The 115343-nt window shown below is 38.1% G+C and carries 103 protein-coding genes, 2 tRNA genes, 1 other RNA gene, 2 pseudogenes and 4 other annotated features (1 of these 112 only partly in view); of the genes and pseudogenes, 94 read left to right on the top strand and 14 right to left on the bottom strand.

From position 1 onward, the window contains the following. The 9 genes from MKY30_RS17310 to uvrC all read left to right on the top strand — a co-directional run. Positions 1-1449, top strand: the 3' portion of a protein-coding gene (locus MKY30_RS17310) for an endonuclease MutS2 (RefSeq protein ID WP_156985418.1). It extends 897 nt beyond the left edge of the window; 1449 of the gene's 2346 nt are visible here — the last part of the coding sequence; the start codon falls outside the window, past its left edge; it ends in the stop codon at positions 1447-1449. A 119-nt stretch (positions 1450-1568) separates the two neighbouring features. Then, positions 1569-1979: a DUF350 domain-containing protein gene (locus tag MKY30_RS17315; RefSeq protein WP_147207954.1), complete on the top strand. Its 411-nt coding sequence runs from the start codon at positions 1569-1571 to the stop codon at positions 1977-1979. Positions 1980-2150: 171 nt separating this feature from the next. Beyond that, entirely contained in the window at positions 2151-3854 is a 1704-nt protein-coding gene (locus MKY30_RS17320) for a long-chain-fatty-acid--CoA ligase (RefSeq protein WP_339286057.1), read from the top strand. 148 nt (positions 3855-4002) lie between these two features. Further along, a complete protein-coding gene (locus tag MKY30_RS17325; RefSeq protein ID WP_339286058.1) occupies positions 4003-4587 on the top strand; it encodes a TetR/AcrR family transcriptional regulator in 585 nt (194 codons plus the stop codon). 29 nt (positions 4588-4616) lie between these two features. Then, positions 4617-5390, top strand: coding sequence for an enoyl-CoA hydratase (locus tag MKY30_RS17330; RefSeq protein ID WP_147207951.1), 774 nt, complete (start codon positions 4617-4619; stop codon positions 5388-5390). 27 nt (positions 5391-5417) lie between these two features. Then, a complete protein-coding gene (locus tag MKY30_RS17335; protein WP_339286061.1) occupies positions 5418-6191 on the top strand; it encodes an electron transfer flavoprotein subunit beta/FixA family protein in 774 nt (257 codons plus the stop codon). 224 nt (positions 6192-6415) lie between these two features. Then, the gene (locus MKY30_RS17340; RefSeq protein ID WP_147207949.1) at positions 6416-7390 is read left to right on the top strand and encodes an electron transfer flavoprotein subunit alpha/FixB family protein; all 975 of its coding nucleotides are present in this window, start codon (positions 6416-6418) and stop codon (positions 7388-7390) included. A 183-nt stretch (positions 7391-7573) separates the two neighbouring features. Continuing rightward, positions 7574-7888, top strand: a complete 315-nt coding sequence (gene trxA, locus MKY30_RS17345) for a thioredoxin (protein WP_147207948.1) — start codon at positions 7574-7576, stop codon at positions 7886-7888. Between the two features lie 141 nt (positions 7889-8029). After that, positions 8030-9838, top strand: coding sequence for an excinuclease ABC subunit UvrC (gene uvrC / locus MKY30_RS17350; RefSeq protein WP_147207947.1), 1809 nt, complete (start codon positions 8030-8032; stop codon positions 9836-9838). Between the two features lie 81 nt (positions 9839-9919). Here the strand turns inward: uvrC and MKY30_RS17355 are convergent, their stop codons facing one another. After that, positions 9920-10363: a DUF2507 domain-containing protein gene (locus MKY30_RS17355; RefSeq protein WP_339286064.1), complete on the bottom strand. Its 444-nt coding sequence runs from the start codon at positions 10361-10363 to the stop codon at positions 9920-9922. Between the two features lie 491 nt (positions 10364-10854). Here MKY30_RS17355 and MKY30_RS17360 point away from each other — a divergent pair, with 491 nt between their 5' ends. The 4 genes from MKY30_RS17360 (at position 10855) to MKY30_RS17375 (ending at position 14619) form a co-directional block, all read left to right on the top strand. Continuing rightward, positions 10855-11475 (top strand): succinate dehydrogenase cytochrome b558 subunit, encoded by a 621-nt coding sequence (locus MKY30_RS17360; protein WP_147207945.1) that lies wholly within the window; start codon positions 10855-10857, stop codon positions 11473-11475. Between the two features lie 35 nt (positions 11476-11510). Then, entirely contained in the window at positions 11511-13262 is a 1752-nt protein-coding gene (sdhA, locus tag MKY30_RS17365) for a succinate dehydrogenase flavoprotein subunit (protein ID WP_339286066.1), read from the top strand. Positions 13263-13277: 15 nt separating this feature from the next. Next, on the top strand, positions 13278-14042 hold the full coding sequence (gene sdhB / locus MKY30_RS17370; protein ID WP_147207943.1) for a succinate dehydrogenase iron-sulfur subunit: 765 nt from the start codon (positions 13278-13280) through the stop codon (positions 14040-14042). Positions 14043-14178: 136 nt separating this feature from the next. Next, positions 14179-14619, top strand: a complete 441-nt coding sequence (locus MKY30_RS17375; RefSeq protein ID WP_147207942.1) for an acyl-CoA thioesterase — start codon at positions 14179-14181, stop codon at positions 14617-14619. A gap of 484 nt (positions 14620-15103) precedes the next feature. Here the strand turns inward: MKY30_RS17375 and MKY30_RS17380 are convergent, their stop codons facing one another. Beyond that, positions 15104-15328 carry a helix-turn-helix domain-containing protein gene (locus MKY30_RS17380; protein WP_040981732.1) on the bottom strand — a complete coding sequence of 75 codons (225 nt, stop codon included), beginning with the start codon at positions 15326-15328 and terminating at the stop codon, positions 15104-15106. Positions 15329-15821: 493 nt separating this feature from the next. Here MKY30_RS17380 and MKY30_RS17385 point away from each other — a divergent pair, with 493 nt between their 5' ends. The 15 genes and pseudogenes from MKY30_RS17385 (at position 15822) to yihA (ending at position 30215) form a co-directional block, all read left to right on the top strand. Further along, positions 15822-16238: a MarR family winged helix-turn-helix transcriptional regulator gene (locus MKY30_RS17385; protein ID WP_186813517.1), complete on the top strand. Its 417-nt coding sequence runs from the start codon at positions 15822-15824 to the stop codon at positions 16236-16238. A gap of 25 nt (positions 16239-16263) precedes the next feature. Further along, a complete protein-coding gene (gene racE / locus MKY30_RS17390; RefSeq protein ID WP_339286068.1) occupies positions 16264-17079 on the top strand; it encodes a glutamate racemase in 816 nt (271 codons plus the stop codon). Positions 17080-17453: 374 nt separating this feature from the next. Beyond that, positions 17454-18512, top strand: coding sequence for a GerMN domain-containing protein (locus MKY30_RS17395; protein WP_156985413.1), 1059 nt, complete (start codon positions 17454-17456; stop codon positions 18510-18512). A gap of 183 nt (positions 18513-18695) precedes the next feature. Further along, positions 18696-19442 (top strand): ribonuclease PH, encoded by a 747-nt coding sequence (gene rph / locus MKY30_RS17400; protein ID WP_339286071.1) that lies wholly within the window; start codon positions 18696-18698, stop codon positions 19440-19442. Between the two features lie 21 nt (positions 19443-19463). Beyond that, positions 19464-20057 carry an XTP/dITP diphosphatase gene (locus MKY30_RS17405; protein WP_339286072.1) on the top strand — a complete coding sequence of 198 codons (594 nt, stop codon included), beginning with the start codon at positions 19464-19466 and terminating at the stop codon, positions 20055-20057. 24 nt (positions 20058-20081) lie between these two features. Then, a complete protein-coding gene (locus MKY30_RS17410; RefSeq protein WP_147207937.1) occupies positions 20082-20591 on the top strand; it encodes a metallophosphoesterase in 510 nt (169 codons plus the stop codon). Positions 20592-20828: 237 nt separating this feature from the next. Beyond that, positions 20829-20902 (top strand) — tRNA-Gly (locus MKY30_RS17415). 4 nt (positions 20903-20906) lie between these two features. Then, positions 20907-20980 (top strand) — tRNA-Arg (locus MKY30_RS17420). 573 nt (positions 20981-21553) lie between these two features. Next, entirely contained in the window at positions 21554-22528 is a 975-nt protein-coding gene (locus tag MKY30_RS17425) for a tetratricopeptide repeat protein (protein WP_339286074.1), read from the top strand. A gap of 119 nt (positions 22529-22647) precedes the next feature. Further along, entirely contained in the window at positions 22648-23934 is a 1287-nt protein-coding gene (gene tig / locus MKY30_RS17430) for a trigger factor (RefSeq protein ID WP_147207932.1), read from the top strand. A gap of 394 nt (positions 23935-24328) precedes the next feature. Next, a pseudogene (locus tag MKY30_RS17435) lies at positions 24329-24412 on the top strand (ClpX C4-type zinc finger protein); the annotation flags it as partial. Beyond that, complete coding sequence (gene clpX, locus MKY30_RS17440; protein WP_147207931.1) at positions 24412-25689, top strand: ATP-dependent protease ATP-binding subunit ClpX; 1278 nt, start codon at positions 24412-24414, stop codon at positions 25687-25689. The pseudogene MKY30_RS17435 and the gene clpX, both read left to right, overlap by 1 nt. Before the next feature lie 230 nt (positions 25690-25919). After that, a complete protein-coding gene (locus MKY30_RS17445; protein WP_339233414.1) occupies positions 25920-27125 on the top strand; it encodes an ISL3 family transposase in 1206 nt (401 codons plus the stop codon). 182 nt (positions 27126-27307) lie between these two features. Beyond that, entirely contained in the window at positions 27308-29632 is a 2325-nt protein-coding gene (gene lon / locus MKY30_RS17450) for an endopeptidase La (protein ID WP_339286077.1), read from the top strand. A gap of 1 nt (position 29633) precedes the next feature. After that, positions 29634-30215 carry a ribosome biogenesis GTP-binding protein YihA/YsxC gene (gene yihA / locus MKY30_RS17455; protein ID WP_156985405.1) on the top strand — a complete coding sequence of 194 codons (582 nt, stop codon included), beginning with the start codon at positions 29634-29636 and terminating at the stop codon, positions 30213-30215. Positions 30216-30277: 62 nt separating this feature from the next. Here the strand turns inward: yihA and MKY30_RS17460 are convergent, their stop codons facing one another. Then, positions 30278-30757, bottom strand: coding sequence for a LiaI-LiaF-like domain-containing protein (locus tag MKY30_RS17460; protein WP_147207928.1), 480 nt, complete (start codon positions 30755-30757; stop codon positions 30278-30280). A 312-nt stretch (positions 30758-31069) separates the two neighbouring features. Between MKY30_RS17460 and hemA the strand changes: the two genes are divergently transcribed. The 8 genes from hemA (at position 31070) to ysxE (ending at position 39561) form a co-directional block, all read left to right on the top strand. Continuing rightward, a complete protein-coding gene (hemA, locus tag MKY30_RS17465) occupies positions 31070-32443 on the top strand; it encodes a glutamyl-tRNA reductase (RefSeq protein WP_339286079.1) in 1374 nt (457 codons plus the stop codon). A gap of 121 nt (positions 32444-32564) precedes the next feature. Next, positions 32565-33491 (top strand): hydroxymethylbilane synthase, encoded by a 927-nt coding sequence (gene hemC, locus MKY30_RS17470; RefSeq protein ID WP_147207926.1) that lies wholly within the window; start codon positions 32565-32567, stop codon positions 33489-33491. 2 nt (positions 33492-33493) lie between these two features. After that, positions 33494-34261: a uroporphyrinogen-III synthase gene (locus tag MKY30_RS17475; protein WP_339286081.1), complete on the top strand. Its 768-nt coding sequence runs from the start codon at positions 33494-33496 to the stop codon at positions 34259-34261. Continuing rightward, entirely contained in the window at positions 34254-35237 is a 984-nt protein-coding gene (gene hemB / locus MKY30_RS17480) for a porphobilinogen synthase (protein WP_339286083.1), read from the top strand. Before MKY30_RS17475 ends, hemB begins: the two co-directional genes overlap by 8 nt. Before the next feature lie 12 nt (positions 35238-35249). After that, complete coding sequence (gene hemL, locus MKY30_RS17485) at positions 35250-36536, top strand: glutamate-1-semialdehyde 2,1-aminomutase (RefSeq protein ID WP_339286085.1); 1287 nt, start codon at positions 35250-35252, stop codon at positions 36534-36536. Positions 36537-36750: 214 nt separating this feature from the next. After that, positions 36751-37008 (top strand): PDZ domain-containing protein, encoded by a 258-nt coding sequence (locus MKY30_RS17490; protein ID WP_281289809.1) that lies wholly within the window; start codon positions 36751-36753, stop codon positions 37006-37008. A gap of 236 nt (positions 37009-37244) precedes the next feature. Then, entirely contained in the window at positions 37245-38399 is a 1155-nt protein-coding gene (gene spoVID / locus MKY30_RS17495) for a stage VI sporulation protein D (RefSeq protein WP_147207921.1), read from the top strand. 163 nt (positions 38400-38562) lie between these two features. After that, on the top strand, positions 38563-39561 hold the full coding sequence (gene ysxE, locus MKY30_RS17500; protein ID WP_147207920.1) for a spore coat protein YsxE: 999 nt from the start codon (positions 38563-38565) through the stop codon (positions 39559-39561). On the opposite strand, the gene MKY30_RS17505 is transcribed toward ysxE, so the two are convergent. Further along, a complete protein-coding gene (locus MKY30_RS17505) occupies positions 39558-39746 on the bottom strand; it encodes a hypothetical protein (RefSeq protein ID WP_147207919.1) in 189 nt (62 codons plus the stop codon). The two genes, ysxE and MKY30_RS17505, sit on opposite strands and share 4 nt — an antisense overlap. A gap of 232 nt (positions 39747-39978) precedes the next feature. Continuing rightward, positions 39979-40223 (top strand) — a binding site (T-box leader). 51 nt (positions 40224-40274) lie between these two features. Between MKY30_RS17505 and MKY30_RS17510 the strand changes: the two genes are divergently transcribed. After that, complete coding sequence (locus MKY30_RS17510; RefSeq protein WP_341084942.1) at positions 40275-42920, top strand: valine--tRNA ligase; 2646 nt, start codon at positions 40275-40277, stop codon at positions 42918-42920. A gap of 26 nt (positions 42921-42946) precedes the next feature. On the opposite strand, the gene MKY30_RS17515 is transcribed toward MKY30_RS17510, so the two are convergent. Next, a complete protein-coding gene (locus tag MKY30_RS17515) occupies positions 42947-43801 on the bottom strand; it encodes an ATP-grasp domain-containing protein (RefSeq protein WP_341084944.1) in 855 nt (284 codons plus the stop codon). Then, positions 43798-44694, bottom strand: coding sequence for a RimK family alpha-L-glutamate ligase (locus MKY30_RS17520; protein ID WP_156985399.1), 897 nt, complete (start codon positions 44692-44694; stop codon positions 43798-43800). Before MKY30_RS17520 ends, MKY30_RS17515 begins: the two co-directional genes overlap by 4 nt. A 267-nt stretch (positions 44695-44961) precedes the next feature. Here MKY30_RS17520 and MKY30_RS17525 point away from each other — a divergent pair, with 267 nt between their 5' ends. The 10 genes and pseudogenes from MKY30_RS17525 (at position 44962) to minD (ending at position 53923) form a co-directional block, all read left to right on the top strand. Beyond that, the gene (locus MKY30_RS17525; protein ID WP_198048572.1) at positions 44962-46218 is read left to right on the top strand and encodes a glutamate ligase domain-containing protein; all 1257 of its coding nucleotides are present in this window, start codon (positions 44962-44964) and stop codon (positions 46216-46218) included. A 129-nt stretch (positions 46219-46347) separates the two neighbouring features. Then, positions 46348-47214 (top strand): SPOR domain-containing protein, encoded by an 867-nt coding sequence (locus tag MKY30_RS17530; protein ID WP_341084945.1) that lies wholly within the window; start codon positions 46348-46350, stop codon positions 47212-47214. A gap of 265 nt (positions 47215-47479) precedes the next feature. Continuing rightward, a complete protein-coding gene (locus MKY30_RS24195) occupies positions 47480-47596 on the top strand; it encodes a helix-turn-helix domain-containing protein (protein WP_445667723.1) in 117 nt (38 codons plus the stop codon). 120 nt (positions 47597-47716) lie between these two features. Continuing rightward, positions 47717-48709: pseudogene (gene tnpB, locus MKY30_RS17535) on the top strand (IS200/IS605 family element RNA-guided endonuclease TnpB). 279 nt (positions 48710-48988) lie between these two features. After that, positions 48989-49675 (top strand): RadC family protein, encoded by a 687-nt coding sequence (gene radC, locus MKY30_RS17540; protein ID WP_147207913.1) that lies wholly within the window; start codon positions 48989-48991, stop codon positions 49673-49675. Between the two features lie 207 nt (positions 49676-49882). Beyond that, entirely contained in the window at positions 49883-50920 is a 1038-nt protein-coding gene (locus tag MKY30_RS17545) for a rod shape-determining protein (RefSeq protein ID WP_147207912.1), read from the top strand. Positions 50921-50935: 15 nt separating this feature from the next. After that, positions 50936-51814, top strand: coding sequence for a rod shape-determining protein MreC (gene mreC, locus MKY30_RS17550; protein ID WP_147207911.1), 879 nt, complete (start codon positions 50936-50938; stop codon positions 51812-51814). Continuing rightward, positions 51811-52335 carry a rod shape-determining protein MreD gene (gene mreD / locus MKY30_RS17555; RefSeq protein ID WP_147207910.1) on the top strand — a complete coding sequence of 175 codons (525 nt, stop codon included), beginning with the start codon at positions 51811-51813 and terminating at the stop codon, positions 52333-52335. The genes mreC and mreD overlap by 4 nt, the downstream gene beginning before the upstream one ends. 114 nt (positions 52336-52449) lie before the next feature. Further along, on the top strand, positions 52450-53136 hold the full coding sequence (minC, locus tag MKY30_RS17560) for a septum site-determining protein MinC (protein ID WP_341084949.1): 687 nt from the start codon (positions 52450-52452) through the stop codon (positions 53134-53136). Continuing rightward, the gene (minD, locus tag MKY30_RS17565) at positions 53129-53923 is read left to right on the top strand and encodes a septum site-determining protein MinD (RefSeq protein ID WP_147207908.1); all 795 of its coding nucleotides are present in this window, start codon (positions 53129-53131) and stop codon (positions 53921-53923) included. Before minC ends, minD begins: the two co-directional genes overlap by 8 nt. A 52-nt stretch (positions 53924-53975) precedes the next feature. Here minD and MKY30_RS17570 read toward each other — a convergent pair whose 3' ends face one another. Then, positions 53976-54842, bottom strand: a complete 867-nt coding sequence (locus MKY30_RS17570; protein WP_307725827.1) for a M50 family metallopeptidase — start codon at positions 54840-54842, stop codon at positions 53976-53978. Next, positions 54826-55608 carry a M23 family metallopeptidase gene (locus tag MKY30_RS17575; protein WP_147207907.1) on the bottom strand — a complete coding sequence of 261 codons (783 nt, stop codon included), beginning with the start codon at positions 55606-55608 and terminating at the stop codon, positions 54826-54828. Before MKY30_RS17575 ends, MKY30_RS17570 begins: the two co-directional genes overlap by 17 nt. A gap of 554 nt (positions 55609-56162) precedes the next feature. On the opposite strand from MKY30_RS17575, the gene MKY30_RS17580 reads away from it, so the two are divergent. The 7 genes from MKY30_RS17580 to pheA all read left to right on the top strand — a co-directional run bounded on the left by MKY30_RS17580 (position 56163) and on the right by pheA (position 61451). After that, positions 56163-57242: a serine hydrolase domain-containing protein gene (locus tag MKY30_RS17580; protein ID WP_339286101.1), complete on the top strand. Its 1080-nt coding sequence runs from the start codon at positions 56163-56165 to the stop codon at positions 57240-57242. Between the two features lie 121 nt (positions 57243-57363). Next, positions 57364-57438: a sequence feature (ribosomal protein L21 leader region), on the top strand. A gap of 15 nt (positions 57439-57453) precedes the next feature. Further along, on the top strand, positions 57454-57762 hold the full coding sequence (rplU, locus tag MKY30_RS17585) for a 50S ribosomal protein L21 (RefSeq protein WP_147207905.1): 309 nt from the start codon (positions 57454-57456) through the stop codon (positions 57760-57762). A 17-nt stretch (positions 57763-57779) separates the two neighbouring features. Beyond that, positions 57780-58109 (top strand): ribosomal-processing cysteine protease Prp, encoded by a 330-nt coding sequence (locus MKY30_RS17590; protein ID WP_147207904.1) that lies wholly within the window; start codon positions 57780-57782, stop codon positions 58107-58109. Between the two features lie 14 nt (positions 58110-58123). Continuing rightward, complete coding sequence (rpmA, locus tag MKY30_RS17595; RefSeq protein WP_147207903.1) at positions 58124-58414, top strand: 50S ribosomal protein L27; 291 nt, start codon at positions 58124-58126, stop codon at positions 58412-58414. A 155-nt stretch (positions 58415-58569) separates the two neighbouring features. Then, the gene (locus tag MKY30_RS17600) at positions 58570-59103 is read left to right on the top strand and encodes a Spo0B domain-containing protein (RefSeq protein ID WP_147207902.1); all 534 of its coding nucleotides are present in this window, start codon (positions 58570-58572) and stop codon (positions 59101-59103) included. Positions 59104-59105: 2 nt separating this feature from the next. Then, positions 59106-60386, top strand: a complete 1281-nt coding sequence (gene obgE / locus MKY30_RS17605; protein ID WP_339286104.1) for a GTPase ObgE — start codon at positions 59106-59108, stop codon at positions 60384-60386. 216 nt (positions 60387-60602) lie between these two features. Continuing rightward, positions 60603-61451, top strand: a complete 849-nt coding sequence (gene pheA / locus MKY30_RS17610) for a prephenate dehydratase (protein ID WP_147207900.1) — start codon at positions 60603-60605, stop codon at positions 61449-61451. Between the two features lie 104 nt (positions 61452-61555). Here pheA and MKY30_RS17615 read toward each other — a convergent pair whose 3' ends face one another. After that, complete coding sequence (locus tag MKY30_RS17615) at positions 61556-63178, bottom strand: BCCT family transporter (RefSeq protein ID WP_147207899.1); 1623 nt, start codon at positions 63176-63178, stop codon at positions 61556-61558. A 524-nt stretch (positions 63179-63702) separates the two neighbouring features. On the opposite strand from MKY30_RS17615, the gene safA reads away from it, so the two are divergent. The 9 genes from safA to yajC all read left to right on the top strand — a co-directional run bounded on the left by safA (position 63703) and on the right by yajC (position 70710). Continuing rightward, positions 63703-64896 (top strand): SafA/ExsA family spore coat assembly protein, encoded by a 1194-nt coding sequence (safA, locus tag MKY30_RS17620; RefSeq protein ID WP_339286105.1) that lies wholly within the window; start codon positions 63703-63705, stop codon positions 64894-64896. Between the two features lie 68 nt (positions 64897-64964). After that, positions 64965-65459, top strand: coding sequence for a YhcN/YlaJ family sporulation lipoprotein (locus MKY30_RS17625; RefSeq protein WP_198048570.1), 495 nt, complete (start codon positions 64965-64967; stop codon positions 65457-65459). A gap of 84 nt (positions 65460-65543) precedes the next feature. Continuing rightward, on the top strand, positions 65544-66275 hold the full coding sequence (locus MKY30_RS17630; protein WP_156985393.1) for a YebC/PmpR family DNA-binding transcriptional regulator: 732 nt from the start codon (positions 65544-65546) through the stop codon (positions 66273-66275). A gap of 59 nt (positions 66276-66334) precedes the next feature. After that, complete coding sequence (gene ruvA, locus MKY30_RS17635) at positions 66335-66943, top strand: Holliday junction branch migration protein RuvA (RefSeq protein ID WP_339286108.1); 609 nt, start codon at positions 66335-66337, stop codon at positions 66941-66943. A gap of 15 nt (positions 66944-66958) precedes the next feature. Further along, positions 66959-67966, top strand: a complete 1008-nt coding sequence (gene ruvB, locus MKY30_RS17640) for a Holliday junction branch migration DNA helicase RuvB (protein WP_147207895.1) — start codon at positions 66959-66961, stop codon at positions 67964-67966. Further along, positions 67966-68157 (top strand): DUF2905 domain-containing protein, encoded by a 192-nt coding sequence (locus MKY30_RS17645; RefSeq protein ID WP_147207894.1) that lies wholly within the window; start codon positions 67966-67968, stop codon positions 68155-68157. Before ruvB ends, MKY30_RS17645 begins: the two co-directional genes overlap by 1 nt. Before the next feature lie 40 nt (positions 68158-68197). Then, positions 68198-69226 (top strand): tRNA preQ1(34) S-adenosylmethionine ribosyltransferase-isomerase QueA, encoded by a 1029-nt coding sequence (queA, locus tag MKY30_RS17650; RefSeq protein WP_339286110.1) that lies wholly within the window; start codon positions 68198-68200, stop codon positions 69224-69226. A gap of 58 nt (positions 69227-69284) precedes the next feature. Beyond that, on the top strand, positions 69285-70424 hold the full coding sequence (gene tgt / locus MKY30_RS17655; RefSeq protein ID WP_339286112.1) for a tRNA guanosine(34) transglycosylase Tgt: 1140 nt from the start codon (positions 69285-69287) through the stop codon (positions 70422-70424). Between the two features lie 16 nt (positions 70425-70440). Then, positions 70441-70710 carry a preprotein translocase subunit YajC gene (gene yajC / locus MKY30_RS17660; RefSeq protein ID WP_246144997.1) on the top strand — a complete coding sequence of 90 codons (270 nt, stop codon included), beginning with the start codon at positions 70441-70443 and terminating at the stop codon, positions 70708-70710. Between the two features lie 65 nt (positions 70711-70775). Here the strand turns inward: yajC and MKY30_RS17665 are convergent, their stop codons facing one another. Together MKY30_RS17665 and spoVB are read right to left on the bottom strand one after the other, a co-directional pair. Continuing rightward, entirely contained in the window at positions 70776-71159 is a 384-nt protein-coding gene (locus MKY30_RS17665; protein ID WP_147207891.1) for a TIGR04086 family membrane protein, read from the bottom strand. 171 nt (positions 71160-71330) lie between these two features. Beyond that, on the bottom strand, positions 71331-72881 hold the full coding sequence (spoVB, locus tag MKY30_RS17670) for a stage V sporulation protein B (RefSeq protein ID WP_147207890.1): 1551 nt from the start codon (positions 72879-72881) through the stop codon (positions 71331-71333). A 231-nt stretch (positions 72882-73112) separates the two neighbouring features. On the opposite strand from spoVB, the gene MKY30_RS17675 reads away from it, so the two are divergent. From MKY30_RS17675 to ssrS, 12 genes are all read left to right on the top strand, one after another. Next, positions 73113-73412, top strand: a complete 300-nt coding sequence (locus tag MKY30_RS17675) for a post-transcriptional regulator (protein ID WP_147207889.1) — start codon at positions 73113-73115, stop codon at positions 73410-73412. Positions 73413-73455: 43 nt separating this feature from the next. Next, complete coding sequence (gene secDF / locus MKY30_RS17680; protein WP_147207888.1) at positions 73456-75708, top strand: protein translocase subunit SecDF; 2253 nt, start codon at positions 73456-73458, stop codon at positions 75706-75708. 207 nt (positions 75709-75915) lie between these two features. Beyond that, complete coding sequence (locus MKY30_RS17685; RefSeq protein WP_147207887.1) at positions 75916-76278, top strand: LapA family protein; 363 nt, start codon at positions 75916-75918, stop codon at positions 76276-76278. Between the two features lie 89 nt (positions 76279-76367). Further along, on the top strand, positions 76368-78683 hold the full coding sequence (gene recJ, locus MKY30_RS17690) for a single-stranded-DNA-specific exonuclease RecJ (RefSeq protein WP_339286116.1): 2316 nt from the start codon (positions 76368-76370) through the stop codon (positions 78681-78683). Continuing rightward, entirely contained in the window at positions 78673-79185 is a 513-nt protein-coding gene (locus MKY30_RS17695; protein WP_156985386.1) for an adenine phosphoribosyltransferase, read from the top strand. The genes recJ and MKY30_RS17695 overlap by 11 nt, the downstream gene beginning before the upstream one ends. 409 nt (positions 79186-79594) lie before the next feature. Then, complete coding sequence (locus MKY30_RS17700) at positions 79595-81790, top strand: RelA/SpoT family protein (RefSeq protein WP_147207884.1); 2196 nt, start codon at positions 79595-79597, stop codon at positions 81788-81790. A gap of 14 nt (positions 81791-81804) precedes the next feature. After that, positions 81805-82251, top strand: a complete 447-nt coding sequence (gene dtd, locus MKY30_RS17705) for a D-aminoacyl-tRNA deacylase (RefSeq protein ID WP_341084961.1) — start codon at positions 81805-81807, stop codon at positions 82249-82251. An 86-nt stretch (positions 82252-82337) separates the two neighbouring features. Beyond that, complete coding sequence (locus MKY30_RS17710) at positions 82338-82511, top strand: hypothetical protein (RefSeq protein ID WP_186813508.1); 174 nt, start codon at positions 82338-82340, stop codon at positions 82509-82511. A 152-nt stretch (positions 82512-82663) separates the two neighbouring features. Then, positions 82664-82885 (top strand) — a binding site (T-box leader). Positions 82886-83023: 138 nt separating this feature from the next. Continuing rightward, the gene (gene hisS / locus MKY30_RS17715; RefSeq protein WP_156985383.1) at positions 83024-84307 is read left to right on the top strand and encodes a histidine--tRNA ligase; all 1284 of its coding nucleotides are present in this window, start codon (positions 83024-83026) and stop codon (positions 84305-84307) included. Positions 84308-84310: 3 nt separating this feature from the next. Further along, complete coding sequence (gene aspS, locus MKY30_RS17720) at positions 84311-86089, top strand: aspartate--tRNA ligase (RefSeq protein WP_156985382.1); 1779 nt, start codon at positions 84311-84313, stop codon at positions 86087-86089. Positions 86090-86674: 585 nt separating this feature from the next. Further along, positions 86675-88045 (top strand): NADP-specific glutamate dehydrogenase, encoded by a 1371-nt coding sequence (gene gdhA, locus MKY30_RS17725; RefSeq protein WP_339286120.1) that lies wholly within the window; start codon positions 86675-86677, stop codon positions 88043-88045. A gap of 68 nt (positions 88046-88113) precedes the next feature. Next, a non-coding RNA gene (gene ssrS / locus MKY30_RS17730) (6S RNA) lies at positions 88114-88296 on the top strand. A 90-nt stretch (positions 88297-88386) separates the two neighbouring features. Here the strand turns inward: ssrS and MKY30_RS17735 are convergent. Both MKY30_RS17735 and MKY30_RS17740 read right to left on the bottom strand, forming a co-directional pair. Further along, the gene (locus tag MKY30_RS17735; protein ID WP_341084964.1) at positions 88387-89058 is read right to left on the bottom strand and encodes an RsfA family transcriptional regulator; all 672 of its coding nucleotides are present in this window, start codon (positions 89056-89058) and stop codon (positions 88387-88389) included. 218 nt (positions 89059-89276) lie between these two features. Continuing rightward, a complete protein-coding gene (locus MKY30_RS17740) occupies positions 89277-90551 on the bottom strand; it encodes a replication-associated recombination protein A (protein ID WP_147207878.1) in 1275 nt (424 codons plus the stop codon). Positions 90552-90896: 345 nt separating this feature from the next. Between MKY30_RS17740 and cymR the strand changes: the two genes are divergently transcribed. The 17 genes from cymR (at position 90897) to mtnN (ending at position 107982) form a co-directional block, all read left to right on the top strand. Further along, entirely contained in the window at positions 90897-91322 is a 426-nt protein-coding gene (gene cymR, locus MKY30_RS17745; protein ID WP_077603136.1) for a cysteine metabolism transcriptional regulator CymR, read from the top strand. 22 nt (positions 91323-91344) lie between these two features. After that, complete coding sequence (locus MKY30_RS17750) at positions 91345-92487, top strand: cysteine desulfurase family protein (RefSeq protein WP_341084967.1); 1143 nt, start codon at positions 91345-91347, stop codon at positions 92485-92487. 13 nt (positions 92488-92500) lie between these two features. Continuing rightward, positions 92501-93613 (top strand): tRNA 2-thiouridine(34) synthase MnmA, encoded by a 1113-nt coding sequence (gene mnmA, locus MKY30_RS17755; RefSeq protein WP_147207876.1) that lies wholly within the window; start codon positions 92501-92503, stop codon positions 93611-93613. A 15-nt stretch (positions 93614-93628) separates the two neighbouring features. Further along, the gene (locus MKY30_RS17760; protein WP_147207875.1) at positions 93629-94300 is read left to right on the top strand and encodes a tetratricopeptide repeat protein; all 672 of its coding nucleotides are present in this window, start codon (positions 93629-93631) and stop codon (positions 94298-94300) included. Positions 94301-94312: 12 nt separating this feature from the next. Next, a complete protein-coding gene (gene recD2 / locus MKY30_RS17765) occupies positions 94313-96649 on the top strand; it encodes an SF1B family DNA helicase RecD2 (RefSeq protein WP_156985379.1) in 2337 nt (778 codons plus the stop codon). 64 nt (positions 96650-96713) lie between these two features. Beyond that, positions 96714-96902 (top strand): hypothetical protein, encoded by a 189-nt coding sequence (locus MKY30_RS17770; protein WP_077603131.1) that lies wholly within the window; start codon positions 96714-96716, stop codon positions 96900-96902. Between the two features lie 46 nt (positions 96903-96948). Then, complete coding sequence (locus tag MKY30_RS17775; RefSeq protein ID WP_339286134.1) at positions 96949-98013, top strand: AI-2E family transporter; 1065 nt, start codon at positions 96949-96951, stop codon at positions 98011-98013. A 143-nt stretch (positions 98014-98156) separates the two neighbouring features. Continuing rightward, positions 98157-98362: a binding site (T-box leader), on the top strand. A gap of 461 nt (positions 98363-98823) precedes the next feature. Beyond that, positions 98824-101466, top strand: a complete 2643-nt coding sequence (gene alaS / locus MKY30_RS17780) for an alanine--tRNA ligase (protein WP_341084969.1) — start codon at positions 98824-98826, stop codon at positions 101464-101466. A 94-nt stretch (positions 101467-101560) separates the two neighbouring features. Further along, positions 101561-101830, top strand: coding sequence for an IreB family regulatory phosphoprotein (locus MKY30_RS17785; protein WP_077603128.1), 270 nt, complete (start codon positions 101561-101563; stop codon positions 101828-101830). Continuing rightward, positions 101827-102252 (top strand): Holliday junction resolvase RuvX, encoded by a 426-nt coding sequence (gene ruvX, locus MKY30_RS17790; RefSeq protein WP_147207871.1) that lies wholly within the window; start codon positions 101827-101829, stop codon positions 102250-102252. Before MKY30_RS17785 ends, ruvX begins: the two co-directional genes overlap by 4 nt. Next, a complete protein-coding gene (locus MKY30_RS17795; protein ID WP_077603126.1) occupies positions 102252-102527 on the top strand; it encodes a DUF1292 domain-containing protein in 276 nt (91 codons plus the stop codon). The genes ruvX and MKY30_RS17795 overlap by 1 nt, the downstream gene beginning before the upstream one ends. 252 nt (positions 102528-102779) lie before the next feature. Beyond that, positions 102780-103898, top strand: coding sequence for an endolytic transglycosylase MltG (gene mltG / locus MKY30_RS17800; RefSeq protein WP_147208067.1), 1119 nt, complete (start codon positions 102780-102782; stop codon positions 103896-103898). Between the two features lie 234 nt (positions 103899-104132). Beyond that, positions 104133-104771, top strand: coding sequence for an O-methyltransferase (locus MKY30_RS17805; RefSeq protein ID WP_147207870.1), 639 nt, complete (start codon positions 104133-104135; stop codon positions 104769-104771). Between the two features lie 21 nt (positions 104772-104792). Continuing rightward, a complete protein-coding gene (udk, locus tag MKY30_RS17810; RefSeq protein WP_147207869.1) occupies positions 104793-105431 on the top strand; it encodes a uridine kinase in 639 nt (212 codons plus the stop codon). A 209-nt stretch (positions 105432-105640) separates the two neighbouring features. After that, positions 105641-106117, top strand: coding sequence for a transcription elongation factor GreA (gene greA, locus MKY30_RS17815; RefSeq protein WP_077603122.1), 477 nt, complete (start codon positions 105641-105643; stop codon positions 106115-106117). Between the two features lie 446 nt (positions 106118-106563). Further along, positions 106564-107280: a YrrS family protein gene (locus MKY30_RS17820; protein WP_339286141.1), complete on the top strand. Its 717-nt coding sequence runs from the start codon at positions 106564-106566 to the stop codon at positions 107278-107280. A 12-nt stretch (positions 107281-107292) separates the two neighbouring features. Continuing rightward, positions 107293-107982: a 5'-methylthioadenosine/S-adenosylhomocysteine nucleosidase gene (gene mtnN, locus MKY30_RS17825; protein WP_341084974.1), complete on the top strand. Its 690-nt coding sequence runs from the start codon at positions 107293-107295 to the stop codon at positions 107980-107982. A 101-nt stretch (positions 107983-108083) separates the two neighbouring features. Here mtnN and MKY30_RS17830 read toward each other — a convergent pair whose 3' ends face one another. Beyond that, a complete protein-coding gene (locus MKY30_RS17830; RefSeq protein WP_341084975.1) occupies positions 108084-108977 on the bottom strand; it encodes a LysR family transcriptional regulator in 894 nt (297 codons plus the stop codon). A 120-nt stretch (positions 108978-109097) separates the two neighbouring features. On the opposite strand from MKY30_RS17830, the gene gltB reads away from it, so the two are divergent. Together gltB and MKY30_RS17840 are read left to right on the top strand one after the other, a co-directional pair. Beyond that, the gene (gene gltB, locus MKY30_RS17835) at positions 109098-113672 is read left to right on the top strand and encodes a glutamate synthase large subunit (protein WP_341084976.1); all 4575 of its coding nucleotides are present in this window, start codon (positions 109098-109100) and stop codon (positions 113670-113672) included. Beyond that, on the top strand, positions 113665-115161 hold the full coding sequence (locus MKY30_RS17840) for a glutamate synthase subunit beta (RefSeq protein WP_147207864.1): 1497 nt from the start codon (positions 113665-113667) through the stop codon (positions 115159-115161). Before gltB ends, MKY30_RS17840 begins: the two co-directional genes overlap by 8 nt. The last annotated feature ends 182 nt before the right edge of the window (positions 115162-115343 follow it).

Below are 115343 nucleotides of genomic sequence, written 5' to 3' on the forward strand. Positions count from 1 at the left end.
ATGCAACAGGCAAGACATCCATATATCCCGGAAGATCAGGTTGTTGCTAATGATATTGAAATGGGAGAAGACTTCCAGGCTATTGTTATTACTGGACCAAACACAGGCGGAAAAACAGTAACATTAAAAATGATTGGTCTCTGTACATTGATGGCTCAATCAGGGTTGCAGGTGCCGGCGCTGGATGGCTGTGAAATGCCGGTATTTGATGAGGTTTTTGCTGATATTGGTGATGAACAGTCCATTGAACAGAACTTAAGTACTTTTTCATCACATATGACTAATATTGTAGAAATTATGAAACATGTAACAGATCAGTCACTTGTTTTATTTGATGAATTGGGTTCAGGTACAGATCCTCAAGAAGGGGCTGCTTTAGCGATGTCCATTCTTGATGAAGTTCTTTCAAAGAATGCAAGTGTCATTGCTACAACGCACTACCCGGAGTTAAAAGCTTATGGATTCAACCGGAAACAAGTTGTCAATGCTTCCGTTGAGTTTAATATAGAAACCTTAAGACCTACCTATCGATTACTAATAGGAGTTCCGGGGCGCAGTAATGCATTTGAGATTTCAAAACGGCTCGGCCTTGATGAGACAATGATTAATCATGCCAAGCAGCTGATTGGAGTAGATTCACATCAGGTGGAAAATATGATTGCTTCTTTAGAACAATCCCATACAGAGGCTGAAAGAGATTATGAAAAAGCCCATGAGCTCCTTGAAGAGAGCGAAAAACTTCATGCTGAACTGAAGAAAGCAATGAGCAGGTGGGAAGATCGCAAACAACAAATTTATGAAAGAACAGAGGAAAAAGCAGAAAAAGCATTGCTTAAAGCGCGTCAAGAAGCAGAAGAAATTGTTCAGATGATGCGGAATATGAAAAACCAATCCGGAATGAAAGAGCATGAATGGATAGAAGCCAGAAAAATGCTTGATGAAGCAATGCCCAACCTGAGCAAAGAAAAACCAGCTGTATCTCTTGAAAAGAAGCAGGAAGAGAGCGAGTTAAAGCCAGGAGATGAAATTAAACTTCTTACGGTGAATCAGCTTGGCGAGGTTGTCAGTAAAGTTAATGATAAGGAATACATGGTACAGGTCGGCATTATGAAGGTAAAGGTGAAAAGATCTGATTTAGAGCTTGTTAAGAAGAAGAAAAAGAAACAGGCGGAACCAGTGGCTACTGTAAGAGGGAGTAATCAGCACGTAAAAACAGAATTAGACCTGCGCGGCGAGCGTTATGAGGACGCAATACACAAACTGGAAAAGTATGTTGACGATGTATTACTGGCTGGATATGCTCAGGCATCAATTATTCATGGCAAAGGAACCGGCGCATTACGAAAAGGGGTTCAGGAATTCGTTAAGCGGCATCCGCATATTAAAGGCTCCAGGTCAGGTGAAGCTGGAGAAGGCGGAAGCGGTGTTACGATAATTCGTTTTGAATAAGAGGTAATTTATTTAAATGTTAATGGACGTTGAAAAAAGGGATTAATCAATATATTATTGAGAATGGATAGCATACCATTACAATTGATCCCTTTTTTCCCAATGAAGGAGCGAAGAAAATGGAAGGCTTTTGGGAAAATATTTTAGTAATAACGGCAGCAAGATATAGTGTGTTTATCTTATCAACACTACTATTTTTAGCAATATTTGAGCTGGTGACTTCCTATAAAAACTGGGAGGAAATTAAAAATGGAAACATAGCCGTTGCTATGGCTACAGGCGGTAAACTATTTGGTATAGCAATGATTTTCAGATTTTCTATTGAACATAATGATCGATTATTAGTTTCTATGGGCTGGGGCGTATTTGGTTTTATCTTATTAATAGCCGGGTATCTGTTCTTTGAATTTTTAACCCCATTTATGAAAGTTGATGAAGAAATTGGTAATGGCAATAAGGCTGTCGGGTTTATCTCTATGGTTATTTCAGTAGGGTTAGCTTATGTTATTGGAGCCAGTATAGTAGGTTAGGAGTGGAAATTTTGGTATTTGAACGTTTAGCAAAGATATTAATGGCAGTAGGAATCATTTTTTTCGTGGTAGGAATTATCTACTTATTTCTCTAAAATTTAGATAATATTTTCAAAAATAGAAATTAATCGTTATAATAGGTATATACTATACTAAAGGAGGAGTGATTTAATGGTGGAGAAAAGACTTTGGCATGATCGTTATCCCGAAGATATACCGTTAACAATGGAGTATGATAAGTGTCCTCTGTATCAATATTTAATCGATGCCGCTCATCAGTACGGAGAAAAGAAAGCGCTTTATTTTATGGGGAAAGAAATAACATATAAAGAGCTTTATGAAGAATCGAAAAAAATAGCAAATTACCTGCAATCTATTGGTATTCGAAAAGGAGACAGGGTTGCTATTTTTTTACCGAATACACCTCAGGCTGTAATCAGTTACTATGGTATTTTAATGGCAGGAGCTATCGCTGTTCCCACGAACCCGCTTTATAAAGAAAGAGAACTAATCTTTCAAATGAATGATTCACAGGCCAGAGCAATTATTTGTTTAGATATATTATTTCCACGTGTGAATAGTGTTCGTAATCATACTCCATTAGAGCATGTCATTGTAACAGGTATCAAGGACTATCTTCCATTTCCCAAAAACGTGATCTATCCTTTTATACAGAAACGGGAATATAATATGGTTGTCAAAGTGGAACCTGGTAATGATACACATGTATGGAAGAAAATAATGGAACAATCCGTTGCTGACTATTTAGAATCATCCATTGATCCTATGGAAGATCTAGCTCTCCTGCAATATACCGGCGGAACAACAGGGAACCCAAAGGGAGTTATGCTGACTCATTATAATTTGAGCTCAAACGTACAGATGTGTGAAACCTGGCTTTCTGGAAGTGCAAAAAAAGACAAACAAGATTCAGTTGTTGGTATTCTTCCATTCTTTCACGTATATGGGATGACAGCAGTCATGAATTTTGCGATTAAAAAAGCAGCAAAAATTATTCTTATACCAAAATTTGATGCAGGTGATTTATTAAAGGTAATTGATAAACAAAAACCAAATCTTTTTCCAGGTGCTCCAACTATCTATATCGGTCTCTTAAACCACCCTGATATAGAGAAATATGATTTATCCTCTATCGAAGCATGTATTAGTGGTTCAGCTCCTTTACCTATTGAAATCCAGGAACGTTTTGAAAGAATTACCGGAGGAAAGCTGGTAGAAGGATATGGGTTGACTGAATCATCTCCTGTAACACATGCAAATTTTGTATATGCGGAACGTATTAATGGCAGTATCGGTGTTCCATGGCCGGATACGGATGCAAAAATTGTTCAAATGAGTAGTGACGGCTTAGAAGAGCTTCCAATGGGAGAAATAGGAGAAATTGCTGTGAAAGGTCCGCAAATCATGAAAGGATACTGGAATAATGAAGATGAGACAGCAAATAGCTTAAAGGATGGCTGGCTGTTAACCGGTGATCTGGGTTATGTGGATGAAAGAGGCTATTTTTATGTAGTCGATAGGAAGAAGGATATGATTATCGCCGGTGGCTTTAATATCTATCCAAGGGAAATTGAAGAAGTATTATATGAACATGAGGCTATTCAGGAAACTGTAGTGGCAGGAATACCAGATGCATACAGAGGTGAGACTGTAAAGGCATATATCGTCCTGAAAGAGGGCACAAGCTTAACGGAAGAAGAATTAAATGAGTATGCAAGAGAACATCTGGCAAGCTATAAAGTACCAAGAATTTATGAATTTCGTGATGAGTTACCGAAAACAGCAGTTGGAAAAATCTTAAGAAGAAAACTGGTAGACGAAGAGAAACAGAAACAAGAAGCACCATCTGTTTGAGCCTCGTGCTCTTTTTTTCTTTTTAGAGGATGTTTTAAAATCTGATAAGATAAACTAGTTTTTCATTGACATTAAACTGCAAGGATTGTATATTAAAAATATGAATGACTATTCACTCATTTTTTAATATACAATCAAGGAGAAAATTATGAATAACCAAAAGCCAAAATATCACCAAATTATTGAAGCTGCTGTGAAAGTAATTGCTGAGAATGGTTACCACGGATCACAAGTTTCAAAAATAGCCAAGGAAGCGAATGTTGCTGACGGTACAATTTATTTATATTTTAAAAATAAGGAGCATATTCTTGTATCACTATTTGAAGAAAAAATGGGAGAATTTATTGAACGGATAGCTAAAGCGATTGAAGGCAGTGAGTCCGCTTCAGATCAATTATATACATTGATTGAAATGCATTTCAGGCAGTTGTCTTCTGATTATTATTTAGCAATCGTAACACAGCTGGAGTTGAGGCAATCAAACATTTCTCTAAGACTGCAAATTAATCAAGTTCTGAAGCCTTATTTAAAAGTGATTGATGGTATTATCCAAAAAGGAATCGATCAGCATCAATTTAAAGAAGATCTTAATATGCCTTTAGTAAGGCAAATGATCTTCGGAACGCTAGATGAGATTGTGACAAATTGGGTTATGAAGGAACAGAAATATACTCTTGTTGACATGGTACCAGAAATCCACAGAATGCTGGCCAGTGCTTTAGCTTCTAAATAAGCGGTTAAAACAAAAAAGGAGTGGTAGTCTTGTCCATTATTGATTTAAAAACTGCAGAGAAGGTTGCTTATTTAACGATTAAAAGCCCTCCTGCAAATGCGTTATCTTCAAAAATTATTGCGAAGCTGGATGAGCTGTTAACACAGATTGAAAAAGGTGATGAAGCGAAAGTGATAGTCTTGCAGGGGGAAGGCAAGTTTTTCTCAGCAGGGGCAGATATTAAAGAATTCACCTCTCTTCAAGAAGCGTCTGAGTATGAAACTTTAGCAAAGAATGGCCAGGATATTTTTAGCAAGATAGAGCATTTTCCGCTTCCGGTCATTGCATCTATACATGGGGCCGCGTTAGGTGGAGGACTGGAACTTGCTATGGCTTGTCATATAAGGTATGCAACAGCTAATGCAAAAATAGGTCTCCCAGAAATGAATTTAGGGATTATTCCTGGATTTGCAGGAACGCAGCGGTTACCGCGTTATGTAGGAAATGCGAGAGCATACGAAATGATTTTAACTGGAGAACCCATTTCCGGAAAGCAGGCTGAGGAGTGGGGATTGGTTAACCGGACATTTGAAGAAGGAGAGCTTGAAGAAGCGGTTCGTAAATTAGCCGGAAAGATTGCTGCAAAAAGCAAGCCGGGAATTAACCGGATTATGAAGCTGATTCCGTATGCAAATACGAGCCAATTTAAAGAAGGAGTTAAAAAGGAAGCCAGTTTGTTTGGTGAGATTTTTGGCTCTGATGATGCTAAAGAAGGTGTAAGCGCTTTTATAGAAAAAAGAGCAGCTAATTTTCAAGATAAATAGATTCTAGTTTGTTAGGAGGAAAAAAGAATGAATATTTATGTATTATTAAAGAAAACATTTGATACAGAAGAAAAAATTACTGTTCAAGGTGGCAGAATTGAAGATGATGGTGCAGAATTTATCATTAATCCTTACGATGAATATGCAATAGAAGAAGCAATTGTACAAAGAGACGCCCATGACGGTGAAATAACTGTAGTTACTATTGGAGACGAAGATTCTGAAAAACAGCTCCGAACAGCACTTGCGATGGGAGCAGACAAAGCCGTTCTTATTAATACAGACGAAGATCTAGAAGATGGAGACCAATTTACTACTGCGAAAATTTTAGAGGCTTATTTTGAAGGTAAGGATGCTGATTTAATTTTAGCGGGAAATGTTGCTATTGATGAAGCAAGCGGTCAGGTTGGCCCAAGACTTGCAGAGCTTTTGGGCATACCTTATGTTACAACCATAACCAGTTTGTCCATAGATGGCGCTGCAGTATCGATTGAAAAGGATGTAGAGGGTGACGTGGAGGTTATTGAAACAAGTCTGCCTTTATTAGTTACGTGCCAGCAGGGTTTAAATGATCCACGCTATCCGTCTTTGCCGGGAATTATGAAAGCGAAGAAAAAACCACTTGAAGAATTGGAAATTGACGATTTAGACCTGGACGAAGATGATGTGGAAGCTAAAACAAAAACAATTGATATTTATCTGCCGCCGGAAAAAGAAGCCGGTAAGGTGTTAGAAGGAGAAATAGCGGATCAGGTGAAGGAGCTTGTGTCCTTGTTGAAAAATGACAAAAAAGTACTTTAACAGGATGTTCAAAAAGTCCAATAAAAATGACACTGCGAATTTCTACGTTGACGATTTTTTCCAATGGGACTGCGATTACTCGTCCCACCAAAAGCGTTACTCACGTATTTAAAAACATACGCTCCGTTTGGAAAAAGCTCGTCGCCTTGAACTTCTTGGTCCTTTTCATCGAACTTTTTGAACACGTAATTTAATGCAGCTGATAGTGAAAGGGGATAATAACAATGAGTGACAAGTTACTAGTGATTGGTGAAGTAAGAGATAATGATATAAGAAATGTTTCCTTCGAGGCAATTGCAGCAGCAAAACAAATTAGTGCTGATGCTGAAATCGTAGGAGTGCTGCTCAGTGACAATGATTTGACAAGCGCAGGTGAAGAATTTATTGCTCATGGAGCTGATAGTGTCATAACTGTCACACACGAAAATTTGAAAGAATATACATCAGAAGGATATGGACAGGCAATTTTAGAGATTATTGATGAGTTATCTCCAAACGGGATTGTTATGGGGCACACTTCAATTGGAAAGGATTTAACACCAAAAATTGCTAGCCGCTTATCTGCAGGACTAATCTCAGATGTTGTAGACATTGAAAAAGATGGAGACGATGCAGTTTATATCCGGCCAATTTATTCTGGAAAAGCATTTGAGAAAAAAGCATTTGAAGATGATTTCACATTTGTAACTATCCGGCCCAATAATATACCTGCACTTGAAAAGGATACATCAAGGTCCGGTGATGTAACAGCCAAGGATGTAGATATTAAAGATTTACGTACGATTGTTAAAGAAGTTGTACGTAAAGCATCTGAAGGTGTGGATCTTTCAGAAGCAAACGTGATAGTAGCAGGCGGACGCGGAGTAAAAAGTGCAGACGGATTTAAGCCGCTGTATGAGCTTGCGGAAGTGCTGGGCGGCGCTGTGGGGGCTTCCCGCGGAGCTTGTGATGCAGACTATTGTGATTATGCGCTGCAAATTGGGCAGACTGGAAAAGTAGTGACCCCTGATTTATATATTGCTGTAGGTATTTCTGGTGCTATTCAGCATTTAGCAGGAATGTCTAACTCAAAAGTAATTGTTGCTATTAATAAAGACCCTGAATCAAATATCTTTAATGTTGCTGATTATGGTATTGTAGGCGATTTATTTGAAGTGATTCCGCTGCTTATTGAAGAAATTAAAAAAGTAAAAGCATAATTAGCTGGACATTGCTATTTCAGTTCAAGAATGGATAAAGGCCTGTGAAAAGTAACGCACCACAGGCCTTTTAAAGCTTATTATATATATATGTCGAGCAAACTATTAGGAAGTATACTTATACGGTGATATACTCATACTAAGCTTATTATAAGCTGTATGATGTTTTAAGGAGGTAAAATAATGGCAATTAAAAATGTAACGGACCAAAACTTTACGGAAGAGACAGCAGAAGGTCTTGTTCTTGCAGATTTTTGGGCACCATGGTGCGGACCTTGTAAAATGATTGCTCCTGTTCTAGAAGAAATTGATGGAGAAATGGAAGAAAAAGTACAAATCGTCAAATTAGATGTTGATGAAAACCAGGAAACAGCAGGGAAATTTGGTGTGATGAGTATCCCGACACTTCTTTTATTTAAAGACGGTGAAGTTGTAGACCAAGTTATTGGTTTCCAACCTAAAGAGGCATTAACTGATTTAATTAATAAACATGCCTAATATAGTAAAGTCTTCGTTTTGCTGTCATAATAAAATATGATGGCAGAACAAAATCTTTTGTTATTTATTAGAAAAAAGAGAATCCCTTTGTCATCAAACAGATGAGAAGGGATTTTCTGATGCATAAAGGGCTGGTAATATATGAATAATGAAGCAATTGAAAAAAAACTGTCTATTCTTCCAATGCAGCCCGGCTGTTATCTGATGAAGGACAGGCATGGAACGATTATTTATGTAGGGAAATCTAAAAAACTTAGAAATCGTGTACGCTCCTATTTTCGTGGAGCAAATGACCGGAAAACACAGCGTTTAGTACAAGAGATTGCCGATTTTGAATATATGGTTACATCCTCAGAAATAGAAGCTCTTATTTTAGAAATGAATTTAATAAAAAAATATGATCCTAAATATAATGTAATGCTGAAGGATGATAAATCATATCCATATTTAAAAATTACATCAGAACGGCATCCGCGGTTAATTGTCACAAGACAGCTAAAAAAAGACAAAGGGAAATATTTTGGTCCTTACCCTAACGTTATAGCAGCAAGAGAAACAAAAAAGCTTCTTGACCGGATATATCCGCTTAGGAAGTGTAATAACCCTCCTGGGAGACCATGTCTTTATTATCATATGGGACAATGCTTAGCCTGCGGTAAAAATCCGCCTCCTAAAGAGGTTTATCAAGAAATCGTCCAAGAGATAACTTCCTTTTTACATGGCGGATTTAAAGATATTCGTAACCGTTTGACAAAAGAAATGACAGAAGCAAGCGAAGTATTAAATTTTGAAAGAGCAAAAGAACTTAGAGATACGATTCAATACATTGATGCGACCATGGAGCAGCAAAAAATGACTGCAAACGATCTGATAAACAGAGATGTTTTTGGATACAGTTATGATAAGGGCTGGATGTGTGTACAGGTCTTTTTTATTCGGCAAGGAAAATTAATTGAACGTGATGTCAGTGTATTTCCGTTTTACGATGATGCAGCAGAAACGATAATTAGCTTTATCGCAAGATTTTACTTACATGAAAATCATTTAAAACCAAAGCAGGTACTTGTTCCAATCGGTATCGATGATGAAATACTGGAAAAATTATTAGAAATAAATGTTCATACACCGCTTCGCGGGCGCAAAAAAGAAATGGTAGAATTAGCTTGTGAAAATGCAAAAATTGCTTTGAATGAAAAATTCCAATTAATTGAGCGTGATGAAGAAAGAACATTTCAAGCGGTAGAGGATTTAGGCAAATACTTAAATATAGAGATTCCACATCGGATTGAAGCGTTTGATAATTCTAATATTCAGGGGGCAGACCCTGTATCAGCGATGATTGTTTTCGAGGATGGAAAACCAAATAAAAAGGAATATCGGAAATACAAAATCAGAGATGTTAAAGGTCCGGATGATTATGATACAATGCGGGAAGTGATACGTCGCCGTTATTCGAGAGTGTTGCGCGAGGAACTTCCTTTGCCCGATTTAATTATTGTAGATGGCGGAAAAGGGCAGATGTCAGCAGCAACAGATGTATTAGAGAACGAGCTTGGTTTAAGTATTCCACTTGCCGGTCTTGCTAAAGATGACCGTCATAAAACAAGCGAATTGCTGTATGGTGATCCGCCTGAAGTGATCCCTTTACAGCGTCAGTCACAGGCATTTTATTTAGTACAGCGAATACAGGATGAGGTCCATCGCTTCGCAATTACTTTCCACAGACAATTAAGAGGAAAAGGATTGTTTCAATCAGAACTTGATCGTATTCCCGGTGTTGGCGAAAAGCGCCGTGTACTTCTATTAACGCATTTTAAATCGATAGAAGAAATAAAAAATGCGTCTTTAGAAGAGATGCGTAAAATAGGTATACCAAAAAATATTGCCACAGAAATTATCGGGCATTTAAAAGAACATGACAAAGAAAAAAACGATCGTGAAAAGGAATAATTTTCGCGATCGTTTTTTAAGCTGAATAATTTGTTATTCTGTTCCACAGGCGCATCTTTCAGTATAACTTTAAAAAAGATGTCAATCTTGTATATAAACTGTAAACTCAATTTGCTTCAGGCGGTGGTGTACAGATTCAAGGCATTCACAGTCCACACCTTCTAATTGTTGAAGCACTTCTGCTATTATTCCAGCTTCTAATCGAAAATCGGTTTCAATCTTTGAGTTTAGTTTAGTTACAATAGCATCGGACAAAAGATAAAATGTTTTTACTTTCTTCTTATCTTTTACGAGATCTAATGATCCCAAACCCATTTTTTCAAAAAATAAACTTAAATCTTCCAAACTGCTAAATTCGAATTTGCGAGCTAAATTCCTTCCTAAAAAATAAAGCAGTGTTTCTTTTTCTTCTCCAAACAGCTCTGGTAAGCCAATATAGCGTAAAATATCATATCCCGCACCATCGCTATGTAATTTTTCTAATTCATTTACATCTAATTTTTGATTACCGTCGTACTTTGGCACCACTTTCATCCTTTCCTACACGTCTCGTTCATGTTAAATGTCTAAGGTTATTATCTATTGCCGTCTATTAATTAGCAAGTATTGATACTAAAATTTTTAATATTTTCTGAGGATGTTTGATAGACTATCCTCTCCTGTAGTCACAAGTGAACTTAATTACCTCTATTATAATAACATTACCTGTGCTTTTTCTAAATCTTTTTCTAGGAATCATGTATCTTTCATTTCATTCCTGTATAAAAAATAGTATTTTTTCCTTTAGCAGCAGCGATATCATGATTATGTTTTTGTTATTAATGTTATTTCGATTAATAGTGCTTTGCTTTCTTTAAGAAGGTGGTTGGGAATTCTTGACGCTTTACCCTGTAAGAAGTACAATAATAGATGTTATTGGCTGTACTGTAAAAAATCATTTTTTTGCTTTCTTGTAAAGCGCTTTATTTTTTATAGTATACATATATTAAGGTATTAAGTTTTAAAGGGGGGTAAACATGGCAGAGCAGCGCGAGTTCTTCTTTAGAAGACTACATTCGCTACTGGGAGTTGTGCCGATTGGTATTTTCCTGGTACAACATCTTTTCATCAATCATCTTGCTGTGTATGGGGAAGAAGCGTTTAATGCGGCAGCTGGTATTATGCATCAATTACCATTTGTATTGGTATTGGAGACACTGGTAATCTATCTACCTATCTTGTTCCATGCAATTCTGGGTGTTTATATTGTTTTTACATCTAGATACAGCACACGCCGTTATGGTTTTTTCCGTAACTGGATGTTCGCATTACAGCGGTTTACTGGTATTGTACTTGTTATCTTCATTGCATGGCACGTATTTGAAACAAGAGTTCAGGTTGGTTTAGGAAATGTAGATGTAAACTATAGCCTTATGGAAGGCATTCTGTCCAGCACACCGATGTTTTGGTTCTATGTGGTCGGAGTACTTTCGGCTGTATTCCATTTCGCAAATGGATTATGGAGCTTCCTGGTAACATGGGGAATTACACAAACACCAAAATCACAGCGCATTTCCACGTATGTGTGTCTGATTGTATTCTTAGCAGTCGGTTATTTAGGTATAAGATCATTACTTGCATTCGCATATGGTATTTAAAAGGTAATGAAATGAAAGAAGGAGTGAGCTAACGAATGAGTAATCGAAAAGTTGCTGTTGTCGGCGGCGGTTTAGCCGGTTTAATGGCTACCATCAAAGCTGCTGAAGCAGGCGTCAGTGTAGACTTATTTTCTATTGTTCCAGTAAAACGCTCTCACTCTGTATGTGCACAAGGCGGTATAAATGGAGCTGTTAATACAAAAGGAGAAGGAGATTCTCCTGATCTGCATTTTGACGATACAGTTTATGGGGGAGATTTTCTCGCCAATCAACCGCAGGTAAAAGCAATGTGTGATGCTGCACCCGGTATTATACATATGTTTGACCGTATGGGAGTTATGTTTAACCGTACACCGGAAGGATTATTAGATTTCCGACGTTTTGGCGGTACTCAGATGCACCGTACTGCATATGCAGGAGCGACAACAGGGCAGCAATTATTATATGCATTAGATGAGCAGGTCCGCCGCTATGAGGTTGAAGGACTTGTAACTAAGTTTGAGGGCTGGGAATTCCTTGAAGCTGTTATTGACGATAACGGTGTTGGTAAAGGGATTGTGGCTCAAAATGTAAAAACACATGAAATTAAAGCATTTCGTTCAGATGCAACAATTTTTGCGACAGGAGGACCTGGAATCATCTTTGGTAAATCTACCAACTCTATGATTAATACAGGTTCTGCAGCAAGTAAGCTCTATTTGCAGGGGGCAAAATATGCAAATGGAGAATTTATTCAAATTCATCCGACAGCTATTCCCGGAGATGATAAACTGCGGTTAATGAGTGAATCAGCGCGTGGGGAAGGCGGGCGTGTCTGGACGTATAAAGATGGAGAGCCTTGGTACTTTTTAGAAGAGAAATATCCGGCATATGGAAATCTTGTGCCACGGGATATCGCAACCCGTGAAATTTTTGATGTCTGTGTAAATCAAAAACTGGGTATCAATGGAGAAAACATGGTTTATCTTGATTTATCTCATAAAGATGCGAAAGAGCTGGATATTAAGCTTGGAGGTATTATTGAGATTTATGAGAAATTTGTCGGGGAGGATCCTCGTAAGGTTCCAATGAAAATATTCCCTGCTGTTCACTATTCTATGGGCGGTTTATGGGTTGATGAAAAACAGATGACAAGTATCCCTGGAATTTTTGCTGCTGGCGAATGTGACTATTCTCAGCATGGTGGAAATCGTTTAGGCGCGAATTCTTTGTTATCTGCAATCTATGGCGGTATGGTGGCCGGACCTAATGCTATTGAATATATTGAAGGTTTGGATGAACATGTGGAGGAGCTTCCAGATGAACTCTATCAATCTCGTGAAGAAGCAGAACAGAATGATTTTGATAAGCTTATGAATATGCAGGGAACTGAAAATGCATATCAAATCCATAAAGAACTTGGAGAATGGATGACAGATAACGTAACAGTTGTTCGTGAAAATGAAAAACTGTTAAAAACAGATAAGAAAATTGTTGAATTGATGGAACGCTGGGAAAATATCAATATTAATGATACATCCCGCTGGAGCAATCAGGGAGTTATGTTTACCCGTCAATTAAAGCATATGCTTCAATTAGCGCGTGTGATTACAATTGGTGCATACAATCGTAATGAAAGCCGAGGAGCACATTATAAACCAGAGTTTCCAGAGCGTAATGATGAGGACTGGCTGAAAACAACCATTGCTGAATATGATGCCCAAAATAATGAGCCGGTATTTAGCTATGAAGAAGTGGATGTTTCCCTGATTCCACCTCGAAAACGAGATTATACAACCAAACATTAGAAAGGAGTAAATGAAATGGCTGAACAAAGTAAAGTTACCTTTATAATAACTAGACAAGACGGCCCGGATGCTGCTCCTTATGAGGAAACATTTGAGATTCCTTACAGGCAGAATATGAATGTTATTTCTGCTTTAATGGAAATCCGAAAAAATCCTGTAAATAGTAAAGGAGAGCAAACTACCCCGGTCATGTGGGATATGAACTGCTTAGAGGAGGTTTGTGGCGCCTGCTCCATGGTTATTAATGGAACGGCAAGACAGTCCTGTGCAGCATTGGTTGATCAGCTGGAGCAGCCAATCCGTTTAGAGCCAATGTCTACATTCCCGATTGTCCGTGATCTTATCGTAGACCGTGAACGCATGTTTGATGCATTAAAACAGGTGAAAGCATGGATTCCGATTGATGGAACGTACGATTTAGGACCTGGGCCAAGAATGCCGGAGAATAAACGTCAATGGGCATATGAATTATCTAAATGTATGACATGCGGCGTTTGCCTGGAAGCTTGTCCGAATGTAAATGACAGCTCGAATTTCATTGGCCCTGCTGCTATTTCGCAGGCACGTTTATTTAACGCTCATCCAACTGGAGAAATGAATGCCAGTGAGCGTCTAAACGGTTTAATGGAAGCTGGAGGAATTGACGGCTGTGGGAACTCTCAAAACTGTGTACAGGTTTGTCCAAAAGGTATCCCTTTGACAACTTCTATCGCAGCAATGAACCGCGCTACAAACATCCAGGCTTTCAAAAACTTCTTTGGAAGTGACACAGCACTTTAATACAAAATAAAGATTAACAACAATAGAAAACCCTAGCCATTCATCTGGTCAGGGTTTTTCTTAAACAAGCAATGAAAGCGCTTTGAAATATCGGTGGACGACGTGTATAAAATATATACAAGGGAGGTAATTATGTATGAGCCGTATCTCTTATATTGAAGATTTTACAACCTGGGAAGAAGGTTTTTCTTTTTATGTGCCGGTATCTGTCCGATTTTCTGAAACAGATATGTATGGTCATGTAAATAATGTTTCCCCATTTATTTATTTTGAAGAAGCACGTATCGCCTATTTAAACAACTTAGGATTTTTATCAAAGGATATGCGGCAGACTGACGGAGTAATTGTCGCTGATTTACAGTGTAATTACCTGAAGGAGCTTTATTTTGGAGACGATATTCAAGTTTATGTTAAAACAGCATCTGTTGGCACTACCTCTTTTGATATTCATTATAAAGTTGTAAAAAAAGAAGAAGTTGTTATGACAGCAAGGGGCAGGCTGGTTTATATTGATACTCAGAAGAAAGCTCCAAAGAAATTGTCGGATGAAATGAAGCAAAAGTTACTTTCAAGGTAGTCGTGCAGAATCATTGATTTATAAAGAAAAAGTCTGAGACAAAAGTGTTTTAATCTAGCGATTTCTGAACATAAATTGTGCGGATATCCATCTCAGAAATATACTTCGCTTTCTAAAGGAATCTACGTATATTTCCTGCGTTCCATTTGTATATCGTTTGATCTCAGGAATTAACATTTCTTTCTGTTTCAATTTTAGAAGACATCCCCGAGATGTCTTTTTTATAATAGGCAAAGTAAATAAAAAAGTCTGAGCTCCCCTTTCCAAAGCTCAGACTTAAACAGCACCTTCATATAGTTTCCATTCTTCCTGTAAGGAATGATGATAAAGAATACGTTTGAATGGTAAGCGCAGATGCCTCGAAATACCAGCAATAAACGTAAGCATTGTATTGAGTTCAAAACAAAATTTAAATAAAAGAAGAAATAAATGTATTTTTGACCTCGAACAATATCCTGTTTATCGCTCTCTCTTTTTCGTTTGATTACAGCTTTAATTCACCCATACGAAGCAATTCGACAACAGCCTGTGAACGGCCCTTTACCCCTAATTTTTGCATCGCGTTCGAAATGTGGTTTCTCACAGTTTTTTCTGAGATGAATAGCTCTTGGGCAATCTCTTTTGTTGTTTTATCTTGTACCAATAGTTCAAACACTTCTTTCTCGCGTTTGGTCAGTAGCTGCTTCGGTTTATACCCATTATCCTTCAAATGTTACCCCCTCCTTGCTTTATAGAACTGCATCATGAAGGGAAATTATTTAGTCGATATAGCTTATGAAGGCTGAAACAAAAGAGTGCGTACATTTTGAAAAGGACATTCAAAATTCTGGCTGGAATAACATATTTGGAAGAGAAGCCTTTTAAAATCTCCCACATCATGTGATAAGTGTAGAAGTCAATGTATCATGTGAAAATTTCATCAGCCTGCATTTTTACTTCTCGGAAAACAAGATATTTGAGATTTTACCCTAGCTAAGATTTCCTAATAAATTTTGAAATATTGCTTCAATGCAATAACATTTGAAGGCTTTTCCCTAAAAAAGTTTTCAAGAACCGTTTTTTAGTTTACTATGGATTACAAGCAGATGTTAAATGCCTCATAACAATCGCTACATAAATTATTGTTAAAAATTTTAGTGGATTTTTTAATTTTAGGGGGTACCATATTGGAAAAAAACCAAGAAGTAGAAGCAGTTAATAAAATGGAAAAAAAATTAAGATATATTTCTGGTATGATTAAACAAAACGGCCGGAAAATTTTACATCATTATCCGATTACCTCACCACAGTTTATTGCTTTACAATGGCTGCTGGAAGAAGGGGATCTGACAGTTGGTGAATTATCTAACCGTATTAGCCATGCATTTAGTACTACCACAGATTTAGTCGATCGTTTAGAGAAGAATGAACTGGTTGAGCGTGTTCGCGATACGAATGATCGTCGTGTTGTGCGAATTCATCTTCTGGAAAAAGGAAAGCACATTATTGAAGAAGTAATCCAAAAACGGCAAGAATACTTACGAGACGTTTTATCTCAATTCTCGGATGAGCAGAAAGAAACCTTAAATGAATTATTAAGCTTCCTGCATGATGAGATGAAACAGGTGAATGAAAAGTAGAGAAGGAAAAAAGGGAGAGAGAATTTTGAAACAGCCAATTGGTGTAATTGATTCTGGAGTGGGCGGGTTGACTGTCGTTCATGAATTAATGAGACAGCTTCCTAAAGAACCGCTTATTTACTTAGGAGATACAGCGAGATGCCCATATGGGCCAAGAACAGAAGAAGAAGTAAAACAATTTACTTGGGAAATGGTCCGCTTTTTACTTGGGAAAAATATAAAAATGCTCGTGATTGCCTGTAATACAGCAACGGCATTTACAATAAAGGACTTACAAAAGGAATTGGATATCCCTGTTATTGGCGTTATTAAGCCTGGTGCGAGGGCTGCAATTAAGTCAACTGAGAATAACTATATCGGGGTTATTGGAACAGAGGGAACTGTACGGAGCGGTGCATATAGCTACGCACTTCGTAAAATTAAATCCGATATTGAAGTTATTTCTTTAGCTTGCCCTTCATTTGTGCCGATGGTAGAAAAAGGGGTATTAGATGGACCAGAAGCCAAACAAGTAGTAGAAACTGCCTTAGCACCAATTTTAGAGCATGATAAGATGGATACACTAATTTTAGGCTGCACGCATTATCCTTTGTTAAAGGATACCATTCAGGAGGTTGTCGGTAAGAAGATTATCGTTATTTCTTCGAGTGAAGAGACAGCAAGGGAAACGAGTACAACATTGGACATTCATCAAATTGCAAATCATGATGACCACATGCCTCCGCACCAATTTTATGCCACTGGAGATTTGGATATTTTTATTGAAATTACCGAAAAAATATTTAAGGATAGTAATTTTGAAGTTCTTACGATTAAGCATGCTGACTTACAAAATATTTAGAGATAGAGCACCTGTACGATGGTTGAAAAGTTTATTTTCTCAGCATTGTACAAGTGTTTTTTATATGGATAAAAACTTTATGTAAGAAAGTAGCTTTGACCGATAAATTCGATTTAAACAATGCACAGGTTATGGATCATGTGGAAAGTTTGTTTTTTGTGTATCCACAATTATTCTTGTCTCATTTGAAAGAAATATAATCTGTTTAGGAGAAAATGGTCACCTGATCTTTTGATTAACTCAAACTAGGATTCAATACTCAAAAAGTCAATCTTTTAAATCAAGTTTTGTTTTAGAAACTATCGAATTCATGGTCTATTTCTAAAGGTGGGCTCGTATAAATAATAGTACAAACCATCTTGGGAGGTAGTTGCATGAGTAAAAAGTTAATCCAATTAATAGGAGCTTTTGGAATATTAGTCTTACTGGCAGGATGCTTTAATGGAGAGCAGTCATCAAAAGAGGTAGATCCTCCACAAAATGCAGAAGCAGTAAATGGTGAAGAGACAGTGGATGGGGAAGATGCTGCAGCTACCCCTGATGAAGTGGAGGATACTGTTTCAAGAGAGCTGTATTTAATTGATTCGAATGGTATGGTTGCTTCTCAGACTGTTGAACTTCCAGTTCCTGAAGCTAATCAAGTGGCACAGCAGGTTATTGAATATCTGGTTAAAGGCGGTCCAATAACACCAATGCTGCCGAACGGCTTCCAGGCCGTACTTCCAGAAGATACAGAAGTACTTGGTTTGGATCTACAGGAGGATGGAACGATTGTTGTTGACTTATCTGGAGAGTTTTCGGAATATGAAGCATCCTCTGAGCTTCCAATTATAGAAGCCGTTACGTATACCTTAACGCAATTTGATAATGTTCACAAAGTCAAGCTCCGGGTAGAAGGTGAGGACTTAGCAGAAATGCCTGTTAACGGTACGCCGCTCAATAATGGATATACACGGGCAAATGGAATTAATCTGATAAACAATGATACATTAGATTATTTCAGCAGCAATCCTGTCACTATGTTTTATCCAGTAGAAAAAGAAAATAACCGTTATTATGTTCCTGTAACACAATATGTAACGATGGATGATGAAAATGATTTAGCAGGTATTGTTAATGAACTGATAGAGGGCCCAGGTTATCAAAACAATGTTCTCAATGTATTTAATCCGGAAGCAGCATTAGCCGCAGAACCAGTTGTAGAAGAAGGAGTAGCTAATTTGATTTTCAATGAGGGCATCCTGATGGATCAGGAACAGCATATAATCTCTGATGAAGTAATGGAGACAATAGTGAGAACCTTGACATCTCAGCCGAATGTAGATGCAGTAAATGTCCAGGTTGAAAATGTGGATGAAGTATTCAATGAAAATGGAGAGCCGTATTCTGAACCGGTATCTGCACAATTTTTCACTCCAAGCGAAGAATTATAATGATATGAAAATATTGTACAGAGCACCTGAAGAGTGTGTTTAACCACTCTTTAGATGCTCTTTTTTTGTTTGCTGACAAAATCCTGTTATGAGATTGATTTTTCACTGCATCTTCCATCTTCCTCATGTTTCTTTTTTAGAAAATATGATAAGCTATGTAATGTGAAATAAGGAGGAAGACAAATGGGAAGACATGATAATAGAAAACAAAATGAACTGCGGTCCATTCAAATAACACCCGGTTATATTACGCATCCGGAAGGCTCTGTATTAATTGAGATGGGTCAGACAAAGGTTATTTGTAATGCGAGTATTGAAGATAGAGTGCCACCATTTATGAGAGGGCAGGGGAAAGGATGGATCACTGCAGAATATGCAATGCTGCCGCGGGCAACAGAACAGCGGAATATCCGTGAGTCTTCAAAAGGGAAAGTAAGCGGAAGAACGATGGAGATCCAGCGCCTGATTGGACGTGCATTACGTTCTGTCGTCGATCTTTCAAAAATTGGAGAACGGACAATTTGGATCGATTGCGATGTTATTCAAGCAGATGGAGGCACTAGAACGGCTTCTATCACGGGTGCATATGTAGCTATGGTAATTGCACTTCATCAGCTTGTAGAAAAGAAAGTACTTAAGGAACTTCCAGTAAGAGATTTCTTGGCTGCTATTTCTGTTGGTGTATTACCTGACGGACAAGAAGTACTCGATTTGAATTATCAGGAAGACAGTACAGCAAATGTAGATATGAATATTGTCATGACTGGACAAGGTGAATTTGTAGAGCTTCAGGGAACAGGAGAAGAAGCTACTTTCAGCGTGCAGCAATTACAAGCAATGCTGACCTTGGGCGAACAAGGTATCCAGGAGTTAATCAATCAGCAGAAACAAATACTTGGCTCTATCGCAGATTTAGTTAATCAAGAATAATTTCATTGGGGGATGGACACCATGAAGAAGGTTATTATTGCGACCAAAAATAAAGGGAAGGCAAAGGAATTTAAAGCATTTTTTGCCCCTTACAAAATAGAGGCTGTTTCCCTGCTTGATTTAGAAGAGGAAGTTCCTGATATTGAAGAAACAGGAGAAAGCTTCGTAGAAAATGCAGCTTTAAAAGCAGAAGAGATTTCAAGCCGATTTCAACAGCCGGTGCTTGCAGACGATTCGGGCCTGATAATCGATAGCCTGGAGGGAAGACCGGGTATTTATTCTGCGCGATATGCAGGGGAGCCGACAAATGATCGAGCAAATATAGATAAAGTTCTGGAGGAAATGAAACAGATACCTTTAGAAGAACGGAGTGCCCGCTTCGTATGTGTTTTGGCGATCGCCCGTCCTGATGAAGAGACAATATTTGTAACGGGTTATTGCGAAGGACATATTAAAACGGAACAGTGTGGAGAGAACGGTTTTGGCTATGATCCTATTTTTATACCAAAAGGATATACAGAAACAATGGCCCAGCTTGATCCATCTGAAAAAAATCAAATAAGCCACCGGAAACAGGCGATGAAGCAATTGGAAAAAAGAATACACTTGCTATAAATAAATATATTGAGGAGGGGTATGATGACAAGCGTTCTAATTACAAGTGACAGTCATGGGCTGACAAAAGAACTGGAAGAAATGAAGGAAAAACATACTGTGGACTTATACATCCATTGTGGGGATTCAGAGCTGGATTTTGATGCTGCTGAGTTAAGTCCTTTTTATAAAGTTGGCGGAAATTGTGATTTTGATTCGCTATACCCAGATCAGGAAGTACTGGACTTAAATGGTATTCGCTTCTTTGTAACTCATGGTCACCTCCATCAGGTAAAAGGAAATTTAACAAACCTGTCTTATGCAGCGGAAGAACATCGAGCAAATGTTGTATGCTTTGGACATACACATATTGCTGGTGCTGAAAAAATAGGGAATCAATTATTTATCAATCCAGGCAGCATCCGTATGCCCAGGAATCGTGTTGAAAAAACATATGCTATTCTAAGCTGGGAAAATACTGACCAAGTACAAGTCGACTTTTACACTTTAAAAGATGGAAAGGTAAAAGATATGACTTACCAAACTTCTTTGTAGAATCAGATTAGAAAAGCAGTTCATTCTTCTGTTGAAAAGAAGATATGAACTGCTTTTCTTCTTTAAATCAACGTTGTATCTAACGTGTTTTTCCTTTTGTATCAAGGGTTTTTAAGCTATATTATAAAGAATGAAAATAATGTTTAAAAATCTGTTGACAAAAACTTCTATCCAACATATAATATTACTTGTCCGTTAAAAACGGCATACATAAGAAATGCGAGAAATACAGTAGTTGCGGGTGTAGTTTAGTGGTAAAACCTCAGCCTTCCAAGCTGATGATGAGGGTTCGATTCCCTTCACCCGCTCCAGAATGTCCCAGTAGCTCAGCTGGATAGAGCAACAGCCTTCTAAGCTGTGGGTCGCAGGTTCGAATCCTGCCTGGGACGTAAATAAGATAAACGCTCAAACTCTTAATATATGAGGGATTGAGCGTTTTTTTGACGTACTTCCGAAAGAAGCCTCCCTCTTCAAGCGTGTGAAGGGTGTAGTCCAACGGTAAAGGGGAGATGAATTACGATTGGGCAATAGCCCAAAGATCTTTTCTTTTGACTTTTTTCTCAACATGATATAATCAGTCATATAAAATAAAAGGATTAATATTTCAATAAAATTAGACAGTAATAATCACTCCGTATTCTTGATGAGGTATGAATAAGTATAAACAAATCTATGAGCTGAATGCTTGAATCTCTTTTAGATTTCACAGAGTAAATCATTTATTATATGATTAATTATTGTTACTGACAGAAGCTTTCGATAGGATGAATAATTCTTATATCAATTTCAAAGAGAATGCATGGAGATTCCCGTAAAAGCGCGAAGTATTCTCAGGATAAATGCTGGAAGCTAAAATCTTTATTTCAGCTTATACAGTCCCAATAAACGGTTTAAATTTTACTGTATAAGGGAATAAAAGATTTGATGAACATTTTTTGGTAATCCAGAATAGAGGTGAACAAATGAAAGATAGTACAAAGGTAATCTTATTTCCAAACACAAAAAAGCAGCTGGAAGAAGAAGGACTAGATGCTTTAAGAAAAAAGAAATATAAAGAGGCACTCGAGAAATTAAATTGCCTCATTGAATATCATGAAGGAAGTCACGAAATATATATTGGTAAGTTAATGTGCCTGATGGAACTGGGAAGTTATAAAGAAGCTGAACGGCTCAGTGAAGAATTATTGGCAAATAAGGATGCACATTATTATCATTACTTCCATATTTACTTAACCATCCTCTTTCAAACAAGTCAGTATCAACACTTGATGGATTTGCTGGAGGTAGAATTTGAATACGATATGATTCCTGATATGCTTCAGGAGCCTTTTCAGCAGCTGTATGAAATGAGCGAGAACATGAAGATTGGAATTGATGAAGATAATAGCCCCGGTTTTATAGAAGAGCTTAAGGAAGCTGTAAACGGAAATGATTTTTTGAAACAATGGAACCTTATCGAACAGCTTCGGCGAATACATGCTGATCCAAAAGAAGACATTATTCAGCTGCTTGAAAACGAACAAGTTCATCCTGTTATAAAAACGGCACTATTAGAATGGTTCAGAGAAGCTGGTATAGAGAAGTCAGTTCATATACATAAGTTTGATACAAAGATGATGGTTCAGCCATCTAAACTGATTCAAATCTCTGAGGAGAACAGCTACATAGCTATAATGAGAGAATTAGAAAATCGGACGGTAGATAATCCTACTTTATTCAATTTACTTCAGCAGCTCATATACCGCTACTTTTATGTAACCTATCCATTCATACCTTCAGAAAATGATGTGGCTTCTATTACGGAGGCGATTCATACACTTGGGAACGATTATTTACAGGCAGATACCCGGCTGGAGGAGCTGGACACAGCTGCCCAATCATGGGTAGAATCTATAAAAATTTGTAATTCCCTTTATCTAAGTATTATTGAAGAGTAGTAAAATGCTTGAAACACATAAGATATATGTTATAATGAGGTGGTTGTAAATTAGGAAAAAACTATTGATCAAATGAATAATGAAATGCAATGATAGATTTGATTTTGGAGGGAATAATAATGACAACAAAATGGGAAAAACAAGAAGGCAACAAAGGTGTATTAACGTTTGAAGTTTCGTCTGAAGAATTTGACCAGGCGTTAGATCAAGCATTTAAAAAAGTATCAAAGGATGTACAAGTTCCAGGATTCCGTAAAGGGAAGATTCCCCGCGGTATTTTTGAAAAACGCTTTGGTGTAGAATCTCTATATCAAGATGCCGTAGATATTGTACTTCCAGGTGCTTATTCTAAAGCAGTTGATGAAGCTGAGATTTTCCCAATTGCACAACCATCTATTGATATTGACCAAATTGAAAAAGGACAGCCGCTTGTTTTCACTGCTGAAGTAGAAGTGAAACCGGAAGTGAAGCTTGGTGAATACAAAGGATTAGAAGTAGAAGAAAAATCTGTAGAAGTAACAGATGAAGATGTTGAGCAGGAAATTGAAAATCTTCGTGAACGTCATGCAGAATTAGTTGTGAAAGAAGATAGTGCAATTGAAAACGGTGATACAGCAGTAATTGATTTTGAAGGCTTTAAAGACGGAGAAGCTTTTGAAGGCGGACAAGGTGAAAATCATTCACTTGAAATTGGTTCAGGTCAATTTATCCCTGGATTTGAAGAGCAATTAATTGGCAAAAAAGCAGGCGATGAAACAGAAGTAAAAGTAACTTTCCCTGAAGAATACCATGCAGAAGATTTAGCTGGTCAAGAAGCAGTATTCAAAGTGAAAATTCATGAAGTAAAAGCAAAAGAATTGCCAGAGCTTGACGATGAATTTGCAAAAGATGTAGATGAAGATGTGGAAACACTTGATGAATTAAAAGCAAAAAAACGTGAAGAGCTCGAAACAAACAAAAAGCAGCAGGCTGAAAATGAAAAACGTGAAGAGCTGCTTCAACAAGCTTCAGACAATATTGAAGTAGAAGTTCCTGAAGCTATGGTAGATACAGAAGTAAATCAAATGGTTCGTGAATTCGAACAGCAGCTTCAAATGCAGGGTATGACTTTAGAAATGTACAGCCAATTTTCAGGGCAAGATGAGGATGCACTAAAAGAACAAATGCGTGCTGATGCCGAAAAACGCGTTAAAACAAATCTTACTTTAGAAGCAATTGCGGAAGCAGAAGATCTTAAAGCTTCTGAAGAAGATATTGATGCGGAACTTGAGAAGATGGGTTCTATGTATGGAGTTGAAAAAGAGCAGCTTGTTCAAATGCTTGGCGGTTCAACAGAAACGTTGGAAAATGATTTGAAAATGCGTGCGGCAATTGACTTCTTAGCAGAAAACAGCAAAACAAAATAAAGTGTTAAATAAAAAAAGAGGATACAAAAGACAAGGTGCGCCTAAATACGTGCCTTGTCTTTCCTGTTAATTAGGACGCAGTCGAAAAAACAATTTTTTTGTCAAAACTGCATTTTTCTTGCTTGGAAAAGCATACTATACAAATGGAATTGCAAATAGTTGACATTTAAAAGAATTGAGGCATACTGGAATGACAGACTTATCATACAATTGTTTATGGCAAATACAAAAAGTATATTATTTTGTATTTCTATATGTATCTGATATGATAAATTATAAAGCTGGCTGCTAATCTGTAACAGCACATCAAAGGCAATGGAATTGGTTATAGTCGAAAGGTAAGAAACGACAGCCCATGCCCTTTTGTGGGAAGAACCGATAAAAAGTTCAAAAGTTAGTAGCTGGCCCAGACGTTTATATATGTAATGAATGTGATGAGAAAGTCTTGGAGATTGTTGAGGAAGGCGGCGAAAAGTAATGTTTAAATTCAATGAAGAAAAAGGACAATTAAAATGTTCTTTTTGTGGCAAAAGTCAAGAGCAGGTGCGAAAACTGGTAGCTGGTCCTGGCGTTTATATATGTGATGAATGTATTGAACTGTGCACAGAAATTGTTGAGGAAGAGCTAGGTACAGAAGAAGGCATGGAAATGAATGAAATTCCAAAGCCGAAAGAAATTTGTGACACACTTGATGATTATGTAATTGGACAGGATAAGGCTAAAAGAAACCTTTCTGTTGCAGTATATAATCACTACAAACGTGTTAACTCAGGTATGAATAGCGGCGATGTGGAAATTTCCAAAAGTAATATTGCGATGATTGGGCCGACTGGTAGCGGTAAAACATTACTGGCTCAAACATTAGCAAGAATTATTAATGTACCTTTCGCGATGGCAGATGCAACATCATTAACAGAAGCTGGGTATGTAGGGGAAGATGTAGAAAATATTCTTCTTAAGCTGATTCAATCTGCAGACTATGATGTAGAAAAAGCAGAAAAAGGGATTATCTATATTGACGAAATTGATAAGGTAGCCAGAAAATCTGAAAATCCCTCTATTACCAGAGATGTTTCTGGGGAAGGTGTACAGCAGGCCCTTTTAAAAATTCTTGAAGGAACAGTAGCAAGTGTTCCACCTCAAGGCGGACGAAAACATCCGCATCAGGAATTTATTCAAATTGATACAACGAATATTCTATTTATCGTCGGTGGTGCATTTGACGGAATTGATCAGGTGATTAAACGCCGTATCGGTAAAAAGGTTATCGGTTTTGGTGCAAATGAAGAACAGGAAGAGTTAGATACAGCACAATTGCTGTCTAAAGTCCTTCCGGAGGATTTATTGCGCTATGGACTTATTCCAGAGTTTATCGGACGTATACCAGTAATCGGCAGTCTTACTCCGCTGGATGAGGATGCACTAATCGAAATTCTGACGAAGCCAAAGAATGCCTTGGTCAAGCAGTATCAAAAGTTATTTGAAATTGATAATGTAGAGCTTGAGTTTGAGCAGGATGCGCTGGAAGAGATTGCGAAGAAGGCTATTGAACGGAAAACAGGTGCACGTGGACTTCGTTCCATCATTGAAGGAATCATTGTAGATGTCATGTTTGATCTTCCTTCAAGAGAAGACGTAGAAAAGTGTGTGATTACAAAGGATACTGTTATTCAGGAAAATGGCACACCAAAACTTATTTTCCGTGATGGAACGATTCAGGAAGGAAATGAAAAGTTTCCAAAAGAAAGTGCATAAGCATAGTTAAATAAAAAATGCAGATTCTGAGGAGAATCTGCATTTTTTACTCTTTCTTATAGTAAAAAACTTTTCTTATTATTAAATTAGTGTAATAATCAGGCTCTATACTGAATGTGGTGGTGCCCTCCGTTCCATCGCCAGATGGAACGGAGACAAAAAAATACACTCTATTTCCTCTCTCTGGTAACCTTGAGTTGTCGAGACAAAAGGAATGGGAGAGGAAAAGAGTGCATCATCATTTTATCACAGAGTTGTTAGGAATTAAAGATACGCATGTAGATGTGTGGGATATCAGAGAAGAAGAAAGTTATTTTATTGCAGAATTATTCACGAAACAGCGTATGCAGAAATGTCCTTTTTGCCGTAAAAGAACCAAGCGGATACATGGCTATCGTTGGCAAAGCATTCAAGGACCAGCGTTTACAACCAAGGAAGTTCATCTTTCCCTGCGAAAACGACGTTATATTTGCACGTCGTGTCATCACACATTTTATGAGCGTCTACAAATGATTCATCGGTATCAACGTTGTATGGCGAGTGTGCAAACGACAGCGATGATGCATGCAGCGGTGAGTTCCTTTCGTACAGCGGCGCTAGTAACCGGAGTAACAGTGAATCGTGTCTTACGGTGGTTTGATCAGAAGGAGTTAACTACCAGCAAAGTGTTGCCGCGAGTCATTGCGATCGATGAGTTTAAAGGTGACGCGGATGGAGAGAGGTTTCAATTGAATGTGGTCGATGTGGAGAACCGAAGAATTATCGATATCTTGCCAAATCGAAAAGTGGAAACCATTGAAGCGTACTTAAAGTCCTGTGATACAGGTAAAGTAGAAATGGTAGTAATGGATTTATCTCAAGCGTTTAAACAAGCAATTCGAAAAGCACTGGGAAATCCTCTGATTATCGCTGACCGTTTTCACTTTATGCGTCAGGCCTATTGGGCTCTAGATGAGGTCCGCCGTGAAGTTCAAAAGGAGCTGCCCAAGAAAGATCGAATTCGAATGAAACGTTCCAAAAAACTTCTGTGGAAATCATGGACAACCTGTTCAGATGATCAGAAGAAGAAAGTCGAGCAATTATTAAGGATAGATCCCCGCTTAAAGGAAGCTTATGGTTTAAAGCATGAATTGGATACGTGGTTTAAGGAAAGTGATGCGCACAACGCAACTGCTGGATTAGAAGCGTGCCTGGAGAAGTTGAATGCATCCGCGTTAGAGGGATTTCATCGTGTCGCACGTACATTTAAAAGATGGCAACAAGAAATTCTGCATTCTTTTATGTATCCCTTTAATAATGGCTACATAGAAGGCGTTAATAATACGATTAAAGTATTAAAAAGATTATCTTATGGGATTAAACAGTTTGATCGAATGAGAAAGAAAATTCTATGGCAACAAGAGGTAAAGCTTGTCTTAAAGCAAGCTTATAAATAAAGAGGTGGAGGAATGATATTCCACCACCACATTTGACATAGAACCAATAATCATAGATACTTGTATAACTGTTTATACTAAAAGAAAGTATAACGGTGTTTACATTTAGATGATTTTTTTTTACACTGAGAAAGAGCCTTACAAAGAAAAATAAATAATAAAAGAACATAGGGGGTGAATGTATGACAGCAAACTATTTGAAGATGCCGCTGTTGCCTTTACGGGGATTAATCGTATTTCCGTCGATGGTGTTGCACCTTGATGTTGGCAGAGATAAGTCTATTGCTTCTTTAGAACAGGCTATGTTGGCTGATCAGTACATATTTTTAGCTTCACAAAAGAAAATGAATTCAGATGATCCTAATCCTGCAGATATATACAATGTTGGGACAGTGGCAAAGATTAAACAGATTACCAAGCTTCCAAATGGGACACAGAGAGTACTCGTTGAAGGGTTTTACCGGGCTGGAATTGTCCGTTACCTGGAGGAAGAAGAAAACTTTATCGTAGAGGTAGAGGAAAAGGAAGATATTGTAGGAAATGCATTTGAAACAGAAGCTTTAATGCGTACATTACTTGAGCAATTCCAGCAATACATAAAAGTTTCCCGTAAATTAACAGAAGAGACATTTGAAACAGTCGGCGATATTGATAATCCCGGCCGTTTAGCAGATATGATTACTTCACATCTTTCTTTGAAGCTAAATGATAAGCAGGAGATACTAGAAGCTTTTGATGTGATGGAGAGAATACATAAACTCTTAGATATTATTGCTGATGAGCGAAAAATTTTATCCATTGAGAAGAGAATCGGACAAAAGATTAAAACATCGATGGAAAAGACCCAAAAAGAATATTACTTAAGGGAGCAATTAAAAGTTATCCAGAAAGAACTGGGAGACCGTGACGGCAAATCTGGTGATTTAGAGCAGCTTCGGACAAAAATTGAACAATCCGATATGCCTGAAAACATTACCAGTGTTGCGATGAAAGAGCTCGGCCGGTATGAAAGAGTACCGCAATCATCCGCAGAAAGCTCTGTGATCCGAAACTATATTGAATGGCTTGTTGCTCTCCCGTGGCAAACTAAAACAAAAGATAATATTCAAATGAAAAAGGCTGAAAAGGTATTAAATGCTGACCACTATGGTTTAGAAAAAGTGAAGGAACGAATTTTAGAATATTTGGCGGTTCAAAAGCTTACCAACACAATAAAAGGACCTATTCTTTGTTTAGTTGGTCCTCCAGGAGTCGGGAAGACCTCTTTAGCAAAATCAATCGCTAATGCCATTGACCGGAATTTTGTTCGCATTTCTTTAGGCGGAGTTCGGGATGAAGCAGAAATACGCGGCCATCGCCGCACCTATATTGGAGCAATGCCGGGAAGAATTATGCAAGGAATGAGGCGGGCTGCAACGGTCAATCCAGTATTTTTATTAGATGAAATTGAGAAAATGTCAAATGATTTTCGTGGTGACCCATCTTCGGCAATGCTGGAGGTTCTGGATCCGGAGCAAAATCATAACTTCAGTGATCACTATATTGAAGAAACCTATGATTTATCCAATGTATTGTTTATTGCTACAGCAAATAATATAAACAGTATTCCAGAACCGTTGCTTGACCGGATGGAATTAATATCTATCCCGGGCTATACAGAGGTTGAAAAGCTGCATATCGCAAAACGCCATCTCCTGCCGAAACAAATTAAAGAAAACGGACTGACAAAGAGTAAAATTCAAATTCGTGAGTCTGCTATCATGAAATTAATCCGTAGATATACCAGGGAAGCCGGTGTCCGCGGTCTGGAAAGACAGCTTGCGACGTTATGCCGTAAAGCAGCAAAAGAACTCGTCTCAGATGAAAGTAAGGATCGGATTATTGTAACCGAACGTATTGTTGAAGAATATTTAGGCAAGCCAGTATATCGATATGGATTGATTGAAGAAGAAAACCAAATTGGTGCTGCAACGGGGCTTGCATATACAACAGCCGGTGGAGATATTTTATCGATTGAAGTGACACACTATCCAGGGAAAGGTAATTTAAAGCTTACGGGTAAACTTGGAGGCGTTATGCAGGAATCTGCTCAGGCTGCTTTCAGTTATGTAAGGTCTCGTGCAGAACAGTTGAATATTGATTCCGACTTCTATGAAAAATATGATATTCATATCCATGTTCCTGCCGGAGCGACACCGAAAGATGGTCCTTCAGCGGGAATCACCATTGCAACAGCACTTGTATCCTCGCTGACAGGACGTGCTATCCGGAGAGAGGTAGGAATGACTGGTGAAATCACACTTCGGGGGCGCGTTTTGCCTATTGGCGGACTAAAAGAAAAAGCATTAAGTGCGCACAGGGCGGGGCTGAGAACGATTATTTTACCTGAGGATAATGAAAAGGATATAGAAAATATTCCGGAAAGTGTTCGCGAAGGGCTGGAATTTATACCAGTGAAACACTTAGATGAAGTATTAGAAATTGCATTGGTAAAGGAGGAAGAGTAATATGAAGGTTAATCAAGCAGAGATCGTTATCAGTGCAGTCAGTGAGAAACAATATCCACAGGAGCAGTATCCAGAATTTGCACTTGCAGGGCGATCCAATGTTGGGAAGTCTTCCTTAATTAACCGGCTAATTAACCGAAAAAATTTAGCAAGAACTTCTTCCAAACCCGGCAAAACACAAACATTAAATTTCTATCTGATTAATGAGTCCATTTATTTTGTAGATGTTCCAGGCTATGGTTACGCACAGGTGTCCAAGAAGGAACGTGCAAAATGGGGCGGCATGATGGAAGAATATTTTAAAAACAGAGAAACGCTCCGGGCGGTTATTCTGATTACAGATTTGCGCCATGAGCCGACAGAGGATGATATTCAGATGTATGATTATCTGAAATATTTTGGGCTCCCTGTTATCGTAATTGGAACAAAGCTGGATAAAATTCCAAAGACAAGACGGTATAAACATATTAAACGTTCCAAAAAAGTTCTTGAGATGGATCCAGAGGATATTTTTATTCCGTTTTCAGCAGAAACATCAGAAGGCAAAGATGACGTTTGGAGCGCTATCAGATCTTTTATGTAAATGGATAATGGATAAAAATAAAGGATACGGTTATCAGAAGCAAAAGCTTCTGGCCGTATCCTTTATTTACGTTTCAGCATAATAATACCTAATAGAATAAGCAGAACTGGCCAAAAGCGTTCTAATAATAAAATGATGGGCTCTAGCCAGCTTGTATAAATAGAAAGCTGTTCAGCAAAAAGAAACAGCAAACCTGTCAGGATAAAGAAAACACCTGAGAAAAAGCCTTTTTTCGTTTTAGTATAACGAATGATAAAGGCGAGTCCGATAATAATTAAATAAACAGACCAATCGTCTACCCAAAAAGAATAATGCTTTATCCCGTGCAGATGAATTCCAACCCCGAATAATAATGTACCTATAAATAAATTCTGATATGTTCTGGTTGTATAGCTGTGAATAATAACACCAAGGCCAATTACGATTAATAAAGATTGCCATGAATAAAAGTCAACAAAAAATGGAATCCGAAGTTCCCGGAGCAGAAGAAAAATACCCACTCCAATACATAAATAAGCAAGCAATGAATGCTTTCTTTTCATTAAGAAGTTCCCCCTTGTTTCTTGTCTTGCTGTACTCTATAAAAATTCTAATTAACCAGCATGTAAATAAAGCGTGTCCCTTGCTATAAAAAGCCAGTTATGTTACATTACAGTCGGAATGAGTTGTTGTAACGGACGTTTTTTACTTGGACTGAATCGTGTTATCCTACATATCATTAACTTACATACATAGAAATTGTTTCAGATTCTGTTCACATTTTAGCACGAAAAGCATTTCATTACATGTTATAATGATTATTAGATAATAATAGTAAAAAGTATGAATCATTTTATCATAGTGGGGGTAGTACTGTGCATATTTTAAAGGTTGGTTTTAATTACAAAACAACCCCTGTAGAAATTAGGGAAAAGTTCACATTTAATGAAGAAAAATTAGCAGAAGCAATGATTGCATTAAAGGATCAGAAAAGTATTCTTGAAGATGTAATTGTTTCAACATGCAATCGGACAGAAGTGTATGCAGTTGTCGACCAGCTTCATACCGGAAGATATTATATTAAGCAATTTTTAGCAGATTGGTTTAAGGAGGAAAAAGAAACATTTTCAACTTATCTGCAAATTACAGAGGATGACGGTGCAATTGAGCATTTATTCCGGGTGACAACCGGACTTGATTCCATGGTGCTTGGAGAAACACAGATTCTTGGTCAGTTGAAACAGGCCTTTTCAAAAGGACAGCTGGCAAATACAACAGGTACTATTTTTAATGAGTTGTTCAAACAAGCCATTACATTCGGTAAACGAATGCATAAAGAGACCGGTATTGGCGAACACGCTGTATCAATCAGTTATGCTGCAGTTGAATTAGCAAAAGAAAAATTCGGAGACTTGAGTGATAAGCATGTTGCTATTTTAGGAGCAGGGAAAATGGGCGAACTGGCGGCAAAAAACATTCAAAGTGCCGGTGTAAAAGAAATCACTGTTATTAATCGGACAAAGGAAAAAGCAGCGTTAATGGCTGAAAAATTTCAGGGTAATGCAGCAGAAATGAATGAACTGCCCTCTGTTTTAGAAGCTGCTGATATATTAATCAGTTCTACCGGCTCAGAGTCTGTCGTTTTATCAAAAGAAGATATTGAAAAAGCACAAAAGAAACGCCAGGAAAATCCATTATTCTTAGTTGATATTGCTGTTCCAAGGGATATTGATCCGGAGGTTGCCGAGATGGCTGATGTTGCTTTATATGATATTGATCACCTGCAGCATATAGTAGATGATCACTTGGAATCCAGAAAAGCAGCAGCAGTGCAAATCGAATTATCCCTTGAAGAAGAAATTGTTCAATTTAAAGAATGGATGAAAACACTGGGTGTTATACCAGTTATATCAGCACTCAGACAAAAAGCATTATCTATTCAATCTGAAACAATGAAAAGTATAGAGCGGAAAATTCCAAGCTTAACTGAGCGTGAGAAAAAAGTACTTAATAAGCACACGAAAAGTATTATTAATCAGCTGCTGAAAGAGCCAATTACGCAAGCAAAAGAGCTGGCCGGTACAGAACAGGCAAACGAGGCTTTACAGTTGTTTGTTGATATTTTTGGAATAGAGAATGAAGTAAAAGAGGAACTTGAGAAACAAATAAAGAAAAATGATACATTAAACAAATTTACTCAAGAGGACATTGCCTCTTTTCCAGTAGTTGAACGGGTACCTACTGCTTAATTGGACGGAACTCTGCCATTTTACATCATTCACATCCAACCAGAAGGTAATTTAATCACTTTCTGGTTGCTTTTTATTGTAGAAGAATTGCCAAACTGCAAAGAATCGAGGAGGATACATCGTGCGAAAAATAATTGTTGGTTCCAGAAAAAGTAATTTAGCAATTACACAAACAAAGTGGGTTATTGATCAGCTGAAAAAAGCTGGTGTGGAAAATGAATTCGAGATTAAAAAAATTGTTACAAAGGGAGATCAAATCCTTGATGTTACATTATCAAAGGTTGGCGGAAAAGGACTTTTCGTGAAAGAAATTGAAAAAGCAATGTTTGACAAAGAGATAGATTTTGCGGTCCATAGTATGAAGGATATGCCTTCTGCTCTCCCGGAAGGTTTAGAAATTTCCTCTATTCCCATCAGAGAAGATCATCGTGATGCTTATATCGCAAAAGATAATGTGAAATTAGCAGACCTAAAAAAAGGCTCTATCGTCGGGACAAGCAGTTTACGCAGAGGTGCACAAATTCTTGCGGCCAGACCTGATTTAGAAATCAAGTGGATCCGAGGAAATGTGGAAACGCGTATTCGTAAATTAAATGAAGAGGACTATGACGCTATTATTTTGGCTGTATCCGGTTTGAAGCGTGTTGGTTTAAGTGAGAGTCTGATTACAGAATACCTAGATCCAGAAATATGTGTACCTGCTGTAGGGCAGGGAGCACTGGCTATTGAAAGCCGCGCAGATGACTTGGAATTACAAGAAATTGTCCTAAAAATTCATGATGAATATACAGCAAAGACAGTATTAGCTGAACGTACTTTCTTACATTTATTAGAAGGCGGCTGTCAAGTACCTATCGGCGGGTATGCTTATTTAGATGGTGAAGAAATTGTATTAACTGCTTTAGTGGGGACACCAGATGGAAAAACAGTCCTGAAAGAGGTTGTCCGCGGAAATGACTCTGTCCAGGTTGGTAAGCAGGCAGCAGAGTTATTAATTGAACAGGGAGCCAAAGATATTGTGGAGCGGGTCAAAGAGGAGATGGAATAATCATGGAGAAGCCGCTTCATGGGGAGCGCATATTAATTACGAGAGAAGAGACAAAAGCTGCTGAAATGGCAAAAAAAGTCATAAAGTTAGGCGGAAGTCCTGTTATCACTCCAATGATTGAAATAAAGTTTTTGAAGAACCTTGGGGATATTTCTATAATGAAGCGGCTTTCCAGCTTTAGCTGGGTATTTATAACAAGCGCAAACGGTGTGGACGGTTTTTTTCAATTGCTCCGTAAACAAAATATAAAACTTCCGGAAGAAGTGAAGATAGGGATTGTCGGAAAGAAAACAGAAGAGGCATTGCATACGTATGGCTATGAAGCTTCTTTTATTCCGGCAACTTATGATGCGCTGGCGATGGCAGAGGAGTTTCTTGCGTTCTACACATCAGATAAACCGGTGCTGTTGATTCGAGGTAATTTATCCCGGCCTACGCTTCCGGAAAAACTGGAAGAAGAACAGATTACTTATGAAGTTCTGGAAGTATATGAGACAACATACTGTATAGAATCGAAACGGAAGCTGAATCAGGAGCTTCCAACAGTCAGCTATATAACATTTACAAGCCCATCAACAGTAGAAGCGTTTGTTCAATTAGCAGAGTATATTCCAAATACGGCAACGTATATTTGCATTGGTAAAACAACGGAGGAAAAGGCAAAACAATTAGGGATTCCTGATGTGTATACTTCAACTCCGTATACAACAGATGCTATGTTAGACTTAATTGCAAAGATAGTAAATGAAAGGAAGATAAATCATGAGTGAATTCACATTTGACAGACATAGACGATTGCGTTCATCCGTTTCGATGCGTGCGCTCGTTCAAGAAACACATTTAAGAGCAACAGATTTTATTTATCCAATTTTTGTGATTGAAGGGGAGGACATCCGGAATGAGGTCCCTTCTATGCCTGGCGTTTACCAGCTTTCTTTTGATCATTTATTGGAAGAAGTAGAGGAAGCTTATCAATTAGGGATTCGTTCATTGATTTTGTTTGGCGTAGTAGAAGAAAAGGATGAAATTGGATCAGAGGCTTTTCATGATCATGGAATTATTCAGGAAGCAACAAGAATAGTGAAACAAGCCTATCCGGAAATGCTTGTTGTTGCGGATACCTGCCTATGTGAATATACGTCGCATGGACATTGCGGTGTGATTGAAAATGGAGATGTGTCAAATGATGCTTCTCTGAAATTGTTAGCTAAAACAGCTGTTTCTCAAGCGAAAGCAGGAGCTGATATTATTGCACCTTCCAACATGATGGATGGTTTTGTGACAGTAATCCGCCATGCTTTAGATGAAGCAGGCTTTCATCACATTCCAATTATGTCCTATGCAGTAAAATATGCATCTGCTTATTATGGTCCATTCCGTGACGCTGCAGACAGCACGCCGCAGTTTGGTGACCGGAAGACATACCAGATGAACCCGGCTAACCGTTTGGAGGCAATCCGTGAAGCAAAATCTGATATCAAAGAAGGCGCAGATTTCTTAATTGTAAAGCCTAGTCTGTCTTATATGGACATTATGCGTGAGGTAAGAGATAATTTTGATGTTCCTGTCGTTGCATATAATGTGAGTGGAGAGTATGCCATGATTAAAGCAGCTGCTTTAAATGGCTGGATTGATGAGAAAAAACTGGTTACAGAAACACTGCTGTCTATGAAACGTGCAGGTGCGGATTTAATTATTACCTATTTTGCAAAAGATGTGGCAAAATGGTTGCAGGAAGAGAAATAAAGGAGGAAGAGCATGGAAAATACAAGATCAGTAGATGCCTATAAAGAAGCCGTTGATTTAATGCCTGGTGGAGTGAATTCTCCAGTCCGCGCATTTAAATCTGTCGGATTAGACCCAATCTTTATGGAAAAAGGAAAAGGTTCTAAAATTACGGATATTGATGGTAATACGTATATTGATTATGTATTAAGCTGGGGGCCGTTAATTTTAGGTCATGCGGATGAACGTGTTACAGGTAGCTTAAAAGAAGTTGTTGAGAAAGGGACAAGCTTTGGAGCTCCTTCATTATTGGAAAATAAACTGGCAAAGCTTGTGATTGATCGTGTCCCTTCCATTGAGATGGTGCGGATGGTGAACTCAGGAACAGAGGCAACGATGAGTGCGATTCGTCTGGCACGCGGTTATACTGACAGAGACTTGATTATTAAATTTGAAGGAAGCTATCATGGTCATGGTGATTCCTTACTGATTAAAGCTGGTTCCGGCGTCGCAACTCTTGGTCTTCCGGACAGCCCTGGGGTTCCTGCGAATATCGCAAAAAGCACCATTACAGTTCCTTATAATGATATGGACAGCTTAAAATTGGCTTTTGAGCATTATGGCGATAAAATTGCAGCAGTCATTATGGAGCCTGTGTGTGGAAATATGGGCGTTGTGCCTCCAAAAGAAGGTTTCTTAAAAGAAGTACGCGAAATTACGAAAGAAAACGGCTCTCTACTTATCTTTGATGAGGTGATGACAGGGTTTCGTGTCGGCTACTACAGTGCACAAGGACATTTTGATGTAACACCGGATTTAACTTGTCTAGGTAAAGTAATTGGCGGCGGCCTTCCTGTAGGTGCTTACGGAGGGAAGCGTGAAATTGTTGAACAGATTGCACCAACTGGTCCAATTTATCAGGCTGGAACATTATCTGGTAATCCGTTGGCAATGACAGCAGGCTATGAGTCTTTAGCTGCTTTAACAGAAGCTTCTTATGAAGAAATTAACAAGAAAGTCGACCGGCTTGCTGAAGGCTTCCGCCTGGCCGCAGATAAATATAATATCCCGCTTCATATTAACCGTGCTGGTTCTATGGTCGGTGTATTCTTTACTGATCAGGAAGTAGTTGATTTTGAAACGGCTCAGTCTTCTAATTTAGATTATTTTGCACAATATTACCGTACGATGATTGAAGAAGGTGTATTCCTGCCTCCATCTCAATTTGAGGGATTATTCTTATCTACTGCACATTCAGACGAGGATATTGAAAAGACAATTGAAGCAATTGACACAGCTTTTGCGAAGATTGAAAAGTAAAGAAAATAATATTTTATAAAACTTTAATGAAAAGGGAAATTTAAATTCTATGCGAATTTGGATTTCTTTTTTTTTAATTGTGCAGCAAGCCGACTAGAACAGCGCATACCCTAAAAATATGCAATTTGACACTACATAGTTTTTGAGAAATTTAAAAAGCGAATATGAAGCGGGTAATGATAAACGGAAAACTTTTTGGAAGAGATGAATTGGTATTGTTCATTCTTCCGCAAAAGGAAATATCGGTACAGAGGTTTTGCAGGTGAAAGAAAGCTCGACGGCAGACACTGCTGAAATAAAGCCAAATGATATTATTTTAGAAATGGATGGAGATAAAATAACAGGATATGAAGCATTTGAATTAACTTTAAATAAAAGAGCTGTTCATTCTTATGTTCATCTTATCATCTTAAGAAAAAATAAACGGATAAGCGTGAATTGTATGGTAGATAATTACCCAGAAACTTATTGAAAAGAGCAGTTTGTTATTTTTCACTCTTCATAAAATATTGCATATATGTTTTCAAACTGAATCTAAGACGGGAATTTAAAAGCCTGTAATCCTATACATAAAAAAGTATCTGGAGTTACAGGTTTTTAATATTTACTGTGAGTCATTTCTCCTCCTTAGCATATTCCACTGTCCCAAATCATATAATTGATAACGAATGATCCGCATCTGGACTGTTTGCGAGAGGAGGAATACATTTGTCAGTAGATTCTAATTCATTTATTTTTGAACTGGAAGAATCACTGTTTTTTGAAAAAGGACAGGAAGTAGAGGAAATCAGGGGTATTTCCATTGAACCAGAAATAACAATCGAGTCATTAGATAACTATATTTCTATTCGCGGTGCTATTGAGCTTCAAGGGGAATACCAAAAAGTAAATGTTGATGAAGAAGAGGGAGAAGTGCTTGACTTTGACCAGATTCAGGCAAAGCGTTATGTAGAGAGCATCCGGGAGGTTAACGGTCTATATCTATTTACACATAAATTCCCTGTAGATATATCTGTGCCGCCTCACCGGGTGAAAAATTTAGAGGATGTAACTGTACAGATTGAAACCTTTGATTATGATTTACTAGGACCAGATAACTTGAAAATATCCGCTGCAGTTGAAATACATGGCATTTTACAGGATGAAGTCTACCGTCCTCGAGAGGACGATCTGGAGGAAGAGGAAGCGGATCAAGAGCAGGTAGGGGATACATTTTCATTTGAAATTGAGCATCCTGAAGAAACGTTAACACGTAATGAACAAACTACTTCAGAAGAAAAAACAGCACAAGAAGAGCAAACAGTATCGGAAGAACAAACAACAGTGGAAAAGCAAGCAGAGGATGACCCGGATAGATGGAAAATAAAATCACAGCCTCTATCTGAATATTTTCAGTCTCTATCGGAGGCAAAGGTTTCAGAGGAAGAAAAAGATGATGAGGAACAGATGGATGAACAATTAGAAATGGTTGAAGACATTATATCGATAGAAGAGACAGATGAAAAAGAAGATATAGAAGAAGAGTCAGGCTGGGATATAACAGATGAGTCGGAAATAATTGATTATATAGAGGATACAATTTATCAAGATACACCGAGAGATGAAGAGATAACAGAGAGCGAGGAAACGGAGAAATCAGAAGAAAGAGCAGAAAGTGAATCCATATTATCCGAAATTTTCAGAGAAGCAGGAGAAAATCATTATGCAAGAATGCGGCTATGTATTGTTCAGGAGAATGATACAATTGATACCATAGCTGAACGGTTTGCAATCAGTCCATTGCAATTAATTAAGCATAATCAGTTAGATGCAGATTATGAAGTGAATGAAGGGCAGCTGCTCTATATTCCGGCAAATCAATAAATGAATAAACCTGCACAAATAACAAAAAAGCTTATTTGTGTAGGGATTTTACATAATTTAGTTTTTAAAACAGTAACGATGTTACTGTACCAAATACAGAATGAAGCAGGTTTGCCTAAAACACGAGCGAATTCAAGTTCTTCTAAATAAGAGGTGACATGGGATGAATTTATGGAAGAAAGTGCTGGAAGCATATCATATCTACCCCGTCAGTATCGAAAAACAGACAGAACGAGTGGTAAAGGTATTTGACGGTATGCAGGAGTATGCATTGAAGCGCAGTTTTTTAACTGAACAGACAATTGAAAATTGGCAGCATGTCTACCATATTGCTCGTGAACAAAATGTAACAGAAATCTTACCTGTGTATTTGACCAGGGATAATACATTTTTTCATAAAGAAGAAAATTTTTATTACTATTTATCACCCTGGATTGACGCTCCGGAAATAACTGATTCTACGTATCATATAGAGAGAACTCTACAGACGCTTGCGCAAATTCATAAAAAAACACGGCAGACCAGCCGCATTAGATCAAATCGTCTAAAAGATTCATTTCAAGGCTTTGAAAGCTTTTGTAAAGCATCCTTAGATCTGCTGCATAATCGTGTTACAGATTATGAAAGCAGAAAATACATGTCTCCATTTGAACTTCTTTATTGCACACATTATAAAGGAGTTTGTCATGCTGTAGGTTTGCTGCAGGATAAACTTGAAAAAATCTATGGTGAGGAAGAAACAGATATTTTATGGTCCACAAGCTTATGCCATCAGCGAGTGGATGACACGCATTCAAAGGGCGGTTATTTAATTAATTGGGAATCGGGCGGTTTTGAGCATCCGGCACGTGATTTATCACATTATTTCCGGGGCTTGACGGGTGCTTATAATCAGCCCGAGAAATCAATACAGCAGGCATTTACGGTCTATCAAAAAACAAATCATCTGACTGTGAAGGAAATGCATCTTATTTCTGTCTATTTGCTTAACCCATCAACCTATTTAAGTGTGCTCAAAAATTATACAAACCGCCGCACAAAAAAGTCAATGGTAAATCAGGTGAAGGAGCTGCAACAGCAATTTCGCCGTTTAGAATTCGGTATGAACTGGGTGGATTTTATACAAGAAACATATGAGTCAAAGGAGGAACAGCCAGATTAGATCCATTGCATGTAAAAAGAAAGAGCAAGGCCAATTAATACAGCCAGTATTAAAATATCAAATGCTGTAGGTATTAAAAGCGTTCTAATAATTTGAAACACCAAAATAGGTGTAATACAGGTCTCTACAATAAAAATACATTTTCTTGCCCAAGGCGGTATACGGTAACGATAATAACGGGACATATTTTTTCCCTCCAGTTTATTTCATTAAGGATAGATTTCTGCAGTTTGATATAATATGTTATGTATAAACCTGTGAAAAGTGTGTCAATAATATAGATACACTTTTTTATGATAATTTTTTTGTTTGCTTAACAGTTTTATCTGGGAAAATGCCTATTTACCGGTAATTATATGAAAATATAGTTGACGTTCTCTGGTGGAAAGGATAAAATAAATGTTACTAAGAAAACATATGAATGCGTGGAAGAGAAGTAGTAAAGAATAAACGCTCTTAGAGAGGGAAATCATGCGGTGAAAATTTCCTGGGAAGGTTGTTCTTGAAGTCGTCTCTGATGCAGAGTCTCTGAAAATGTAGTAGGAGATTCCGGTTGTCAGCCGATATCCATGACCTTAAGTGTGCTTTATAAAAGCTGTAACGGCTTTTAATTATAAGCAAACAAAGGTGGTACCACGGAAATATACCCTTTCGTCCTTTATCAGGATGAAAGGGTTTTTTTAGTTTTCATAAGAATGAAGGAGGTTTTTAACATGTCAGATAAACAAAATCAGCTTCCTCCGAAATACAATCCGCAAGAAGTGGAAAAAGGAAGATATCAATTTTGGTTAGATGGTAAATTTTTTGAAGCAAAAGATGACCCGGAAAAGGAGCCTTATTCTATTGTTATTCCGCCGCCAAATGTTACAGGCCGTTTGCATTTAGGGCATGCATGGGATACAACAATGCAGGATACAATTACACGTATGAAGCGCATGCAGGGTTATGATGTACTGTGGCTTCCTGGAATGGATCATGCAGGAATCGCAACACAGGCAAAGGTAGAAGCAAAATTAAAAGAAATGGGAACAAATCGTTACGAGCTTGGCCGTGAGAAATTTCTTAAAAAATCTTGGGAATGGAAAGAAGAATATGCAAGCTTTATCCGCTCACAGTGGGAGAAGCTTGGACTTGGATTAGACTATTCCCGGGAACGCTTTACTTTGGATGAAGGTTTATCTGAAGCCGTTCGGGAAGTGTTTGTCCGTCTTTATGAAAAAGGACTTATTTACCGCGGAGAGTACATTATTAACTGGGATCCTTCCACAAAAACAGCGCTCTCCGATATTGAGGTTATTTACGAAGAAATCCCGGGTAAGTTTTATCATATGCGCTACCCGATTAAAGATAGTGATGAAACGATTGAAATTGCAACAACCCGTCCGGAAACAATGCTTGGAGATACTGCAGTAGCTGTACATCCGAAAGATGAACGCTATCAGCATTTAATTGGCAAAACGGTTATTTTACCGATTGTAGGCAGAGAAATGCAGATTGTTGCCGATGAATATGTAGATATGGAGCTTGGATCTGGAGCGGTTAAAATTACACCAGCGCATGATCCAAATGACTTTGAAATCGGTAACCGCCATGATTTAGAGCGCGTGCTTATTATGAATGAAGATGGAACCATGAATGAGAATGCAGGGAAATATCAGGGGTTAGACAGATTTGAATGTCGTAAGCAAATTGTCAAAGACCTTCAGGAATCAGGTGTTCTATTTGAGGTTGAAGAACGTCCACATCAGGTTGGGCATTCGGAGAGAAGCGGTGCAGTTGTTGAGCCTTATTTGTCAACGCAATGGTTTGTAAAAATGGAGCCATTGGCAGAAGCAGCTTTAAACATGCAGGATTCTGATGAGGAAAAAGTTAATTTTGTTCCAGAACGATTTGAAAAAACATATTTTAACTGGATGGACAATATCCGTGACTGGTGTATTTCCAGACAATTATGGTGGGGGCATCGGATTCCAGCCTGGTACCATAAAGAAACAGGAGAAATCTATGTAGGCAAAGAAGCTCCGTCAGATGCCGAAAACTGGGAACAGGATGAAGATGTATTAGATACATGGTTCTCATCTGCATTATGGCCATTTTCTACCATGGGCTGGCCAAATGAGGAATCAGCTGATTTGAAACGTTATTTTCCAACCAATGTATTAGTAACAGGCTATGATATCATTTTCTTCTGGGTATCCCGGATGATTTTCCAATCAAAAGAATTTATGAATGAACGCCCGTTTCAAGATACCTTGCTGCATGGTTTAATCCGCGATGCAGAAGGAAGAAAAATGAGTAAATCCTTGGGTAACGGTGTAGACCCAATGGATGTTATTGATAAATATGGAGCAGATTCACTGCGTTATTTCTTAATGACCGGATCAACACCTGGCCAGGATCTGCGTTTCCATTGGGAAAGAATCGAGTCTACCTGGAATTTTGCCAATAAAATATGGAATGCCTCCCGTTTTTCTCTTATGAATATGGAAGGATTCACGTATGAGGATATTGATTTAACTGGAGACTTAACTGTTGCTGACAGATGGATCTTATCCCGTTTGAATGAAACAATCGATCACGTAACAAGAAATGCCGATAAATATGAATTTGGTGAAGCAGGGAGACATCTCTATAACTTTATCTGGGATGAATTCTGTGATTGGTATATTGAAATGGCAAAACTGACATTATACGGTGAAGACGAAGCGAAGAAAAAGACAACTCGTTCTGTTTTAGCCCATGTTTTAGACCAGACCATGCGTATGCTGCATCCATTTATGCCGTTTATTACGGAGGAAATTTGGCAGCAGCTCCCTCATGAAGGACCGTCTATCACCGTCAGTGAATGGCCGAAAGTAAATCCGGAATATGATGATAAAGAGGCAGTGTCTGAAATGCAGCGTTTAGTTGCAATTATCAAATCCGTTCGTAACAGCCGGGCAGAGGTGGATACACCAATGTCTAAACAAATCGATATGCTTATCTCAGCGGAAAGTAATGCGCTCGTTCAAGAATTAGAGAAAAACCGAGAATATTTAGAGCGTTTCTGTAATCCCGGCTCATTACAAATTGCAACGGATATCGCAGTTCCGGATAAAGCAATGACTTCTGTGGTGACTGGTGCAGAAATCTTCCTTCCATTAGAGGGCTTAATCGATTTTGGCAAAGAGATTGCCCGCTTGGAAAATGAGCTGAAAAAATGGAATAAAGAAGTAGAAAGAGTGCAAAAGAAGCTTTCTAACCAAGGATTTATAAGTAAAGCGCCAGAAGCATTAGTAGAAGAAGAAAAGCAGAAAGAAAAAGACTATCTGGATAAACAGGCGAAAGTAAAAGCCCGTTTGGCAGAGTTGAAAAATTAATATGAAAAAATAGCTGTGTGGAAACATTATCGCACAGCTATTTTTTCTTTTATATAACTTATATACGCTTCTAAAATATTGATATCAGTCAGCATACTCAAGGTACGAGAGCCGACAGCATCTTCAATTTCATTAAATATAAGTTTTCCATCCTCTGTAAACATAAAGTCAATACCGACAAGTCCAAAATCATAAGCATCTATAATCTTTTGAATGGTTCTTATTTCGGTTTTATTTAAAGTGTACAAGGATGCTGTTCCTCCGAGAGAATAATTTGCCCGAAAATCATTTGCATTAGACCGTAAAACAGCAGCAATGATTTTTTTATTAATGACAAATACCCGTAAATCCTTCCCGGGCTGAATATTTTTAGGAGATTGTAATAAGAAATCCTCTGTACAGCTTTTTCGATATGCTTCCCATTCCTGCTGGTTATCAATCATCGTAACCTGGTTTCCACCTTTGCCCTTAGCCGCTTTGGCAACAAATGGGAAATTTAGTGGCAAAGAGGAAGGAATAAGTTTTCCGTGAAAAAAATAGCTTTCCGGTACTGATATACCCAGCTGCTGCATAGCTAGATATCCATGAGCCTTATGATTAAATGTTTCTGAAATCAACGCATTATTAAATACAGTAACCCCCATCTGCTCCAGCTGCTTATTTAAAAGCGGATCCATTGTCCTGACAACAGCAAAATCAGCATAGACTTCTTTTCCTTTTGTATTAATAATCTGTTTATCTCTTCGAATACCAATAGAAATATCTTCTCGTAATAGTAGTGTTAGTTCAATTGACTGCTTTTTGGCTTCATCAATAAACCAGTCAATATAACTTTTATTTCGTATGGAATCAGCTTCTGTATAGATTAACCAGCCATTCATTGGAAAAGCTCCTTTTTTATATATGCTATCATATGGTCTGCAGCGTTGATCCCTGTACATTCATACAGATTTCGGATATGTGCGTTAGCATTTATTTCACAAATCAACCATTCGTTATTTGGTCCAAATAATAAATCAACACCTGCAAAATCCGCTCCGATTGCTTTTACAGCTGCAACGGCAAGCTTCTCTATTTCATCATTAATGGTAAATGGGAGCATCTTTCCTCCATTCGTTACATTTGCCCGGAAATCCTGACCGTTTTGGCGTTCCACAGCTGTAATTGCCTGATCGCCAATGACTTGAACGCGAATATCCCGCCCCCTGCTTTCCTCAATATAAGTCTGAAATAAAAATGGGCGCTGTCCAATCAGAGAGATAACACTGGTTAGTTTTTCTTTATTATGAACTAAATGAACCTGCTCTCCAAAGGAGCCAAATGTTTCCTTCACAATCATTGGAAAACCGAGATAATCGATTACTTTCTGTATATAACAGGAAGAAAGGTTCTCTGCATGATATTTTTTAGGAGCAATGATGGTGTTAGGAATGGGAAGCTGCTGCTTCTCGAGCATTTGATAAGTATAAATTTTATCATCACTGATTTCAATTGCTTTTGAAGAATTAAATACGCGTACTCCAAGCCGTTCCAACTGTCTTGCTAAGTAAATATCCTTGTCAATAAAAAAAGCAAAGTCAGGCAGTTTACCATTATTTGATATAGATGACACAGTGCTTTTTTTCGGGCATAATAAAGTTATTAAATCATCATTTTTTAAGCAGATTGTATTAATTCCTTGCTTTGCAGCAGCATCTTTAATCATATCTGCATAGTCCAGGAATTTGTCTGTTGCAATACTTCCATTAATAATAATCCAGCCAAAACAATTCAAAATAGAACATCCTTTCTGTGATACAGTGAAACCTGATTTAACGAATGGTTTATCCCGATAAGAACAAGGAACACAAGCTAACGTCTTCGAATCCTTCGAAAACGCTTGTGTGACCAACATCGTGTTGGCCTGAACCAATCAGGAGATGAAGAGGCCGTTTTCCGCCAAACCCTAAAAAATAATAACACTGTAAGAAAAAGGCGGAATTACGGACACTCATGCCGTGATAATTAGTATACGATGAAATAGATGAAGGGGGAAAGAGAGATGCATTCAGACATCACTAATTTTTTTAAAGAAAGGCAGAAACTTGGTATACAGCCGGGCTTAGATCGCATTGAGGCTTTGCTAAAAGCTTTAGATCATCCAGAGAAAAAATTTGCATCTATTCATATTGCCGGAACAAATGGAAAAGGGTCTACAGGTACCTTTCTGCAAGCTGCATTAAGAGCAAATCGTTATCGTATAGGTACCTTTACATCACCTAGTTTACAAGGCCTTACGGGCTTTATACTTAATAACGGAGAACCAGTCTCTGAGGAAGCTTTTACTGCATTATTTCAAGAAATAAAACCGGTGATTCAGCAAATGGATAAGGATGGCAGGGCACCGAGCCACTTTGAAATTATCACTGCGCTGGCTTTTTTATATTTTTCCAGGAATGTAGATATAGCTATTGTAGAAGCCGGTATGGGAGGAAGAGAAGATACAACAAATGTTATTAACCCCATTTTATCAATTATTACGACAGTTTCTAAAGATCATACTGCATTTTTGGGTAATACACTTGAGGAAATAGCTGCCCATAAAGCGGGGATTATTAAACCATTTACTCCTATTATAACAGGGGTGGAGGGGGAAGGGCTTATTCCTATTATCAACGAAGCAAATGAAAAGAGAGCAGTATTATATCGATTTGGGATGGACTTCACGATTACAGATTTACAGATTGATGAGTTTGAATGGAAAAACCTTGCTTCAAAATATCGTGTAAAACTCCGGACAATTGGTTTACATCAGCATCACAATGCTTCCGTAGCAATACAAGCTTTAAAGGTATTAAAGAATAGATTCGGTCATTTGGATATGCGTGTATCGATTGATGCTATGCAAAAGGTTACGATACCGGGAAGAATGGAAAAAATCCATGATAATCCATTTATTCTGGTCGACGGTGCACATAATGAAGAAGGAATAAAGGCTTTTATTAAAACGGTGAGAGCAATTTATCCAAGAAGAAAAGTGCTGGTTTTATTTGCCGCTTTCAAGGATAAGGATGTAGCAGAAATGCAAAGATTGCTGGCAGATGTTTTTCCAAATTTGTATATAACTTCTTTTGAACATCCCAGGGCTCTTACATTAACAGATTATCCGCTGCAAAATAAAGGGGAGCAGGTAGAAAATTGGCAGGCATGGATTGAAGATAAGATAAAAATGTCTACAGCGCCTGTTCTGATAACAGGATCATTCCATTTTATTGATTTAATCCGTTCTTTTGTTAAATCTTTGAAGGAATCAGATTAAATAACAGAAAATGATAAGAACAAAAAGAATATTGTAGAACGATTATAAAAGCTGATGTCATAATTCGCCTTACTTTTTACAAGAGCTATGCTAGAGTAAAACCAATACTAGCATTGGAGGGCCGGATTGATGACAAAACAAAAACCACATATGATAGATGATACGAAAGGTACTTGGACATATAAAGTTAAAACATCCTCCAAAGAAGATGCAGTAGACGCAGAATCTGCGGCAACTGTTGAAAATGAACAAGAAGAACCTGACTTCTCAACGCTATCAGCAGTTAACAGCATGAATAAAGGGAAGCCCCTAAGAAAAATAAATATAATATGGAAAGCTATCCTGGTCAGCGGGGTAAGTGCTATTTTTGTTGGAACGATTATAGGTTTTATTCTTTTCCGGATGTTTGTACAGGTTGATACACCTGCGAGTGCTGGGAATCCGACGCAGGGAACTACACCGGTTGCACAGCCGGAAAAAGAAGAAGCAGAGTCAGATATAGTAACGGGTTCACTAGATTCACTAGAGACATATATTATTCAGGCTGGTATTTTTTCGGAACTAGAAAACGCCGATCCTTTAATAGAAAGTTTAACAAGTTTGGATATTCCAACTGTATTTTTGGAAAAGGATGGACAGTTTTATCTGATGGCAGGAGTTGGTCCGTCAGAAGATGCAGTAAAATCTCTTGCTGCGTCACTTGCTAATAATCAAGCCGACCTTTATGTGAAGAAATGGAGTACAGAAGCGAGAGAAATAGAAATGACAGAAGCAGAAAGTGCCTGGATAACAGAGTTTCAATCTTTTTTTGATGAACAGCTTAAGCAGGCCGATTTAAATCAGCCGATTGCAGATGAAGAGATAACCGCACTGGTAGATAAGGCTCCTGAGGGGGCAGATAGGATAGCTGAATTAGTAACCAGTTTAACAGAAATGATGGGAAAACCTTCTTCTTATCAATTATTAAACTGGGTGAAGGTATATGATGAATTATAGCGGATAACGTGCATAGCAGGTTTTATAAAATCCCCTAAGGAAAGCGTGGTCCCAAACACCAGCTTTCCTTAGGGGATTTTTATCAAAACAGGCGAGAAGACTCCCTCTTCAAGCGCTTGAAGGCTTTAATCGAAGCGATAAGGGGAAGGTGAATCGCCTGCCGACAAGAGATTGCTTTTGAGCAGTAATTGCTCGTAAATAAACAGAACAAGCGTTCTTTTTCGGTCCTTCTTCTGATATAATAGACAGGAGGAGGGAAGGGACCATGAAAGTAAAAAAAGTGTTTCGTTTTCGTATCTATCCGAACAAAAACCAAATCGCTTTCATCCATAAGACAATGGGCTGTACCCGTTTTGTCTACAACTATTTTACAGGAAAATAAAAACAAAAAGATATTTACTGGTATAGGGTGAATGAAATGGTGCAAAACGGATAGCTCCTTCAAAATAATTGGAAGGGTGAATTTTTCAATAAAAATAAGTCGATTAAAGCGGTTCGGGAATTGAAGAAAAACTATCCCTTCCTCAAAGAAGTCGATAGCATTGCCCTTCAAAAAGCGGTGGAAAACGTGAACGATGCCTATACCCGTTATTACAAGAAACAGAATAGGACGCCTCGTTTTAAATCTAAGAAGAACCCTATTCAATCGTATACTACGAAATATGTCAATGGAAATATTGCCGTGTTCGATAAACATATTAAGCTGCCCAAGCTAGGGCTTGTTCGTATGGCTAAAAGTCTGGAAGTGGAAGGCCGTATGATGCATGTAACAGTCCGACGCAACCCTGCCGGTAAATACTTTGTTTTGATATTAGTTGAAGCCGAAGTTGAGCCTCATGAAAAGGCTGGTACCTGCGTAGGCATCGATGTCGGATTAACGGATTTTGCAACCCTTTCCGATGGCACCGTGTATGGAAATACAAGATTCTTCCGGACATTAGAAAAGAAACTCACAAAAGCACAGGTAATTCTGTCCAGAAGACAAATAGGATCAGCAAATTGGCAGAAACAAAAACGAAAAGTAGCCCGGCTTCATGAAAAAATTGCTAATAAAAGAAAAGATATGTTAGATAAGATCTCCACCGATAAGGAGGCAAGCTAAGAACGCCGCGTCTAGCGGCAACGCTTGCATGACCAACATCATGTTGGCCTAAACCACGATATCATCGGAATAGAAGATTTATCTGTGAAAACCATGTTAAAAAATCGAAATCTATCGAAATCCATTAGCGACGTGTCCTGGTCTGCGTTCCAAACGATGCTGGCATATAAAGCGGCCTGGTATGGAAAACAGGTTGTTAAGGTTGCTAAAAACTATCCATCCAGTCAGCTGTGTTCTCATTGTGGACATCAAAACCAAAGCGTTAAAAATCTCGCCTTGCGTCCATGGACATGTGACATCTGTCAATGCCATCATCAAAGAGATGTTAACGCAAGCAGGAATCTTCGTAAGGAAGCATTGCGATTAACCGCAGGAACTGTGGGGATAGCCTAATCCATAACTGACCAATGGGTTGGTGTTCTTAGGAATCTCCCACTTCAAACAACTAATAAGGTTGATAAGTGGGGTAGTTCAAGAGGCTTTCAGAGATAACGAAAAGAAGATTTTTTTATAAAATTCTTTTTTTGCTTTGGTAAAAAGACTTTAAAGAACCAATTTCTTATTAGAAAAAATCAATTATAACTTACTGATATTGCTTAGAAATAAGTAATTGCCAATTTGTAGAAGAAGATTAGTATCGGTATGATATAGATAAAAGAAAGGTGGGATAACATGGGAAAACCAATTTTTATTCGGGATTTACCAACGGAAGACAGGCCAAGAGAACGTTTATTAAAGCATGGTGCTGATAAGCTGAGCAATCAAGAAATATTATCTATATTAATTGGCAGCGGCTCTAAAAATGATCCTGTTCAACTGCTTGCAGACCGTATTCTTATGCATTTTGAAGGTATTAAATTATTAAGGGATGCTACGGTAGAAGAATTAACAGCTATTAAGGGGATAGGTGTTGCAAAAAGTTTAAATATATTGGCTGCAATTGAGCTTGGAAAAAGAATCAGCAGTTATAAGTCGATAGATACCTATATGATCCGTTCTCCAGAAGATGGAGCGAATTATGTTATGGAAGAGATGCGTAATTTAGCACAGGAGCATTTTGTAGCTCTTTTTTTAAATACAAAAAATCAAATCATTCATCGGCAAACCCTTTTTATTGGCTCTTTAAATGCTTCAATAGTACATCCTCGTGAACTGTTCCGCGAGGCGGTCAGACGTTCTGCTGCCTCTGTTTTAGTTTGTCATAATCATCCTTCAGGAGACCCGACACCATCACAGGAGGATATCCTTGTTACCAAGCGTCTTGTTGAATCAGGAAAAATAATTGGAATAGAGGTTATTGATCATCTTGTTATTGGGAATGAACGCTTTGTGTCGTTAAAACAAAAAGGATACTTATAAATACTATCTATTTTAGATTTTTTTTCGTATAATTGTATATGGAATTAATTTTCAGCGCCATTTTTCAAAAAATGTAAAAGTGGCGCTTCTTAAAATTGTATAAACAAAGCTTGATTCATGAGAGGGTTCAGTCTATAATACGTGCTGATATAAAACGAGAAACTGAAAATATAATTATTGATGGAAGAACGAGAGAGGATGAAATATATGGGGATATTTAATATTTCTCAGGATTTAGGAATTGATTTAGGAACAGCAAATACATTAGTCTATGTAAAGGGCAAGGGCGTTATTGTCCGCGAGCCATCAGTTGTGGCAAAGAATTTAGAGACTGGTGCAGTTGAGGCTGTCGGAAGTGATGCAAGAATGATGATTGGACGTACACCTGGAAATATTTCTGTTGTCCGCCCGATGAAGGACGGGGTAATTGCAGATTACGATACAACTTCCATTATGATGAGTTACTATATGAAAAAAGCAATGAAGAAGCGTTCTCTCTTTGCTAGGAAACCAAATGTAATGGTTTGTGTGCCGTCTGGTATCACTATGGTTGAGGAAAGAGCAGTTATTGATGCAACAAAACAGGCAGGAGCAAAAGAAGCTTATCCGATAGCAGAGCCTTTTGCAGCAGCAATTGGAGCGGGGTTGCCTGTTTGGGAGCCGACAGGCAGTATGATTGTTGATATTGGCGGTGGAACCACTGAAATTGCCGTTATTTCTTTAGGAGGGATCGTAACCAGTAATTCTATCCGGATTGCGGGAGATGACATGGATGAAGCGATTATCTCTTACATAAGAAAAAATTATAGCCTAATGATTGGAGAAAGATCCGCTGAATCGATTAAAATGGATATAGCAGCAGCTAAACAAGGCATTGTTGGAGAAGAAATGGATTTAAGAGGGCGTGATTTATTGACGGGATTGCCAAAAACGATTACAGTTACTTCTGAAGAAATTTCCGGAGCTTTGGATGATAATATTGATGCAATTGTTAATGCCGTCAAAGCAACATTAGAAAAAACACCGCCAGAATTATCTGCTGATATTATGGATCGGGGTATTGTTTTATCGGGAGGCGGCGCTCTTTTAAAAAATCTTGATAAGGTAATTAGTGAGGAAACAAAAATTCCGGTATTTGTTACAGATGAACCGTTGGAAAGTGTAGCAATCGGAACGGGCAAATCACTTGATTATATTGATCAATTCCGTTCTGCTCCAAGTGTGTCTTCACGCGCTTTAAATTAATAAGTAGGTGTTTGTATGAATTTTTTTCGAAGTAAGAAATTATTTGTGATCCTAATTGGATTTATTGTACTAGTAGTATTAATAGGATATTCTTTAAACAGTCGTGGGCATTTAAACTTTGCCGAGAAGATTGTCAGTGATTCTGTAGGGTGGGTGCAAAATATTGCACAGGCTCCAGTTACGTTTGTTACTGATATTGTGTCAAATGTTAGTGATTTTAAGACAACATATGAAGAAAATCAGGTATTAAGAGAACAATTATCTCAACAAAAAAGCATGGTATATGATTTGCAAAAGCTGGAGGATGAGAATGAAGAGCTGCGCTCCATTATCGATATGACGGAAACAGCTCGGGATTATGAACCGATCTATGCGACCGTGATTGCCCGTTCGCCGGAGCAATGGGTGGACCAGGTAACCATTAATCGCGGAGAGAATGATGGAATCCAGGAAAATATGGTTGTCAGAACAGCAGAAGGAATGATTGGAAAAGTCCTTCATACTTCCAAGGGTACATCTACAGTACAATTATTGACCGGATTTGATGAATTTAACCGTGTTTCCGCAACGGTTTTACGGGAAGATGACAAAGATATTTTTGGAATGATTGAAGGATTTGATGAGGAAACAGAGATGCTCTTGTTCCGTATTATTGAAGAGTCTGATGCCGATATCGAAGAAGGGGATACAGTATATTCCTCAGAACTGGGCGGAGAATTTCCGGCAGGTATTACAATTGGTGAAGTCAAAGAAGTTGTTGCTGATCAATACGGATTAACAAGGATTGCAATGATCGAACCGGCTGCAGACTTATTTGATATCCGGAATGTGATTGTTGTGAATCGTTCCATAGATCAGCCGGAAGATGAAGAAGAAGGGGATGAAGAGTCTTGACCAGGCGTGTAATATTCCCTTTGATTCTTTTTGCAGTAATGGTACTCTCTGGAGTAGCTTTAGAGCTTTTGCCTCATCAGCTGTTAATGGGTACATATATGATTGTGCCCCACTGGCTGTTTGTCATGCTGATTTATATTGCTATTTTCTACGACCGGAATGACACTTATTATGCTGTTTTATATGCGCTTATTTTTGGATTGCTTTTCGATATCGTTTATACAGGTATATTAGGTGTCTATATGTTCTCTTATGCACTTGTTATTTATATTGTCCGCGGTTTGAAGAAAATGTTGCAGGGAAACTTTTATGTACTGCTAATGCTGTCAGCTTTTGGAATAGCCATAGCTGATGTTAGTATTTATGCCATTTTTACTGTTATCGGATTTACAGATATGCCGATTGAAGTATACTTATTGAACCGGTTAATACCTACAATTCTTATGAATCTATTATTCCTGGTATTAATTTATCCGTTTATTATAAAACCAATGCGGAAATGGGGTACAGAATTAACATAATCTGACCGTTTGAAATAAACCGAACAAACCGAATTATTTATTAAAGAGCGGCAGACTCTGCTCAGTCGGCATCATTCATTAGATGCAGCTGTAGAAAAAAGAGGTGAATGTATCGTGCAAGAAACGAAACCGACCATCACAATTAAAGGTACAAGAGATGGTTTGATTTTATTTATTGATGAAAATTCTTCCTTTGAGGAGATTTTACAAGACCTGATAAAAAAACTGGACGGCAGCACCCCCCAAAAAGAAGAGCCTGTTGTTTCGGTTAAAGTAAAACTCGGCCATCGTTATCTGACGGAGGAACAGCGCCATCAATTAAAAGGTATTATTGAAGAAAAAAACCGTTTTCAAATTGAGGCAATGGAATCAGATGTGATACCAATTAAAGATGCAAAAACATGGCTGGATGAAAGTCAATTAAAGGTAGTTAATCAGATTGTCAGATCCGGACAAGTACTTGAAACAAAAGGAGATTTATTATTAATTGGAGATGTAAATCCCGGCGGCAGGGTAAGAGCCAGCGGGAACATCTATATTATGGGGAACTTATTAGGAATTGCGCATGCCGGTATAGAAGGAGATCAAGAGGCTTTTATAGCTGCCTCCTATATGAAGCCGGCACAGCTTCGAATTGCAGAATATATTAGTCGGGCACCTGATTATGAAGCTGATGGAGTATACATGGAATGCGGAATCATTGATCCAGATCAGAATAAGATTGTGATCGATTCGATTAAAACACTTTCTAAACAGAGAAAGGTGATTAGCGCATTTGAGAGGAGAATGAATAATGGGTGAAGCGATTGTAATTACATCCGGGAAGGGTGGGGTTGGTAAAACAACTACATCTGCAAATATTGGTACATCTTTAGCTTTGATGGATAAAAAAGTATGTTTAATTGATACAGATATTGGCCTGCGTAATTTAGATGTAATTATGGGACTTGAAAATCGGATTATTTATGATATTGTCGATGTTATTCAGGGACGATGCAAGCTGCAGCAGGCTCTGATCAAAGATAAACGTTTTGATTACCTTTCATTGCTCCCTGCTGCACAAACAAGTGATAAATCTGCTGTAACGACAGAAGGCATGAAAGAGATTGTTTCAGAACTGAAGCAAGAGTATGATTATATTATTATTGATTGTCCTGCCGGTATTGAACAAGGCTTTCAAAATGCAATTGCCGGTGCTGACAGAGCAATTGTAGTAACAACTCCTGAAAATTCAAGTGTACGGGATGCCGATCGCATCATAGGGCTTATCGAAAAAGAGGATATGATAGAACCTCCCAGACTAATTATTAACCGAATTCGCAATCATATGATGAAAAATGGCGATATGCTGGATATTGATGATATTGTTCAACTGTTAGCGATTGATTTAATAGGTATTGTAGCTGATGATGAAGAAATGATTAAAGCTGCAAATAAAGGAGAACCAATTTCTCTCTCTCCAAATTTTAAAGCTTCTATCAGCTATCGTAATATAGCCAGAAGAATTCTGGGAGAAACAGTTCCCTTGCAGTCACTGGAGGAAGAAAAAGGTTTTATGCAAAAGGTAAAAGCATTTTTTAAAATATAATAATTAATAAAGAAAACATCCGACAGGAAAAAATCCATCGGATGTTTATTTTTTAATAACCGGTAAAAGCTTCCCCAATCGTTTGTCGATAAGGTCTTTCATTAAAGTAATAATCTAAACACTCATTATCCTCAACAGAAATCCGCTCCCTGTCAGGGTATTCAATATAAATGGTATGCTTCTTTTCACGGTGAAAACGGGTCAATACATCTAAAAAACTGTCCTGGGGAGACGCGTAAATTGGTTTAATAGCACGTACAATATTATCTCCTTCGTATCTCTTTAAAAGAAAACGAATAAAAACATAAAAGCGATATTTCCATTCCTTCCAATTTTCCTGTATTAAGAAGAGCCAGATAAGAAAACTGCTTAACGTAAATGGAAAGAAAAGAAGCTGTCCTAAAATGATTATTGCGCATATCACTAAAGAACTGATAATTGTTGTATAATATGCTTTTTTAAAGGTTAAGAAAGTAGTTAAAGCTAAGAAAACAAGCTTTCCGCCGTCCAACGGCCAAATTGGCAGCAGATTAAACAGGAGAATAATTGTATTATAATAAAGTATTAATTCAAAATAATAATCCGGAATTACTCCAGAGGAAGATACGGCATATAAAAAGCCATAAATTAAAATTTGTACAAACGGCCCTGCAATTATAACGATTGCTTCCTCGCGGACAGGGCGAGTGCCGTGTTCATCTGTTTTCATAACTCCGCCAAAAGCCCAAAGTACAATAGATGAAATTCGCCACTTAAACGAAGAAGCAGCGATGTAGTGCCCTAATTCATGGAGAAAAACAATGCTGAAAATAATAGCAAGCTCTGTAAAAGAGCCTGTCAAAAAAGAAATGATAATAAATATCCATAGAATAGGGTGGAAATGAATGAGTTGTATAGAAGTTTTAAGGCTGTTGATCAACCAGAATCACCTGCTCAGGATCAATATATTGGTTCTCTTGCTCAATTGCGAAAAAAACAGATTGATTGCCGCTTTCTTTTCCTAATGCTCCAAGAACTTGACCATTAGAAATATGCTGATATAAGTGAACTTCGATTGAATCTAAAAAACCATACTGCGTTGTAGAACCGTCTGCGTGTTGAATCTTTACCGTTTTATCTGTAGAACGGTCATTTCCAGCAAACACGACAATACCTTCTCCAACTGCTGCCACATTTTCTTCTCCTTCTGTATCAATATAGACACCTTGACCATTTTCATGGAAGTGTTCTGAAATGGTGCCGTTCACCGGAAGATATGTTGAATCGGTAACAACCTCCTCTGTAATCGTACTTGGTCGGAAAGATAAAGGAGTACCAAATACTTCAGAATACCACGCGTTAACTTTTGCAAAAGGAAATTGATTTGTTAAAGTGGAAGTTATCCATTCTCTTGGCTGCTCCATAAAAGGTTTGTCTACTTCAGTAACAAGTGCTGTTCCCAGAAAAAGCGAAACGGACAATAGAGCTTTCACTGCAATACTGGTAATACGGGAATTATTTTCAGGAATTGCTGAATTTGTATGGCTGGAAGATATAGAAGGATAAAAACCGTGAGATTCTTCCATATCCGGTAATGCGTTACTTTGTAAATAATCCTCTTGGTTGCCCTGTTTTGCTCTATTCAGTCCTTTTACTTTCTGACGCATTTCAATTGATTTACGAATTTTTTTTAAGTTTTTATCCATCCATCTCACAATCCTTTTTTAAAGATAGTAATATTAGAAATAAATTTCTTCTTAGATTGGTACAAGTATATATATGCTGAACAAGCTGTCTATATGAGTAAATGCATGAAAGATAAAAACGGACATTACTTAATAATAAATTTTCTTGGCTGCAGCATTAGTCTATTTATAAATTAAGATATAATAACTCAACTTTCGCGCCTAAAAAAATGTACTTATTGTAGTGATAGGTTTTGATCGCTCCTTTCATCTGTCTCTTGACAAAGCATAAACCCTATCTAGAAAGAAGGTAACGTGTATGGACACCGCTGCGGCGGGCCGTTTTGCTTTTCAAGTTAGCTGAAGCCGTCCCCATGGAAAGCGGAGTGGTTGGTTGCAGGAGCTATACACAATCTTCATTTCAAAAGTAAGATAATTTAACAAAATGCAAGCAGGATAATGAAGAACATGTTTAACCTAGAATGGCAAGGTGTAGATGCTTATTCTCAGGTGCGAAAGTTGAGTAATAATAGGTAAGAATATTGAATTATGTATTAGAGGGGAGTGTATTTATATTGAGCAATATAAAAAGTTATCAAGATGAATCAGAGCATAATTCAGATATCATGTTGAATATTGATAAATATTTGAGTAATTCTGTTGATAATGAGGAGGTTCCCGGTGCAGTAATATTAATTGTGAAGGATAAGAAAGTGCAGTTGCATAAAGAGTATGGCTTTTCTCAAATTATACCTTATTCATTGCCAATGAATAAGGTATCGATTTTTGATATAGCCTCATTAACAAAAGTGGTTGCTGTTTGGCCGGCAGTTATGTTCTTGATAGATAAGGGATACATAAATATGAATGATGAATTATTTCGCTTTTATGGGGATGAAATAGATTCAGAACTCAAATATACAACGATATTTCAACATTTAACGCATACTTCCGGTCTTTCTGAGAGAACTTATTTAAAGCAATTTGGCAATAATAAAAAAGACATTATGACAGGACTGTTAAAGGATGGTCTAGAATATCCTCCTGATAAACAGGTTATCTACAGTAACAGGGGTTTTATTATTTTGGGTGATATTATAGAAAAAGTCAGTGGAATGAGCCTTGATCGACTCGTGAAAGAAAATATTTGGGATGTTCTGAATATGAACGATACAATTTTTAATCCAGACCAAAATTTAATTGAAAGAATTGTTTCAACAGAATTTTATCCGGCTGACAATCTGGTTAAGCGTGGAACTGTGCATGATGAGAATGCAGAACTGTTAGACGGAATTGCCGGGCATGCCGGAGTATTTTCAACAGTAGGTGATATAGGCAAATTATGCGCTATGTTATTGAATTCCTTAAGCGGAGAAGAAAATAAAATTATTTCTCAAAAATTAATAAAGGATTCATTTATTAATTACACAACACAATTAAATGAAAGCAGGGGATTAGGCTGGGCAATATTCCATAAATCTGAAAATAGTAAGATTGTCGGGCACTATGGTTTTACCGGTACAACAATATGGATTGATTTAAAGAAAAATATGTATACAGTTCTTCTGACAAACAGAGTCCACCCAAGTAGAGAAAACAAAAATATTCATTCTATACGGGCATATGTGAAGGAGCTTTTAATGAGCGTGAAATAGTTTTTGAAATATAAAAGCTTCCATACTATATTATTGTTAAGAGTTTTTATCTAAGATCATTAAAAAAGGTTGACAATGGAACCCGTAAAATGATAAGATTTATCTGTTATTCTAAGTAGCACCCGTGCTACAACCGCGCAGAACAGGTCTTAAAACTGTAAACTGCAGTACCTGAATGGCGAGTCTGAGTTAAATGAGGAGGTGCATATAAATGTACGCAATTATTGAAACTGGTGGTAAACAAGTTAAAGTAACTGAAGGACAAGAAATCTATGTAGAGAAGGTTGCTGGTGAAGTAAATGACACAGTAACTTTTGAAAAAGTCCTATTCGTCGGAGGAGACGATGTGAAGGTTGGTGCTCCATACGTTGAGGGCGCATCTGTAACAGCTAAGGTTGAAAAGCATGGCCGTCAAAAGAAAATTGATGTTGTGAAGTTCAAGCCTAAAAAGAACTATCATCGTAAACAAGGTCATCGTCAGCCATACACAAAACTTGTAGTTGATAAAATCAGCTTATAAGGATTCTGTTATTCATAATGATTCAAATAACTGTTTTTCAATCAGATAATCAAGTTACAGCATTTGAACTTACTGGACATGCAGAGAGCGGTCCTTATGGATATGATCTTGTATGTGCTGGTGTTTCAGCTGTGACATTTGGCGCTGTGAATGCAATTATGAAGTTATGTGAGACAGACCTCAATATCGATCAGGGAGCTGACGGCGGTTATCTTTCTGTCCAGCTTCCAAAGAATATAAGCTCCGAAAAACTTGAAAAGATACAATGGTTAGTACAGGGGATGATTGTCTCCTTAGAAACTATTGAAGAAAGTTATGGGGAGCACGTTCGACTGAATTTCTCATAAGGAGGTGCATTTTTATGTTACGTCTTGATTTACAATTTTTCGCATCTAAAAAAGGTGTAGGTAGCTCTAAAAACGGTCGTGATTCACAATCAAAACGACTTGGTTCTAAACGTGCTGATGGACAGTTTGTAACTGGCGGTTCAATCCTTTATCGTCAACGCGGTACAAAAATTTATCCAGGTGAGAACGTTGGCCGCGGTGGAGATGACACTCTTTACGCTAAAATCGATGGTGTTGTAAAATTCGAACGCTTCGGTAGAGACCGTAAAAAAGTTAGTGTTTATCCTGTAGCTAAAGAAGCATAATGCTTGGTTAACAGTATAGTTAAGGAACAAAGCAGGCTGTCGAGATAAACTCTCGGCAGCCTGCTTTCATTTCCCGGATATTGTCGGATGCTTCTGTTTTACTGCTTTTGATTTACTGTGTTTTCTGCTATACTCAATTTTAATGAGGTGAAGGAATGGACGAAAAGGAGACAGTTCGTATAATACAAAAATACAGACATGATTTAATGAACCGATTACAAATTGTTTCCGGTTATTTAACTATGGGGAAAGCGGATAAGGCAAAAATGAATTTAGATAATGTTCTGGAATACTATGAAGAAGAACGGAAACTGATGCGGTTGAATGCTGATAAGCTTATGATATGGATTTTACAATTTGAAGATACATATCCTGCCTTTGCGTTAACGTATTATGTAGATTTACTCGAACCTTCTATGAAAAAGATTGATGAGCAGGAGCTTCTTTCATCCTGTGAAAAGCTATTAGCTTTTTTGTCAGAAGCTGCACAAGATTTACTGGTATACGATCTTGTTCTTCATATTGAAGAGCAAGAAACACAATGGGTAATTAGGATGGTTATAAAAGATATCATCCTTGAGAAAATAAGTATTGAGAACATAGAACAGCAACATGGTGTTTCTGTAACACAGGAAAAAGAAAAAACGAATTTTGAATGGAATTTAGCAAAAGAAGAAAGAGGTGATTAGCAATGTTTGTCGATCAGGTGAGTGTATATGTAAAAGCCGGTGATGGCGGAAATGGACTGGTTGCGTACCGTCGTGAGAAATATGTTCCAAAAGGCGGGCCAGCAGGCGGAGACGGCGGGAACGGAGCAAATATTGTCTTTAAAGTAGATGAAGGTTTAAACACATTAATGGATTTCCGATATAACCGCCATTTTAAAGGGAAACGCGGTGAAAATGGCATGAGCAAAACACAGCATGGCAAAAATGCTGCTGCCTATGTTATCCCTGTGCCGCCGGGAACTACGGTAATAGATGAAGATACAGGCGAAGTCATTGCCGATTTAACAAATCACGAGCAAGAGGCTGTAATTGCAAGAGGCGGACGTGGAGGAAGAGGTAACACAAGATTTGCCAGTCCACGTAATCCAGCTCCAGATATGGCTGAAAATGGTGAGCCTGGTCAGGAGCGTAATATTAAAGTTGAGTTGAAACTGATTGCTGATGTGGGATTAGTAGGTTTTCCGAGTGTGGGTAAATCTACATTGCTGTCTGTAGTGAGTGCTGCCAAGCCAAAAGTTGCTGCTTATCATTTTACAACAATTGCTCCTAATTTGGGAGTTGTTGATACAGGAGATCAGCGAAGCTTTGTGATGGCAGATTTGCCCGGCTTAATTGAAGGCGCTTCTCAAGGAGTCGGACTGGGGCATCAATTCCTGCGACATGTAGAGCGTACAAGAGTGATTGTACATGTTATTGATATGGCAGGAACAGAAGGACGCGATCCTTATGAGGACTATGTGAAAATTAATGAAGAGCTTGCTGCATATGATAAGAAGCTTTTAACAAGACCGCAAATCATCGCTGCTAATAAAATGGACATGCCGGATGCTGAAGAAAATTTGAAAGAATTTAAAGAAAAACTTGGAGAAGAGCTCCCTATATATAGAATTTCAGCCGTAACAAAAGATGGCTTGAGAGATTTATTATTTGCAGTGGCAGATAAGCTGGAAGAGATTCCGAAATATGAACAGGAGATAGAACAGGCTGATGAAACAGTTGTCTATCGTTATCAGAAGGAAGAGGATCCTTTCCATATAACAAGAGATCCAGATGGTGCTTTTGTACTTTATGGCCACCGGATCGAGACATTGTTTAAAATGACCGACTTTCAGCACGATGAAGCTGTTCAGCGTTTCTCCCGCCAGCTAAGAGGAATGGGTGTTGACAAGGCACTGCGTGAACGCGGAGCACAAGACGGTGATACTGTCCGACTGTTAGATTACGAATTTGATTTTATTGAGTAGCTTTGAAATGACAAACTCCAAGTGCTAAAAACGAAAACTCTAATACTTGAGCCCCTTAACAAAGAAGACTTGCTGATGCCGGATTACAGGTGCGGACAGGACGATATAGCTGTACTAAGGAGCAGACGGCAAGTTTCGCTATGGTACAATCCGGGCTCAAGTCTTTACATTTTTAAACAGGCACTTTAAAGTTTTTATATTTAGGAGGAAATAAAGTTGACGAGTATTGGTTATTTAGGACCTAAAGGAACATTTACAAAATTAGCAGTAGACGCAACTTTTAATGGTGAGCATAAAGAATCTTTTAAAACAATTCCGGAATGTATCGATGCAGTAGATAAAGGAGAAATTGACATCGGGGTTGTTCCATTAGAAAATGCAATTGAAGGAACAGTACAGCTGACCGTTGATTATTTAATTCATCAAGTGCGAATACCTGTAGTTGGAGAAATCGTTGTACCAATTCAACAGCATTTGCTTGTACGCAGTGATATTATTCGCAAAGTATCAGAAATAGAAGAGGTGCATTCACATAGCCATGCTATAGCGCAATGTCACCAATATCTGCATCAGAATTTAAAAAATGCCAAAATAGCCTTTACGTCTTCAACCGGAAGAGCAGCAGAAATAGTCAGCGGTTCTGACAGGCCTATTGCAGCTATTGGAAATCGTTCAGCTGCTGAAGAGTATGGCCTGGAAATATTTAAAGAAAATATTCATGATTATCCAAATAATCATACCCGTTTTCTAGTTCTTTCTCATCAGCCGGAGAAGGTCAAAATAAAAAGTGAGGCAAAAGGCGAAAAAACAACGTTTCTAATCACTTTACCGAGTGATAAAGCTGGGGCGCTTCATCAAATTCTTTCTGCATTTGCTTGGCGTAAATTGAACTTATCGAAAATCGAGTCCAGACCTACAAAGACTGGTTTAGGCAATTATTTCTTTATTATTGATGTGGATCAGAAATACGATGATGTTTTGCTGCCTGGTGTTAAGGCTGAGCTTGAGGCACTTGGATGTGAGGTAACTATTTTAGGGTCGTATTCCGTTTACAATATCTTATAAATGAAAGCTTTTTATTGATGTTTAAAGCCTCTGATATATAAATTTAATAATCCAAGAAACAGGAAAAAAGTGCTGAACACATGGTATCAGCACTTTTTTCCTGTTTATATTCCTTTTGAATTATCTTTTCTTTTTTCTCTATATGTTTCCAATGTCTTTTCATATTCCTCTGGAGAAGTTTCCAGATACGTTTGCATCCTTTTCTTATTAGGTGTTATTGTCAGGCCTAAGAATTTTCTTTCTTCGTTAGCAATCTTGAAGAAGGATATAACCAGTAAGATAACAACCAGACTGAATGGCAGAGCAGCTATGATTGCGGCTGACTGCAGTGCATCGAGCCCGGTTTCTCCACCTGCTAAGAGAAGAATAAATGCAATAGCTGATAAAGAAACTCCCCAAACGATCTTTACTCTTCCAGCTGGAGTTAAAGATCCAAATGAAGTTTGCATTCCTAAAACGAAGGTTGCTGAGTCTGCTGAAGTGATAAAGAATATTGCCACGAGCAGAACTGCAACAATGGATAACACTGTACCCATAGGGATTTCATTAAAAATGCCAAACAATTGTGTTTCCGGAGGCATATCAAATATATGTGGTGCACTTTGTCCGACAGAAATACCTGTAACTCCAAATACGCTAAACCATAAAATACCAATAATGGTCGGTACAAGAAGGACAGCTAAAATAAATTCGCGAATTGTCCGTCCTTTGGAAACCCGTGCAATAAAAATTCCTACAAATGGGCTCCAGCTCATCCACCAGCCCCAATAATAAATAGTCCATTGAGACATCCATTCACTTTTTTGCTGATTCAGCGGAGCAACATCTAATGCGTTATACATAAAGTTTTGCAGATAAGCACCAGTACCGCTTGTCATCATATTTAATATTAAAATAGTTGGCCCAACAATTAATATGATAAGAAATAAAATTCCGGCTAATACCATGTTGACATTACTCAGGTATTGAATTCCTTTACTTAATCCGCTCCATGCACTGATTAAGAACAATACAGTTACCACAGCAATAATTATTGCTTGTACAAAAATATTATTAGGTATGCCGAATAAGTAGTTTAAACCGCCGTTAATCTGCATAGCGCCTACACCTAGTGATACTGCAACACCGATAACAGTTGCGAAAACTGCCAGGACATCTACTAGAGTACCTAATGGACCATCAACCCGATCGTGGAATAACGGGCGCAATGCTTTAGATAAAAGCCCGACCTCTCCTTTTCTAAACTGCGAATATGCAAGCGAAAGGGCAACAACACCGTATATAGCCCAAGCATGAAAGCCATAATGTAAAAAGGTTGAACGCATAGCTTCAAGCATAGCTTCATTTGTTTCTGGATCCTCTGTAGGTGGTGCAAGATAATGTGAAACAGGTTCAGATGCACCATAGAACACTAATCCAATACCCATTCCAGCACTAAATAACATTGCAAGCCAGGAGATTGTTTTAAATTCCGGTTTATCCTTTGGTTTTCCTAATTTTAAAGTTCCAATTGGGCTGAAAATAAGAAATACACAAAAGAATACAAGTATAGTTGTAAGAATCATGTAGTACCAGCCAAAATTTTCAGTAATCCAGGATGATATATTACCGGCAACTTGTCCAAATCCATCCGGAAATACTGCTCCAATAATTACTAAAATGCCAATTAAAATAGAGGCATATAGAAAAACATTGGACATTTTTCTTTTCTTTGAGATTTTACTCATAATTTGCTCCTTCCTGTATTTAAACAATCTATAAATACAAAATTTAATATTGTATTTTTTAGACTTTCACATCCTAACAAGTATCCAAAATAAAATCAAATGCTTTGAAGATACCGATGAAACTAAAAACGTACGTTATACCAGCCATAAAAAGGACAGTATGAAATAAATCTTTGTGTCTTTTCGGCAATGACAAGATAGTTGTTATAGAATATGCTATTACCTCTCTATACCTTTATTAAGTAAAAAATAAACTTGTGGTATCAGGCAGTACAATCTTTTTAATCAAAAACAGCATGAATGATTTGAAACAAAATTGCTGTTTTTAGTATGCGCAATTTTAACTTTTACATTTATAAAGTGGATAAGTCAGGTTTTTCTTTTTCCATTTAAAGCACTTAAAACTTAAAAACAGCTTTGTAAACATTCATAAGCCCAGTGTGCAACTTTTTTCTATTATGTGCATATGCTGATATAGAGCATTAGCCCATTTCAATTATGAAAGGGAAAGGAGTTCGTTACTTTTGAAAATACACATTGTACAGCTTGGAGATACGTTATGGAAATTGGCGGAGAAGTATAATGCTTCTTTTGAGGAATTGAAAAAGGTAAACTCACACTTAGCTAATCCGGAAAAGCTTATGCCTGGAATGAAAATAAAAATACCAGGGGCAACAAAACAAGTGCAAAAAGGAACATCAAAAAAGGAACAAATGACACCGGTGTCCAAGAAGGAAAAGACAACCAAAAAAGAGCAAAAGACATTACCTTCTAAAGAAGAGGTAAAATCTGCAAAAAAAGAACAGACAAAACCGGTCCAGAAAGAAGAAAAGAAAAAAACAGAGCATCCATATAAACAAAAGACACCGACACCAATCGCTGTATTAAAAGAAGATGATCAAAAAGAAAAGAAAAAAGAACAATTTGAAGCAGTTATGCCCAAAATGCCCAAGGTTCCTTCTATGCCCATTTTAGAAAAGGAACCAAAATCGATGCAGAAACCGATAAAGAAAGAAGAACCTCCTAAAAAGCAGCAAAAAGAAAAAACTACACCAAGCATGGAGCAGACTGCCGGTAAAGAAGTACCACAACAGCAGGAGGCCTTTGAGTTTGAAGCTTATCAGCATCCACCAGCAATCCCTTGTGAACCAGTGCCTTTTTGTCCACCGATGATGCCGGTATTTTTCATGCCTTGTCCACCGATGCCTCATTTTAATCCGTATGGTATGCACCCGGGTATGCAGCAGGGATTTCCAATGATGCCTCCTATGCATGCAGGTGGAGACTGCGGCTGTGGGGGGAATCAGAATCAATCAGGGCCGATGCAGGCTACTTTCAACCCGGTAATGGGATTCAATGAAATGCAATATGAAGGTGGACATCAGCAGTTTCAAGGGATGATGCCTTATCAGCCGGAACAGACTGTAAATCAGATGAATCGGCAAGGACCTGCACCTGATATATATACATCAGCAAATAACGCAACAGCTTCCAAGCAGACTATGGATAATAGTCCTGTCTCACCTGACAAACCAAGCCAGATGCCGACATCGGCATCATTTATGGATGATATAAGAAGGGATCCAGGGGTTGCAGAGAATCGGCAGTATGCTTATTTTAACCCGACACCATTATCCAATTCACCAGAAAATTCATTCTATCCAAAGCCGCCATTCTTTCCTGAACAGTCTAAAGATAAGCATGATTCCAGTTCATAACAGCATTAAATTAGATGTCTAAAAAGTCCTTCCTTATCCATACTAACAGTATAAGGGAGGATTTTATTATGCTGAAAATACAATATATGATTTATGCGATATCCATTTTATTATTACTGACAGGCTGTACAGGTACATCTACAGAAAGAAATGCAAGCAAAGAACAGCCTGTTCAGCCAATTCACTATGAGGAAAATAAAGGACAGGTACCCTCAGAAAACAATGTTGAAAGGCAAAATGAACCGCCATCATTAGAATCCTTTGATAAAGAAGAGTCAGCAGCATTTCAAGAATTACTTCAGGAGAATGTAGATGTGGAAGATGTACAGGTTGTTACAACAGAGGATCGTGTTGTTGTTGCAATTCAAATGAAAAAAGGGACAGATAATCGTGACTTTGAGGAAGTAAGTGACGATATAGAGCATATTTTGCATACAGATAAAAAGCTGTTTATTTATAACAATGTAGCGAAATGGGAACGGGTAAAAGATTTTAATGCACGTAATGAAGGGAATCAGATGGGGGAAGATATGGAACGTCTGTTTCAAAATCTTTTTGAATAGTTATGGCGAAAAGATGGTTTTCCTTTTCTGATGGGACTTTTTTTGATATAGTAAAAAAAGAGTTTCGAGAGAGGAGTATGTCTAATGGCTGGACATTCCAAGTGGAAAAATATACAAAAGAGAAAAAACGCACAAGATGCAAAAAAAGGTAAAATTTTTATGAGGCATGCAAAAGATATCTATCTTGCTGCGAAAAGCGGTGGAGGAGATATGGATACCAATGCTGCTTTAAGAACAGCTGTTGATAAAGCAAAGGCTGATAATATGCCAAATGATAATATAGAGAGAAATATTAAAAAAGCAACTGGTACGCTGGATGGTGCCACTTACGAGGAAATTACGTATGAAGGGTACGGACCCGGCGGAGTTGCTGTGATTGTAAATGTATTAACTGATAATAAAAATCGTACCGCTGCTGAAATTAGACATGCTTTTAAAAAGAATGGCGGAAACCTTGGTGAAAATGGAAGTGTATCCTTTATGTTTGACCGTAAAGGCTATATTGTCGTTGAAAATACAGATGGCTCTATTGATGAAGATACAATTACTTTAGATGCACTGGAAGCAGGAGCAGAAGATGTCAGCGTAGAGGATGGAGCCTATGAAATCTTCACGAGCCCTGAGGATTACCAAGATGTGGTCTCTTATTTAGAAGAACAGTCCTACAAACTGGCTGATGCAGAAGTCACTTTAATTCCACAAAATTTCAATTCTCTGTCTTCGGAAGATGAAGAGAAAATGATGAAGCTGGTGGATGCGCTGGAAGAAAGCGAAGACGTACAGGATGTTCATCATAATCTGGAATCGAATGAATAAACTTCTATTTATAAATAGAAGTTTATTCATTGATTTGTCCAGAACAAAAGGAGCTTAAAATGATTGCATATATAAATGGAAAGCTTAGTTCAATAAAAGAAAATGCTGTCATTGTGGATGTGCATGGGATTGGGTATGAGATTATTTGTCCCAATCCTTATATATTTGAACCGCAAATGAATCAGCAAGTCCAAATACATACGTATCATCACGTCAGAGAGGATGCGCAAATCTTATTCGGTTTTCGGAATACAGATGAGAAATACTTATTTACCAAGCTTATCTCTGTTTCAGGGATTGGTCCTAAAGGAGCTTTAGCAATTTTAGCCGGTGTAAATATTCATGGATTTATTGCAGCAGTGGAAAATGAAGATGAAAAGTTTTTAACAACCTTTCCAGGGGTAGGGAAGAAAACCGCGCGTCAAATTATTTTAGACTTAAAAGGAAAACTGGTGAACGACTTTGCAATAGGAAGTACAGCTGAGGAATCTGAAAAAGTAAGCAGCACACAAGAGCGGCAAATCGTGTCTGAAGCACTAGACGCTTTAAAGTCATTAGGCTTTACACCGAATGAACTGAAGAAAATTACACCGCAGCTGAAGTCGGACAGTACATTAAAAAATACAGACGAAGTCATCCGCAAAGCATTTAGTCTATTAGCAAAATAGAAGGGAGTGTTATTATTGGATGAACGTATGATAGATGGAAATCTGCATGAAGAAGATGTATCCATCGAGCAAAGCCTGAGACCATTGCAATTAGATGATTATATTGGACAGTCTAAGGTAAAGGAAAATTTAAGTATATTTATTCAGGCTGCAAAAATGCGCGAAGAGCCGCTTGATCATGTATTACTATATGGACCGCCGGGACTCGGAAAAACAACGTTAGCCTCTATTATTGCTAATGAGATGGGTGTTCAATTCAGATCTACTTCTGGTCCTGCCATTGAGAGAGCAGGAGATTTAGCAGCAATTCTTTCTTCCCTGGAGCCGGGAGATGTATTATTTATTGATGAAGTACATCGGCTTCCGAGATCAGTTGAAGAAGTGCTGTATCCAGCAATGGAAGACTTTTTTATCGATATTGTCATAGGCAGTGGTCCGAGTGCGCGTAGTGTCCGGATTGATTTGCCGCCTTTTACATTAGTAGGAGCAACAACACGGTCAGGGCTGTTAAGCGCGCCGCTGCGTGACAGATTTGGTGTTCTTAGCCGGCTGGAATATTATGAAGTAGCCGACCTGCGCCGGATTGTAATGCGCACAGCCGATATATTTCATATGACAATTTCAGAAGATGCGGCAGTAGAAATTGCCCGCAGATCCAGAGGAACACCTCGTATTGCAAACCGATTACTGAAAAGAGTACGTGATATCTCACAGGTGAAGGGCGAAACAGAGATTAGCTTTGAAACAACCAGGCAGGCCTTGAAAATGCTGCAAGTCGATGATGCAGGATTGGATCATATTGACCATAAGCTGTTAAAAGCAATTATTGAAGGGTTTAACGGCGGACCTGTTGGACTAGACACGATTGCAGCGACAATTGGCGAGGAATCGCAAACCATCGAAGAAGTATATGAGCCCTTTCTGCTTCAATTAGGTTTTATCCAGCGGACTCCAAGAGGAAGACGGGTTACGGCTAAAGCTTATGAGCATCTTGGCATTCCAATCGTAAATGGAGAAGAATAATGGGGAAAGTATTTATTATTGCAGGGATTGTTCTGATTGTAATTGGTTTACTTTGGTCATTTATCGGGAGACTGCCAGGTGATTTCACATTTCAAAAAGGAAATATGACCTTTCATTTCCCGTTAATGACTTCTATTCTTGTTAGTGTTGTACTAACTCTGATCCTATTTATTATAAGCAGATTTAGATAAGGTTCGATAGCTACGATAAGACGAAAGTAAGGGGATAGACATGAATATAGAAGATTTTGACTTTGATCTGCCTGAAGAATTAATTGCGCAGACACCTTTGAAGGATCGGACAGCATCCAGACTTTGTGTTTTGGATAAACAGACCGGTCAAATACAGCACCAGCATTTTTCAGATATAATAAATTATCTGCATGCAGGTGATTGTCTCGTTTTAAACGATACCAAGGTATTGCCGGCGCGTTTGTATGGAGTAAAAGAAGATACAGGTGCAAAAATAGAAGTTCTTTTACTGCATCAAGAAGAGAACGACAATTGGGAAGTGTTAGTAAAACCTGCTAAGAAAGTTAAAGAAGGAACAGTCATTGATTTTGGAGACGGATTGTTAAAAGCTGTTTGTACAGATATTAAAAAGTATGGCGGGCGTACAGTGAAATTTTCTTACGACGGGATTTTTTATGAAATATTAGATGAACTGGGTGAAATGCCCCTGCCGCCATATATTAAGGAACAGCTTTCGGAAAAAGACCGTTACCAGACTGTTTACGCAAAAGAAAAAGGGTCCGCTGCTGCTCCGACTGCCGGGTTACACTTTACCAACGAATTATTACAGCAAATAAAGGATAAAGGTGTCGAGGTTATTTTTATCACACTACATGTCGGTTTGGGTACATTTCGTCCGGTTAGTGTAGATTCTGTTGAAGAGCACACGATGCACAGTGAATTCTACCGCATGTCTCAGAAGGCCAGTGAATCATTAAATAATGCTAAAGCAGAGGGAAGAAGAATTATTTCAGTTGGAACCACTTCAACTCGTACACTGGAAACAATTGCTCGTGATAATAATGGAGCCTTTGTGGAAACGAGCGGCTGGACTGACATTTTTATTTATCCACCATATCAATATCAGGCAATTGATGGATTGATTACGAATTTTCATCTGCCTAAATCAACGCTTATTATGCTGGTAAGTGCGCTGGCAGGAAAAGATGAGGTGCTTCATGCATATCGAGAGGCTGTAAGGGAGCGTTACCGCTTTTTCAGCTTTGGGGACGCTATGCTAATTATCTAGCTTTATCGGGTATAAATGCGTTATGATATGTTTAGACTGAAAAAAAGGAAGAGAAATCATGATACCTATAACGTATGAATTAATAAAAACAGATAAACAGACTGGAGCAAGGCTTGGACGTGTGCATACTCCGCACGGATCTTTTGATACACCGACCTTTATGCCTGTCGGAACACTGGCAACTGTAAAAACGATGAGTCCTGAGGAATTAAGCTCTATGCAGGCAAATATAATACTTTCTAACACGTATCATTTATGGCTGCGTCCGGGAGAAGATATTATTGAAGAAGCTGGCGGCTTGCACAAGTTTATGAATTGGGATAAAGCAATTTTGACTGATTCGGGCGGATTTCAGGTCTTCAGCTTAAGTGATATGAGACAAATAGAAGAAAAAGGTGTTCATTTCCGTAATCATTTAAATGGAGAGAAGCTATTTTTATCTCCTGAAAAAGCAATGCATATTCAAAATGCATTAGGATCAGATATTATGATGGCATTTGATGAATGTCCGCCTTATCCAGCTACCTATGATTATATGAAATCTTCAGTGGAGCGGACTTCCAGATGGGCTGAACGTTGTCTGGAGGCTCATAAACGGTCAGATATTCAAGGACTCTTCGGTATTGTTCAAGGTGGAGAATATGAAGAATTAAGAAGGCAGAGTGCGAGTGATTTAGTTTCACTTGATTTTCCCGGGTATGCTATTGGCGGATTATCCGTTGGAGAGCCAAAGGATGTTATGAATCAGGTTCTTGAGTTCACAACACCATTATTACCGGCAAATAAACCGAGATATTTAATGGGGGTGGGATCGCCGGATGCTTTAATTGATGGAGCTATCCGCGGTGTGGATATGTTTGACTGCGTATTGCCGACCCGAATTGCCAGAAATGGAACTTGCATGACATCTCATGGCAGATTAGTGGTTAGAAATGCAAAATATGCACGTGATTTTTCACCGATTGATGAAAATTGTGACTGTCATGTTTGTAAAAATTATACGAGAGCTTACATTCGTCACTTGATAAAATGTAACGAAACATTTGGATTCCGACTTACGACTTATCATAACCTGCATTTTCTGTTAAAATTAATGGAGCAAGTTCGAACTGCTATAAAAGAAGATCGACTTGGTGATTTCAAAGAGTCATTCTTTGAACAATATGGATTGAATCAAGAAAATCCAAAGAACTTTTAGGAAGGAGATGGAACATATGGGAGCTGAAATGATTACACCAATTTTATGGATTGTACTTATGTTTGCTATTTTTTATTTCTTACTTATTCGCCCGCAGCAAAAGCGTCAGAAGCAAGTAAGAGAAATGCAGGATAGTCTTCAAAAAGGCAACTCAATCGTAACAATCGGCGGATTACATGCGAAAATCCATGCCATTGATGAAGGCACAATCGTGCTAATTACTGATGAAGGCACAAAATTAACGTATGACCGTTCTGCAATCAGAGAAATAAAACAAGAAGCATAATGCATGAAGAAAGCTAATGGACAATCATTAGCTTTTTTTCATGCATTCATTATATGCTGTACAAACTAGTTTTCTTCCACAGGATTTGAAAAATTAACTCCGATAATCCCTCCTAATATTGCTGCAATCAGGTAGAATCCATGGTACATTGCTTGAGTTAGCGAGAAACCCTGCTGATAACCGAGAAATTGAACTAAAAAAACAAATCCGGTAAATCCCAATCCAATCAATACACCTAAAAGCCAACCCTTTGCTTTTCCCTTTAAACCAGTAATTACTCCACAGACGAATAGAATAAGCAGTCCAATGATAAAAGTGACTAAAGATAAGGTTGCTTCTTTCATATCCAGAAATTTCAAAAGCAAGCCTAACGTAAAACTTGAAAGAAAAAGTAACCCGAATAATATAATCCAACCGTAGAATAAAGATGTCCATTGAATTTTTTCCATTCATTCATCTCCTCTAAGTTTGTCCTTTCTTCTAAATTTATGCTTGTATTTTTTATTTAGAAGAAATATTTAAAAGAGAGATACCGAGCTGTTAGAGAAAACTATTTGCTGATGTTTAGATAATCATTTATAGGCAAAATAAAACCAAGTAGTTAATTCTATCAAATAAAATCATTTCTTTTTCGAGAAAAACGGCAGTTGTCTTAATTCTTCTTTACGAATAAAACCTAATAGAAGCAGTAATATAAAATAAATTATTACGATAATTAAAAGCAGCAGGATGAATGAGATCAGGTTTGTGTCACCCGTGTAAAATTGGTTTTTAATATAATAGGTCAGAAGAAAAGTTGCTCCACATAATATAATCATGCGGATAATATCCTTCCAGGCAGGAAAATAATTAATTTCTCTTCTTAGTACCCCGATATGAAGAAACGTAACAAGAACAACATTCACGCAGATAGCAACTGCGGCTCCCTTAATCCCTAAATTTGAACTTGTTGCCAATAAGATCATGACGCCAAATTTTAAGATAACCCCTATCAACGAATTCCACATAGCCGGTCGTGCTAAATCGAGAGCTTGTAAAGCTGCCTGCAGTGGAGCCTGAATGTATAAAAACAGGAAAAAAGGTGCCATGATAATTAGTAGGGATGCTGCTGAATCAGAACGATACATAAGGTTAAGTAAATCAGAAGCAAATAAGGTCATGATAATAGTAGCTACAGCTCCTGATGCAAAAGATATCCGGATAGATTGATGTATGCGGTTATGAATCAATTCTGTTTGATTTTTTGCTCCTGCCTCAGAAATGGATGGCACAAGGGCAATAGAGAGAGAGCTTGTAATAAATGTCGGCAAAAATAATAAAGGCATCGTGTAGCCCATTAATTCACCATACTGCTTTGTTGCAGCTGCGGCAGTGACACCTGCGAGTGCAAGAGATTGGACAATAATGATCGGATCGAGGAAATTTGAAATTGAACCAATCATTCTGTTTCCCAAAGTTGGCATGGAAATAGATAATAGTTCTTTTGCTGTTGATTTTCCGGATAGAACAGTTTCTGTAAAATGTTTTCGTATTTTCAGCTTTCTTTTTTGACGAAATTTTCGGATCATGTATAAGAGCGAAGCAAATTCACCAATAATAATACTGAACATAGCACCTGCTGCGGCATATTCAATTCCATAAGGCAAAAGAATATAAATAAATACACCAACAAATGTAATCCGTACAATTTGTTCGAGTACTTGGGCAATACTTTGGGGCTTCATATTCTGTTTTCCTTGAAAATAGCCCCTTAAAACTGCTGATACAGCGGCAATTGGAATAATAGGACTAATGACAATTAAAGGGAGTAATACACGGCTGTCTGTAAATAAGGTGACAGATAAAATTGGCGCAGCCAGAATCAAAAGCACTGTAAACAGGACACTTGCACTTAAAGTAATTGCCAGCGAGACGGCAACAATTTGTTTTATTTTTTTAGAATCATTTTGTGCATCTGCTTCCGCTACACGTTTAGAAATAGCCACTGGAAGGCCGAATTGTGTCAGGGTCATAACTAAAAATAGAGTTGGCAGAGCCATCATATAAAGACCGACACCTTCTTCTCCCATAAAACGTGCTACGACCATCCGGTTAATGAAACCCATAAACCGGGTAAGCATGCCTGCAATAATTAGAATCAATGCTCCTTGGATAAAGGTTTGTTTCGTCATTCGAGTTGCCCCGCCTTCTCAAAAAAATAATTTTGATATACAATGATATATATGCTGGGTAATGGACAAACCATGACAGTTGAATTGGGTCAAGCAATGAATAATGCAGCAAAAGTGCTCAGGTTTTCCTATATAGCACTGTTTAGACTTTTTTATACTTTCTTTACCAATTAAAAAGGCGTACAATAAGATAGGACTTTATGGAGATTTATAAAGAAATGGTGGGATGAAATGGACAGTCAGCATGTAGAGTCATGGAAAGAATTGATTTATCCGGCATTAAAAAGTAAACAGGAAGAATTAAAAATGCTAGGTTATGAACAAGCGACTCCAGAAGGCGTATGGCAATGTCTTTGCGTGAAAATTTGGAAGGGTAAAACCGAAAAAAGACTTCATGAAATTGTTCAAGATATTTTTCATTTGAAATCATCTGTTTATTTAAGCTATTTAACTATTCAATCCTATGAAAATGATGATTTAGCAGCTTCAATTGAAGCACTTATTGGAAATTCACCACAAGCGGATAAATAAGGTCCGTCTAAAAGGTTGATATATGAAGGAGGAAGCGCAAACGATGAAAAAAAGAGGCAGAATCGTTGCCTTTTTTCTTGTCATCGCAATTTTGGCAGGAGTAATTGGAACAACGTTTAGCAACTTGATAAGTAAAGTGAATCTTGGCTTGGACTTGCAGGGAGGTTTTGAAGTCCTGTACGAGGTAGAGCCTGTTGAAGATGGTCAGGAAATTTCAAACAGTTTAATGGAAGGAACAGTCCAGACTTTGAATGATCGGGTTAATCGCCTGGGTATTAGTGAAGCTGTCATTAATATAGAAGGGGAGGACCGAATCAGGGTTCAGCTTGCAGGGATTGAAAATCAAGCCGAGGCCAGAGAGATACTGTCAACATCTGCGCAATTGTCTTTCAGGGATGTTGACGATGAGGAATATCTTGATGGATCAGATATTGTAGAGGGAAGTGCCAAGCAGGATTATAATCCGAACACCAATGCACCAATTGTAACTCTTAAACTAAAAGATGCAGATAAATTTGGTGAGGTAACGCAAGAAATTAGTCAAATGGCCGATAATCGTCTGGTTATCTGGATGGATTATCAGGAAGGTGAGGATTCATTCGCTGCAGAAGCTGAGAAAGAAGAGCCTAAATTTATTTCTGCACCGGCAGTAAGTCAGACGATTAATTCCAGCGATGTCATGATTGAAGGTAACTTTACAGTGGAATCAGCCCAGCAAATGGCAGATATTATTAATTCTGGTTCACTGCCTGTACATATGAATGAGATTTTCTCTACATCTGTAGGTGCACAATTTGGTGAACAGGCATTAAATCAGACAGTGTTTGCAGGGATCATTGGAATTTCATTGATAATTCTTTACCTATGTGCATTCTATCGCTTCAGCGGTATCATTGCTTCCATTAACTTAGCTGTCTATGTATTTTTAGTAGTATTAATTTTTGAATTGCTCAATGGAGTATTAACATTGCCTGGCATAGCCGCTCTTATTTTAGGGGTTGGAATGGCTGTTGATGCAAACGTAATTACCTTTGAACGAATGAAAGAAGAATTAAGGGTTGGAAAATCTGTAAAAGCAGCCTTTCAATCTGCAAATAAAAGCTCTTTTGTGACAATTCTAGATGCGAATCTGACCACCTTAATTGCGGCAGGAGTACTGTTCGTATTTGGTACAAGCTCCGTTAAAGGATTTGCGACTATGCTGATCATCAGTATTTTAATCAGCTTTTTAACATCAGTATTTGGTACAAGAGCTCTCCTGGCATTATGGATTCAAAGCGGCTTTTTGAAAAAAAGAAAAGGCTGGCTTGGTGTCAATAAGAAACAAATTAAAGATATTACAGAAGGAGAAGAATCTGATCCTGCATTTTTTGGCAAGCATGTTAATTTCGTGAAGCATCGCAAGAAGTTTTTTGCTGTTACAACAATACTGGTGATTATTGGCGCTGTCAGCATTGGGATTTTTAAAATTAATCCGGGAGTTGATTTTACAAGTGGTACCCGGATAGAAGTTGTTGCTGATCAAAGCTTAACGGAAGAAGAAGTGGAATCCGAGTTTGAAACGCTTGGTTATGAAATAAGCTCTGTAAATTTATCTGGTGAAAATAATGAAATAGGTGTTGTCCGTTTTGATACAGTACTGGATGAAGGGGAGGAGCATAGTCTAAAGCAACATTTTGAAGAGGTATACGGACATGAACCCGGTGTGAGTGTTGTATCGCCGATTGTTGGTCAGGAGCTTGTTAAAAATGCAGTTTATGCTGTAGCAATAGCATCTTTATTTATTGTTGCATATATAGCTGTCCGATTTGAAATCTTCTTCGGTGTTACTGCTGTAATTGCCCTATTGCATGATGTGTTCTTTATGCTGGTGGCATTCAGTATAACGCAAATTGAATTTGATATTACGATTGTAGCTGCAATCTTAACCATTATCGGTTATTCATTAAATAATACACTTGTTATTTTCGACCGGATCAGAGAAAATATCCGTCACGAAAAACGGGTAAAATCATTTAAGAAACTTGCAGAAATTATCAATAAGAGTATTATTCAGTCATTTACGCGGACAATGAACACGTCTATTACAACGATTATTGCTGTTGTTGCTTTCTTAGTGCTTGGAGCATCCTCAATATGGGCCTTTGCTTTTGCACTGTTAGTCGGATTACTGGCTGGAACATATACTTCTCTGTTCCTGGCTTCACAGCTTTGGCTGGTATGGAGAGGAAGAACAGTGAAGGATAAACCAGTTGACTTTAGAAAAAAAGAAAAAGTTGACGGACCGCAGGTATAGCTGTATTAAGGAGCCTATATTTAGCAACTGTCATATAGTAAGAGAGCTTTCAATGTGGTAATATTTCTGAAAGAGCTTAGCTTCAGACTTTAGTTAACATTACCGATTTAAACCATTGAAAGCTCTCTTTTTTTACTATCATGCTTAAAATAATACTCAATCGGGTAATGAATATATAGAAAAAATATTTTTTATGGAGGAACAATTATGAATGGACAGGTTTATGTCATACTCGCTATTATATTTGTAATTATTATCGCCGTTTTTGCTGTTATTAATGTGGAACCTGTAGCAGTCGATTATTTATTTTGGACGGCGGATTCCCCTTTAATCCTGGTTATCCTCTTTTCTGTATTAATGGGAGGATTAATTACTGCAGCGGTAGGGGCAATTCGACTTTATAGAGCACATCACGAGATTAAAAAACTTCGTACAGAAAATGAGCGCTTGAAAAAAAGAATGGCAGCCCATGGAATTACAGATGTGCAGGGGAAAGAAGAAAATAAAAAAGAATCCCGAAAAGAAATGCGTCAAGAAGCTAAACAAGCAAAAAAATCAAATAAAGAATAATCTTTCTTTACAGTTTAACTGATAATCAGAGGAATCTATTTGATGCCCCTGGCCTACTCTAGTATAATGATTAGGTCAGGGGTGAATTTATGCTATCAAGTAAAGCAAATTGGAAATATATAAATAATCCGCCTGTGGAGGAAAGAGATTCTATAGAAATAGCTATGTCGCCTATTGTTAAGGATCTATTTTTACAAAGAGGAATTACCACAACGGAAGAAGCAAATCAATTTATGCAGCCGGATTTAAATAACTTAATAGACCCATTTTTAATGAATGGAATGGATAAAGCGGTTAAGCGAATTAAAGAAGCAGCTGAAAATAAAGAAAAGATTGTTGTGTATGGAGATTATGATGCAGATGGTGTAAGCTCTACAGTTGTCCTGCTGCATGCTCTGAAAAAAATTGGTGCAGACTGTGAATACTATATTCCCAATCGTTTTACTGAAGGATACGGTCCAAACGAAGCAGCATTCAGGCAGCTTCATCAAGCTGGATTCGGGTTAATTATCACGGTGGATACAGGTATTGCTTCTGTTCATGAAGCAGAGGTGGCAAAGGAGCTTGGTATTGATTTAATCATTACTGATCACCATGAGCCTCAAGCAGAAATTCCGGATTGCTACACTATTATTCATCCGAAATTATCTGAGGATTACTTTTTCAAAGAGCTGGCGGGTGTCGGTGTTTCGTTAAAACTGGCACAGGCTTTAATCGGAGAGCTGCCTCGGGAAGTGCTTCCTTTTGTAGCTATAGGTACGATTGCGGATTTGGTGCCATTGGTTTCTGAAAACCGGATTTTGGCTACATTTGGTTTGAAAGAGCTTAAAAGAACCAATTATGTTGGCTTGAAAGCTTTAAAACAGGTATGTCAGTTAGAGGAAATCATTACAGAGGAGGATATCGGTTTTCGCATTGGTCCACGGCTGAATGCAGTGGGACGTTTAGGAGATGCCGATTTAGCTGTAGATCTTTTACTGGAAGAAGATAATGAAATTGCGTTAGAAATGGCAAACGAACTAAACCATATTAATGAACAGCGAAAGAAAATTGTTCAGGATATTGTACAAGAAGCGATGGAAATGGTTCAAACAGATAAACGGATTATTATTGTAGCAAAAGAAGGCTGGAATGAAGGCGTATTAGGAATTGTTGCTTCAAAGTTAGTCCAGAAATATGATCGTCCTGCAATAGTTTTAGCGATAAAACCAAAGCAGGGTATTGTAAAGGGATCAGCCAGAAGTATTCCTGCATTTGACTTATTTGAAGGCTGTATGACAGTCAGAGATTTATTTACGCATTTTGGCGGACACGCACAGGCTGCAGGTATGACCTTACCTATTGAAAACTTAGATTCTCTGGAAACTGCTTTAAATGATTTACTTTTCCAGAATCTGTCGGAAGAAGATTTTAAGCAGGAATTGCATATTAATGCTATATTAGATATTGCAGATATTAATGTAGCATTAATTGAGGAGATAGCAAAACTTTCTCCGTTTGGGATGGGAAATCCGAAGCCTTTGTTTGAGATAAGAGAAATACCGAAAGAGGTTCGTCAAATTGGAAGCAGAAAAAACCATTTGAAAATGCAATTTGCATCTGCAAATGGTCAAATGGATATGGTTGGTTTTGGATTTGGTGAGCTGAAGGATGCTATTTCTCCGCAAACAGAGATATCGATAGTTGGAGAGCTTTCTGTCAACGAGTGGAATGGGAGAAGGAATGCCCAATTAATGATAGAGGATTTAAGAATTACAGAGTGGCAGCTATTTGATTTTCGAGGGAAAAAAGCTGAGCAATTAATTCCTGATAAGGCTAACGAAGTCTTTGTCTGCGATGAGTCTATACAGCCTGATGAGCATACGGAAACATTTACTTATAAAGAGGCGCTTTCCAGAGATTTGACATCTTATCATACAATCGGTTTTACCGAATTACCTGAAAGCATGGATGTTATGAAGAAAATTATAAAGCAGATGAATCCGAAAAATATTGTTGTAGCGTTACGTCAGACTACGAATCAATACCCATTTCAATTTCCTTCCCGAAAGGAATTTGTGGATTATTACAGCTTAATTAAACAGCATCAGCAATTTCGGGTTACGGAAATGCAGAAAGCTATTGAACAGCATCGGGGCTGGAATGAAGCCAAGATAAAATTTATGTCAGATGTTTTCACAGATTTAGGATTTGCAACGTTGAAGGACGGATGGCTTTGTTACGAAGCTGCAAAGAATAAAAAGGATTTATCAGAATCAGTCATTTACCAAACCTGCTTCAAACAAAAAGAAGCAGAAAGTATACTTATTTATTCTAATTACCAGGATTTAAAAAAATGGTTTGCATCGTATCTAAATCTGGATACGTCTGCGAATCTACAGGAGGAAGCAGTGTATGGATTATAAAGAATATATTGAGATTGTAGAAGATTGGCCAAAAGAAGGGGTTCGTTTTAAGGATATTACGCCATTGATGGCTAATGGGCCGGCTTATAAATCAGCTGTTGACGAGATTGTAGAATATGCAAAAGAAAAAGAAATCGATGTTGTTGTTGGTCCTGAAGCAAGAGGATTTATTGTTGGCTGCCCGGTTTCTTATGCATTAGAGGTCGGTTTTGCTCCTGTTCGTAAAGAAGGAAAACTGCCCCGCGAAGTAATCAAAGTAGATTATGGGCTGGAGTATGGAAAAAATGTATTAACCATTCATAAGGATGCTATTACACCTGGACAGCGTGTTCTGATTACAGACGATCTTTTAGCGACAGGCGGTACGATTGAAGCAACGATTAATTTAGTTGAACAGCTTGGAGGAATTGTTGTAGGATGTGCTTTCTTAGTGGAGTTAAGTTATCTGGATGGAAAGGATAAGCTGGAAGGCTACGATGTACTTACAATTATGACCTATTAAATGGCAGAAAAGAGTCAAACAGAGATAAAAACTGTGTTGACTCTTTTTATATATTATTTTATCAGCTTATATTAGGTTTTAGTTGGACAGAAATATAAAAAAAGTCTTATAATAGTAATTATTATCGAATAATGTTTTTAAATCTGCGAAATTTAAGAGTTTTTAATGAAAGAAATGGCTTCAAGCTTTTAAACACTTGTTGCTATTTTTATTTTTACATCAGGAAGGGTAAATTTTTAACGGGGCTTTTCGATGGAACGAGCATTCCCCGTCCGGTAAAAGCTGTTTCGAACCATTTGAAAATTTAAGTTTCTGATATAAGAGAAGTAACAGATTTGTTTTAATAAATACAAATATGATTTTTTACGAAATAATTTATTCAATATTGAAGGTAAATAAAGGTGATAACATGGCAAAAGATGAAAATGTCAACATTACAGATATTATAGAAAAAGTAAAAGAATACTTATCTGATGAAGATGTTGCTCTAATTGAACACGCCTATGAATTTGCGAAAGAGGCTCATAAAGACCAATTTCGTAAGTCTGGGGAACCTTACATTATTCATCCGGTACAGGTCGCAGGGATACTTGCTGAATTATTAATGGACGCTGAAACGATTTCAGCAGGCTTTCTTCATGATGTTATCGAGGATACAGATGTAACCTTTGAACAAATTGAAGAAGAATTTAATCATGAAATAGCTGCACTCGTAGATGGTGTAACGAAACTTGGTAAAATTCGCTATGAAACAAAAGAGGCCCAGCAGGCAGAAAACCACCGGAAAATGTTTGTGGCTATGGCAAGAGATATTCGTGTCATTATGATTAAACTGGCTGACAGATTGCATAATATGAGAACGTTAAAGCATTTGCCTCCAGAAAAACAACGACGCATTTCGAATGAAACGCTGGAAATTTTTGCTCCGCTTGCTCATCGCTTGGGAATTTCAACGATAAAATGGGAACTTGAGGATACAGCTTTACGCTATCTTAATCCGCAGCAGTATTATCGTATTGTTCAATTGATGAAGCAGAAAAGGGAAGAAAGAGAGTCTTACATTCAGGAAGTTATTGATGATCTTTCTCAAGAATTTGAGGCTGTAAATATAAAAGCAGAGATGTCCGGCCGGCCAAAGCATTTGTATAGCATCTATCAAAAAATGGTCAATCAGAAAAAGCAATTTAATGAGATATATGACCTTCTTGCAGTCCGGATTTTAGTTGATAATATTAAAGACTGTTATGCTGTTTTAGGTATTATTCATACGAATTGGAAACCGATGCCAGGAAGGTTTAAGGATTATATCGCTATGCCGAAACAAAATTTATATCAATCTCTGCATACAACAGTCATCGGTCCGAAGGGTGATCCGTTAGAGGTACAGATTCGTACGAAGGAAATGCATGACATTGCAGAATACGGAATTGCTGCACACTGGGCATATAAAGAAGGAAAGCAGGCAAAAGGAAAAAGCTCCTTTGAAGAAAAATTGTCATGGTTCCGGGAAATTTTGGAATGGCAAAGTGAAACACATGATGCGGAAGAATTTATGGAGTCATTGAAGATTGATTTGTTTTCTGATATGGTCTATGTTTTCACACCAAAAGGTGAGGTCATTGAGCTGCCGGCAGGTTCTATTCCAATTGATTTTGCTTACAAGATTCATACGGAAATTGGCAATAAGACCATTGGAGCAAAAATTAATGGCAAGATGGAGCCATTAGACTATGAATTGCAGAACGGAGACATTGTCGATGTGATGACATCAAAGCATTCCTATGGGCCGTCCCAGGATTGGCTGAAAATGGTGCAGACCTCGCAGGCAAAGAGCAAAATAAAACAATTTTTCAAAAAGCAGCAGCGCGATGAAAATATTGTCAAAGGGAAGGAAGCTGTTGAAAGAGAAATTCGTACTTTCGACATCGATCCTAAAGAAGCATTAACTGCAGATAATTTGCAGCGTGTATTTGATAAGTTTAATTTTACAAGTGAAGATGATATGTATGCTGCTGTGGGTTATCAAGGGATTACGGCAGCTCTTATAGCTACCAGATTAACGGAGAAAATCCGCCAATCAAGAGAAGCCGATCAAGATTTAGAAAAGAAAATAGAAGAAGTAAAAACAGATAAAGCAAGACCGTCCTCCAAGAAAGATTCGGGTATTGAAGTGGCGGGTGTAAATAATTTGCTTGTCCGTATAGCAAAATGCTGTAACCCGGTGCCTGGGGATGAAATTTTAGGTTATATTACCAAAGGCAGAGGAGTATCTGTCCACCGTGCTGATTGTCCGAATGTACAGACAGAGGAAGCAAAGCAGCGCTATATAGATGTGAAATGGAAAAATCAGTATGCAGAGAAAAAGCAGTATCATGTTGATTTGGAAATTACAGGCTATGATCGCCGCGGCCTGCTTAATGAGGTATTGCAGGCTGTTAACGAAACAAAAACGAATATTACGCATGTTAATGGTCGATCTGACCGAAATAAAATGGCTATTATTCAATTGACGATTTTAATTCATAATACCAATCACTTGCGTAAAGTTGTAGATCGAATAAAGCAGATTCGGGAAGTATACACCGTTACCAGAACGGTGCAATAAGGAGCGTTTGTTTTATGAAGGTAGTATTACAGCGGGTGAAGGAAGCTTCTGTAACCGTCCGGGGAGAAAAAATCAGTGAAATAAAAAAAGGATTTCTTTTACTTGTTGGCGTTACACATGAGGACTCTGATGAGGATTTAAATTATCTTGTCAATAAAATTGTTCACCTGCGGATTTTTGAAGATAAAAACAAAAAAATGAATCTTTCTATTAAAGATGTAGACGGAAGCATTTTATCTGTATCTCAATTTACTTTGTACGGAGATACTAAAAAGGGTAGACGTCCAAGCTTTATTAAAGCAGCTAAGCCTGATGAAGCAGAAGCTTTGTATGATGCATTTAATAAAGCGTTACGCACAGAAGGAATAGTGACAGAGACCGGAGAGTTCGGTGCCATGATGGATGTCGGTCTGGTAAATGATGGTCCTGTCACATTAATTATCGATAGTAAAGACAGATAAGGGAAGGTATAAGAATAAGGTTAGGGTTTTATGGAGATGCTATCTTAAATAGATTTTAAAAGAACTCTTAAAGGAGCATTTAAGTTATGCATCGAGAGATAAAGCAGCACAGCGCTAATAATTACTCTGAAATAATGATGGTTGATTTTCATCATTTTCTACAAATGGAAAAGTCTTCAACCTATTTAGAAATAGCAACAGAGCTTGGAATTTCCATACAGGAAGTGAAGCAATTGAAAAAAAGCTTAAGTCGTTCTTGACAATGAACGAAACTAACCTTATTATTATAATCATTCCACTTCTATAAGAGGTGGTAGCTTCTAAGTTTGCCTACGAATGTTTTCCGCGGGACGGGTAAGGCCAGTCCTGGGACATGGGCGGTATTAGGTAGAAGTTTCTTAAAATTAAATGAATGAAACCGTTGAAAGAAAAAGTAATATAGGAACAGGTAGTAAGAGAGTAGCTGTCATTGGCTGAGAGCAGCTATCTATCCGGCTTATATGAAAGACATTCTGGAGGATTTATATCGAAAAAGATTGAGTAGATATAAACGTGTTGCAGGCGTTAACTGATAAAGGTGGGTATCTTTGGATATCAACTAGGGTGGCAACGCGGGAAAAATCCCGTCCCTTATTTTAAAAATAAGGGACGGGATTTTTGTATTGTTAAAGAACTTGCAGCGTCCGCTTTAAAAGTTATCTGTTATTATTTTCTGCTGACCAGAAAATGAATTTCATCAGTTATTTTGTATATTAGTGAAGGAGGAAATAAAATGTCTATGAAAGCTCCGAGAGGAACAATGGATATTTTGCCGGAAAATACGGCAAAATGGCAGTATGTAGAAAAGCAAATTAAAGAAATTTGTGATGCATATTACTATCATGAAATACGCACACCAATCTTCGAACACACAGAAGTATTTCAGCGTGGTGTCGGGGATTCAACAGATATTGTACAGAAGGAAATGTATACTTTTGAGGATCGGGGAGGCAGAAGCCTAACACTTCGTCCAGAAGGAACTGCTGCTGTAGCCCGTGCATTTGTTGAAAATAAATTATACGGGAGCCCAAATTTACCGGAAAAACTATATTACTTTGGCTCAATGTTCCGGTATGAGCGTCCCCAAAAAGGAAGAATGCGCCAATTAAATCAATTCGGTGTGGAAGCAATGGGAAGTGAGGACCCGGCAATTGATGCAGAAGTAATTGATCTTGCCATGCAAATTTACCGCAGGTTAGGATTGAAATCTTTGAAGCTGGTGATCAACTCATTAGGTGATAAGGAAAGCCGAAAAGCACATCGTGATGCACTAGTAGCACATTTTGATCCATACCGTGAGGAGCTTTGCTTGGATTGCCAATCACGATTGGATAAAAATCCGTTACGTGTGCTGGATTGTAAAAAGGATCGAGATCACCCTGCAATGAAAACAGCACCATCCATCTTAGATTATCTGAATGAAAAGTCACAAGCTTATTTTGAACAGGTAAAAGCATATTTAGATGCGATGGAAATTTCTTATACTGTGGATCCTAATCTAGTCCGGGGTTTAGATTACTATAACCATACAGCATTTGAAATTATGAGTGAAGCAGACGGCTTCGGTGCCATTACGACATTAGCCGGCGGCGGCAGGTATGATGGATTGATTACTGAATTCGGCGGTCCGGATACACCGGGAATTGGTTTTGGAATGGGGCTGGAACGCTTATTAATGGCTCTTCAGGTAGAAAATATTGATATACCTGTTGATACTAAACTAGACTGTTTTGTGGCAGGCTTTGGTTCTGAAAAAGTACGAACAGAGACTGTAAAACTTGTGCATCAGTTACGTTCAGCTGGTATTCAGACAGATACAGATTACCAGCACCGCAAAATGAAGGGTCAGCTTAAAGCAGCAGACCGTTTAAAGGCAAAATTTGTTATCTTTTTAGGTGATAATGAACTTGATAAACAAGTGGTGACCATTAAAAATATGGGAACTGGAGATCAAAAAGAGGTCTCAGTTGATCATATTGTTTCTGAAATTAAAGAGTTGTTATTGGAGGAGAGTTAAAAAATGACAGAGCGTGTTTTATCTGGGCACTTAACTGAAAATGAAATTGAAAAGGAAGTCAGACTAAAAGGCTGGGTTCAAAAACGCCGGGATCTTGGCGGACTTATTTTTATTGATTTACGTGATAAATCTGGAATTATGCAAATTGTATTTAACCCGGATTATTCACAGGAAGCACTCGAAACAGCGGAAAGTATCCGTTCTGAATATGTGATTGATGTAGTTGGCAAGCTTGTTTTACGTGATGAAGCAACCATTAATCCTTCCATTCCAACTGGTACATTGGAAGTACTGGCCAGCTCGATTAAAGTTTTGAATAAAGCAAAAAACCCGCCATTTATGATTCAGGATGATGTAAATATTTCAGAGGATATCCGTTTGAAATATCGTTATTTAGATTTACGTCGTCCAGGCTTGCAGGAAACATTTAAATTGCGGCATCAAACCACGCAGAGCATCCGCAATTATTTAAATCGAAATGAATTTTTAGAAATGGAAACACCTATTTTAACGAAGAGCACACCAGAAGGAGCGCGGGATTATCTTGTGCCAAGCCGTGTTCATCCGGGTGAATTTTATGCTTTACCACAATCTCCGCAGTTATTTAAACAATTAATTATGATGAGCGGATTTGAACGTTATTATCAAATTGCCCGTTGTTTCCGGGATGAAGATCTGCGTGCAGACCGTCAGCCGGAATTTACACAGGTTGATATTGAAACATCTTTTCTAACAAGTGATGAAATTATGACAATGACAGAAGAAATGATGAAAGAGGTTGTTAAAGAGGTAAAAGGTATTGATATCACCTTACCTTTACAAAGAATGCCTTATGATGAAGCAATGAACCGCTTTGGTTCTGATAAACCGGATACCCGCTTTGGATTAGAATTAATTCATGTATCAGATATCGTGGCTGCCTCTGGATTCAAGGTATTTAAGCAGGCGGTAGAGAACGGCGGAAAAGTAGCATTATTAAATGTGGAAGCTGCAGCCGGCAGCTATTCCAGAAAAGATATTGATAAGTTAACAGAGTTTGTAAATGTATATGGTGCAAAAGGCTTAGCCTGGTTAAAAGTAGAGGAAGAAGAAGTAAAAGGTCCGATCAGCAAGTTTTTATCTGATGAGGAAAAAGCAGCCATCATGGATAAGGCAAAGGCAAAAAGCGGCGACTTACTGTTATTTGTGGCTGACAAGTCAACTGTTGTCTACGATAGTTTAGGAGCCCTGCGTTTGAAGCTGGGGAAAGATTTAGGGTTGATTGATGAAGAAGTGTTTAATTTCTTATGGGTAACAGATTGGCCATTATTTGAATACGATGAGGAATTAGGCCGTTATTTCGCAGCGCATCATCCATTTACATCACCAATTGAAGCGGATAAGGAAAAACTGTTAACAGATCCGATGAATGTCCGCGCAAATGCATATGATTTAGTTTTAAACGGCTATGAGCTTGGCGGCGGATCTATCCGTATCCACCAGACTGAGCTTCAAAATCAAATGTTTCAAGCATTAGGATTTACAGAAGAAGAAGCAAGGGAGCAATTCGGATTCTTATTGGATGCGCTAGAGTATGGAGCACCGCCTCATGGTGGGGTTGCGCTTGGTTTAGACCGTATTATTATGCTTCTGGCGGGCCGTTCTAACCTTCGTGATACAATTCTTTTCCCTAAAACAGCATCCGCTTCTGACCTAATGACAGAAGCTCCTAGCGAAGTTAGCGGGGACCAGCTGCAGGAATTGTCAATTGCATTAGCAAAAAGAAACGATAATAAAAAATAAGAAAATTACTCGGTTCTTAAAAGAAGGATGTTCTTGTCAAGGAGATGTCCGCTCCAGCGGTTTTGATGGGACGAGTAATCGCAGTCCCAGAAAGCCGCTTTCCACGGGCAACGCTTCAGCCTCCTCGGAAGAAAACCACTTCCTGCGGGGGTCTTCACCTGTTGCTTGTCCCGTAGGAGTCGGCTTCCTTCCGCTCCCATCTATGAAGAAATATGTTTCTTTTGTTTTCTTGCAAAGAGATTAATCTAATTCTAGCGGAAGAAATACACGGAGACTCCTGTGGGAATGCGCAGTGGGAAGACCCCGCAGAAAAAAAGTGCTCTTCTTTTTTTCGAGGAGATGAGCTCGGGGCCCAAGGAAAGCGTAGTGTATTTCTGGAGCGGTTATCTTCAGCATTTTTTATACTTTTTTATTCTTTAATAGAGAATATGCACGATATCTCTGCATATCGTGCATATCATTTGTGAAATAAAAGCAAACAAAAGCTCAATAGTCTTGTGTTTATTTGCTTTTTCATATAAAATAAAAAAACCTTCTGGTTGAGGAATCGGTTGAAAAAATTAAAGGAGATGAATGTTAGGAGCCATGGAAAATAAATTACAGCATCATAATCGAACAGCAAAAGAGTATGTACAGGGAGTCTATGAGGAACTAAAAAAAAGAAATAGTCATGAGACAGAATTTTTGCAAGCAGTGGAAGAAATTGTCGAATCTCTAGAGGTTGTTTTCGAGAAACATCCTAAGTATGCAGAATTAGGCATATTAGAGAGAATTATAGAACCAGAGCGCTTAATTGCTTTCCGTGTTCCTTGGGTGGATGATGAAGGACAGATTCAAGTAAACCGCGGTTATCGTGTTCAATTCAGCAGTGCGATTGGGCCATATAAAGGCGGGCTTCGTTTTCATCCAACGGTAAATGCAAGTATTATTAAATTTTTAGGCTTTGAACAAATCTTTAAAAACTCTTTAACCGGTCAACCTATTGGCGGAGGAAAAGGCGGATCTGATTTTGATCCAAAAGGAAAATCAGATTTAGAAATTATGAGATTTTGTCAAAGTTTTATGTCAGAATTATCTAGACATATTGGACCGGATACGGATGTACCGGCAGGAGATATTGGTGTCGGCGGAAGAGAAATCGGCTACCTTTACGGTCAATATAAGAAAATTAAAGGTACTGTAGAACCAGGTGTTTTAACAGGAAAAGGCTTAGGTTTTGGAGGCAGCTTGGGACGTAAAGAGGCTACTGGTTACGGCACGGTTTATTTTGTGCAGGAAATGCTTAAAGATAACGGGCAGGATTTCTCCGGTAAAACAGTTGTTGTGTCCGGATCCGGGAATGTATCCATATACGCAATGGAGAAAGCAGCTGAGTTTGGTGCAAAAGTAGTTGCCTGCAGCGATTCTAATGGGTATGTTTATGATAAAAATGGTATTGATGTTGAACTTGTGAAGCAGATCAAAGAAGTAGATAGAGAGCGTATTAATGTATACTTAGAAACGCATCCAAATGCAGAATACGTTGACGGCGGGTCAGTTTGGGAAATTCCATGTGAGATTGCTCTGCCATGTGCTACACAAAATGAAATTGACGAAGCGACAGCAAAAACTTTAATTGAAAATGGTGTTATTGCTGTAGGTGAAGGAGCTAACATGCCATCATCCCTGCAAGCAATTAACCAATTTCTGGAGAATAATGTTTTGTTTGCTCCTGCAAAAGCGGCAAATGCCGGTGGTGTAGCTGTGTCCGCTTTGGAAATGGCACAAAATAGCAGCCGTATTGCCTGGAGTTTTGAAGAAGTTGATGAAAAACTGCAAGAAATTATGCGTAATATTTATCAAAATAGTATTCAAGCAGCGAACGAGTATGGTAAACCTGGAAACCTTGTTGCAGGAGCTAATATTGCCGGCTTCCTGAAGGTTGCAGATGCTATGGTCGAACAGGGCATTATTTAATCAGCAGATTGGAATATATTATTTGTACTTTGAATAAATTTATGCTACGATAATAAAAATAAATCATAACAATCCTGATGTGTACGTCAACAATTGGTATTTTGACCGAACACCTATAAGTTAGGGAGTCCGATTCGTCTTTAAAGTGCATGCATGCCTAAAAAAGGAAGCATAATATCTTTAAAGCAGGACACCCACCTGCCAAAAGCGGGATCAAAACTTTATTGTCGGACGGCACTATCGGGATTACGAAAAAATACTGCACAGTTTTTTGTGCAGTATTTTTTCGTAATTGATATACACTTACTGTTATAAGTATAATGTATGGTCTTTATTCTGAACTAATTTGAGCCTTGTGCCAGCTGCTCCAGGTTCCCGTTCTTATCCATACGGAATGATGGAGAGCTGATAAGATTCGTATCCTCAAAAACTGTCATCTTGCGGGCCCGATCCATAATTTGAATAAATGTTTGGTAATCTTCTTTCATTGCCTGCAGCTGCTGTTCTGTATCCGCTAAATTCTTTTGTAATTCTTCTACCTTTGTATGCAAGGATTTATTCTCGTTCTCTAACGATTGCATAGAGGACTTTGATTGATTGGAAGTATATAATTCTTGCTTTAGCGATTTTAAATACTTAATTACTGTGTCCAGATTAAATGCTGCAGCAGGTTCAGGATTTGTTTGTACTGTCGGCTGATCTATTGTTTCGTGAGAAGGAACAGTCTCCGAAGTATCGATTTGAACCGGTTTTGGAAGAGCTTGTATGGTTTTATTTAAAGCTCTTTTTCTCTCTTTTCGTTGTCTTTTAGCCAAATCAATTGCGTTTTCATATTTATTACGCACTTCAGCATTCCATCTGAAACCGCAAGCGGCTGAAGTACGATTTAAATGATCTCCTACTTCTTCAAAAGCATTTAACTGTGTGCTTCCCTCACGAATATGTCTCAAGACAGTTTCTGCCAGTAATAGATCATCTTCATGAGACCAAGCGTCTTGCCTTACCTTTACCATGTCATTCACTCCTCATTATTAAGAAAATACTTAGAAAAATCTGCACACACTTTTATTTTAGTGAATAGGCAGTTTTCTTATATTTCACACGTTAAAAAATTATACTTTCCTAACGTGCTAGAAAGATTATAGTAATCTCTATTCTTTCCAGAGGAGTTAAAAAATATACATTTCTTTAAAGAGGATGTTCAAAATTATTAATTTTACTAATTGAGTTCTTACTTTTTTTCCTTATTAATTCGTTCATATACTTGTTTCAATGCATTTTCAAATTTTCCTGTTTCTTTCGGTGTATAGTAATTTCGGTTTTTGATAGTATCTGGCAAGTATTGTTGTTTTACCCATGCACCTGGATAATTATGAGGATATTTATAATCTATTCCTCTTCCAAGTTTATTTGCTCCTGAGTAATGAGCATCCTTTAAGTGAGCAGGAATATCGCCGCTTTTTCCTTTGCGAATATCCTCTAAAGCTGCGTCCAATGCCTTATAGGCGGTATTTGATTTTGGTGAAAGAGCCAATTCTACGACTACATCGGCTAATGGAATACGTGCTTCAGGAAAACCAATCCGTTCAGCGGCCTGTACAGCCGCGACAGCTCGCGGGCCTGCTTGCGGACTTGCCAGACCAATATCTTCATATGCAATAACAATTAATCTTCTTGCAATACTGTCTAAATCACCAGCTTCTATCAGCCGTCCCAAATAATGCAGGGCAGCATTCACATCACTGCCGCGAATAGATTTTTGAAAAGCACTCAGTACATCGTAATGAGCATCCCCGTCTTTGTCATGGGAAAAGCTTTTTTTCTGCATACATTCTTCCGCAATCTCCAGTGTTATCTGAATTTGATCATTAGCATTTGGCGGAGTGGAACTGACTGCAAGTTCTAAGCCGTTTAATGCTGAGCGCAGATCACCATTAGCTGAAATAGCTAAATGTTCCATAGCATCCGGACTGATCTGGATATTTTTATCTCCATATCCATTGGTCGTATCTTGAATAGCACGCTGTAATGCTGTTTTAACATTATCAAGAGTTAAGCCGTGCAGCTCAAAAAGATGACAGCGGCTTCTTATCGCCGGGTTAATGGAGTGATAGGGATTACTTGTTGTACATCCGATTAAAGTCAATAAATTATTTTCCAAATGAGGCAGTAAAAAATCCTGTTTTGCTTTATCCAGACGATGAACTTCATCTAAGATAAGAACAGTTTGTCCTTGCATTTTTGCTTGCTCAACTACAATTTCCATATCTTTTTTCTTATCTGTAACCGCATTTAATGTTTTGGATGGGAGTCCAATGGTTTCTGCAAGCGCAAATGCCATGGATGTTTTGCCTGTACCGGGCGGACCAAATAAGATCATGGAAGAAAGCTGATTGGCTTTAACCATGCGATTAATTATTTTTCCTTGACCTACCAAGTGTTCTTGCCCTATAATATCATCTATGTTTTTTGGACGCATTCGATATGCGAGTGGTTGTTTATACATCAAATAACTTCCTTCATCTTCTTATTATTCTATTAGCTTAAAGTGAATATAGAAGAAATGCAAGAGGTTAGCAGTCATGCTATAATAGGTGTAGCCTTATAATATAAATAATCAAATTTGTATAGATGGAATTAAAGGCTATTCTTTTTTCTGTATGTGTATGACTTAAATAATTACCAGACCGTAAGCAATACGGCGGATTACGGCAGGTGAGCAATCTCAAGCTCTGGAAAAGCAATCCGACAGTTACAAGGGGATTCCAATAATTTTGCTTATTTAGTACATTATATAGATTAAATAATATATAAATGGCAGATGATAGTTTAAAAAATTGAGGTGTATATAATGAAGATTTCAACAAAAGGAAGATATGGACTGACAATAATGATAGACTTGGCAAAAAATGAAGGAAACGGTCCAATTTCACTAAAAGTTATTGCAAAGGATAATGATTTATCAGAGCATTATTTAGAGCAGCTGGCTTCACCATTAAGAAATGCCGGCCTAATCAAAAGTATACGGGGTGCATATGGTGGATACCAGCTTGCGAAAAAACCGGATGAAATTACAGCCGGTGATGTTATCCGTGTGCTGGAGGGGCCTTTGACAATTGTGGAAGGTATGGAAAATGAAAAGCCGGCGCAGGCATCTTTATGGATGCAAATCAGAGATGCAGTGAAAGATGTATTGGAAAAAACAACTCTGGAAGATTTGGCAAATTATGACGAGGGTGATAACGGCCCGCGCGAGGCATATATGTTTTATATTTAATGGGAAGAAAGGATTTTGAATCATGGAAGCAATTTATTTAGACCATGCCGCTACATCTCCTATGGCAAATGGAGTGGTTGAAGCGATGATCCCTGTATATAAAGATATCATCGGCAATGCATCAAGTGTGCATTCCTTTGGGCGGAAGGCAAGACAGCAGCTGGATACATCAAGGCGTGTTCTCGCCGCCTCAGTTGGTGCAAATGAAAAGGAAATAATCTTTACCAGTGGCGGTACAGAAGCGGATAATATGGCTCTTTTAGGCGTTGCAGAAGCTAATCAGGATAAGGGCAATCATATTATCACCTCTATTCAGGAACATCATGCTACCTTGCACACTGCAGAAAAATTAGAAAAACAAGGCTTCCGTGTAACATATTTACCAGTAAATGAGGCAGGGCTGGTTTCTGTACAAGATGTTGAAGCAGCTTTAACAGATGATACAATCCTTGTTTCTATTATGTATGTAAATAATGAGACAGGTGTTATCCAGCCTGTCGATGAAATTGGAGAATTATTGAAGAATCACCAGGCATATTTTCATACAGATGCCGTTCAGGCTTATGGACTGGTCGATATTGATGTGCATGAGCAGGGTATTGATTTATTAACGGTATCCGCGCATAAAATAGGCGGTCCAAAAGGAATTGGTTTTTTGTATGTGAAAGAAGGAGTTAAGATGACTCCTGTTCAATTTGGCGGCGAGCAGGAAAGAAAGCGCCGGCCTGGAACAGAGAATATTCCATCCGTAGCCGGTTTTGAATTAGCCTCTAATATTGCAATGGAAACAAAACAGATAAGAAACGAAAGGTATCAAAAATATAAACAAATTTTAATAGAAACATTTACAGAAGCGGGTATTGCTTTCAGTATAAATGGAGACCAGGAGAAGACAGTTTCATCTATTATGAATGTCAGCTTTGCAGGAACAAATGTAGAAGCATTACTTGCAAATTTTGATTTGAGCGGCATCGCAGCCTCGAGCGGCAGTGCGTGTACTGCAGGTAGTGTAGAGCCTTCCCATGTTTTATCTGCAATGTATGGTTCAGATAGTCCAATTACTACAAATTCTATCCGATTCAGCTTTGGATTGGCGAATACTGAAGATAATGTGAGAGAAGCAGCTGCAAGAGTTGCAAGTATTGTAAAAAGATTAACAAGTTAAAGGAGGGGCGACAATGAAAGATAATAAAAATATACGTGTTGTAGTTGGAATGAGCGGCGGAGTCGACTCTTCCGTTGCAGCATTATTATTAAAAGAACAAGGATACGATGTGGTTGGTATCTTTATGAAAAATTGGGACGATACAGATGAATTTGGGGTCTGTACGGCTACGGAAGATTTCGATGATGTTGTCCGGGTATGTAATCAATTAGATATTCCATATTACTCGGTAAACTTTGAAAAACAATACTGGGATAAGGTGTTCACTTATTTTCTGGATGAATATAAAGCCGGAAGAACGCCTAACCCGGATGTTATGTGTAATAAAGAAATTAAATTCAAGGCATTTCTTGACCATGCGCTCTCTTTAGGCGCTGATTATTTAGCTACAGGGCATTATGCTCAAGTGGCAAGAAACGAAGACGGGAAAATTCAAATGCTTCGCGGAGCTGATGATAATAAGGACCAGACTTATTTTTTAAATCAGCTTAGTTCAGATGTATTAGAAAAAGTTATGTTTCCTTTAGGTCATCTGCCTAAACCGGAAGTAAGAAAAATTGCAGCAGATTATGGTCTGGTTACAGCAGCTAAAAAAGATTCCACAGGAATTTGTTTTATTGGAGAAAGAAATTTCAAAAGCTTTCTCAGCGAATATTTACCTGCACAGCCAGGGAAAATGATGACACTTGACGGGATAGAAAAAGGAACACATGATGGATTAATGTACTATACTATCGGCCAGCGTCAAGGGCTTGGAATCGGTGGTTCCGGAGACCCATGGTTTGTCGTAGGGAAAAATTTAAAAGACAATTATTTATATGTTGCACAAGGCTATCATAATGAATATCTATACTCTGATGCACTCGTTGCAACGGATTTAAATTGGGTTCAACCGGATCAGATCGAGGATAATTTTACTTGTACAGCGAAATTTCGTTATCGTCAAAAGGATTCAGAAGTAACAGTAAGTGTAAAAAATAATAAAGCATATGTTGTATTTAAAGACAGCCAGCGGGCAATTACACCAGGACAAGCTGTTGTATTTTATCAAGGGGATATATGCCTTGGCGGCGGAACAATCGATGAAATTATAAAAGACAATAAAGCATTACAATATGTAGGCTAGCAGGGTGGTTTATGAATGGATAAGAATCAGCAGGCAATTACACTGCTAAATGAAAAAAAGTATGAAGAAGCAGCAAAGCTGTTTAATGAGGTAATTGAAGAATCTCCAAATGACCCATTGGGATATATTAATTTCGGCAATCTTTTAATGCAGCTGAATGAAATGGAACGGGCAGAACGTTTTTTGAAGCGTGCTATTGAATTGGATGAAAAAGCTGCAACAGCATACTATGGTTTAGGTAATCTTTATTTTGATCAGGAAGACTTTGGGAAAGCACAACAAAGCTTTCTAAAAGCAATTGAATTGGGACTTGAAGAAGCAGATGCTTACTTCATGCTGGGTATGTGCTTCCGAAACCAGGAACAATGGAAGCTGTCTCTGCCATATTTGCTACGGGCGACAGAACTTGATTCACAGGACGAAAGTTATCTATTTCAATACGGACTCTCTCTTGCACAGGGAGAAATTTTAGATGAAGCCCAAAAAACATTTGAAAAAGTACTTGAATTAAATAGCGAGCACAGCGATGCTTATTATAATCTGGGCGTGATTGCATTATTCCATGAAAAAACAGAACAAGCCTTAAACCATTTTGAAAAAGCACTTGAATTACAGTCTGATCATGTGCTGGCTGCAAACGGAAAGGAAATTGCGTTACAGTATATGGAGCAATTTGATGATAAATAAGGGGTAATCAGCATGGAAAACCAGGTAGAAGCAAAGGAAGCACTGCCTTTTGTAACGGGGAGCGTATTAAATACTATTTTTCGTAACGAAGCAGAGCATTTTTCTATCGTCCTAATTAAAATCACAAAGACAAACCTTGACTATGAAGATAAAGAAATCATTGTAAAAGGTTATTTTGATCAGCTTCAGGAGCAGACAGCCTATCGTTTTTATGGAGCGCTGGAAAAGCATCCCCGCTACGGATCACAATTAAAAGTTCAGTCCTATGAAACTATTTTGCCGACAACAAAGGATGGACTTGTTCAATACCTATCCAGCGATTTATTCTACGGTGTCGGGAAAAAAAGTGCACTAAAGATAGTGGAGGAGCTGGGAGAAAAGGCTGTTTCTAAAATTATGGATAACCCTTCTGTTTTAGATGGGATTTCTGGATTATCAAAGGAAACAGGAAAACGTTTGTCAGATCGTTTAAGAGAAAACCAAGGCTTTGAGCGGGTTGCTGTTCAATTATCAGGCTACGGAATTGGACTGAAGATGGCCCAGGTAATTTATCAGACCTATCGTGATAACGCCATGGAGGTTCTTGGAAAAGATCCGTATCAATTTGTGTTTGATATTGAAGGCTTTGGCTTTAAAATGGCAGACCAGATAGCTTCCCAGCAAGGTATTTCTCATACACATGAAAGCCGTATCGGTGCTGGGGTAATCTATGTCCTGCAGCAAAGTATACAAGCAGGGCATGTTTATCTTCCATTTGAAAAATGTGTGCAGGAAATTATTTACTTACTTCATCTTCCCCATTCGGATAAAAGCTCTGTCTCTGATGTTATGATGCAGCTGAATACGGAGAAAAAAATCATCATGATCGATGAAAGAGTATATCTGCCTTCATTATATTACGCAGAGGACAACTTTACAGCAAGTCTGAAAAAAATACTGACAAAACCTATAGAAGATGAGGTGCCTTTAGCAGAGCTGTTGAAAATAACCGGCGATATTGAAGAAGAAGAGTCATTAAGCTATGGAAAAGAGCAATTTGATGCTATTGTCCAGGCGATTCATTCTAAAATTATGATTTTAACAGGCGGGCCGGGGACTGGAAAAACAACAGTTATAACTGGTATCATCCAGGCTTTTGCGAAGATTCATGAGCTTTCTTTAAATCTATCGGATTATAAAAATAAAGACAGTTTTCCATTTATTTTAACAGCTCCTACAGGCCGGGCAGCCAAACGGATGTCGGAATCTACCGGTTTGCCGGCAGTCACAATTCACCGGCTGCTTGGCTGGAATGGCATGGGTAATTTTGAAAAAGATGAGCATGAGCCATTATCAGGAAGGCTGCTTATAGTGGATGAATTTTCCATGGTAGATACATGGCTGGCAAATAATCTGTTTAAAGCCATTCCAGATACAATGCAAATTATCCTGGTTGGAGATGAAGACCAGCTTCCATCAGTTGGACCAGGCCAGGTTTTAACAGATTTAATGAAAAGCGAAGTTTTGCCTGTCATCTCTTTAAGGGATGTATATCGTCAAAAAGAAGGTTCTAAGATTATTCAGCTTGCCCATGAAATTAAACATGCCAGCTGTAATGAAAATTCTTTGGAAAATGCACGGGATTTCAGCTTTATTTCTTGTCGTGATTATCAGATGGTCGATGTATTGACATCCATTATTGATAAAGCAGAGAAAAAAGGTCTTGACCCTGCTTCTATCCAGGTTCTCTCGCCAATGTATCGTTCGCAGGCCGGAATTCATGCGATTAATGAAGCATTACAGCAGTTAATTAATCCCCCCGGAGAGAAGAAACGGGAGATTGCTTTTCAAGACGTTGTTTATCGTGTCGGCGATCGTGTGATCCAGTTAATTAACCAGCCGGAAGACGGCATATATAATGGAGATATTGGAGAAATTGTTGCCATTTTTAAAGCAGAAGAAAATGTCGATAATGAAGAGCAGATAGTGATTGCTTTTGAAGATAAAGAAGTTGTCTTTATCCGGAAAGATTATCATAACTTTACTCATGCATTCTGTATCTCCATTCATAAGTCGCAGGGGAGCGAATTTCCAATTGTCATTCTTCCCGTTGTTTATTCACATCATCGTATGCTGCGAAAAAATCTTTTATATACAGCAATTACCAGGGGAAAAGAGTCTTTGATTATCTGTGGCGAAAAAGAGGCTTTTATTAAAGGTGTGCAAACAGAAGATACGAATCGGAGGTATACTTCATTGCAGGAAATGTTAAATATTCAGTTAGCCAATCAAAAAGCAGAGAATAAGGAATATGAAGCTGTAGAAGATATACCGGAAGAAGAATTATCTCCATATGATTTTATGGATTAAGTGTATAAAAAATTCTGTTTAGGGCAATACTTGGACTGATTTAGCAGAAAAGGAATGAAGAAGTATGCTGGAATGTCCAAATTGCCGGGAAAAACAAATTGGAAAATTAAGTCCTACAAGCTATTACTGCTGGGTGTGCTCCATTGAATTAACTGTGTCTGGAAAGGAATTACACATCCATCAGATAGAAGCGGACGGGACGCTCAGTTCATTAGATGATTTATTTTCAAAAGAAGAGAGAAGTTTATTATAAACTCCCAGCCTCTTGGTTACACTACCATGGACTGGGAGTGATTCTTATGTGGAAAAAAATAAAAGCGAAGCAAGTTGTCTATTACTTAGTAATTGCTATCCTTTCCTTTATTCTTTTATATTTTTTAGCGATTACAAAACCCTATTATGGAGCATTTTTTTCCTTTATTGGTAAGTTGTTGCTTCCTTTTTTAATTGCGGGGATTTTGGCTTTCCTGCTGCATCCATTGATTGAATGGCTGCATAGGTACCGTATTCATCGCGGCATAGCAGTGCTAATTATTTATGTCCTTTTTTTTGGAGGTGCCGGCTATGCTATCTATCGTGCTTATCCATTAATGGTGGAGCAGATGAAGGAAATGAGCCGTAATTTCCCTGAATTTATTGAGCTGTATCAGAACGGGTTAAATAAAATGTACACTTCTACTTCTTTCCTGCCGGAGACAGTACATGACAGGATGGATATATTCATTCAATCCTTAGAGAACACGATGAACAATTTTTCAGGGAAAATCATCGGTGGATTTAATGGAATGATGGACGCTGTCATACTCTTGACCATAATTCCTGTTCTAGTATTTTATTTCTTAAAGGACTATCCTTTTATTAAATCATTTCTATTACGTTTTATTCCTTATAAATATCGGAATGAAACTGGAAATGTATGCAGGGAAATAAGTAAGGGGCTGGGCGGCTATATTCGTGGGCAGTTCATTATCAGTGCAGCAGTTGGTGTTATCTCTACCCTATGCTGGATTTGGTTAGATTTACCATACGCTTTATTGTTGGGAATTATTCTGGCAATCGTGAACATCATTCCCTATTTCGGGCCTATTATCGGGGCCATTCCAGTCGTAACAGTTGCTTATATGGTACAGCCGGAAAAAGCGTTATTCGTTATTATAATTATCTTTGTGATTCAATTGATCGAAAGCAATCTATTATCTCCGTACATTATGGGGAAAACAGTGAAAATTCATCCAATCGGTATCATTTTTGCCTTGTTATTGGGTGGACAGCTTGCCGGTGTAATAGGCATGGTAATTTCTGTTCCTGTTTTTACAATGTTAAAAGTACTGATTCAGCAATATCAAATTTCAAAAGCCGGTTAAGCTGAAACACATGCTTATCCACAGTGTAACTGGCAGTATGACTTCTACACTAAGAATTTGATTGCAAAGAAGAAAAATTGACATACAGCAGAAAAATCAATATAATAACGCTATAATCACACAAACAACAAAAAATAATCACGCAAATCACGTTGAAGATGTTAAGTACATGACATGATATTTCAAGAGAGGGAATCCCCCGGCTGAAAGGACTCCTAATTATATTGTTATGGAAAGCTGCATTGGAGTACGGCTAATCCCCGTCGGTATCATACCGTTATAATGAATAAAGTGATGAACATATAATTTGTTCATAATAAGGGTGGTACCGCGAAATCTCGTCCCTGCAATGATGCAGAGAGGAGATTTTTTGTTTTGTACTGTCTAGCTCCGAGCACCAAACTTTAGAGATTTCACGTCACGCCCTACGATAAAGAAGACTTAGCGATTGTCAAGCCGCCAGGCGTAGACAGAGGTAAAGTCGCACTTATGCCCGGGAGGGTGAAAAGAAGACTTAGCGATTGTCAAGCCGCCAGGCGTAGACATAGGTAAAGTCGGGACTGGGACTGCGATTACTCGTCCCATCAAAACCGCCGCACTTATGCCTTGCGGGTGAAAGTCAATATCGGTTTAAAGTGAAGGAAGACCGACTAAAAGCAGGCTGAAGCCTAACGTCGGCATACCCCTAAAGGGGCATGTTTCCTTTATCTCCTAAGTAAAGGAAAACCACCCCCAAAAGACCGGGGGGCGTAATCTCTACGTTTTTTAACGGGCGCGGCTTGCGCTTTTCTAAAAAGGAGGAAAAATATAATGAAATCATTGAGTTCTGCAGAAATTCGGCAAATGTTTATTGACTTTTTTAAAGAGAAGGGGCATCAGGTAGAGCCCAGTGCTTCTTTAGTACCTCATGATGACCCTACGCTGTTATGGATTAATAGCGGTGTGGCGACATTAAAAAAATATTTTGATGGCCGGATCATTCCTGATAATCCAAGAATAGTGAATGCTCAAAAAGCTATACGGACAAATGATATTGAGAATGTTGGTTTTACAGCTCGTCATCATACATTTTTTGAGATGCTGGGTAATTTCTCAATTGGTGATTATTTTAAGGAAGAAGCGATTGAGTGGGCATGGGAGTTTCTAACGGATGAAAAGTGGATTGGCTTTGATTCAGAGAAATTATCTGTTACTGTTCATCCGGAAGATGATGAAGCTTATGATCTTTGGCTTACAAAAATAGGTCTGCCAAAAGAACGCATTATTCGATTAGAAGAGAATTTCTGGGATATTGGAGAAGGACCAAGTGGACCAAACACAGAGATCTTCTATGACAGAGGAGAAAGCTATGGAAATGACCCTGCTGATCCAGAGCTTTATCCAGGCGGTGAAAACAGCAGATATTTAGAGGTCTGGAATCTGGTATTTTCTCAGTTTAACCATAACCCGGATGATACGTATACGCCACTTCCTAAGAAAAATATTGATACAGGGATGGGCCTGGAACGATTAACTTCCATTATTCAAGATGTGCCTACAAACTATGAAACGGATTTATTTATGCCGATTATCCAGGCAACGGAATTGATCGCAGACAGCAAATATGGAGAAAATGAAGCGGCTGATACCGCATTTAAAGTCATTGCTGACCATATCAGGACAGTCAGCTTTGCAATTGGAGATGGTGCGATGCCGTCTAATGAAGGCAGAGGTTATGTTTTGCGCCGACTGATTCGCCGTGCTATACGTTTTGCGAAGGATATTAATATTCATGAAGCTTTTATGTACCGCCTGGTTCCGGTAGTAGCTGAAATCATGAAGGATTTCTACCCAGAGGTTGTAAAAGAAACAGACTACATTCAAAAAATTATTAAAGTAGAGGAAGAACGTTTCCATGAAACGTTAAATGACGGTTTAGAAATCCTGACGAAGCTCATTGAGACGGAAAAAGAAAAAGGAAGCAGTATATTTCCTGGAGAAGAAGTATTCCGTTTATATGATACCTATGGTTTTCCAAAGGAATTAACAGAAGAATATGTTGAAAAGCTTGGATTTACAGTGAATCAGGAAGGCTTTGAAAATGAAATGAAGCTTCAGCGTGAAAGAGCAAGAAATGCACGTCAAAAAATTGACTCCATGCAGGTTCAGGATACAGTCTTTTCAACTATTGATGTAGAAAGCAAGTTTATTGGATATTCTGAGCTGGAAAGAACAACAGTTATTCAAGCAATTATTCAGGAGAAAGAAGTTGTGGAATCAGCAGCTGCTGGACAGGAAGCATTTATTCTGTTGAAAGAAACACCATTCTATGCTGAAAGTGGCGGTCAAGTTGCTGATATTGGTACGATTCAGACAGAGAATTCTCTTGCTGCAGTTATAGATGTACAAAAAACACCAAACGGCCAACATATTCATCGGATAGAAGTAAAGAAAGGCATATTCTCCGTTTCTGAGGAAGTAAAAGCTGTCGTTGAACGGGAGTTCCGTACAAATGTCATTAAAAATCATACAGCTACACATTTACTGCATCAGGCATTAAAAGATGTACTCGGTTCACATGTTAATCAGTCAGGTTCTTTAAATCAGCCTAACCGTCTCCGGTTTGATTTTTCTCATTTCAGCAGTGTAACCGACGAGGAACTGGAAAAAATCGAAAAAATTGTGAATCAAAAAATATGGGATTCATTGCCGGTTTTCATTGAAACCAAAGGAATTGAAGAAGCTAAAGCAATGGGTGCGATGGCGTTGTTTGGGGAAAAATACGGAGATATTGTCCGTGTTGTTCAAATCGGCGATTACAGTATTGAATTATGCGGCGGATGTCACGTTGGTAATACAGCAGAAATCGGATTGTTTAAAATTGTATCAGAAAGCGGTATAGGTGCAGGAACAAGAAGGATTGAAGCTGTAACAAGCAAAGAAGCATATAACTATTTAAACAACAAGATTGAACTGTTGAAGCAGTCTGGCGCATTATTAAAAGCAAAAGATGAACAAATTCCTCAAAAAGTGTCTTCGTTACAATTGGAATTAAAAGAGACACAAAAGCATGTAGATTCTTTACAAGCTAAATTATCTAATTTAGAGGCATCTTCTATTTTAGATGAAATAAAAGAGGTAAATAATGTAAAAGTATTAGCTAAACAAGTTGATGTGAAAGATATGAATCAATTACGTTCGATGGTAGATGAATTAAAACAAAAAATAGAATCAGGTGTAATTCTGCTTGCAGCTGTGCATAATAATAAAGTACAGCTTGTTGCAGGGGTAACAAAAGATTTGATGAAACAAAACCTTCATGCCGGTAACCTGGTAAAACAGGCTGCAACAATTTGTGGCGGCGGCGGCGGCGGCCGTCCAGATATGGCACAAGCTGGGGGTAAAGACCCATCTAAGGTTACAGAAGCATTACAAAGTGCTTTAAGTTATGTAACAGAAGCGACAAATGCCTAATCATTGGTTGTATGTTTTCTTGTAAATAAGTATAATGATAGAGATAAACATGTTAGAATAGATGAAGAAGGTTAACGAAGGACGAGGTGTCATTATGAGTTCAATTGATAAAACAATGAAATTCAACTTTTCCGAAGAACCATTTGACCAGGACATTAAAAAAATTTTATTGACTGTTCATGAATCATTACAGGAAAAAGGATACAATCCGATAAATCAGATTGTCGGTTATTTATTATCGGGTGACCCTGCTTATATTCCTAGGTATAATGATGCTCGTAATTTGATTCGTAAAGTTGAACGGGATGAAGTTATTGAAGAACTTGTAAAGTTTTATCTAGAACAGAATAAGGAGAATTCATGAAAGTAATAGGTTTAGACGTAGGTTCAAAAACAATAGGTGTTGCAATTAGTGACGCTCTTGGCTGGACAGCACAAGGACTAACCACTATTTATTGGGATGAGAACGAGTTCAGTTCTGCGGATAAAGAACTTCAAACCATTATAGAGGATAGTGAAGTATCCCGGGTTGTTGTTGGTCTGCCTAAAAACATGAACGGTTCGATTGGCGAAAGAGGCGAAGCTTCAGAGCGTTATGCTGCTTATTTGGAAGAAAAATATAATTTACCTGTTGTATTATGGGACGAGCGTTTAACGACAATGGCGGCTGAACGTGTTCTTTTAGAAGCAGACATGAGCCGGAAAAAAAGAAAAAAAGTAATTGATAAGATGGCAGCTACAATGATTTTGCAGGGTTATCTTGATTCAAAAGGAGGCGTTATTTAATGGCGTTAGAGGAAAAAGAACGAATTATTATCCCAGATGAAAACGGTGATGAGCATCTTTTCGAAGTACTCTTCACATTCGATGTGGATGAAACTGAACAATCTTATATAGCTGTCGTACCTGCTGAACAGGCAGAGGATGAAGAGGTAGAGGTGTATGCATTCCGCTATGAGGAACAGGAAAATGAAGATTACACATTATACCCTATTGAATCTGACGATGAATGGAATATGGTAGAGGAAATGTTAAACACATTAGCAGAAGAAGAAGAGTAAAAAAAAGATAAGAAAGCTGATGTTCACGTTTTGTGACATCAGCTTTCTTTTACGATGTCTTTATTTTTTTACAAGTCTGGCTTTAAATAATATTAACCTTTCTATGTCTGCAAAAAATATATTTTTCTCCAAAATTCCTTATGAAAATAAAAATTTCTGTTTAAAATAAAGAAGTATGAAATAAAATAACAGGAATATTGGATAATTTTATATGGATTTAGTATAATAAAGCGGATGAAAGGGGGGTACATGGTGTCAAAAGATGACAAACATAATGGATTCCAGAAGAATCTTATAAAAAGAGGAGAAGAAGCATCTAAAGTTAGAAAAATTGTAGCAATTATTATTGTGTGTTTTACTCTTATTATAATAATCGGCGGTATCTCAGGATATATATATATTAATTCGGCATTGGAGCCCGTTGACGAAGATAACTCAACCCAGGTAGAAGTGGAAATTCCGATAGGATCTTCCAGCTCAACGATAGCTGGTATTCTTGAAGAAAATGGAATTATAAAAGATGCACGTGTGTTCCGTTTCTATACAAAATTTAATAATGTGAACGAATTCCAAGCTGGAAACTATACTTTTAATACAGCGATGAATATGGATGAAATTATTGAATCATTGCAGCATGGAAGAGTTATTGTTGATGCTGTACATACTGTAACAATTCCTGAAGGATTGACAGTTGATCAAATTGCTGAGATATACAGTAAGCAGCTTGATTTTTCCAAGGAAGATTTCTTAGAGGTTGCTAATGACCCTGATTTTATTGAAGAATTAATGGGAAAATATCCTTCCTTATTAACGGAGGATATTTTAGATGACGAAATTCGTACTCCTTTAGAAGGGTATATGTTTGCTTCGACATACGATTTTTATGAAGAAGAACCAACCATTGAATCGATAATAGATCGTATGGTCGAACAAACAAATTCTATTTTCCAGCAATATGAAGGTGAAATTGCAGAGCGGGATTTAACACCGCACGAAGCGATAACATTTGCATCGGTTGTGGAGAAGGAAACTGCCCATGAAGAGGAGCGGCCGCAAATTGCCGGTGTATTCTATAATCGTTTGGATGAAGGTATACAGCTGCAGACTGATCCAACCGTATTATATGCAAAAGGTGAACATCAAGCTGTTGTTACCTTTGAGGATTTAGAGGTAGAGTCACCATATAACACATATGTAGTTGATGGTTTACCAATAGGCCCAATATCGAATTTTGCGGAAAACTCTTTGAAAGCAGTGGTGTCTCCAGAAGATTCAGATTACCTGTTTTTCTTACATGATGAAGATGGAAATATTCACTTTGCTGAAACGTTTGACGAACATGTTAAGAACCGGGAAAAATATATAAATTAAAGAGTGTGTTCAAATAGATGATTAGAAGTGTCAGCTTGAACAACCCTTAAACGGACTTATGGAGAATTTCCCCATGTTCCGTTTTCTTTTTTACAGATTAGGAAAGTATAGAATTTATGGGAATGCTGAGGATCAGCACACTCTCTGTGCGGGAAAATGAATGTGCTTTTTTTGACCATGAATAAGCACATATAGAATAAATTTAATGCTTTGCAACTTAAAGGAAATGATGAAATGGATAAAAAAATAGAAAATTACCTGGAAAACTTGCTGCCTGCTTCACCGGATTCTGCAAAAGCGCTTGAAAAATATGCAGAAATAAATCATGTTCCAATCATTCATCGAAACAGCATGCATATGATTAATCTTGTTTTAACCATGCAGCAGCCTGAATCTATTTTAGAGGTAGGTACAGCAATTGGCTACTCTGCATTGCGAATGTTAGAGGGAGCACCAGATGCTAAAATTATTACCGTTGAAAAAGATAAGAAACGTTATTATGAAGCTATTACAAATATTCAAAAGCAGAAGCGTAATAGCAAGGTCGACGTAATCTTAGGTGATGCTGCTGATGTCATGCAGGATTTAGCTGAAAAGAAGAAACAGTTCGATGTTATTTTTATCGATGCTGCGAAAGGGCAATACCAATCTTATTTTGACTTGGCAGATAGAATGCTCATTTCTGGCGGTATATTAATTACAGATAATGTATTATTTCGCGGGATGGTTTATTCAGGTGGAGAAGCGCCTAAAAAATATAAAACTTTAGTACGAAAATTAAAAGCGTACAATGAAATGCTAATGAATCATCCAGATTATCATACGTCTATTATACCGATTGATGATGGTGTTTCCATTAGCTATAAGAGATGAGAAATGTAAGGAGATAATAGCATGGAAAAAGATAAACCCATTGTAATAGGCGTAGCCGGCGGGAGCGGGAGTGGAAAAACTTCAGTAACAAAATCTATCTGCAACCGTTTTAAAGAGACGTCAATACTAGTTATTGAACAGGATGCATACTATAAGGATCAGTCGCATCTCCCATTTGAGGAAAGGTTGAAAACAAATTATGACCATCCATTAGCGTTTGACAATAATTTATTAGTAGAGCATCTGCAACAATTGCTGGAATATAAACCTATAGAAAAGCCGGTTTATGATTATAAAGTCCATAACCGTTCAAAAGAAACGATTCATGTTGAACCGAAAGAAGTAATAATTGTTGAAGGAATATTGATTTTGGAAGATGTCAATCTGGTTGATTTAATGGATATAAAAGTATTTGTTGATACAGATGCTGATTTACGAATTGTCCGTCGCCTGTTAAGAGATATTAAAGAGCGCGGCAGAACGTTAGAATCAGTAATTGATCAATATATTCAAGTGGTTCGTCCGGCTCATATGCAATTTATTGAGCCGTCGAAAAGATATGCAGATTTAATCATTCCAGAAGGCGGAGAAAACCATGTTGCAGTAGATATTATGGCATCTAAAATAGAAAATATCTTAATAAAGAATTCAAATAGGTAATTATTTTTCTTGATATTTTAGGTAATATCTGCCATAGTATTGATTAGTATATTTTCAAGAATTAGCACATAAGCTATATAGCCAATTTTATTAATTAATTTATATACATGGGAAATAAGCGGCAGGTTAGTTTTTAAAATCAGTTTTGAGTCAAAAATATGCTGCGTTTATCCCTGAAAAGAAATGATACGAGAAGGAGTGTATAGAAAATGGCTGCAGAAAAAAGCTTTTACATGACACAAGAGGGGAAAGATAAGTTAGAGGAAGAACTACATTATTTAAAAACAGACCGTCGGCAAGAGGTCGTTGAAAGAATAAAAGTGGCTCGTGATTTTGGAGACCTGTCTGAGAACTCTGAATATGATGCTGCTAAAGATGAACAGGCATTTGTAGAACAGCGTATTACACAAGTAGAAAAAATGATCCGCAATGCAGTAATTATCGAGAATGATAATGAAAACCCAGATGTTGTTTCATTGGGTAAATCAGTTACTTTTATTGAATTACCTGATGGTGATGAAGAAACTTACACAATTGTTGGAAGTGCAGAAGCTGACCCATTTGAAGGGAAAATCTCCAATGATTCGCCAATGGCTAAAAGTTTGTTAGGGCAGGAAATTGGACAGGAAGTTACAGTAGCTACACCTGCCGGAGATATTGAAGTACGAATAACAAGTGTAGATTAAAAATTGGAAAGCGTTTGCTTAGCAGTTCTTTATTCTGAATCTTAAATGATGTATAGTAAGCGCTCTGATTAGAGAATGGATTTTCAAGAACTTATACTTAAGTAATAACAAAACTTACAGCTGCATTAATTAAGCTGTAAGTTTTGTTATTACTGATAAGATATGTGTAACATCCTCGAATATATACATTTTTGTTCAAGGATTGTCATATTCAGCTGCCTGCTTTTTTTATTCCTAAAACGTTAAAAATCAGAGAATCTGTACGAATAGTATTACATAGTTGAATTTTTAATATATAGTAAAATCCTCATCTTCACTTTGTTCTATCAATACTTTAGTTTATAGAAGAAACAAACAGCATTTTTATGCTAAAATTGAATAGACAAGGATTGTTAAACTCGATATGATAGTATAATACAAATAGTTGTAGTTAGGGGGAGTACTTGGTGAATCAAACAAGATCAAACAAATTTGAAAAAAGAAGAAAAAATACAAATGCAATTACCATTCTATCCATTGCTGCAGGAGTCGTTTTAGTGGTCTTCCTTGCGATATGGGTATTTGGCGGAAACGATACAGCTGATGAAGGTACTGAATCTGATGCATCTGAAAATACGTCCGAGGGAGATAATGGTGAAGAAGGCGGCGGAGAAGATGATAATGGCTTTCTAATAACTGATCCTGATTCAAATGATGAAGATAAAAATGATAATGAGGATGCGAATAGAGACGAAGAAAATGAAGATGAAGATAAAGACGAGGATGCATCCAAAGAAGATAATGACAACGAGGACGAAAATGAAGAAGATAATTCATACGAAGACAGGGAATCTGCTGAACCATCAGATGATAATGTTTCAGAAGCATATACTGGCGACTGGGATCCTGTAGGTACAGAGCAAGAAGGAGAGCATAATACAGACTTTGGCAATGGATCTCAGGATCGTGTTGAAATAAAAAAAGCAACCTCCTTGGTTACTGGTTTAAGTGAAGATGGTATGATAGAACATTGGGTTGGAAATAATGGCCCTGACAAAGTAATTGCCACGGTTTCTGATTCAAGCAGCTCAGAGTTTTATCGTGTGTTCTTAGATTGGGTAGACGGGGAAGGCTGGCAGCCGACAAAGGTAGAAAAGCTGATTGAAAACGATGCAGGACAGTAATGGAGGATGAAGATGACGATAGGAATTATTGGAGCAATGGATGAAGAAATTGAATTGCTGAAACAAAAAATGACAGATATACAAGAAATCGAAATTGCAAATAGTTATTTTTATCAAGGTTATCTGGAAGGAAAAAAAGTTGTTCTTCTGCTGTCCGGTATTGGAAAAGTAAATGCGGCAATGTCCACAACTATCCTGCATGAACGATTTAATCCTGATAAAATTATTAATACAGGATCTGCTGGAGGGTTTGCTGAAAATTTGGATGTAGGTGATGTTGTTATTTCCACAGAGGTATTACATCATGATGTAGATGCAACAGCATTCAGTTATGCTTATGGACAAGTTCCTGGCATGCCGGCATCCTATACGGCCTCACCAGAATTGGTTAAATTAGCAGGCGGAGTTATTCTGGAATCAGATATCCAGGCAGAATTTGGTATTATAGCAACAGGTGATTCATTTATGCAAAGAAAAGATCAAATAGCTGTTGTCCGCGAACGGTTTCCGGAAATGCTGGCTTTAGAAATGGAAGCTGCTGCAATTGCGCAAGTATGCTACCAGTATAAGACACCGTTTGTTATTATTCGGGCACTGTCCGATATTGCTGGAAAAGAATCATCTGTTTCTTTTGATGTATTTTTAGAAAAAGCTGCAAAGAATGCAGCAGATGTTATTATAAAAATGGTTCGTAAATTATAGATTATAAAAGAGTTTTTAAACAGGCTTCTATTTGAAAAACAAATAGAAGCCTGTTTTTATATCTGCTATCTATCATTTTAAGCGATGGTTTTCATTTTTCTTTATTCCCCAACCCCAAAATAATTCTGAATAAAATTATAAAAAACCATTTCAGAAGGGGCGAGATTACGATTTTTTGGAATAATAATCCCGACTGTCCGTTTTAAAGAAGAGTTATCAATCGCTACTTTAGAACTGTAAGCAGTGTTTAAATCATTAAAAGCACTTTCTGGAAGCAAAGTAATCCCCATTCCGGCTGCTACAAGTCCTTTAATAGCATCTAAATCCTCACCCTGAGAATAAATATTTGGTGTGAAGCCTGAACGGATGCAAAAATCAATAACAAGCTGGTGAAGTACATATCCTTCAGGAAACAACACGAAATTTTCATGTTCTAAAGCTTGTGCAGAAATTTTTTCTGCTGCAGATTTAGGATGAGAACTGGGAATAAGGGCATAAAAATTTTCCATAAAAAGAACCTTGCCAATAATATCAGGTTGATTATCGGGTACAGGACCAAGAAAGGCTAAATCAATTTCTCTGTTCCTGACTGCCTCAATTAAAAAATTATAAGAGCCCTGTCTTAATTGAAATCGGATATTTGGATAGCTTTTCTTAAAAGCTGATAGTACGGTTGGCAAGAGGTTGCTTGCCAGACTTGTTGGGAATCCGATTTTTATCGAGCCGCGTTCAGGATCCAGATATTCATCCACCTGCTTTTTCGCATAATCCAACCCCTTTAAAGCAGATTTTATATGTGTTAAGAATATTTTTCCGATAGATGTTAAATGTACATTTCTCCCGACCCTTTCAAAAAGCTGCACTCCTAATTCATTTTCTAAATTTGAAATTTGCCGGCTGATTGCCGACTGGGCAACGTGCAGTTCCAATGCAGCCTCTGATACATGTTCCCGTTCTGCTACCGCAACAAAATATTTCAATTGACGCAGTTCCATATTTCCACCTCATATCAAAATTAGATTAATATTATGTTTATTATATATTGTTTGGATAGATAAAAAAACATAAAATGTATCTTACCCACTTTTAATGTATACGGAATGGAGGAACACAGAATGGTATTTCATAATTTGCCAAAAGCGCAGGGGCTATATCAACCGGATTTTGAACACGATGCCTGTGGAATTGGCTTATATGCACATATAAAAGGAAAACAGACTCATGACATTGTTACAAAAGGATTGAGTATGCTTTGTAAGCTGGAGCATCGTGGCGGACAGGGCAGCGATCCAATGACTGGTGATGGTTCTGGATTAATGGTACAGATTCCTGATCAATATTTCAGAAGAGTATGTCGGGACTTTAAGCTTCCACCAGCTGGAGAATATGCGGTTGGCATGGTCTTTCTTTCTCAAAGCGAGCAGGAACAGCTTGAAGTAATGGAGAAAGTAAATGCTTTAATTGCTCAAGAAGGGCAGCAGTTAATTGGCTGGAGAAGCGTACCCGTTAACTCGTCTTGTATTGGAAAGGGGGCAGTTGAAACACTTCCGGAAATTAAACAAGTATTTATTCAAGCAAATGCAACTGCCGATGAAATGGATTTTGAGAGAAAGTTATATGTTATCCGTAAGCAAGCAGAGCATTGGGCAGAAGAAAGAAATATTCGTTTTTATGTTCCCAGCCTTTCCAGCAGAACAATTGTATATAAAGGCCTGCTGACTCCAGAGCAGGTAAATGGATTTTATTTAGAATTACAGGAAGCAGATTTTATTTCCGCTTTCTCACTCGTACACTCCCGGTTCAGTACAAATACATTTCCATCATGGGAAAGGGCGCACCCGAACCGTTATTTAATCCATAATGGCGAAATTAACACATTACGTGGAAATGTGAATTGGATGAGAGCAAGAGAAAAACAATTTGTTTCTGACGCATTTGGTAATGATTTAGAAAAACTGTTGCCAATTATCCGGAGTGACGGCAGTGATTCAGCAACACTGGATAATGCGCTGGAATTTTTAACTTTGGCAGGAAGAGAGCCTGCGCATGCAGCGATGATGCTTATACCTGAGCCTTGGGATAAAAATGAACATATGAGACAGAAAAGACGTGCTTTTTACCAGTATCACAGCCTAATGATGGAGCCCTGGGACGGACCGACATCCATCACTTTTACGAATGGAAAGCAAATTGGGGCTATTTTAGACAGAAATGGTTTGCGGCCGGCAAGGTATTATGTAACAAAAGATGATTATATTATTTATTCCTCCGAAGTTGGTGTGATTGATGTAGAAGAGAGTAATGTTTTATTAAAAGAACGGTTGAGTCCGGGGAAAATGTTATTAGTAGATATCGAGCAGGGAAGAATTATTTCTGATGAAGAAATAAAATCGGCCATTACAAATGAACACCCTTATCAAAACTGGGTGGAGGAGCAAACTATAACACTGGACCCAGAGGTTGACGAAAGCAGAGAAATGGACCCGCAATTGTTCCATAAACAGAAAGCATTCGGTTATACTCTGGAGGATATTGAAAAGTATTTAATTCCGTTGGTGCAGGATGAAAAAGATCCAATCGGAGCCATGGGAAATGATGCTCCATTAGCTGTTTTATCGGAGCGTCCGCAAAGTTTATTTAATTATTTTAAACAGCTCTTTGCCCAGGTAACGAATCCTCCAATTGATGCTTATCGCGAACAATTAGTGACCTCAATGCTGACGTGGCTCGGAAGTGAAGGAGATATTCTTCATCCGGAAACAGAAAAGAAAAAACGGATACGATTAGATTCACCTATTTTATCAAATGTACAAATGAGAAAGATAGTAAATAATGAAATCAATGGTTTACAGACAGCAATTATTGATACTTTGTTTACGGATAATATGGAAACGGCGTTAAACCAAGTATTTGAACAAGCAAGAACTGCTATTCTGAATGGGAAAAATATTCTTGTGCTGCGTGATACAGAAATGGATCAAGAGCGAAAAGCAATACCCGCATTACTGGCGGTAAGCGGGCTGCATCAATATCTAATCCGTGAAGGTATCCGTACGAAAGCAAGTATCATTATCCAGTCAGGTGAAGCGCGTGAGGTACACCATTTTGCAGCAATGCTTGGCTATGGCGTGGATGCGATTTACCCATATCTGGTTTATCAGACATACCAGCAGGCTTTCGAATCTGGCCAATTGGCTTTAAATCCAAAAGAAGCTCAGGCAAGATATATTGCAGTTGCTACGGAAGGTATTATCAAAGTAATGTCCAAAATTGGGATTTCGACTGTGCAGAGTTATCGTGGTGCACAAATTTTTGAAGCTGTCGGGATCAGTAAACAGGTTATAGAAGAACATTTTACCGGGACAGCTTCACAAATTGATGGAGTTGGACTTGATGTGATGCAGCTGGAAACAGAAAAACGTCACCATGAAGGATATCAGGAAGCGATTAGTCAGCTGCTTGATTCAGGAAGTGATTTTCAGTGGCGCAAAACTGGTGAACATCATGCATTTAACCCCTCTACAATTTATAAATTGCAATGGTCCTGCCGACGAGGCGATTATAAGCTGTTCAAGCAATTTTCTAAAGAATCGAATGAAGAACGTATCGGCTTTTTGCGAAATCTATTTGATTTCAAGAAAACAGAACCTATATCCATTGAAGAAGTAGAATCGGTTGAATCTATTGTCAAACGCTTTAAAACAGGTGCGATGTCATTTGGTTCTATTAGTAAAGAGGCGCACGAAACATTGGCGATTGCGATGAATCGTCTCGGCGGTAAAAGTAACAGCGGAGAAGGCGGGGAGGACAAATCTCGATTTACTCCTGATGCCAACGGTGATTTGCGTTCCAGTGCAATTAAACAGGTAGCATCCGGCCGTTTTGGAGTGACAAGCAACTATTTAGTAAATGCAAAAGAGCTGCAAATAAAAGTAGCGCAGGGAGCAAAACCTGGTGAAGGCGGTCAGTTGCCGGCCGAAAAGGTTTATCCATGGGTTGCTGATGTACGGAGATCAACACCGGGCGTTGATTTAATTTCTCCTCCGCCGCATCATGATATTTATTCTATTGAAGATTTGGCGCAGTTGATTCATGATTTGAAAAATGCTAACCGAAAAGCCAGAGTAAGTGTTAAGCTGGTAGCAAAATCAGGCGTTGGGACGATTGCTGCAGGGGTAGCTAAAGGAAATGCCGATGTTATTTCTGTTGTCGGTTATGATGGCGGAACAGGAGCATCACCCAAAACAAGTATTAAGCATACTGGTCTTCCATGGGAATTAGGATTAGCAGAAGCACATCAGACATTAATGTTAAATGGTCTTAGAGATCGGGTTATTTTAGAAACGGACGGTAAGCTGTTAACTGGAAAAGACGTTGTAACTGCAGCATTGCTTGGAGCGGAAGAATTCGGATTTGCTACAGCACCACTAGTTGTTGTCGGCTGTGTGATGATGCGTGTCTGTCATAAGGATACCTGTCCAGTTGGTGTCGCAACACAAAATCCGGAGCTTCGTAAAAAATTTACCGGAGATCCAGATCATGTTGTGAATTATATGCAATTTGTCGCTGAAGAAGTTCGTGAAATTATGGCAGAGCTTGGCTTCCGGACAATGGATGAGATGATTGGCCATACCGAATATTTGGAAAGATCCCATCGTGCGGATACACATTGGAAAGCGAAATATCTTGATTTATCAACCTTGGTCTATCAGCCGGAAGGCACGAAAAGAAATACAGCCGGGCAAGATCATCAGTTAGACCAATCCTTAGATTTAAAAGAAATTTTGCCTGTCGTTCAAGACGCATTAGAGACAGGGGAAGCAATGCAAGCAAGCTTTCCGATTAGAAATACAGACCGTGTTACCGGTACAATTGTCGGCAGTGAGCTTACTGCAAAATACGGGGAACAAGGCCTGCCGGAGGATACAATTAATTTACATTTCACAGGATCTGCCGGCCAGAGCTTCGGTGCTTTTATCCCATCAGGTATGACAATGACAGTTACTGGTGACGCCAATGATTATGTTGGTAAAGGGCTTTCCGGTGGTAAAGTGATTGTTCGTGCTCCAAAGGATTCAACGATTAATCCAAGTCATAATGTTATTGCAGGAAATGTGTCATTCTATGGTGCAACAGGTGGAGAGGCATATATCCAAGGCTATGCGGGCGAGCGTTTTGCAGTCAGAAACAGTGGCGCAAAAATAGTTGTAGAAGGTGTTGGTGATCATGGCTGTGAATATATGACAGGCGGTCGGGTTGTTATCCTTGGAAACGTCGGCAAAAACTTCGCTGCTGGAATGTCGGGTGGTATCTCTTATATAAGACCAGACGATATTTCTGCATTTAAGTCCTTGACAAATACGGCAATGATCCAGTTTGAAGAAATAACTGATCTAAAGGAACAGGAGGAAGTGAAGGATTTAATTATTAATCACTTGGATTACACGGACAGTGAAAAAGCAGCATTTATCTTAAAGAACTGGCAGGAAGAAGTAAAGAAATTTATAAAAGTTATTCCAACAGATTATAAATTAATGCTTCAGCAGATTGAATGGTTTAAAGAGCAAGGCTTAAGCTTAGAAGAAGCTCGTTATGAAGCATTTATGGCAAAGAAAAATCAAAAAATGACTGTGAACTTAGATAAAGAATCTATCATCAGGAATGAGAAAGGAGCCAGAGTAAATGGGTAAAGCAACAGGGTTTATGGAAATTAAAAGAAAAACTGCAAGTGAGCGTGAACCGCTGGAACGGATGAAAGACTGGAAAGAATACGCTGGCTCTTTTTCTGACAATTCAGCAAGAGAACAAGGGGCACGCTGCATGGATTGCAGTATTCCCTTTTGTCATATTGGTATGGAAATAGAAGGAGCAACATCTGGTTGTCCTGTCTATAACCTGATCCCGGAATGGAATGATCTTGTATACAAAGGCAGATGGAGAGAAGCATTAGACAGGTTGATGAAAACAAATAATTTCCCTGAATTCACCGGCAGAGTCTGTCCGGCACCATGTGAAGGTTCCTGTACAGTAGCGATTCATGATCCTGCCGTAACAATTAAAAATATTGAGCAGAAAATTATTGATAAAGGCTTTGAAGAAGGCTGGATTGAGCCGAGAATTCCTGATGTACGTACCGGAAAAAAAGTTGCTATTATTGGGTCGGGTCCAGCTGGATTAGCAGCAGCGGATCAACTGAATCAAGCAGGTCATGAAGTGACGATTTATGAACGCGCTGATCGTGCCGGCGGATTATTAACATATGGAATTCCTAATATGAAGCTGGAAAAAAGCGTTGTTGAACGACGTATTCAGCTACTTCGTCAGGAAGGCATTCACTTTGTTTTAAATACAGAGGTAGGCAAGGATATTTCAGCAGGAAAAATCAAAGCAAACTTTGATTCTGTTATTCTCTGTACCGGTGCCCAGAAGCATCGTGATCTGCCTTTAGAAGGCAGAGATGGAAAAGGAGTACGCTTTGCAATGGATTATCTGACCCGCTCAACGGAGAAACTCCTTGATAATAATATTGAATTGGAAGATGAATTAAACGCTGATGGAAAAGATGTTATTGTTATTGGCGGTGGAGATACTGGTGCAGATTGCATTGCAACGGCAATTCGTCAAGGTGCTAAAAGTATTGTACAATTCGGCAAGCACCCACAGCTCCCAATTAAACGGGCTGAAAAAAATCAATGGCCGGCTTATCCGCAGGTATTCAGTTTAGAATATGCGCACAAAGAAGCGAAAGAAAAGTTCGGCAGGGATATCCGTGAATACTCTATTCAGACGCAGAGGTTTGTAACAGATGAAAAAGGAAATCTGAAAGAGCTGCATACCATTCAAATGGAGAAAAGACAGGATGAAAATGGCGTCTTCTTTTTCGAGGAAATACCCGGAACAGAAAAAATCTGGCCGGCACAGCTTGTTTTAATTGCTATTGGATTTGAAGGTGCTGAAGAGCCCGTTTTAGATGCTTTTGGGGTGAAAACAATGAGAAATCGTGTGCTTGCAGCATACGGAAAGTTTTTAACAACAGAAGATAATGTGTTTGCAGCAGGAGATGCGCGCCGCGGTCAGAGCTTAATTGTCTGGGCGATTAATGAGGGGAGAGAGGTAGCTTATCAGGTTGATGAATATCTAATGGGAGCTACTTCCTTACCAACTGTTGCGAATATGTAAGAAAGCAGAATAGCTTTATAAAAACCCGAATTCGTTCTCTGGCGTCTTCGGGTTTTTATATACTCAGAGCTTTACATATAATATTAAATGATTTCTTAAAACATAAGCTATTACGAATCTATAGGCATTTGTCACCCCTTTTCAGTTATCTGCGTATATTGTTAATGAATAAGGGGTGATGA

The sequence above is a fragment of the Oceanobacillus sp. FSL W8-0428 genome, from assembly GCF_038004405.1.
GTDB classification, from domain to species: Bacteria; Bacillota; Bacilli; order Bacillales; family Amphibacillaceae; genus Oceanobacillus; species Oceanobacillus sojae.

Bases quoted from the DNA above. Each gene is read 5' to 3' on its own strand.
- MKY30_RS17760 (WP_147207875.1), top strand. From the start codon at position 93,629: ATGGATAAGAATCAGCAGGCAATTACACTGCTAAATGAAAAAAAGTAT.
- MKY30_RS17645 (WP_147207894.1), top strand. From the start codon at position 67,966: ATGGGGAAAGTATTTATTATTGCAGGGATTGTTCTGATTGTAATTGGT.
- MKY30_RS17675 (WP_147207889.1), top strand. From the start codon at position 73,113: ATGGACAGTCAGCATGTAGAGTCATGGAAAGAATTGATTTATCCGGCA.
- MKY30_RS17510 (WP_341084942.1), top strand. From the start codon at position 40,275: ATGTCAGATAAACAAAATCAGCTTCCTCCGAAATACAATCCGCAAGAA.
- alaS (WP_341084969.1), top strand. From the start codon at position 98,824: ATGAAATCATTGAGTTCTGCAGAAATTCGGCAAATGTTTATTGACTTT.
- MKY30_RS17750 (WP_341084967.1), top strand. From the start codon at position 91,345: ATGGAAGCAATTTATTTAGACCATGCCGCTACATCTCCTATGGCAAAT.
- hisS (WP_156985383.1), top strand. From the start codon at position 83,024: ATGTCTATGAAAGCTCCGAGAGGAACAATGGATATTTTGCCGGAAAAT.
- MKY30_RS17545 (WP_147207912.1), top strand. From the start codon at position 49,883: ATGGGGATATTTAATATTTCTCAGGATTTAGGAATTGATTTAGGAACA.
- MKY30_RS24195 (WP_445667723.1), top strand. From the start codon at position 47,480: ATGAAAGTAAAAAAAGTGTTTCGTTTTCGTATCTATCCGAACAAAAAC.
- MKY30_RS17630 (WP_156985393.1), top strand. From the start codon at position 65,544: ATGGCTGGACATTCCAAGTGGAAAAATATACAAAAGAGAAAAAACGCA.
- sdhA (WP_339286066.1), top strand. From the start codon at position 11,511: ATGAGTAATCGAAAAGTTGCTGTTGTCGGCGGCGGTTTAGCCGGTTTA.
- recD2 (WP_156985379.1), top strand. From the start codon at position 94,313: ATGGAAAACCAGGTAGAAGCAAAGGAAGCACTGCCTTTTGTAACGGGG.
- yajC (WP_246144997.1), top strand. From the start codon at position 70,441: ATGGGAGCTGAAATGATTACACCAATTTTATGGATTGTACTTATGTTT.
- greA (WP_077603122.1), top strand. From the start codon at position 105,641: ATGGCTGCAGAAAAAAGCTTTTACATGACACAAGAGGGGAAAGATAAG.
- MKY30_RS17335 (WP_339286061.1), top strand. From the start codon at position 5,418: ATGAATATTTATGTATTATTAAAGAAAACATTTGATACAGAAGAAAAA.
- secDF (WP_147207888.1), top strand. From the start codon at position 73,456: ATGAAAAAAAGAGGCAGAATCGTTGCCTTTTTTCTTGTCATCGCAATT.
- MKY30_RS17505 (WP_147207919.1), bottom strand. From the start codon at position 39,746: ATGTCCCGTTATTATCGTTACCGTATACCGCCTTGGGCAAGAAAATGT.
- clpX (WP_147207931.1), top strand. From the start codon at position 24,412: ATGTTTAAATTCAATGAAGAAAAAGGACAATTAAAATGTTCTTTTTGT.
- aspS (WP_156985382.1), top strand. From the start codon at position 84,311: ATGACAGAGCGTGTTTTATCTGGGCACTTAACTGAAAATGAAATTGAA.
- tig (WP_147207932.1), top strand. From the start codon at position 22,648: ATGACAACAAAATGGGAAAAACAAGAAGGCAACAAAGGTGTATTAACG.
- rph (WP_339286071.1), top strand. From the start codon at position 18,696: ATGGGAAGACATGATAATAGAAAACAAAATGAACTGCGGTCCATTCAA.
- MKY30_RS17695 (WP_156985386.1), top strand. From the start codon at position 78,673: ATGGATTATAAAGAATATATTGAGATTGTAGAAGATTGGCCAAAAGAA.
- MKY30_RS17425 (WP_339286074.1), top strand. From the start codon at position 21,554: ATGAAAGATAGTACAAAGGTAATCTTATTTCCAAACACAAAAAAGCAG.
- MKY30_RS17770 (WP_077603131.1), top strand. From the start codon at position 96,714: ATGCTGGAATGTCCAAATTGCCGGGAAAAACAAATTGGAAAATTAAGT.
- dtd (WP_341084961.1), top strand. From the start codon at position 81,805: ATGAAGGTAGTATTACAGCGGGTGAAGGAAGCTTCTGTAACCGTCCGG.
- MKY30_RS17460 (WP_147207928.1), bottom strand. From the start codon at position 30,757: ATGAAAAGAAAGCATTCATTGCTTGCTTATTTATGTATTGGAGTGGGT.
- MKY30_RS17360 (WP_147207945.1), top strand. From the start codon at position 10,855: ATGGCAGAGCAGCGCGAGTTCTTCTTTAGAAGACTACATTCGCTACTG.
- cymR (WP_077603136.1), top strand. From the start codon at position 90,897: ATGAAGATTTCAACAAAAGGAAGATATGGACTGACAATAATGATAGAC.
- MKY30_RS17700 (WP_147207884.1), top strand. From the start codon at position 79,595: ATGGCAAAAGATGAAAATGTCAACATTACAGATATTATAGAAAAAGTA.
- MKY30_RS17340 (WP_147207949.1), top strand. From the start codon at position 6,416: ATGAGTGACAAGTTACTAGTGATTGGTGAAGTAAGAGATAATGATATA.
- udk (WP_147207869.1), top strand. From the start codon at position 104,793: ATGGAAAAAGATAAACCCATTGTAATAGGCGTAGCCGGCGGGAGCGGG.
- MKY30_RS17840 (WP_147207864.1), top strand. From the start codon at position 113,665: ATGGGTAAAGCAACAGGGTTTATGGAAATTAAAAGAAAAACTGCAAGT.
- MKY30_RS17685 (WP_147207887.1), top strand. From the start codon at position 75,916: ATGAATGGACAGGTTTATGTCATACTCGCTATTATATTTGTAATTATT.
- mreC (WP_147207911.1), top strand. From the start codon at position 50,936: ATGAATTTTTTTCGAAGTAAGAAATTATTTGTGATCCTAATTGGATTT.
- MKY30_RS17795 (WP_077603126.1), top strand. From the start codon at position 102,252: ATGGCGTTAGAGGAAAAAGAACGAATTATTATCCCAGATGAAAACGGT.
- ysxE (WP_147207920.1), top strand. From the start codon at position 38,563: ATGAATTTATGGAAGAAAGTGCTGGAAGCATATCATATCTACCCCGTC.
- minD (WP_147207908.1), top strand. From the start codon at position 53,129: ATGGGTGAAGCGATTGTAATTACATCCGGGAAGGGTGGGGTTGGTAAA.
- uvrC (WP_147207947.1), top strand. From the start codon at position 8,030: ATGAATAATGAAGCAATTGAAAAAAAACTGTCTATTCTTCCAATGCAG.
- queA (WP_339286110.1), top strand. From the start codon at position 68,198: ATGAATATAGAAGATTTTGACTTTGATCTGCCTGAAGAATTAATTGCG.
- MKY30_RS17375 (WP_147207942.1), top strand. From the start codon at position 14,179: ATGAGCCGTATCTCTTATATTGAAGATTTTACAACCTGGGAAGAAGGT.
- MKY30_RS17735 (WP_341084964.1), bottom strand. From the start codon at position 89,058: ATGGTAAAGGTAAGGCAAGACGCTTGGTCTCATGAAGATGATCTATTA.
- MKY30_RS17805 (WP_147207870.1), top strand. From the start codon at position 104,133: ATGGATAAAAAAATAGAAAATTACCTGGAAAACTTGCTGCCTGCTTCA.
- radC (WP_147207913.1), top strand. From the start codon at position 48,989: ATGGGAAAACCAATTTTTATTCGGGATTTACCAACGGAAGACAGGCCA.
- tgt (WP_339286112.1), top strand. From the start codon at position 69,285: ATGATACCTATAACGTATGAATTAATAAAAACAGATAAACAGACTGGA.
- MKY30_RS17710 (WP_186813508.1), top strand. From the start codon at position 82,338: ATGCATCGAGAGATAAAGCAGCACAGCGCTAATAATTACTCTGAAATA.
- obgE (WP_339286104.1), top strand. From the start codon at position 59,106: ATGTTTGTCGATCAGGTGAGTGTATATGTAAAAGCCGGTGATGGCGGA.
- ruvX (WP_147207871.1), top strand. From the start codon at position 101,827: ATGAAAGTAATAGGTTTAGACGTAGGTTCAAAAACAATAGGTGTTGCA.
- MKY30_RS17625 (WP_198048570.1), top strand. From the start codon at position 64,965: ATGCTGAAAATACAATATATGATTTATGCGATATCCATTTTATTATTA.
- recJ (WP_339286116.1), top strand. From the start codon at position 76,368: ATGCTATCAAGTAAAGCAAATTGGAAATATATAAATAATCCGCCTGTG.
- MKY30_RS17475 (WP_339286081.1), top strand. From the start codon at position 33,494: ATGGAGAAGCCGCTTCATGGGGAGCGCATATTAATTACGAGAGAAGAG.
- MKY30_RS17775 (WP_339286134.1), top strand. From the start codon at position 96,949: ATGTGGAAAAAAATAAAAGCGAAGCAAGTTGTCTATTACTTAGTAATT.
- MKY30_RS17385 (WP_186813517.1), top strand. From the start codon at position 15,822: ATGGAAAAAAAATTAAGATATATTTCTGGTATGATTAAACAAAACGGC.
- MKY30_RS17615 (WP_147207899.1), bottom strand. From the start codon at position 63,178: ATGAGTAAAATCTCAAAGAAAAGAAAAATGTCCAATGTTTTTCTATAT.
- rplU (WP_147207905.1), top strand. From the start codon at position 57,454: ATGTACGCAATTATTGAAACTGGTGGTAAACAAGTTAAAGTAACTGAA.
- lon (WP_339286077.1), top strand. From the start codon at position 27,308: ATGACAGCAAACTATTTGAAGATGCCGCTGTTGCCTTTACGGGGATTA.
- MKY30_RS17785 (WP_077603128.1), top strand. From the start codon at position 101,561: ATGAGTTCAATTGATAAAACAATGAAATTCAACTTTTCCGAAGAACCA.
- trxA (WP_147207948.1), top strand. From the start codon at position 7,574: ATGGCAATTAAAAATGTAACGGACCAAAACTTTACGGAAGAGACAGCA.
- mnmA (WP_147207876.1), top strand. From the start codon at position 92,501: ATGAAAGATAATAAAAATATACGTGTTGTAGTTGGAATGAGCGGCGGA.
- MKY30_RS17325 (WP_339286058.1), top strand. From the start codon at position 4,003: ATGAATAACCAAAAGCCAAAATATCACCAAATTATTGAAGCTGCTGTG.
- MKY30_RS17320 (WP_339286057.1), top strand. From the start codon at position 2,151: ATGGTGGAGAAAAGACTTTGGCATGATCGTTATCCCGAAGATATACCG.
- ruvA (WP_339286108.1), top strand. From the start codon at position 66,335: ATGATTGCATATATAAATGGAAAGCTTAGTTCAATAAAAGAAAATGCT.
- hemL (WP_339286085.1), top strand. From the start codon at position 35,250: ATGGAAAATACAAGATCAGTAGATGCCTATAAAGAAGCCGTTGATTTA.
- sdhB (WP_147207943.1), top strand. From the start codon at position 13,278: ATGGCTGAACAAAGTAAAGTTACCTTTATAATAACTAGACAAGACGGC.
- MKY30_RS17395 (WP_156985413.1), top strand. From the start codon at position 17,454: ATGAGTAAAAAGTTAATCCAATTAATAGGAGCTTTTGGAATATTAGTC.
- MKY30_RS17600 (WP_147207902.1), top strand. From the start codon at position 58,570: ATGGACGAAAAGGAGACAGTTCGTATAATACAAAAATACAGACATGAT.
- MKY30_RS17405 (WP_339286072.1), top strand. From the start codon at position 19,464: ATGAAGAAGGTTATTATTGCGACCAAAAATAAAGGGAAGGCAAAGGAA.
- hemB (WP_339286083.1), top strand. From the start codon at position 34,254: ATGAGTGAATTCACATTTGACAGACATAGACGATTGCGTTCATCCGTT.
- rpmA (WP_147207903.1), top strand. From the start codon at position 58,124: ATGTTACGTCTTGATTTACAATTTTTCGCATCTAAAAAAGGTGTAGGT.
- MKY30_RS17525 (WP_198048572.1), top strand. From the start codon at position 44,962: ATGCATTCAGACATCACTAATTTTTTTAAAGAAAGGCAGAAACTTGGT.
- MKY30_RS17590 (WP_147207904.1), top strand. From the start codon at position 57,780: ATGATTCAAATAACTGTTTTTCAATCAGATAATCAAGTTACAGCATTT.
- MKY30_RS17410 (WP_147207937.1), top strand. From the start codon at position 20,082: ATGACAAGCGTTCTAATTACAAGTGACAGTCATGGGCTGACAAAAGAA.
- MKY30_RS17740 (WP_147207878.1), bottom strand. From the start codon at position 90,551: ATGTATAAACAACCACTCGCATATCGAATGCGTCCAAAAAACATAGAT.
- spoVB (WP_147207890.1), bottom strand. From the start codon at position 72,881: ATGACGAAACAAACCTTTATCCAAGGAGCATTGATTCTAATTATTGCA.
- gdhA (WP_339286120.1), top strand. From the start codon at position 86,675: ATGGAAAATAAATTACAGCATCATAATCGAACAGCAAAAGAGTATGTA.
- yihA (WP_156985405.1), top strand. From the start codon at position 29,634: ATGAAGGTTAATCAAGCAGAGATCGTTATCAGTGCAGTCAGTGAGAAA.
- MKY30_RS17575 (WP_147207907.1), bottom strand. From the start codon at position 55,608: ATGGATAAAAACTTAAAAAAAATTCGTAAATCAATTGAAATGCGTCAG.
- mtnN (WP_341084974.1), top strand. From the start codon at position 107,293: ATGACGATAGGAATTATTGGAGCAATGGATGAAGAAATTGAATTGCTG.
- MKY30_RS17315 (WP_147207954.1), top strand. From the start codon at position 1,569: ATGGAAGGCTTTTGGGAAAATATTTTAGTAATAACGGCAGCAAGATAT.
- MKY30_RS17665 (WP_147207891.1), bottom strand. From the start codon at position 71,159: ATGGAAAAAATTCAATGGACATCTTTATTCTACGGTTGGATTATATTA.
- MKY30_RS17830 (WP_341084975.1), bottom strand. From the start codon at position 108,977: ATGGAACTGCGTCAATTGAAATATTTTGTTGCGGTAGCAGAACGGGAA.
- gltB (WP_341084976.1), top strand. From the start codon at position 109,098: ATGGTATTTCATAATTTGCCAAAAGCGCAGGGGCTATATCAACCGGAT.
- MKY30_RS17515 (WP_341084944.1), bottom strand. From the start codon at position 43,801: ATGAATGGCTGGTTAATCTATACAGAAGCTGATTCCATACGAAATAAA.
- MKY30_RS17530 (WP_341084945.1), top strand. From the start codon at position 46,348: ATGACAAAACAAAAACCACATATGATAGATGATACGAAAGGTACTTGG.